The sequence below is a fragment of the Mycobacterium sp. HM-7 genome, assembly GCF_053852335.1.
On the sequence record NZ_CM132657.1, the window covers coordinates 737,717 to 849,003 of the forward strand.

110 protein-coding genes and 1 tRNA gene (2 of these 111 running past the window's edge) are annotated in these 111,287 nt (G+C 66.8%); 60 read left to right on the plus strand and 51 right to left on the minus strand.

Annotated features, from left to right (window positions below; translation table 11 throughout):
* From ACWW1C_RS03515 to ACWW1C_RS03525, 3 genes are all read left to right on the plus strand, one after another.
* Positions 1–64, plus strand: the 3' end of a protein-coding gene (locus ACWW1C_RS03515; RefSeq protein ID WP_455982149.1) for an aldehyde dehydrogenase family protein. The gene continues 1,436 nt to the left of window position 1, outside the view; only the last 64 of its 1,500 coding nucleotides appear in the window; the start codon falls outside the window, past its left edge; it ends in the stop codon at positions 62–64.
* 108 nt (positions 65–172) lie between these two features.
* Entirely contained in the window at positions 173–1,639 is a 1,467-nt protein-coding gene (locus ACWW1C_RS03520) for an APC family permease (protein ID WP_455982150.1), read from the plus strand.
* On the plus strand, positions 1,636–3,561 hold the full coding sequence (locus tag ACWW1C_RS03525) for a primary-amine oxidase (RefSeq protein WP_455982151.1): 1,926 nt from the start codon (positions 1,636–1,638) through the stop codon (positions 3,559–3,561). The genes ACWW1C_RS03520 and ACWW1C_RS03525 overlap by 4 nt, the downstream gene beginning before the upstream one ends.
* Before the next feature lie 77 nt (positions 3,562–3,638).
* Here the strand turns inward: ACWW1C_RS03525 and ACWW1C_RS03530 are convergent, their stop codons facing one another.
* The gene (locus ACWW1C_RS03530; RefSeq protein WP_455982152.1) at positions 3,639–4,778 is read right to left on the minus strand and encodes an FAD-dependent oxidoreductase; all 1,140 of its coding nucleotides are present in this window, start codon (positions 4,776–4,778) and stop codon (positions 3,639–3,641) included.
* A gap of 96 nt (positions 4,779–4,874) precedes the next feature.
* Here ACWW1C_RS03530 and ACWW1C_RS03535 point away from each other — a divergent pair, with 96 nt between their 5' ends.
* The gene (locus ACWW1C_RS03535) at positions 4,875–5,417 is read left to right on the plus strand and encodes a TetR/AcrR family transcriptional regulator (RefSeq protein WP_455982153.1); all 543 of its coding nucleotides are present in this window, start codon (positions 4,875–4,877) and stop codon (positions 5,415–5,417) included.
* On the opposite strand, the gene ACWW1C_RS03540 is transcribed toward ACWW1C_RS03535, so the two are convergent.
* Positions 5,418–6,917, minus strand: a complete 1,500-nt coding sequence (locus ACWW1C_RS03540; protein WP_455982154.1) for a carboxyl transferase domain-containing protein — start codon at positions 6,915–6,917, stop codon at positions 5,418–5,420.
* Positions 6,918–6,934: 17 nt separating this feature from the next.
* Positions 6,935–7,768: a DUF6498-containing protein gene (locus tag ACWW1C_RS03545; RefSeq protein WP_455982155.1), complete on the minus strand. Its 834-nt coding sequence runs from the start codon at positions 7,766–7,768 to the stop codon at positions 6,935–6,937.
* 89 nt (positions 7,769–7,857) lie between these two features.
* Here ACWW1C_RS03545 and ACWW1C_RS03550 point away from each other — a divergent pair, with 89 nt between their 5' ends.
* The 6 genes from ACWW1C_RS03550 (at position 7,858) to ACWW1C_RS03575 (ending at position 13,693) form a co-directional block, all read left to right on the plus strand.
* Positions 7,858–8,592, plus strand: coding sequence for an enoyl-CoA hydratase (locus tag ACWW1C_RS03550; RefSeq protein ID WP_455982156.1), 735 nt, complete (start codon positions 7,858–7,860; stop codon positions 8,590–8,592).
* Entirely contained in the window at positions 8,592–9,713 is a 1,122-nt protein-coding gene (locus tag ACWW1C_RS03555) for an MBL fold metallo-hydrolase (RefSeq protein ID WP_455982157.1), read from the plus strand. Before ACWW1C_RS03550 ends, ACWW1C_RS03555 begins: the two co-directional genes overlap by 1 nt.
* An 11-nt stretch (positions 9,714–9,724) precedes the next feature.
* Complete coding sequence (locus ACWW1C_RS03560; RefSeq protein WP_455982158.1) at positions 9,725–12,139, plus strand: cation-translocating P-type ATPase; 2,415 nt, start codon at positions 9,725–9,727, stop codon at positions 12,137–12,139.
* A 49-nt stretch (positions 12,140–12,188) separates the two neighbouring features.
* Positions 12,189–12,398: an antitoxin gene (locus tag ACWW1C_RS03565; protein WP_293015800.1), complete on the plus strand. Its 210-nt coding sequence runs from the start codon at positions 12,189–12,191 to the stop codon at positions 12,396–12,398.
* Between the two features lie 2 nt (positions 12,399–12,400).
* The gene (locus ACWW1C_RS03570) at positions 12,401–12,838 is read left to right on the plus strand and encodes a type II toxin-antitoxin system Rv0910 family toxin (RefSeq protein WP_455982159.1); all 438 of its coding nucleotides are present in this window, start codon (positions 12,401–12,403) and stop codon (positions 12,836–12,838) included.
* 84 nt (positions 12,839–12,922) lie between these two features.
* On the plus strand, positions 12,923–13,693 hold the full coding sequence (locus ACWW1C_RS03575; protein ID WP_455982161.1) for a VOC family protein: 771 nt from the start codon (positions 12,923–12,925) through the stop codon (positions 13,691–13,693).
* A 52-nt stretch (positions 13,694–13,745) separates the two neighbouring features.
* On the opposite strand, the gene ACWW1C_RS03580 is transcribed toward ACWW1C_RS03575, so the two are convergent.
* From ACWW1C_RS03580 to ACWW1C_RS03590, 3 genes are read right to left on the minus strand one after another with little or no spacing between them, the layout of a single operon-like run.
* Entirely contained in the window at positions 13,746–14,651 is a 906-nt protein-coding gene (locus ACWW1C_RS03580; RefSeq protein ID WP_455984127.1) for a winged helix-turn-helix transcriptional regulator, read from the minus strand.
* Positions 14,651–16,147: a carotenoid oxygenase family protein gene (locus ACWW1C_RS03585; RefSeq protein WP_455982162.1), complete on the minus strand. Its 1,497-nt coding sequence runs from the start codon at positions 16,145–16,147 to the stop codon at positions 14,651–14,653. The genes ACWW1C_RS03580 and ACWW1C_RS03585 overlap by 1 nt, the downstream gene beginning before the upstream one ends.
* On the minus strand, positions 16,144–17,343 hold the full coding sequence (locus tag ACWW1C_RS03590; protein WP_455982163.1) for an acetyl-CoA acetyltransferase: 1,200 nt from the start codon (positions 17,341–17,343) through the stop codon (positions 16,144–16,146). The genes ACWW1C_RS03585 and ACWW1C_RS03590 overlap by 4 nt, the downstream gene beginning before the upstream one ends.
* Positions 17,344–17,452: 109 nt before the next feature.
* On the opposite strand from ACWW1C_RS03590, the gene ACWW1C_RS03595 reads away from it, so the two are divergent.
* On the plus strand, positions 17,453–17,701 hold the full coding sequence (locus tag ACWW1C_RS03595) for a hypothetical protein (protein WP_455982164.1): 249 nt from the start codon (positions 17,453–17,455) through the stop codon (positions 17,699–17,701).
* A gap of 7 nt (positions 17,702–17,708) precedes the next feature.
* Here ACWW1C_RS03595 and ACWW1C_RS03600 read toward each other — a convergent pair whose 3' ends face one another.
* Both ACWW1C_RS03600 and ACWW1C_RS03605 read right to left on the minus strand, forming a co-directional pair.
* Complete coding sequence (locus ACWW1C_RS03600; protein ID WP_455982165.1) at positions 17,709–19,388, minus strand: NAD-binding protein; 1,680 nt, start codon at positions 19,386–19,388, stop codon at positions 17,709–17,711.
* 5 nt (positions 19,389–19,393) lie between these two features.
* On the minus strand, positions 19,394–19,867 hold the full coding sequence (locus ACWW1C_RS03605; protein ID WP_455982166.1) for a cupin domain-containing protein: 474 nt from the start codon (positions 19,865–19,867) through the stop codon (positions 19,394–19,396).
* A gap of 62 nt (positions 19,868–19,929) precedes the next feature.
* On the opposite strand from ACWW1C_RS03605, the gene ACWW1C_RS03610 reads away from it, so the two are divergent.
* The 3 genes from ACWW1C_RS03610 (at position 19,930) to ACWW1C_RS03620 (ending at position 21,611) form a co-directional block, all read left to right on the plus strand.
* A complete protein-coding gene (locus ACWW1C_RS03610) occupies positions 19,930–20,340 on the plus strand; it encodes a hypothetical protein (protein ID WP_455982167.1) in 411 nt (136 codons plus the stop codon).
* Positions 20,337–20,927: a GNAT family N-acetyltransferase gene (locus ACWW1C_RS03615; RefSeq protein WP_455982168.1), complete on the plus strand. Its 591-nt coding sequence runs from the start codon at positions 20,337–20,339 to the stop codon at positions 20,925–20,927. Before ACWW1C_RS03610 ends, ACWW1C_RS03615 begins: the two co-directional genes overlap by 4 nt.
* Positions 20,928–21,074: 147 nt before the next feature.
* Entirely contained in the window at positions 21,075–21,611 is a 537-nt protein-coding gene (locus tag ACWW1C_RS03620; RefSeq protein WP_455982169.1) for a CHAP domain-containing protein, read from the plus strand.
* 6 nt (positions 21,612–21,617) lie between these two features.
* On the opposite strand, the gene ACWW1C_RS03625 is transcribed toward ACWW1C_RS03620, so the two are convergent.
* Positions 21,618–22,670 (minus strand): class I SAM-dependent methyltransferase, encoded by a 1,053-nt coding sequence (locus ACWW1C_RS03625; protein ID WP_455982170.1) that lies wholly within the window; start codon positions 22,668–22,670, stop codon positions 21,618–21,620.
* Positions 22,671–22,861: 191 nt separating this feature from the next.
* Between ACWW1C_RS03625 and ACWW1C_RS03630 the strand changes: the two genes are divergently transcribed.
* The gene (locus ACWW1C_RS03630) at positions 22,862–23,032 is read left to right on the plus strand and encodes a hypothetical protein (protein WP_455982171.1); all 171 of its coding nucleotides are present in this window, start codon (positions 22,862–22,864) and stop codon (positions 23,030–23,032) included.
* 16 nt (positions 23,033–23,048) lie between these two features.
* On the plus strand, positions 23,049–24,887 hold the full coding sequence (locus ACWW1C_RS03635; RefSeq protein ID WP_455982172.1) for an SLC13 family permease: 1,839 nt from the start codon (positions 23,049–23,051) through the stop codon (positions 24,885–24,887).
* An 88-nt stretch (positions 24,888–24,975) separates the two neighbouring features.
* Here ACWW1C_RS03635 and ACWW1C_RS03640 read toward each other — a convergent pair.
* A tRNA-Arg gene (locus ACWW1C_RS03640) sits at positions 24,976–25,048 on the minus strand.
* Positions 25,049–25,120: 72 nt separating this feature from the next.
* Positions 25,121–26,071: an LLM class flavin-dependent oxidoreductase gene (locus tag ACWW1C_RS03645; protein WP_455982173.1), complete on the minus strand. Its 951-nt coding sequence runs from the start codon at positions 26,069–26,071 to the stop codon at positions 25,121–25,123.
* A 12-nt stretch (positions 26,072–26,083) separates the two neighbouring features.
* Here ACWW1C_RS03645 and ACWW1C_RS03650 point away from each other — a divergent pair, with 12 nt between their 5' ends.
* Positions 26,084–26,974, plus strand: a complete 891-nt coding sequence (locus tag ACWW1C_RS03650) for a helix-turn-helix domain-containing protein (RefSeq protein ID WP_455982174.1) — start codon at positions 26,084–26,086, stop codon at positions 26,972–26,974.
* 35 nt (positions 26,975–27,009) lie between these two features.
* Here the strand turns inward: ACWW1C_RS03650 and ACWW1C_RS03655 are convergent, their stop codons facing one another.
* Positions 27,010–28,026 carry an oxygenase MpaB family protein gene (locus ACWW1C_RS03655; RefSeq protein WP_455982175.1) on the minus strand — a complete coding sequence of 339 codons (1,017 nt, stop codon included), beginning with the start codon at positions 28,024–28,026 and terminating at the stop codon, positions 27,010–27,012.
* Positions 28,027–28,186: 160 nt separating this feature from the next.
* Positions 28,187–28,909 (minus strand): TetR/AcrR family transcriptional regulator, encoded by a 723-nt coding sequence (locus tag ACWW1C_RS03660; protein WP_455982176.1) that lies wholly within the window; start codon positions 28,907–28,909, stop codon positions 28,187–28,189.
* Positions 28,910–29,020: 111 nt separating this feature from the next.
* Here ACWW1C_RS03660 and ACWW1C_RS03665 point away from each other — a divergent pair, with 111 nt between their 5' ends.
* The gene (locus ACWW1C_RS03665; RefSeq protein WP_455982177.1) at positions 29,021–29,452 is read left to right on the plus strand and encodes a nitroreductase/quinone reductase family protein; all 432 of its coding nucleotides are present in this window, start codon (positions 29,021–29,023) and stop codon (positions 29,450–29,452) included.
* Positions 29,453–29,745: 293 nt separating this feature from the next.
* Entirely contained in the window at positions 29,746–30,519 is a 774-nt protein-coding gene (locus ACWW1C_RS03670) for a hypothetical protein (protein WP_455982178.1), read from the plus strand.
* A 27-nt stretch (positions 30,520–30,546) separates the two neighbouring features.
* Here ACWW1C_RS03670 and ACWW1C_RS03675 read toward each other — a convergent pair whose 3' ends face one another.
* Entirely contained in the window at positions 30,547–30,849 is a 303-nt protein-coding gene (locus tag ACWW1C_RS03675) for a hypothetical protein (protein ID WP_455984128.1), read from the minus strand.
* The gene (locus tag ACWW1C_RS03680) at positions 30,849–31,232 is read right to left on the minus strand and encodes a heme-binding protein (RefSeq protein WP_455982179.1); all 384 of its coding nucleotides are present in this window, start codon (positions 31,230–31,232) and stop codon (positions 30,849–30,851) included. The genes ACWW1C_RS03675 and ACWW1C_RS03680 overlap by 1 nt, the downstream gene beginning before the upstream one ends.
* A 245-nt stretch (positions 31,233–31,477) precedes the next feature.
* Between ACWW1C_RS03680 and ACWW1C_RS03685 the strand changes: the two genes are divergently transcribed.
* Genes ACWW1C_RS03685 through ACWW1C_RS03695 form a run of 3 tightly spaced genes read left to right on the plus strand, consistent with a single transcriptional unit; the run spans position 31,478 to position 33,707 of the window.
* Entirely contained in the window at positions 31,478–32,263 is a 786-nt protein-coding gene (locus tag ACWW1C_RS03685; protein WP_455982180.1) for a bestrophin-like domain, read from the plus strand.
* A gap of 47 nt (positions 32,264–32,310) precedes the next feature.
* A complete protein-coding gene (locus ACWW1C_RS03690; RefSeq protein ID WP_455982181.1) occupies positions 32,311–32,712 on the plus strand; it encodes an ArsR/SmtB family transcription factor in 402 nt (133 codons plus the stop codon).
* Complete coding sequence (locus tag ACWW1C_RS03695) at positions 32,709–33,707, plus strand: cation diffusion facilitator family transporter (RefSeq protein ID WP_455982182.1); 999 nt, start codon at positions 32,709–32,711, stop codon at positions 33,705–33,707. The genes ACWW1C_RS03690 and ACWW1C_RS03695 overlap by 4 nt, the downstream gene beginning before the upstream one ends.
* Here ACWW1C_RS03695 and ACWW1C_RS03700 read toward each other — a convergent pair.
* Both ACWW1C_RS03700 and ACWW1C_RS03705 read right to left on the minus strand, forming a co-directional pair.
* Positions 33,704–34,138: an ester cyclase gene (locus tag ACWW1C_RS03700; protein WP_455982183.1), complete on the minus strand. Its 435-nt coding sequence runs from the start codon at positions 34,136–34,138 to the stop codon at positions 33,704–33,706. The two genes, ACWW1C_RS03695 and ACWW1C_RS03700, sit on opposite strands and share 4 nt — an antisense overlap.
* Before the next feature lie 47 nt (positions 34,139–34,185).
* Entirely contained in the window at positions 34,186–34,548 is a 363-nt protein-coding gene (locus ACWW1C_RS03705) for an ArsR/SmtB family transcription factor (RefSeq protein WP_455982184.1), read from the minus strand.
* 92 nt (positions 34,549–34,640) lie between these two features.
* Between ACWW1C_RS03705 and ACWW1C_RS03710 the strand changes: the two genes are divergently transcribed.
* Positions 34,641–36,554, plus strand: a complete 1,914-nt coding sequence (locus tag ACWW1C_RS03710; RefSeq protein WP_455984129.1) for a heavy metal translocating P-type ATPase — start codon at positions 34,641–34,643, stop codon at positions 36,552–36,554.
* Positions 36,555–36,569: 15 nt separating this feature from the next.
* On the opposite strand, the gene rd is transcribed toward ACWW1C_RS03710, so the two are convergent.
* The gene (gene rd / locus ACWW1C_RS03715; protein ID WP_455982185.1) at positions 36,570–36,752 is read right to left on the minus strand and encodes a rubredoxin; all 183 of its coding nucleotides are present in this window, start codon (positions 36,750–36,752) and stop codon (positions 36,570–36,572) included.
* 28 nt (positions 36,753–36,780) lie between these two features.
* A complete protein-coding gene (locus ACWW1C_RS03720) occupies positions 36,781–37,863 on the minus strand; it encodes a fatty acid desaturase (protein ID WP_455982186.1) in 1,083 nt (360 codons plus the stop codon).
* Positions 37,864–37,946: 83 nt separating this feature from the next.
* Between ACWW1C_RS03720 and ACWW1C_RS03725 the strand changes: the two genes are divergently transcribed.
* Together ACWW1C_RS03725 and ACWW1C_RS03730 are read left to right on the plus strand one after the other, a co-directional pair.
* On the plus strand, positions 37,947–38,663 hold the full coding sequence (locus ACWW1C_RS03725; RefSeq protein ID WP_455982187.1) for a TetR family transcriptional regulator: 717 nt from the start codon (positions 37,947–37,949) through the stop codon (positions 38,661–38,663).
* 43 nt (positions 38,664–38,706) lie between these two features.
* Positions 38,707–39,918, plus strand: a complete 1,212-nt coding sequence (locus tag ACWW1C_RS03730; protein WP_455982188.1) for an acyl-CoA dehydrogenase family protein — start codon at positions 38,707–38,709, stop codon at positions 39,916–39,918.
* Between the two features lies 1 nt (position 39,919).
* Here the strand turns inward: ACWW1C_RS03730 and ACWW1C_RS03735 are convergent, their stop codons facing one another.
* Complete coding sequence (locus ACWW1C_RS03735) at positions 39,920–40,747, minus strand: SDR family oxidoreductase (protein ID WP_455982189.1); 828 nt, start codon at positions 40,745–40,747, stop codon at positions 39,920–39,922.
* A 188-nt stretch (positions 40,748–40,935) separates the two neighbouring features.
* Between ACWW1C_RS03735 and ACWW1C_RS03740 the strand changes: the two genes are divergently transcribed.
* The 7 genes from ACWW1C_RS03740 (at position 40,936) to ACWW1C_RS03770 (ending at position 48,742) form a co-directional block, all read left to right on the plus strand.
* Entirely contained in the window at positions 40,936–42,315 is a 1,380-nt protein-coding gene (locus tag ACWW1C_RS03740; protein WP_455982190.1) for an aldehyde dehydrogenase family protein, read from the plus strand.
* Entirely contained in the window at positions 42,315–43,736 is a 1,422-nt protein-coding gene (locus ACWW1C_RS03745; protein WP_455982191.1) for a wax ester/triacylglycerol synthase family O-acyltransferase, read from the plus strand. Before ACWW1C_RS03740 ends, ACWW1C_RS03745 begins: the two co-directional genes overlap by 1 nt.
* On the plus strand, positions 43,736–44,710 hold the full coding sequence (locus ACWW1C_RS03750) for a PDR/VanB family oxidoreductase (RefSeq protein WP_455982192.1): 975 nt from the start codon (positions 43,736–43,738) through the stop codon (positions 44,708–44,710). The genes ACWW1C_RS03745 and ACWW1C_RS03750 overlap by 1 nt, the downstream gene beginning before the upstream one ends.
* Positions 44,711–44,745: 35 nt before the next feature.
* Positions 44,746–45,990, plus strand: a complete 1,245-nt coding sequence (locus tag ACWW1C_RS03755; RefSeq protein ID WP_455982193.1) for a cytochrome P450 — start codon at positions 44,746–44,748, stop codon at positions 45,988–45,990.
* A gap of 2 nt (positions 45,991–45,992) precedes the next feature.
* Positions 45,993–47,537, plus strand: coding sequence for an acyl-CoA synthetase (locus ACWW1C_RS03760; protein ID WP_455982194.1), 1,545 nt, complete (start codon positions 45,993–45,995; stop codon positions 47,535–47,537).
* 4 nt (positions 47,538–47,541) lie between these two features.
* Positions 47,542–48,093 (plus strand): TetR/AcrR family transcriptional regulator, encoded by a 552-nt coding sequence (locus ACWW1C_RS03765; protein ID WP_455982195.1) that lies wholly within the window; start codon positions 47,542–47,544, stop codon positions 48,091–48,093.
* A gap of 85 nt (positions 48,094–48,178) precedes the next feature.
* A complete protein-coding gene (locus tag ACWW1C_RS03770; RefSeq protein ID WP_455982196.1) occupies positions 48,179–48,742 on the plus strand; it encodes a TetR/AcrR family transcriptional regulator in 564 nt (187 codons plus the stop codon).
* Between the two features lie 19 nt (positions 48,743–48,761).
* Here ACWW1C_RS03770 and ACWW1C_RS03775 read toward each other — a convergent pair whose 3' ends face one another.
* The 4 genes from ACWW1C_RS03775 to ACWW1C_RS03790 form a co-directional block, all read right to left on the minus strand.
* Positions 48,762–49,034: a cytochrome C oxidase subunit IV family protein gene (locus ACWW1C_RS03775; RefSeq protein ID WP_455982197.1), complete on the minus strand. Its 273-nt coding sequence runs from the start codon at positions 49,032–49,034 to the stop codon at positions 48,762–48,764.
* Between the two features lie 2 nt (positions 49,035–49,036).
* Positions 49,037–49,543 carry a cytochrome c oxidase subunit 3 gene (locus tag ACWW1C_RS03780; RefSeq protein ID WP_455982198.1) on the minus strand — a complete coding sequence of 169 codons (507 nt, stop codon included), beginning with the start codon at positions 49,541–49,543 and terminating at the stop codon, positions 49,037–49,039.
* Between the two features lie 115 nt (positions 49,544–49,658).
* A complete protein-coding gene (locus ACWW1C_RS03785; RefSeq protein WP_455982199.1) occupies positions 49,659–50,405 on the minus strand; it encodes a hypothetical protein in 747 nt (248 codons plus the stop codon).
* Positions 50,406–50,431: 26 nt separating this feature from the next.
* Positions 50,432–51,229, minus strand: a complete 798-nt coding sequence (locus tag ACWW1C_RS03790; protein WP_455982200.1) for an SDR family NAD(P)-dependent oxidoreductase — start codon at positions 51,227–51,229, stop codon at positions 50,432–50,434.
* A gap of 186 nt (positions 51,230–51,415) precedes the next feature.
* Here ACWW1C_RS03790 and ACWW1C_RS03795 point away from each other — a divergent pair, with 186 nt between their 5' ends.
* From ACWW1C_RS03795 to ACWW1C_RS03805, 3 genes are read left to right on the plus strand one after another with little or no spacing between them, the layout of a single operon-like run.
* On the plus strand, positions 51,416–52,276 hold the full coding sequence (locus tag ACWW1C_RS03795) for an SDR family oxidoreductase (RefSeq protein WP_455982201.1): 861 nt from the start codon (positions 51,416–51,418) through the stop codon (positions 52,274–52,276).
* Positions 52,273–53,901: a class I adenylate-forming enzyme family protein gene (locus ACWW1C_RS03800; protein WP_455982202.1), complete on the plus strand. Its 1,629-nt coding sequence runs from the start codon at positions 52,273–52,275 to the stop codon at positions 53,899–53,901. Before ACWW1C_RS03795 ends, ACWW1C_RS03800 begins: the two co-directional genes overlap by 4 nt.
* Positions 53,898–55,637: a class I adenylate-forming enzyme family protein gene (locus ACWW1C_RS03805; protein ID WP_455982203.1), complete on the plus strand. Its 1,740-nt coding sequence runs from the start codon at positions 53,898–53,900 to the stop codon at positions 55,635–55,637. Before ACWW1C_RS03800 ends, ACWW1C_RS03805 begins: the two co-directional genes overlap by 4 nt.
* Here ACWW1C_RS03805 and ACWW1C_RS03810 read toward each other — a convergent pair.
* The gene (locus ACWW1C_RS03810; RefSeq protein WP_455984130.1) at positions 55,624–56,646 is read right to left on the minus strand and encodes an MBL fold metallo-hydrolase; all 1,023 of its coding nucleotides are present in this window, start codon (positions 56,644–56,646) and stop codon (positions 55,624–55,626) included. The genes ACWW1C_RS03805 and ACWW1C_RS03810 overlap by 14 nt on opposite strands.
* Positions 56,647–56,726: 80 nt before the next feature.
* On the opposite strand from ACWW1C_RS03810, the gene ACWW1C_RS03815 reads away from it, so the two are divergent.
* Positions 56,727–57,596, plus strand: a complete 870-nt coding sequence (locus ACWW1C_RS03815; protein WP_455982204.1) for an HpcH/HpaI aldolase/citrate lyase family protein — start codon at positions 56,727–56,729, stop codon at positions 57,594–57,596.
* Positions 57,593–58,807 (plus strand): enoyl-CoA hydratase-related protein, encoded by a 1,215-nt coding sequence (locus ACWW1C_RS03820; RefSeq protein WP_455982205.1) that lies wholly within the window; start codon positions 57,593–57,595, stop codon positions 58,805–58,807. Before ACWW1C_RS03815 ends, ACWW1C_RS03820 begins: the two co-directional genes overlap by 4 nt.
* Before the next feature lies 1 nt (position 58,808).
* Here ACWW1C_RS03820 and ACWW1C_RS03825 read toward each other — a convergent pair whose 3' ends face one another.
* Positions 58,809–59,489: a TetR family transcriptional regulator gene (locus tag ACWW1C_RS03825; RefSeq protein ID WP_455982206.1), complete on the minus strand. Its 681-nt coding sequence runs from the start codon at positions 59,487–59,489 to the stop codon at positions 58,809–58,811.
* A gap of 159 nt (positions 59,490–59,648) precedes the next feature.
* On the opposite strand from ACWW1C_RS03825, the gene ACWW1C_RS03830 reads away from it, so the two are divergent.
* The 13 genes from ACWW1C_RS03830 (at position 59,649) to ACWW1C_RS03890 (ending at position 71,763) form a co-directional block, all read left to right on the plus strand.
* Positions 59,649–60,101 carry a MaoC family dehydratase gene (locus ACWW1C_RS03830; protein WP_455982207.1) on the plus strand — a complete coding sequence of 151 codons (453 nt, stop codon included), beginning with the start codon at positions 59,649–59,651 and terminating at the stop codon, positions 60,099–60,101.
* Positions 60,098–60,838, plus strand: a complete 741-nt coding sequence (locus tag ACWW1C_RS03835) for an enoyl-CoA hydratase/isomerase family protein (protein ID WP_455982208.1) — start codon at positions 60,098–60,100, stop codon at positions 60,836–60,838. The genes ACWW1C_RS03830 and ACWW1C_RS03835 overlap by 4 nt, the downstream gene beginning before the upstream one ends.
* Positions 60,831–61,625 (plus strand): enoyl-CoA hydratase/isomerase family protein, encoded by a 795-nt coding sequence (locus ACWW1C_RS03840; protein ID WP_455982209.1) that lies wholly within the window; start codon positions 60,831–60,833, stop codon positions 61,623–61,625. The genes ACWW1C_RS03835 and ACWW1C_RS03840 overlap by 8 nt, the downstream gene beginning before the upstream one ends.
* 1 nt (position 61,626) lies before the next feature.
* Entirely contained in the window at positions 61,627–62,400 is a 774-nt protein-coding gene (locus ACWW1C_RS03845) for an enoyl-CoA hydratase/isomerase family protein (protein WP_455982210.1), read from the plus strand.
* Between the two features lie 9 nt (positions 62,401–62,409).
* Positions 62,410–63,651: an aromatic ring-hydroxylating oxygenase subunit alpha gene (locus ACWW1C_RS03850; RefSeq protein ID WP_455982211.1), complete on the plus strand. Its 1,242-nt coding sequence runs from the start codon at positions 62,410–62,412 to the stop codon at positions 63,649–63,651.
* On the plus strand, positions 63,651–64,136 hold the full coding sequence (locus tag ACWW1C_RS03855) for an aromatic-ring-hydroxylating dioxygenase subunit beta (protein ID WP_455982213.1): 486 nt from the start codon (positions 63,651–63,653) through the stop codon (positions 64,134–64,136). The genes ACWW1C_RS03850 and ACWW1C_RS03855 overlap by 1 nt, the downstream gene beginning before the upstream one ends.
* A complete protein-coding gene (locus ACWW1C_RS03860) occupies positions 64,136–64,348 on the plus strand; it encodes a hypothetical protein (RefSeq protein ID WP_455982214.1) in 213 nt (70 codons plus the stop codon). The genes ACWW1C_RS03855 and ACWW1C_RS03860 overlap by 1 nt, the downstream gene beginning before the upstream one ends.
* Positions 64,345–65,526 (plus strand): acetyl-CoA hydrolase/transferase family protein, encoded by a 1,182-nt coding sequence (locus ACWW1C_RS03865; RefSeq protein WP_455982215.1) that lies wholly within the window; start codon positions 64,345–64,347, stop codon positions 65,524–65,526. Before ACWW1C_RS03860 ends, ACWW1C_RS03865 begins: the two co-directional genes overlap by 4 nt.
* A complete protein-coding gene (locus ACWW1C_RS03870) occupies positions 65,523–66,719 on the plus strand; it encodes an acetyl-CoA C-acetyltransferase (protein WP_455982217.1) in 1,197 nt (398 codons plus the stop codon). Before ACWW1C_RS03865 ends, ACWW1C_RS03870 begins: the two co-directional genes overlap by 4 nt.
* Complete coding sequence (locus ACWW1C_RS03875) at positions 66,716–67,993, plus strand: OB-fold domain-containing protein (protein ID WP_455982218.1); 1,278 nt, start codon at positions 66,716–66,718, stop codon at positions 67,991–67,993. The genes ACWW1C_RS03870 and ACWW1C_RS03875 overlap by 4 nt, the downstream gene beginning before the upstream one ends.
* Before the next feature lie 38 nt (positions 67,994–68,031).
* On the plus strand, positions 68,032–69,183 hold the full coding sequence (locus tag ACWW1C_RS03880) for an acetyl-CoA acetyltransferase (protein ID WP_455984131.1): 1,152 nt from the start codon (positions 68,032–68,034) through the stop codon (positions 69,181–69,183).
* Positions 69,184–69,277: 94 nt separating this feature from the next.
* A complete protein-coding gene (locus tag ACWW1C_RS03885) occupies positions 69,278–70,444 on the plus strand; it encodes an acyl-CoA dehydrogenase family protein (protein ID WP_455982219.1) in 1,167 nt (388 codons plus the stop codon).
* A 17-nt stretch (positions 70,445–70,461) separates the two neighbouring features.
* Positions 70,462–71,763 carry a phytoene desaturase family protein gene (locus ACWW1C_RS03890; RefSeq protein ID WP_455984132.1) on the plus strand — a complete coding sequence of 434 codons (1,302 nt, stop codon included), beginning with the start codon at positions 70,462–70,464 and terminating at the stop codon, positions 71,761–71,763.
* 112 nt (positions 71,764–71,875) lie between these two features.
* Here the strand turns inward: ACWW1C_RS03890 and ACWW1C_RS03895 are convergent, their stop codons facing one another.
* From ACWW1C_RS03895 to ACWW1C_RS03920, 6 genes are all read right to left on the minus strand, one after another.
* Positions 71,876–73,030, minus strand: a complete 1,155-nt coding sequence (locus ACWW1C_RS03895) for an acyl-CoA dehydrogenase family protein (RefSeq protein ID WP_455982220.1) — start codon at positions 73,028–73,030, stop codon at positions 71,876–71,878.
* A 22-nt stretch (positions 73,031–73,052) separates the two neighbouring features.
* A complete protein-coding gene (locus ACWW1C_RS03900; RefSeq protein ID WP_455982222.1) occupies positions 73,053–74,204 on the minus strand; it encodes an acyl-CoA dehydrogenase family protein in 1,152 nt (383 codons plus the stop codon).
* A 3-nt stretch (positions 74,205–74,207) separates the two neighbouring features.
* Positions 74,208–75,359 carry an acetyl-CoA C-acetyltransferase gene (locus tag ACWW1C_RS03905; protein ID WP_455982223.1) on the minus strand — a complete coding sequence of 384 codons (1,152 nt, stop codon included), beginning with the start codon at positions 75,357–75,359 and terminating at the stop codon, positions 74,208–74,210.
* Positions 75,360–75,478: 119 nt separating this feature from the next.
* The gene (locus ACWW1C_RS03910) at positions 75,479–76,099 is read right to left on the minus strand and encodes a hypothetical protein (protein ID WP_455982224.1); all 621 of its coding nucleotides are present in this window, start codon (positions 76,097–76,099) and stop codon (positions 75,479–75,481) included.
* A gap of 108 nt (positions 76,100–76,207) precedes the next feature.
* On the minus strand, positions 76,208–77,476 hold the full coding sequence (locus ACWW1C_RS03915; RefSeq protein ID WP_455982225.1) for a PucR family transcriptional regulator: 1,269 nt from the start codon (positions 77,474–77,476) through the stop codon (positions 76,208–76,210).
* A gap of 78 nt (positions 77,477–77,554) precedes the next feature.
* The gene (locus tag ACWW1C_RS03920; protein WP_455982226.1) at positions 77,555–77,758 is read right to left on the minus strand and encodes a hypothetical protein; all 204 of its coding nucleotides are present in this window, start codon (positions 77,756–77,758) and stop codon (positions 77,555–77,557) included.
* A gap of 224 nt (positions 77,759–77,982) precedes the next feature.
* On the opposite strand from ACWW1C_RS03920, the gene ACWW1C_RS03925 reads away from it, so the two are divergent.
* Positions 77,983–81,492, plus strand: coding sequence for a protein kinase domain-containing protein (locus tag ACWW1C_RS03925; RefSeq protein ID WP_455982227.1), 3,510 nt, complete (start codon positions 77,983–77,985; stop codon positions 81,490–81,492).
* Between the two features lie 35 nt (positions 81,493–81,527).
* Here the strand turns inward: ACWW1C_RS03925 and ACWW1C_RS03930 are convergent, their stop codons facing one another.
* The 5 genes from ACWW1C_RS03930 to ACWW1C_RS03950 form a co-directional block, all read right to left on the minus strand.
* Positions 81,528–83,099 (minus strand): FAD-dependent oxidoreductase, encoded by a 1,572-nt coding sequence (locus tag ACWW1C_RS03930; RefSeq protein ID WP_455982228.1) that lies wholly within the window; start codon positions 83,097–83,099, stop codon positions 81,528–81,530.
* Between the two features lie 2 nt (positions 83,100–83,101).
* Complete coding sequence (locus ACWW1C_RS03935) at positions 83,102–83,485, minus strand: heme-binding protein (RefSeq protein WP_455982229.1); 384 nt, start codon at positions 83,483–83,485, stop codon at positions 83,102–83,104.
* A 326-nt stretch (positions 83,486–83,811) separates the two neighbouring features.
* Positions 83,812–85,956, minus strand: coding sequence for an MDR family MFS transporter (locus ACWW1C_RS03940; protein ID WP_455982230.1), 2,145 nt, complete (start codon positions 85,954–85,956; stop codon positions 83,812–83,814).
* Between the two features lie 22 nt (positions 85,957–85,978).
* Entirely contained in the window at positions 85,979–86,536 is a 558-nt protein-coding gene (locus ACWW1C_RS03945; protein WP_455982231.1) for a type 1 glutamine amidotransferase domain-containing protein, read from the minus strand.
* Positions 86,537–86,558: 22 nt separating this feature from the next.
* Complete coding sequence (locus ACWW1C_RS03950; RefSeq protein WP_455982232.1) at positions 86,559–87,209, minus strand: TetR/AcrR family transcriptional regulator; 651 nt, start codon at positions 87,207–87,209, stop codon at positions 86,559–86,561.
* Between the two features lie 144 nt (positions 87,210–87,353).
* Between ACWW1C_RS03950 and ACWW1C_RS03955 the strand changes: the two genes are divergently transcribed.
* Positions 87,354–88,964 (plus strand): alpha/beta hydrolase, encoded by a 1,611-nt coding sequence (locus tag ACWW1C_RS03955; protein ID WP_455982233.1) that lies wholly within the window; start codon positions 87,354–87,356, stop codon positions 88,962–88,964.
* Here the strand turns inward: ACWW1C_RS03955 and ACWW1C_RS03960 are convergent.
* Complete coding sequence (locus tag ACWW1C_RS03960) at positions 88,945–89,766, minus strand: LLM class F420-dependent oxidoreductase (RefSeq protein WP_455982234.1); 822 nt, start codon at positions 89,764–89,766, stop codon at positions 88,945–88,947. The two genes, ACWW1C_RS03955 and ACWW1C_RS03960, sit on opposite strands and share 20 nt — an antisense overlap.
* 64 nt (positions 89,767–89,830) lie before the next feature.
* On the opposite strand from ACWW1C_RS03960, the gene ACWW1C_RS03965 reads away from it, so the two are divergent.
* From ACWW1C_RS03965 to ACWW1C_RS03975, 3 genes are read left to right on the plus strand one after another with little or no spacing between them, the layout of a single operon-like run.
* On the plus strand, positions 89,831–91,345 hold the full coding sequence (locus tag ACWW1C_RS03965; RefSeq protein WP_455984133.1) for an MFS transporter: 1,515 nt from the start codon (positions 89,831–89,833) through the stop codon (positions 91,343–91,345).
* A 46-nt stretch (positions 91,346–91,391) separates the two neighbouring features.
* Positions 91,392–92,201: a GNAT family N-acetyltransferase gene (locus ACWW1C_RS03970; RefSeq protein ID WP_455982235.1), complete on the plus strand. Its 810-nt coding sequence runs from the start codon at positions 91,392–91,394 to the stop codon at positions 92,199–92,201.
* The gene (locus ACWW1C_RS03975; protein ID WP_455982236.1) at positions 92,188–93,414 is read left to right on the plus strand and encodes a lysine N(6)-hydroxylase/L-ornithine N(5)-oxygenase family protein; all 1,227 of its coding nucleotides are present in this window, start codon (positions 92,188–92,190) and stop codon (positions 93,412–93,414) included. The genes ACWW1C_RS03970 and ACWW1C_RS03975 overlap by 14 nt, the downstream gene beginning before the upstream one ends.
* Here ACWW1C_RS03975 and ACWW1C_RS03980 read toward each other — a convergent pair.
* From ACWW1C_RS03980 to ACWW1C_RS03990, 3 genes are all read right to left on the minus strand, one after another.
* The gene (locus tag ACWW1C_RS03980; RefSeq protein ID WP_455984134.1) at positions 93,404–94,630 is read right to left on the minus strand and encodes an Nramp family divalent metal transporter; all 1,227 of its coding nucleotides are present in this window, start codon (positions 94,628–94,630) and stop codon (positions 93,404–93,406) included. The genes ACWW1C_RS03975 and ACWW1C_RS03980 overlap by 11 nt on opposite strands.
* A 73-nt stretch (positions 94,631–94,703) precedes the next feature.
* Positions 94,704–95,414, minus strand: coding sequence for a helix-turn-helix transcriptional regulator (locus tag ACWW1C_RS03985; protein WP_455982237.1), 711 nt, complete (start codon positions 95,412–95,414; stop codon positions 94,704–94,706).
* 49 nt (positions 95,415–95,463) lie between these two features.
* A complete protein-coding gene (locus ACWW1C_RS03990) occupies positions 95,464–97,239 on the minus strand; it encodes an AAA family ATPase (RefSeq protein WP_455982238.1) in 1,776 nt (591 codons plus the stop codon).
* 74 nt (positions 97,240–97,313) lie between these two features.
* Here ACWW1C_RS03990 and ACWW1C_RS03995 point away from each other — a divergent pair, with 74 nt between their 5' ends.
* Positions 97,314–98,204, plus strand: coding sequence for a LysR family transcriptional regulator (locus ACWW1C_RS03995; protein WP_455982239.1), 891 nt, complete (start codon positions 97,314–97,316; stop codon positions 98,202–98,204).
* 68 nt (positions 98,205–98,272) lie between these two features.
* On the opposite strand, the gene ACWW1C_RS04000 is transcribed toward ACWW1C_RS03995, so the two are convergent.
* From ACWW1C_RS04000 to ku, 4 genes are all read right to left on the minus strand, one after another.
* On the minus strand, positions 98,273–99,889 hold the full coding sequence (locus ACWW1C_RS04000; RefSeq protein WP_455982240.1) for a hypothetical protein: 1,617 nt from the start codon (positions 99,887–99,889) through the stop codon (positions 98,273–98,275).
* 126 nt (positions 99,890–100,015) lie between these two features.
* A complete protein-coding gene (locus tag ACWW1C_RS04005; protein ID WP_455982241.1) occupies positions 100,016–101,092 on the minus strand; it encodes an NAD(P)H-dependent amine dehydrogenase family protein in 1,077 nt (358 codons plus the stop codon).
* Between the two features lie 11 nt (positions 101,093–101,103).
* Positions 101,104–101,895: an SDR family oxidoreductase gene (locus ACWW1C_RS04010; RefSeq protein ID WP_455984135.1), complete on the minus strand. Its 792-nt coding sequence runs from the start codon at positions 101,893–101,895 to the stop codon at positions 101,104–101,106.
* 248 nt (positions 101,896–102,143) lie between these two features.
* A complete protein-coding gene (ku, locus tag ACWW1C_RS04015; RefSeq protein WP_455982242.1) occupies positions 102,144–102,971 on the minus strand; it encodes a non-homologous end joining protein Ku in 828 nt (275 codons plus the stop codon).
* A 46-nt stretch (positions 102,972–103,017) separates the two neighbouring features.
* Between ku and ligD the strand changes: the two genes are divergently transcribed.
* The gene (gene ligD / locus ACWW1C_RS04020; protein WP_455982243.1) at positions 103,018–105,234 is read left to right on the plus strand and encodes a non-homologous end-joining DNA ligase; all 2,217 of its coding nucleotides are present in this window, start codon (positions 103,018–103,020) and stop codon (positions 105,232–105,234) included.
* Here the strand turns inward: ligD and rnhA are convergent.
* Genes rnhA through ACWW1C_RS04040 form a run of 4 tightly spaced genes read right to left on the minus strand, consistent with a single transcriptional unit; the run spans position 105,221 to position 107,077 of the window.
* On the minus strand, positions 105,221–105,697 hold the full coding sequence (rnhA, locus tag ACWW1C_RS04025) for a ribonuclease HI (protein WP_455982244.1): 477 nt from the start codon (positions 105,695–105,697) through the stop codon (positions 105,221–105,223). The genes ligD and rnhA overlap by 14 nt on opposite strands.
* Entirely contained in the window at positions 105,697–105,873 is a 177-nt protein-coding gene (locus ACWW1C_RS04030; protein ID WP_455982245.1) for a helix-hairpin-helix domain-containing protein, read from the minus strand. The genes rnhA and ACWW1C_RS04030 overlap by 1 nt, the downstream gene beginning before the upstream one ends.
* Positions 105,870–106,502 carry a glyoxalase gene (locus ACWW1C_RS04035; RefSeq protein WP_455982246.1) on the minus strand — a complete coding sequence of 211 codons (633 nt, stop codon included), beginning with the start codon at positions 106,500–106,502 and terminating at the stop codon, positions 105,870–105,872. Before ACWW1C_RS04035 ends, ACWW1C_RS04030 begins: the two co-directional genes overlap by 4 nt.
* Positions 106,499–107,077 carry a TetR/AcrR family transcriptional regulator gene (locus ACWW1C_RS04040; RefSeq protein ID WP_455982247.1) on the minus strand — a complete coding sequence of 193 codons (579 nt, stop codon included), beginning with the start codon at positions 107,075–107,077 and terminating at the stop codon, positions 106,499–106,501. Before ACWW1C_RS04040 ends, ACWW1C_RS04035 begins: the two co-directional genes overlap by 4 nt.
* Positions 107,078–107,171: 94 nt before the next feature.
* On the opposite strand from ACWW1C_RS04040, the gene ACWW1C_RS04045 reads away from it, so the two are divergent.
* Together ACWW1C_RS04045 and ACWW1C_RS04050 are read left to right on the plus strand one after the other, a co-directional pair.
* On the plus strand, positions 107,172–108,332 hold the full coding sequence (locus tag ACWW1C_RS04045) for an acyl-CoA dehydrogenase family protein (RefSeq protein WP_455982249.1): 1,161 nt from the start codon (positions 107,172–107,174) through the stop codon (positions 108,330–108,332).
* Between the two features lie 99 nt (positions 108,333–108,431).
* The gene (locus tag ACWW1C_RS04050; RefSeq protein WP_455982250.1) at positions 108,432–108,794 is read left to right on the plus strand and encodes a DUF5709 domain-containing protein; all 363 of its coding nucleotides are present in this window, start codon (positions 108,432–108,434) and stop codon (positions 108,792–108,794) included.
* A gap of 20 nt (positions 108,795–108,814) precedes the next feature.
* Here ACWW1C_RS04050 and ACWW1C_RS04055 read toward each other — a convergent pair whose 3' ends face one another.
* Positions 108,815–109,690: an LLM class flavin-dependent oxidoreductase gene (locus tag ACWW1C_RS04055; RefSeq protein ID WP_455982251.1), complete on the minus strand. Its 876-nt coding sequence runs from the start codon at positions 109,688–109,690 to the stop codon at positions 108,815–108,817.
* Between the two features lie 59 nt (positions 109,691–109,749).
* Positions 109,750–110,970: a diiron oxygenase gene (locus ACWW1C_RS04060; protein ID WP_455982252.1), complete on the minus strand. Its 1,221-nt coding sequence runs from the start codon at positions 110,968–110,970 to the stop codon at positions 109,750–109,752.
* Between the two features lie 115 nt (positions 110,971–111,085).
* Between ACWW1C_RS04060 and cobF the strand changes: the two genes are divergently transcribed.
* A protein-coding gene (gene cobF / locus ACWW1C_RS04065; protein ID WP_455982253.1) for a precorrin-6A synthase (deacetylating) crosses the window boundary here: on the plus strand, positions 111,086–111,287 show its 5' end (the start). It continues 554 nt past the right edge of the window; the window shows 202 of its 756 coding nt (coding positions 1–202); its start codon is at positions 111,086–111,088; its stop codon lies beyond the right edge, outside the window.

Sequence of the window (111,287 nt, forward strand, 5' to 3'; positions counted from 1 at the left end):
TGAACTCGGTGAGGGAGCCATTGCCGAATACACCCAGACGAAAGCCATCAACATCGCATTGTGAATTTCGCCGCCGAATGAGAATTCGCCGCACCATCGATTCTCATTTGAACTCATCGAAGCCTTACCCCAGGGCAACCAATTCACATTCAATTCCATCGAGGGTAGACCCATGACAACTGACGCAGTTCTCGATGCCGGTCGCAGCACCGGCGCCCCGCCCAACCGATTGACCGGCCGTCTCGGCCCGGTGGCGATCGTGTTCATGGTCGTCGCGGCAGCCGCGCCGCTGACCGTCGTCGCCGGCACCTTCCCGATCGGCATCTCCGCAGGCAACGGGGCGGCTTACCCGGCGTCGTACGTGGTGTGCACCGCAGTGCTGCTGCTGTTCGCGGTCGGCTTCACCGCCATGGCCCGGCACATCACCGGCGCAGGCGCGTTCTACACCTACATCGCCCACGGCTTCGGCCGGCATGCCGGACTCGGCGCCGCGTTCCTGGCGCTGCTGTCGTACACGGCCGTCCAGGTCGGTGTGTATGGCTACATCGGGGCATCCATCAACGAGCTCGTCACCGCCCACGGCGGACCCGCGGTGCCGTGGTACCTCTATGCGCTGCTGATGATGGCGGTCACCGGCTTCCTGGGTTACCGGCACATCGAGCTGTCCGGCAAGGTGCTGGGTGTCCTGCTGGTCTGCGAGGTCGGCATCGTCCTGGTGATCAACGCCGCGGTCATCGGACGTGGCGGCGCACAAGGACTTTCGACGGCGGTGCTGCGTCCGGACAACTTCTTCTCCGGTGCCCCGGGCATCGCGCTGATCTTCGCGCTGGCCGGCTACATCGGCTTCGAGGCCACTGCGGTATTCCGCGACGAGGCCCGAGACCCGGTGCGGACCATCCCGCGGGCGACGTACGCCGCGCTGCTACTCATTGGCGGCTTCTACGCGCTCAGCAGCTGGGCGCTGGTCAGCGCCTGGGGTGACACCGGTGCGGTCGACGAGGCGACGAAGAACCCCGCGACCATGCTCACCGAGACCGCGACCCACTACGTCGGTGCGGTGGGCGGTGACCTGGTCCAGATCTTCTTGATCACAAGCCTTTTCGCGGCGCTGCTGTCCTTCCACAACGTGCTGGCCCGCTACATCTTCTCGCTCGGCAACACCCGGGCGCTGCCCGAGCGCTGCGGCCGCTCGCACCCGCGGCACGACTCTCCGCACGTCGCCTCGTTCGCCCAGACCCTCTCGGCGCTGGTGCTCGTCGCGGCGGCGGTCCTCGCCGGCCTGGACCCGGTGACGCAGGTGTTCACCTGGTTCGTCGGCGCCGCGTCGGTGGGCATCGTGGTGCTGATGACGCTGACGTCCGCGGCGGTCGTCGTCTACTTCCGGCGGACCCGCCTCGACACCCGGCCGTGGCACACCTTCATCGCGCCGAGCCTGGGCTTTGCCGGTCTGGCGGTGCTGTCGGTGATGACCGCCGTCAACCTCCCGCTGCTGGTCGGCGGCTCCGGAACCCTGGCCGCCATCATCGGCGTCCTGCTGGTCGGTGCCTTCGCCGGCGGCATCGTGGTCGCGGTCATGCGACCACATGCTGGAGCTCGACAGAACGAAAACCCTGATATCGCAAAGGAGATCGCACAATGACTGCCACCATTCAACCCCAGACGACCACCATTCCCGACCATCCGCTCACCCCGTTGAGCGCCGACGAAATCCGCGCGGCACGCCGCATCGTCGACGCCCACGGCCTGCTCGGCGACAGTGTCCGTTTCGTGTTCGTCGCACTGGAGGAACCGCACAAGAACGACGTGCTGGCGTTCCGTCCCGGGGACGACATGGACCGACGCGCCCGGGTGCTGCTGCTCGACCGGGCCACCGGCCAGGGCTCGGATCTGGTGGTGTCGGTGACCGAGGCCCGTGTGGTCAGCGAGGTGACGATCGACAGCACCTGCGACGGCCATGTGCCGATCCTGGATCAGGAGTTCGAGGACATCGAGTCGTTCCTCCTCGACTGCCCGGAGTGGATCGAGGCCATGACCAGGCGCAAGCTGAATCCGACTGACGTACGCGCGGTTCCGCTGTCGGCCGGCGTCTTCGGCCACGAGGACGAGATCGGCCGGCGCATCGTCCGGGTGCTCGCGTTCTACCAGTACGACGCCGCGGACCTGCCGTGGGCGCACCCGATCGACGGTGTCGTCGCCTATGTCGACCTCACGGGACGCAAGGTGGTCAAGGTGATCGATGAGGTCGAGCTGCCGCTGCCCACCGAACGCGGTGAGTGGGATGCGGCGCCGCATGCCGTTCCCGCCCGCACCGATCTCAAGCCCATCGAGATCACCCAGCCCGAAGGCGCCAGCTTCACCGTCGACGGCAACCAGATCACCTGGGCCGACTGGTCTTTCCGGTTCGGCTTCGATGTCCGCGAGGGCCTGACCCTGCATCAGCTGTCGATCGACGGGCGCCCCGTGGTGTACCGGGCGTCTATCGCGGAAATGGTGGTGCCGTACGCCGATCCGTCCCCGGTTCGGTACTGGCAGAACTACTTCGACCAGGGCGAGTACCTGTTCGGCCGGTACACCAACGCCCTCGAACTTGGCTGTGACTGTCTGGGCGAGATCAAGTACTTCGACGTCACCATCGCCGACGAGAACGGCGAGCCCAAACTGATGAAGAACGCGATCTGCTTGCACGAGGAGGACTTCGGCGTGCTGTGGAAGCACACCGACATGTTCAACGGGATGGCAGAGGTCCGCCGCTCGCGTCGTCTGGTGATCTCGTTCTTCCTGACCATCGGCAACTACGACTACGGCTTCTACTGGTACCTGTACCTCGACGGCACCATCGAGTTGGAGGCCAAGGCCACCGGTATCGTGTTCGCGTCGGCTTACCGTGGGCCGGAGGGCTTTTCCACCGAGATGGCGCCGGGCCTCGGTGCGCCGTTCCACCAGCACATGTTTTCCGCGCGGCTGGACATGGCGGTCGACGGCCTGACCAACACCGTCGAAGAGGTGGATGCCGTCGGCGTCCCGATGGGTCCGGAGAACCCGTGGGGCAACGCATTCCGTCCACAGAAGACCAAACTGACCCACGAGCTCGAGGCCATGCGCACCGCCGACAACCTGAAAGCGCGGGTGTGGCACGTCACCAACCCGACCAAGCAGAACCGGCTGGGCCAGAACGTCGGCTACGCACTGCATCCGGAGGGTCAGCCGACGCTGCTGGCCGACCCGTCGAGCTCCATTGCCAAGCGGGCGGCGTTTGCGACCAAGCACCTGTGGGTGACGAAATACGATCCGGCAGAACGGTATCCGGCCGGCCAGTTCGTCAACCAGCATCCCGGCGATGCCGGCCTGCCGTCCTACGTCGCGCAGGACCGCAACATCGAGGGCGAGGACATCGTGGTCTGGCACACCTTCGGGCTGACGCACTTCCCGCGGCCGGAGGACTGGCCCGTGATGCCGGTGGACTACGCGGGATTCAAGCTGAAGCCGGTCAGTTTCTTCGACCGCAACCCGGCGCTGAATGTGCCGCCGTCGCCGAAGAAGTCGCACTGCTGCAACGGCTGAGCGCGAAATGAGCCGCCGGGCCTGGTCACCCCCGAAGACCAGGCCCGGCTTTTCGCTGTTCAGCGGTTGGTCAGTGTTCAGCGGTAGACCAGACCCGACAGTCGCCACGCCAGCTGGTGCTGGACGGCAGGGACTCGGCCGGCGAGGCCGATCGCCTGGTTCCGGATTGGACGCAGGGGCGCCGGCATCGTGGCCAGGCGGGTCAGCCGGTCGGTGAGGGTGATCACCTGTTGGGCCAGTGGCCGCCGGGCCGCGCTGTATTCGTCGAGCGTCTCCTCGTGCCCTGTCGCCAAAACCCTTGTCAGGGAATCGCTCAACGCGATGGCGTCCTGAATGCCCAGATTCATGCCCTGGCCGCCTGCCGGGCTGTGGACGTGCGCCGCATCGCCGGCGAGCAGCACCCGGCCGGCGCGATAGCTGTCGGCGACGCGGTGCTGGATCCGGAACCGCGACCCCCACGTCACGTCGGTCACCGTCATCCGGCCAGGGCCGAGTCCGCGGGTGTCGAGCAAGTCCTGGATGAACGCGGCCGACGGTTGTTCCGGTGCGGTGTCCACGGGCGCGACGACCCGGTAGGTGCCGTCGGGCAGTGGGGCGACCACCGTCAGCCCGCCCGACGCCCAGAACAGGACGACCTCGTGGTCGGTGACCTCCCCCGTCAGGTGCACGTCCGCCAGCGCGAACGACTCGCCATATTGGCCGCCGGTGAACCCGATGCCGGACTGCTCCCGCACCACGCTGTGCATGCCGTCGGCGCCGACGAGATATCGCGCTTGGATGGTATCGCCGTCGTCGAATCGGGCGGTGACGCTGTCGGCGCCCTGCGTGATGGCGGTCAGCGTTTTGGGTCGGATCACCTCGCCGCCGAGTTCGATCAGCCGTTCCAACAGCAGTCGCTCGGTGGTGGACTGCGGCACCGTCAAGGTGTATGGATACCGGGTCGGCAGCGTGCTGAAGTCGATCGACATCAGAGTGCGACGGCCATCCCGGATGGTGAACAGCGGTGCGTGGATTCCCTCCTTGACCAGGCGTCGGGACACGTCGAGAGCTTCGAGCACCTCCAGCGTGCGGGCGTTGACGGCGCCGGCGCGCGAGGTGTTGGCCCCCGCGGTCAGCCGGTCGATCACTGTGGCTCTGATATCGCGGGCCCGCAGTGCCGTGGCCAGCGCGAGGCCGGTGGGACCGGCTCCGACGATCAGGACATCTGTATCGGTCATCTGCGTCTCCTTCCGGGTATGCCAACAGTTGTTGGCATACCTATCGTCGCGCGCCGTTGCGCCAAAGTCAACAACTGTTGGCATACACTTGTTGGCATGCGCAGATCGTCTGAAGAGACCAAGGCGGTGATCCTCGCCGCGGCCCGGGAGCGGTTCGCGACGACCGGCTATCAGGCGGCGACCATCAGGGCCATCGCCGCGGACGCGCACATCGACCCGTCGATGGTGATGCGCTACTTCGGCAACAAGGACCAGTTGTTCGCCGCCGCAGCCGAATTCGATCTGCGGTTCCCGGACCTGGCCGACGTGCCCAGGGCGGAGTTGGGGGCCGCGATGGTTCGACACTTCCTGGACCGCTGGACCCAGGACGACGGGCTGATCGTGCTGCTGCGGTCATCGACCACGAATGCCGAAGCGGCGCAGCGCATGCAGAGTATCTTCGCCGACCAGCTGCGGCCCGCCATCGCGCGGCTGAAGCCCGTTGATCCCGCGCGGTGCGCCGGATTGATCGCGACGCAGGTGCTCGGCATGGCGATGTGCCGGTTCGTCCTCAAGCTGCCGCCCATTGTCGCGATGAGCGACGCAGACCTCGTCCACTGGCTCGCGCCGACTCTGCAGCGGTACCTCGACGAGGCCTGATCAGGTGTCGGGCACGCCGATCCGCCGGTAGCGCTGCAGCCGCACCCCGAGCCGCTGCGCGGCGGGCACGGTGTGCAGCGCGTGCAGCTCGGCGGCGATGGCGGCCGACATTCGCTGAGTGAACCCCGCCGGATCGTCGGCGGCGTCGACATCCTCGGGCACGATGACGTCGACGATGCCGGCCTTGAGCAAGTCCGCGGACCGAACACCTTGCGCGGCAGCAAGTTCCGGCGCGTGATCGACGTCGCGGTAGACGATGGCGCTCGCACCTTCCGGCGGCAGCGGAGCCAGCCAGCCGTGCTGCGCGGCGAGCACCCGGTCGGCCGGGACCATCGCCAGCGCCGGTCCGCCGCTGCCCTGACCCAGCAGCACCGACACCGTCGGGGTGTCGAGCGTGACCAGTTCGGCAAGGCACAGCGCGATCTCCCCGGCCAGCCCGTCCTCCTCGGCCTGCCGCGACAACGCGGGGCCGGCGGTGTCGATCACCAGTACCAGCGGCAGCTGCAATCCGGCCGCCAGCGCCATTCCGCGGCGAGCTTCCCGCAGCGCACGCGGCCCGACCAGGCCGCCGATCACCCGGCGCTGACCGACCACCACCGCGGGCTGCCCGCCGAACCGGGCCAGCGCCAGCAGCGTCGTCCCCGACTCCCCGCGCCCGGTCCCCGACAGCAGCACCCGGTCGGTGGCGCCGCGCGCCAACAGGTAATCCACGCCCGGCCGGTCGGCTCGTCGTGACGCCTCCACCGACTCCCACGCCGGCACGTCCGCGATCTGTGCACGATTTTCCGCGCCCTCGGCGGATTTTCGTGCACAAATCCCTGGGTCGGGCGGGTCGGTGACCACCGTCAGCACGCGATCAACGACGCCGCGCAGCTTGTCCAGCGGGACGACGCTGTCGATCACGCCGTGGGCGAACAGATGCTCGGCGGTCTGCACACCCTCGGGGAACGGCTCGCCGTACAGGTGCTCGTAGACGCGCGGCCCGAGGAACCCGATCAGCGCACCCGGCTCGGCGGCGGTGAGGTGCCCGAGAGATCCCCACGAGGCGAACACCCCACCGGTCGTCGGGTGGCGCAGGTACACGAGGTACGGCAAGTGCGCTTTCTTGTGCAGCTCGACGGCCGCGGCGATCTTCACCATCTGCAGGAACGCGACGGTGCCCTCCTGCATGCGCGTCCCGCCCGACGACGGCGAGGCGATCAGCGGCAACCCGAGCGCCGTCGCGCGTTGCACGGAAGCGGTGATCCGCTCGGCAGCGGCCACCCCGATCGAGCCGGCCAGGAAGTCGAATTCGCACGCCAACACGGCCACCCGGCGGCCGGAGACGGTGCCCTCGCCGGTCAGGACGGACTCGTCCAGCCCGGTGCGCAGCGTCGCGTCGGCCAGTTCGGCGCGGTATCCGTCGGTGACGGCCACCTCGAGGGGCGGGCCGTCCCAGCTGCGGAACGATCCGTCGTCGAGGATGGCGTCGAAGAACTGACGGGCTCCGGTCCGGCTCACTCGGTCAGGCTAATCGGCTAGCGACTGGCCGCGGTCCACACTTCGTCGTTCCGCACCCGGCGCCTCGCCTCGGCGGCCTGATCCTTGACCCACGCGTCTTCGAAGCGTTCCCCTTCCGGCTCGCGGCGCAGGCGGTTCATCAGGCGGTTCAGCCATGCCGGTGGCGTCGCCGGCTCGTACATCGGCAGCGCCGTGCTCAGCGAGTACAGCGTCTTCAGGACGACGAACACCCCGAACATCCGGGCCGGTGAGTTGGTCACCGCAGCGGCGAAGATGCCGAAGATCAGCGCGAGATGCACCACCCCGACCCGCCCGAAGCTGCGGTTGGCGGTCTGTTCGAGCACACCGAACGACCAGCGGCGCAGGTAGGGCACGTCCACGAGGAAATCGATCACGACGATGACCAGCATCTGCAGGCAGCCGAAGCCGGCGCTGCGCCAGTCCAGGCCCACCAACTCGGCGTTTCCGTTGTGGGTGAGGATCAGCAGGATCACCGCGATGAAGACGCCGTGCGCGGCGCAGAAGACCGCGTTGATGAAGAAGAACCCCTTGATGAAAGAGGCGGGCTTGGCTTTTGCCTCGATTGCTCCTCGCGTCCGCGCGGTGCCCTTCGACTGCGGCGGCTCGTACCGGAAATGGCCGCGGCGCGGGTTCCACCGTTGTTGCAGGACACCGCGGGCGTAGATGAAGAGCAGCCCGACGACGGTCTCGAACCAGTAGACGATCAGGGTCGTCGCCGCCGACCACTCCTGCGTGAACCAGCCGACCGCGGGGATCGCGTTGGCCGCGATCAGCGTCAACAGGTGGGCGAACTGGTTCGCCCTCGGCTGTTCGGGCGGGGTCGGTGGCACCGGCCAATCGTCGCACCAAGTCACCGGCGGTACCCCCCAACCGGGCTCGCGCCTCGCCGCATGATCGCCGCACCGCTTAGGCTGGCCGAATGATCGGAGTGACCCGGGACGGCAATGTCCTGACCCTGGAAATGCAGCGCCCCGAGCGGCGCAACGCGCTGAACGGCGCACTCGTCGACGGCGTGCGTGAAGAGATCGAGAAAGCCTCGCCGGCGGATACCCGCGCGATCGTGCTGACCGGAGCGGGCACGGTGTTCAGCGCGGGCGCCGACCTGTCCGACGCCGAGGGCGTGGCCAAGGAACTCCCGGACAAGGCGCTGGCCCTGAACCTGGCCATCGACGCCAGCCCGATTCCGATCATCGCGGCGCTCAACGGCCCCGCGATCGGCGCAGGCGTCATCCTGGCCATGATCTGTGACCTGCGCGTCGCCGTCCCAGGCACCTACTTCCAGTTCCCCATCGCCAAATACGGTCTGGCGCTGGATAACTGGAGCATCCGCCGGCTGACGTCGCTGGTCGGCCACGGCCGCGCCCGTGGCATGCTGATCGCCGCCGAACGCCTCGATTTCGACACCGCACTGCAGACCGGCATGGTCAACCGCGCCGGCACGCTGGCCGACGCACAGGCGTGGGCGGCCGAGATCGCCGGCCACGCGCCGCTGTCGGTCGCGCACTCCAAGCGCGTGCTCAACGACGACGGTGCCTACGACACCGTCCGCGGCGAGCACACCCGCATGTTCAACAAGGCCTGGGCCAGCCCGGACGTGATCGAGGCCCAGGTGGCCCGGTTCGAGAAGCGGGCACCGAGGTTCCAGGGCGCCTGATGCTGCGACGGGCACTGCGGCTGATGTGGGGAACGGCGGCGCTGGTCGCCGGCGGCTGGGTGGTGCGGGCGCTCAACGGCGCGCCCGCCGCACTCGGTGCCGGCCCCGCGGACATCAACGCGGTCGCGGCCGGCTCGCCCAACAATCACGACGGGGTCTTCGTCAACCTCGAGCCGCCGTCCGGCACGGAACTGAGCCGGGAACAGCAGGCCGGGCTCGTGCGTGACCTCATCACGGCCGGCGCGACCCAGAAGCCCCCGGTGCCCATCCCGTTGGTGGTGCCCGATCCGGGGCTGGCCGCCGGTGACCTGGCGGTCACCTGGTTCGGGCATTCCTCGGCGCTGATCGAGATCGACGGCTATCGCGTACTGGCCGACCCGGTGTGGAGCAGGCGGTGCTCCCCGTCCCGCCGGGTCGGTCCGCAGCGGCTCCATGAGGTACCCGCGCCGCTGGAGGCGCTGCCCGCCGTCGACGCGGTGATCATCAGCCACGATCACTACGACCACCTCGACATCGACACCGTCACACAGCTGGCCGGCATGCAGCGTGCCAAGTTTTTCGTGCCGCTCGGCATCGGTGCGCACCTGCGCTGGTGGGGCATCCCGGCCGAGCGCATCGTCGAACTCGATTGGAATCAGAGCGCCAAGCTCGGCGAGCTCACCCTGGTGTGCACGCCGGCCCGGCACTTCTCGGGCCGCTTCCTGACCCGCAACACCACCCTGTGGGCGTCGTGGGCGCTGATCGGTCCGCAGCACCGCGCGTTCTTCGGCGGCGACACCGGCTACACCAAGAGCTTCGGCGACATCGGCGCGGACTACGGGCCGTTCGATCTGACGCTCATGCCCATCGGGGCGTACCACCCGGGCTGGCCGGACATCCACATGAATCCCGAATTCGCGGTGCGCGCGCATCGCGATGTGACCGACAGCGGCCTGTTGGTGCCGATCCACTGGGCGACGTTCCGGCTGGCTCCGCACCCGTGGTCCGAGCCGGTCGAGCGGATGATCGTGGCCGCTCGCGACGAATCCGTCGACGTGGCCGTGCCCATGCCGGGCCAGCGGCTGGAGCCGGCGCGGCTGCCGGGACTGGATGAGTGGTGGCGGCCGTCAACAACTTCGTAGAGGGATGACGCGTGACTGTCGACGATCCGGAACGCACAGCTGAGGGCCTCTCGGATGACGAAGTAGCGCAGCGGGTCGCCGCCGGCCAGACCAACGACGTCCCGACCCGGGCGGCGCGCAGTGTCTCGGAGATCATCCGCGCCAACGTTTTCACCCGGATCAACGCGATCCTCGGGGCGCTGTTCCTGATCGTGCTGGCGACGGGCTCGGTGATCAACGGACTGTTCGGGTTGCTGATCGTCGCCAACAGCGCCATCGGCATCATCCAGGAGCTGCGGGCCAAGCAGACGCTGGACCGGCTGGCCATCGTCGGGCAGGCAAAACCGTTGGTGCGCAGGCAGTCCGGTACGCAGGAACGGCCTGCCGGTGAGGTGGTGCTCGACGATGTCATCGAACTCGGCCCGGGCGATCAGATCGTGGTCGACGGCGTCGTGCTGGAAGCGGCCAACCTCGAGGTGGACGAGTCGCTGCTCACCGGTGAGGCCGACGCCATCGACAAGAACCCGGGTGACCCGGTCATGTCGGGCAGTTTCGTCGTCGCGGGTGGCGGCTCCTACCGCGCCACCAAGGTGGGCCGCGCGGCATACGCGGCCCAATTGGCCGACGAGGCAAGCAAATTCACCCTGGTCAAGTCCGAGCTGCGCAGTGGCATCAACACCATCCTGCGGTTCATCACCTACCTGCTCTGGCCGGCCGGCGCGCTGATCATCTACACCCAGCTGTTCACCGTGACCGGTGTGGGCTGGAAGGAATCAGTGCTGCGGACCGTCGGGGCCCTCGTGCCGATGGTGCCCGAGGGCCTGGTGCTGATGACGTCGCTGGCGTTCGCCGTCGGCGTGGTCCGGTTGGGCCGGCGGCAGTGCCTGGTGCAGGAACTGCCCGCCATCGAAGGCCTGGCCCGGGTGGACGTGGTGTGCGCCGACAAGACCGGGACGCTGACCGAAAACGGTATGCGCGTCAGCGATCTGACCACTCTCACGGCCGTGGACGGTGCCGCCGCGGCTTCAGACGTCTTGGCGCAGATGGCGGCCGACGACGTCCGGCCCAACGCGAGCATGGCCGCGATCGCCGAGGCGTACAAGCTGCCGCCGGGCTGGACCCGGACCGCGAACGCACCGTTCAAATCGGCCACCAAGTGGAGTGGGGTGTCCTACGGCGAGCACGGTAACTGGGTGCTCGGCGCGCCCGACGTCCTGCTCGCCGCCGGATCAGCGGAAGCCGAGCAGGCCGAACAGATCGGCGCACAAGGTCTGCGGGTGCTGTTGCTCGGTTCCTCGGACCGTCCCGTGGACGCACCCGACGCACCCGGTGAAGTGACCCCCGCGGCGCTGGTGACGCTGGAGCAGCGCGTCCGCCCCGATGCCGGGGAGACGCTGGACTACTTTGCGCAGCAGCACGTCTCGGTCAAGGTGATCTCCGGAGACAACGCGGTGTCGGTGGGTGCGGTGGCCGGTTCCCTCGGCCTGCACGGTGAGACACTGGACGCCCGTCACCTCCCGGACGAACCGGAGCAGCTGGCCGAAACCGTCAGCGAATACACCACGTTCGGCCGGGTCCGGCCGGATCAGAAGCGCGCCATGGTGCATGCACTGCAGTCCCGCGGTCACACCGTCGCGATGACCGGTGACGGCGTCAACGACGTGCTGGCCCTCAAAGACGCCGACATCGGCGTCGCCATGGGGTCGGGCAGCTCGGCGACCCGGGCCGTCGCGCAGATCGTCTTGCTGGACAACAAGTTCGCCACCCTGCCCTATGTGGTGGGGGAGGGCCGCCGCGTCATCGGCAACATCGAGCGCGTCTCGAACCTGTTCCTGACCAAGACGGTCTACTCGGTGCTGCTGGCCGTTCTCGTGGGGCTGGCGGGCCTGTCGGCCAGGTTCTTCGGCACCGAGCCGGTGCTGTACCCGTTCCAGCCCATCCACGTCACCATCGCGGCGTGGTTCACCATCGGCATCCCGGCGTTCGTGCTGTCACTGGCGCCGAACAATGAACGGGCACATCACGGTTTCGTGCGCCGGGTGATGACGGCCGCGCTGCCGTCGGGCCTGGTGGTCGGGGCCGCGACGTTCGCCTCGTACCTGCTGGCCTATCACGGGAAGTACGCCGACCCGGTCGAGCAGAACCAGGCGTCCACCGCCGCGCTGATCACGCTGCTGGTGTCGGCGGTGTGGGTGCTGGCCGTGGTGGCCCGGCCGTATCAGTGGTGGCGAATCGCCCTGGTCGCGGCGTCGGCGTTGGCGTACGTGGTGATTTTTTCGATTCCCTGGGCGCAGCAACAGTTCATGCTCGATCCGTCGAACTTGGCGCTGACCTCGGCGGCCCTCGGAATCGGCCTGGTCGGCGCCGGTGCCATCGAGGTGCTGTGGTGGCTGCAAGGCCGCTGGCTGGGCGAGCGGCGTCAGTTGTGGCGAACCGGCGAGCAATGAAGAATGAGCACGTTCACCGGACAATCCGGCAATAGATAGGGTGGGAATCATGGGATTTCTGGACAAGGTGAAGGACCTGGCGGCGCAGAACGCCGACAAGGTCGAGGCCGCTATCGAGAAGGTCGGCGACATCGTCGACGAGAAGACCGAAGGCAAGTTCAAGGGCGCCGTCGACAGCGCTCAGGAAGCGGCGAAGAAGGCCGTTGCAGGAGATCAGCCGGCTGAGGCTCCTGCCGAGGGGACGCAAGAACAGCAGTAGTCATGGCAAAGCTCGCAAGTTCCATCGAAGTTCCGCTGTCACCTGAAAAGGCCTGGGAGGCCGCGTCGGACCTCTCCCGGTACGACGACTGGCTGTCCATTCACCGCATGTGGCGCAGCGCGCTGCCCGAGACCTTGGGGAAGGGCACGCAGATCTCGTCCGTCGTCGAGGTCAAGGGCATGCTCAACCGGGTCGACTGGACCATCGTGCACTACAACCCTCCCGGATCGTTGACCCTCAACGGTGTCGGCAAGGGTGGTGTCCGGGTCAAGTTGATGGCCAAGATCACGCCGGCCGGAGACGGTTCGAATGTGGCGTTCGACGTCCACCTCGGTGGTCCGGCGCTGTTCGGCCCCATCGGCATGGTGGTGGCGGCCGCGCTGCGGTCGGACATCCACCGGTCGCTGGACAAGTTCAAGGAGTTGTTCGCGTCGGTTTAGACCACGTTCGGTGCAGCGATGAGTTTTCGGCGGGGTGGTTGTCTCTACTGATGACCACCCCGTTACTCGTCTAGGGAGAACATCATGGCTACTCGTACCGCAACCCCGCTGGGCGCTCCGGTCTGGATCGACCTCGGCACCTCGGATCTGGCTGGCGCTCAGGCGTTCTACCGGACCGTGATGGGTTGGGACTACGAGAACCCCGGCCCCGACTACGGCGGTTACATCAACGCCCGGTGCGACGGCCGCTACGTCGGCGGCCTGATGACCAACGACCCGGCGTGGAATGCCCCCGACGGCTGGAGTGTCTACCTGCACACGGCCGACATCCAGGCCACCATCGAGGCCGCTGTCGCCGCCGGCGGTACCAACTGCATCCCGGCCATGGAGGTACCCGAGAAGGGCTGGATGGCCATGCTCACCGATCCGACCGGCGCCGCCGTCGGCCTGTGGCAGCCGACGGGCCACCAGGGTTTCGAAGCCTACGAAGAGGCCGGCGCCCCCGTGTGGTTCCAGCTGACCACGACGGACTTCGCCAAAGCCACCGAGTTCTACACGACAGTGTTCGGCTGGCAGCTGCAGGTCGAGGCCGACAGCCCCGAATTCCGCTACAGCAACGCCATCTTCGACGGCACCCCGCTGATCGGCGTGATGGACGGCTCGGTCATCCCCGGCCTGGACCGCTCCACGTGGAACGTGTTCCTCGGCAGCGACGACGTCGACAAGACCATCGAGCTCATCACCGCGGGCGGCGGCTCCGTCGTGCGCGCCGCCGAGGACACCCCGTACGGCCGGCTGGCCGCGGTCACCGACCCGACGGGCGCGGCGTTCAACCTGTCGTCGTTGAAGGACTGATCGCCCAAACTGAGCTTGTGGTCGAAACTCCGCGGATTGTTCGACCACAAGCTCAGTTTCGGCCGGGATCAGCTGCTCTCTGCTCGATCTCAGACCCGCGCAGCGATTCCCGGCATTGATCACACGCCAGTTCGGCGTGGAATTCCTGCATGCACCGCGAGTGGGTGACGATCACCGCCGGACCCTCTGGCGTGGCGAACCACCGCTGCGCCCAGTCGAGCGCGGTGACGATGATCGGCAGCACGCCCCGTCCTTTCTCGGTGAGCCGGTACCGTCCGTCGCTCACCGTCATGACGTCGTTGGCCACCAGGATTTGCAACCGGTCGGCCAGCGATCCCGGTGGCGCGCCGAGCTGTTCGGCGAAATCGGTGAACCGGGTGGTCCCCACGAACGCGGCCACCATCATCGCGAACGACCACCGATTCCCGAGGATGTTCATGGTCTGCGGGAACAGATCGGCCTGCGCGCTGCGATCGCCGTGGGAGCGCCGTCGCGTGGCCGACACCGGCATGGAACGTGGCCACGAACCGCTCGGGCCCCATTGCGCCACAAGGCTTTTCTCGTCGGCCAGGCTGCCGCAGGCCCGGCACGTCAGGGCCGGAGAAAACTTCCGTCCGCAGAGCCCGTGCCGCATTGCCGGAAGGTCGTGTTCGGGCACCCACCGGCTTTCCCAGGCCCAGATCGACACGAGCACCGGCCACAGCGACCTGCCGCGCCCGGTTAGCCGATATTCGTGCCGCGGTGGATTCAGCTGGTAATCAACGCGATTCAGCAGCCCGGAGGCGGTCATCGTGCTGAGCCGTCGGGTCAGCACCGAGTTGGAGATGGGCAGCCGGTCCGCGAACTCGGCATAGCGGGTGGCGCCCAGAACGGCCTGTTGGGCGATCAGCAGCGTCCACTCGTCGCCGAGTAGGCCGAGCATCCGGCCCACCGCATTCACGTCAGGGCCGGGCGCCATCAGCCGCGCCAGCGCCGCAGCTCCGAGCCTGCGGCCCAGGTGGAATGTGTGCCGCTCGATACCCGTTCCGGCAGTTGAAGTTTGCACACCGGGCCATCGGAGACCCGGGTCGCGTCGAACACCAGGCAATAGGATTCGTCGGCGTTCATGTCGGTGGTGATGGTGACCAGGTAGCCGTCGTCCTCGCCGGTGCTGCCGACGCGCGGGGCCATGGCGGTCTCGCTGCCGAACACGCCGTCCTCGAACGCGAATCGCTGTTCGGACCCGGTGTGCAGATCGTGCCGGACCAGTCCGTCGAACAGGAACCAGCCGGACTTCCCGGTCGCGGCGTAGGTGTAGCGGTAGTTGCGGCCGGCGTTGGCGGAGTTGATCATGCCGAATTCGGTGATGCTGTCGGACAACTGCTCCTCGCGCGTCTGCCCGGTGGTGAGGTTGAACCGCCAGCGGTGCAGCCGGGTCTGCATGCCGTCGAGGGACAGGCCGCGAAAGACGCGTTGCCACTTGGGATCCATGCCGTTGTCGATACCCTCGCCCGGTGCCGGCTCGCCCTGGAAGAAGCCGTCGAGCACGATCTCGTCGCCGTCTTCGTAGGCGTTGGTGAAATGCAGGACGTAGGTGCTGTCTGCTTCGAACCAGCGCACCTGGTCGGCGGTGCCACGGCGGGGCAGCACTGCGAACCGTGACGGGAGATCGCGGTGCAGGCGGGGGATGTGCGCGTTGTGCTTCAACGCCTCGGCGTCCCAGAACAACGGAAAGTCGTTGAGGATCACATAGTTTTCGGTGAACGCCATGTCATGTGGCAGTCGCGGCCCCGGCAGTTCGACATCGACGTAGTGCACCAGCGTGTTGTTCTCGTCGACGACGCCGTAGTGCAGGTACGGCGCCTGCTTGCCGTAGTTGAAGAACAGCAGTTCGCCGGTGTGATCGTCGGACTTGGGGTGTGCTGATACCCCCAGTCCGGCGGGAAAGCCGCCGCGCCAGTCCTCCTTGCCGAGGTTGTCGCCGGTATACGGATCGATGCGATACAGGTCGCCGCATTGGTAGAAGCTGGTCAGCGCCGTGCCGCGGTGCACGGTCACGTCGGTGCTCGAGGCGTCCTTCATGAAAGTGCGGGCGCCCCAGCCGTGTTCGCGTCGGGCGAGTTCGACCGGTTCGGCTATTCCAGGCCACAGCGGGCCGCCTGCCTCGATCTCGGCGCGCAAACCGTCGGTGCGCACAAACCGGTTCCGGTAGAAGGCTTTTCCGTCCTGAAACCCCACGATGTGCAGCATGCCGTCGCCGTCGAACGGATGGTAGAACTTGAACGCCGGGTGCAGAGGGTTCTCGGTGTTGCGCAGGTATACGCCATCCAGGTCGGCGGGAATCTCGCCCTCGACGGCCGTCAGGTCATCGGCGTCCCATTCGGTGGTCTGCGGTCGCCAGGCTCCGGTCCGGTAGGGGTGGTCGTCATCTTCGGGCAGGGTGGACAGATACTTGGCGACGACGTCGGTGTTCATGAGACCTCCTGGGCGGACCCGATGACAAAGCTGACGGTGGTGGCGGTGCTGCCGCCGAAGTTCAAGGTGCCGAACTTTTTTGCGCCTTCGATCTGGTAGTCGCCGGCAGTGCCACTGACCTGCTTGGCGGCATCGAGCAGCATCCGGACTCCGGACGCGCCGACGGGATGACCGCCGCCGATCAGCCCGCCGCTGGGATTGACCGGCAGCCGTCCGCCGATCTCGAGGTCGCCGTTCTCGATGGCTTTCCACGATTCGCCGGGCCCGGTCAGGCCCAGGTGGTCGATCGCCAGATACTCACTGGGCGTGAAGCAGTCGTGCACCTCGACGCCGTCGAGGTCATCGATTGTGATCCGCGCCCGTTCGAATGCGTCGAGCGCGGCACGGCGGACGTGCGGCATGACGTACGGGTCATCGGCCGAGCGGGTGAGCTTCTGCTGCAACCCCAGTCCGACGGTGCGGTGGCCCCAGCCGTTGATGCGGGCGATGGGCCGGGCATCGGGATGGTCGCGCAGATACCCGTCCGTCACCAGCACGATGGCGGCGCCGCCGTCGGTCATCTGACTGCAGTCCAACCGCCGAATGCGGCCCTCGACAGGTGGATTGGACCGGGTGTCGACCGACCAGGACCGGGTCTGGGCGTTCGGGTTGGCCTTCGCGTTGGCGTAGTTCAGGGCGGAGATGGCGTCGAGGTGGCTGTCGTCCAGGCCGTACCGGCGGTCGTATTCGTCGGCGACGAGGCCGAACATGTACGGCCACATGAATTTTGCGTCTGCCCCCTCCCGACCGGCCCACGCCGCGGCCCCCAGATAGTGGGCGGCGGTGTCTCCGGGCACCGTCTTCTCCAGTTCGACGCCGAGGACCAGTGCGCTGTCATACGCGCCGGAACGCAGATCGGCGATCGCGGCGAGGGCCGCGACGCTGCCGGACGCGCACGCTGCCTCGTGCCGGGTGGCGGGGGTGTCCCAGAACCCGTCGTCGACGGTGGCAGGCATGGCGCCCAGGTGACCTTGCGCGGTGAACATCTCGCCGAACGCGTTGGCGACGTGGACGACGCCGATGTCCGCGGCCCGCACCTTGGCTGCGGACAAGGTCTCGCGGACCACTTCAGCGGTCAAATCGGCGAAGTCCAGGCCTTCTCGGTGCAGGTTACGGGCGAAATCGCTCTGGTAACCGCCAAGGATCCAGACGTCCATTCCCGGCACGCTACTACAACTAAGAGAGTGACTGGACGGTTCGAAGAGATGGGTTGAAATCGTTCCCGAAAAAGTGTCGCCGATGGGGCGGCTCGGTGCTCCTACCGATATGAACATCCATTGGCGGCATCAGCACCCCGCAGCGACGACGTACGAGATCGTCGACCAGCTCCACGATCGCCACGCCGTCGGCATCACCGCCGACCGGGTCGGGGCGACGGTGGCCGGTTGGCTCGCCGAACTCGATGTGCAGAGCCCATTGACCGACGAACTCGCCCGCGCCACGCAGCGCGGTGACTGGCCCACCACGCACACCATCTGCGACCAGCTGTCCATCGACCTGATGATCGCGGCGTGACGTTGAGCTACGCCGCCCGCTGGCCGGTCAGCAGGGTCTCGATCAGTTCCCGGTACGGGCCGACCAGATACGCGGTGTCGCCCGCGCAGAGTTGGGTGTCGCGCCGCGGTCGTCGCAGTGTGGTGCCCGCCCGGGTGATGGCGATGACCCGGACCTGCGTCGGCACTTCCGCCATCCGCATGCCGTCGAGCGCACTGCCCGCGTCGACGTGCACGCCGCCCACCGTGAACGACTGCTGGCCCACCGAGAACGTGCCCTGCACCTGTAAACCCATCGCCGCGCCGACAAACCACGGCGCCGCCAGCTCGACCGTCGATCGCACGTGCGCAAAGCCGAAGCGCTGCGCCACCGCGGCGCCGAGCGTGCGGTCGTAGATCCGCAACACCAGTGGGACGTCGGGCCGGTCGATGTTCGGCAGCAGCCGCGGACTGAGCATCTCGCGCAGCACGATGCCGGTCTCGATGTTGACCATGTCGTCCTGGGTCAGCACCGCGATGGCGCGGGCCCGGTCGAGCCGGGCGAGCTCCAGCGTCTGCCGCAGGGTCGCGTCGCCGAAGATCACCGGGACGTCCAACTGGGCGGCCTGCGCGAGGAACCGGTTGGACTCGTCGCGTTCGATGACGGCGACGTCGTACCCGGCCGCGGTCAGGTCGCTGACGACCCGGATGCCGAACGAGCCGAGGCCCACCACGACGACGTGGTTGCGCAGATGCTGCACCCGCCGACGCCCCGACGAATTACCGAGACGGCGCGACAGCAGCGCGTCGGCGACGAACGCGACCAGGATCGCGGTGGTCGTCACACCGGCGAACATGAGCCCGATACCCCACAGCCGCAACCAGGTTGGTTGATGCATGAAACTGAAGTCGCCGTAGCCGACGGTTGCGATGGTCTCGGTGGAGAAATACAGCGCATCGATCCAGCTCATGCCGGCCGGGTTGTGATAGGCGAAGCGCAGCAGCACCGTCGACCCGAGCAACAGGGACATCGACGTGCCGAGGGCCCACCAGAAAATGGGGTTGATGTCGTCACGCGTCACGCGCAGCGCGTCGATCACGCGCCGCGGCCACGGCCGGTGGGTGCGGCTGGTCAACGGACGTGGCACCGTGATGCCGGCCTCCGCCAATTCGTCGGCGGTGCCGATCATCGCGGTCCAGTCGCCGGCGCGGACCTCGAAATCCCTGCCGGGACACGGTGTCACCTCGCCGGGGTGTTCCGAGTGCTCGCCGCGGACGACGGCGACGGGCGCCAGGTCGCCGAACATCTCCCGCAACGTCGCGTCGCGTGGGGCGTCGGTGCCGGAGATGACGTAGTCCACGCCGGCCACCGAGATGGTGTGGGTGGTGCGGGCCAGGCAGGCCTCGACGACCGAGGGCGCGGCCAGGTCGGCGACGTCGAGCACCGCACCCGGACCGTTGTCCTGCGCCACCGCGGCGCGCAGCACGCTGTTGGCCAGCCGCGTCACCACCCGGACCGTGGGGTTGAGCTCCCTTGCCAACAAGGAGATTTCGAGGTTGACGGCGTCGTCGTCCCCGGCGCACACGATGGCGGCGGCGCTGGTGACGATGGCCGCCTTGAGGCCGGCGGGTTCGTGGATCGTCACGACGGTGGCGCCTGCCGCTTGCAGCCCCTCGGTGATCCGGTTGGCCAGCGCGTCGGTGCCGCAGACGATGACGTGCCCCTGCATGTGCCCTACTGACCGGCCAGCGCGAAGTCGGCGAAGTCGAAGCCGGGCACCACGACACAGCTGACGAGAGTCGGCTCGTCGACTGCGCTGTTTCCCCGTCCCTCCGCTCGCCCGGGCCGAGCCAGCGCCCGTTGCCAATGCCCCGGCGGGACGAGCGCCTGTGGCTGTTCGCCCGCCGCGATGTCCGCCCCGAGCAGCACGGTGTCCGCGGTCGCCTGCTCCGGCCCGATCTCGAGCAGCAGGGGGCTGCCGCGATGGAACAGCCACAGTTCGGCGCTGTGCACGGTGTGCCAGGCGGACTGCTGCCCGGGCATCAGCAGGAACAGGATCGCGGTCCCGGCGCTGCGTGGGCCGGAGTACTGCGCGGGTAGCACGGACTGCGGGATGGTCAGGTCACTGCGCCAGGTCTCGCGGTACCAGCCGCCTTCCGGATGCGGCGACAGCTCGAGCTGCCGCGCCCAGTCGGGGAGATCGGTCATGGCACTTGAGGCTACGGCTGATCAGCTGTGTCGGCCTGCCGGATGGTCGATACGCTCATGTCATGGAACGGTTGCGACCCGCCTGGATCGTGGCACTGTGCGCGTTGGTGCTCTTGGTCAGTGCCTGGTTGCCGTGGCTGTCGAGCCCGGCGGGGCACGCGAACGCCATCGGCGGCAAGGTCGGTCATATCACCGTTCCGCCACCGGGTTTCGGTGTCGGGCAGCTGATGGTGCTGCTGTCCTCGTGCCTGCTGGTGGCGGCCACGATGGCCGCACGCAAACTGTCCTCGCGCATCGCTTCCGTTGTGGCCCTGGTGCTTTCGGCCGGGCTGACGGCGCTCGGCGTCTGGTATCACGTGCTGTACGTGCACGGCCCGGTCGCCGCGTCGTACGGGCTGTATGTCGGCCTGGTGGCGGCCGTGCTGGCGATCGTGCTGTCGGTGCTGGCCGCCGTCGTCGCCTGGCGGGTGTGATGGGTTTCGTCGAACCCGTTGTGCTGACGGGGCGACGGTGGGTGACGCTGGAACCGCTCACGGTCGACCACATCCCGGAGATCGCCGACGCTGCCGCAGATGGGGACCCGGGCCGGCTCTGGTTCACGTCCGCCCCGTCCCCGTCGACGGCGGGGGAGTGGGTGCAAACCCGATTGGCGGCACAGCGCCCCGATAGCGGGCTGACGTTCGTCGTGCGCGCGCTCGACGGCCGGCTCATCGGGTCGTCCAGCTACCTCAACGTGGACGGCCCCAACCGGCGTCTGGAGATCGGCGCCACCTGGTATGCGGAGTCCGTCCGGCGGACCGGGGTGAACACCGAAGCCAAGCTGCTGCTGCTGGGGCACGCGTTTGAAGCGCTCGACTGTATAGCAGTGGAGTTCCGCACCCACTTCTTCAACTCGGCGAGTCGCGCGGCAATTGAGCGACTCGGAGCCAAGCTCGACGGAGTGCTGCGCTCGCATCAGTTGCTCAGTGACGGCTCTCGCCGCGACACCGTGGTGTATTCAATCCTCGACATCGAATGGCCCGCTGTGCGCAACAACCTGCAATTCCGGCTGAGCCGGTAACTTCCCGCGAGCCGGTGATCAGCATCTCTTGAGCAAAACTTGACAGTTTGCCAAGCGATGTTTTTGAATTCGTGTCTAATCGTGACCGAATTGTGATTTGATCAAAGCATCGGTTCGTTCGCTTGATCGGGGGGACGGATGTACGCAATGAGCTTCAAGTCGTATGCGGGTGGCATGCTCGCGGCCGCGTTGATCGCCGCCGGTGGGATCATGACGGCGCCCGCGAGCAACGCCGATTCGGCGTCGTATGTCGACCCGATGTCCTACGGTCAGCAGACCGGTCAGCCCGTTGGCCAGCAGTACGCCGGTCCCGCCCGGACCATGGGGGCGATCCAGGCCGCCAACTCCGGCGGGCCGGGTCAGTGCACGTGGGGTGCGCTGCAGATGGCCTTCCAGAACGTGGGCTACTACCCGGACATCCACGGCAATGCCAGGGTCTGGGCTGACGCCGCGCGGTCCCGTGGCTGGACGGTCGTGGACGAACCGCAGGCCCGGTCCATCGCGGTATACCCGGCAGAACTGCCAGGGGTGAGCCAGTACGGCCATGTGGCATGGGTGAATTCGGTCTCCGGCCGGTGGATCAACATCACCGAGATGAACAACGAGTCCCACGGCGGGCCGTTCGCCTGGTGGACCCGCGACACCCAGCACATCCCGGGGATGAGCTACATCCTCCTCCCCTGAGCGCCGTTACGGCCGGGCTTCGAAGACGAGGTTGAAGGGCGTCTCGGTGGCGCGCCGGAACCGGGTGAAGCCGCTCTTGTCGACGACGACGTCGCGCAACCTGGCCTCACCGGCCTGCGCGCCGAGCGCCGGGCCGTTGCGGGCGAGCGACACCGGCACGCAGATCTGCGATGAGGCGCCGTACATCATGCGGCCGATCGGATTCATGTTGTCCTGCACCCGATCTCCGGCGAACGGCTCGACGATCATCGCCATGCCGTCGTCCTTGAGTGCCGATCGGGTGTGCCGCATCGCGCCGACCGGATCGCCCATATCGTGCAGACAGTCGAAGAAGGCGATCAGGTCGAAACCGTTATCGGCATAGCTGGTTGCGTCGGCGACTTCGAAGAGCGCATTCGTCACCCCCGCTTCCGCGGCCCGTTCGGCGGCGACATGTATCGACTCGGGGTGGTAGTCGTAGCCGATGAACGTCGAGTTCGGGTACGTCTTGGCCATCAGGATGGTGCTGGCACCGTGGCCGCAGCCGACGTCCGCGACCTTGGCCCCCGACTCCATGCGCTCGACCGCGCCGTCCAGGGCCGGTAGCCAGGAACCGACGAGTTCGGCGTTGTAGCCGGCGCGGAAGAACCGCTCGGTGCCGGCGAACAGGCACGGATGATGCTCGCCCCACTCGAGACCGCCGCCGGTTCTGAAGTTGGCGGTGGTGCGATCGAGGACGTGGAACACCGCCTCGACGATGTTGTAGGCGCCGGGGATGTCGACGGGTCCGTTCGGGTCGGCCAGGCAGGCGGCCTGTTCCGGGGTCAGTGACCAGGTGTTGTCGGCCGCGTCGTACTGGACGTAGCAGCCGGCGGCCTGGTTGGCGAGCCACTCGCGGACGTAACGCTCCACCGTGCCGGTCTTCTCGGCCAGCTGGGCGGAGGTGAGCGGTTCGGCGGCCAAGGCCTTATAGAGCCCGAGCCGGTCGCCGATCAGGACGAGGCCCGCGCTGATCGCCGCGCCCATGTCGCCGATCGCCCGGCCGAGAAATTCGTTGAGCTTGTCTTCATCCACAGGCATGTCTGGACCTCCAGAAATGTGGTTGCCAGATTGACTGTACGGCTGCGGAAATTCCTGAACAACGCGTAGTTTTTCGACGGTTGAACGCGATGCTGCAGACCGCCGCGTGCCTGCGTCACGCGCATCGAAAGAAGTAGCGAGGGCGCCGTGTTCCGCCCGTGGAATCCGCCATTGCGGAGTAGAAACAAGTCATGGGCAGACAGGTGTTGCTCGCGGCCTACGCGGTGACGATGATCGCGGTCATTGTGGGCGCCGACGTGCTGCTGTTTCGGCACCACTTTTGGCCCCGGCTGATGGCCAACGTCGGGATCGTGTTGATATTCGGAGCGTGCTACCTGCGGTTCGTGAAATCGGCCAATTGACAGTGCTGCCGCTCCAGTGACTCACCAGATGTGGACCGTCGTCGGCATCCTGGCCGGCGCGGTCGGCCTGTTCGTGTGGGGCCGTCCGCGCGCCGACATCGTCGGGGTGCTCGTGGTCGTCGCGTTGATGAGCGCGGGAGTGCTCACGCCGACCGAGGCGCTGGCGGGGTTCGGCTCGCCGGTGGTGATTCTGTTGGCCGGGATATTCATCGTCAGTGCGGGACTGGTCAACACCGGGATCACGCAGCGGCTCGGTGAATTCGTCGTCAAGGTCGGTGGCCGCAGTGAGGGGCGGCTCGTCGCGTTGGTCATGGTGCTGTCCGCCGGCATCGGCTCGGTCATGAACTCGTCGGCGATCGTCTCGATGCTCATTCCGGTGGTGCTCACCGTCACGGCCGCAACGGGTTTGAACCGCAAGCGCATGCTGATGCCGTTGTGCGTGGCCGTGATGATCAGCGGCATGATGACGTCGATCGCGTCGTCGCCGAACATCATCATCGAGAGCATCCTCACCCAGCGCGGGATCACACCAACGCTCGGCTTCTTCGGTTTCGCCCCGTTCGGCATCGTCACACTCGCGGTGAGTGTCGCGTTCATGCTCCTCGTCGGCCGTAATCTGTTGAGCCGCAACAAGGCCGGCGCACCCGATGCCCAGGAGCCCTCGACCTTCGACGTCATCGCGTCCTACGGTTTGAAACCCCGGTGGCATCTGCTGCACGTTTCACCGGACTCGCCTCTGGTCGGGCAATCGGTTGCCGCGCAACGACAACCGCTGCGCGACCGCTACGGCCTCGACCTTCTCGGCTTCGAGAAACACGTCCGTGGCCCGGCGCAGTACCTGTCCGCGCGGCCGGAAACCGTTTTCGAGGCAGGCGATCTCGTCTTCACCCTCGTCGATGAACCGCAGACCGCTGCGGTGTCGGCAGACCTGCGGTGCCAGGTGACCGGTCCGCGCGCCGATGACGAGCGCCGCGAGGTGCTGCAGAACGTCGGGGTGGCTGAGGTGATGCCGGCGCCCGAGTCGAAGTCCATCGGCATGACGCTTGGTGAACTCGATCTGGCCACCGCCCACAACGTGACTGTCCTGGCGGTCCGGCACCGTGGTCAGTGCATCACCGAGGACCTGTCGAGCCGCACTCTCGACTTCGGCGACGCGATGTTGGTGGGTGGCAACTGGGACGACATCGAGCGGCTCAGCGATGCCCGCCGGAACTTCATCCTGTTGAACCTGCCCGCCGAGTATCAGCAGCGGTTGGTTGCGCCGGGCCGGGCGCGCGCCGCGGTGCTCATCCTCCTCGCGATGGTGGCCTGTATGGCCTTCGGCTGGCTGCCCGGCGCCGATGCGGCACTGCTCGGGGCGCTCGCCATGGTCGGTGCGGGCTGTGTTCGCGTCGACAGCATCTACCGGCTGATCAGCTGGAACACACTGGTCTTGATCGCCGGGATGTTGCCGCTGGCCACGGCGCTGGCCAAGACCGGGACGACGACCCTGATCGCGCGTCACCTGGTCGACACTCTCGGCGCTCTCGGCCCGACCGGCATGCTCGCCGTGGTGTTCCTGGTGACGGCGTTGGTCGCCCTGTTCATCTCGAACTCGGCGACCGCCGTGCTGATTGCGCCCGTCGCGATCGAGGCGGCCCAGGCGTTGCACGTCTCGCCGCAGGGTTTTGCGATGACGGTCGCCATCGCCTGCTCCGCCGCGTTCGTGACGCCCGTGTCGTCGCCGACGAACATGCTGGTGATGGAGCCTGGCGGCTACAAGTTCTCCGACTACGCCAAGGTCGGCGTGCCCCTGCTGGCGCTGACCATGGTGATCACGGTGGTTCTGGCCAGGCTGATCTACCTACCGGGCTAGCGCCCTACGTCGAACGTGGCGGCTGACGAGGCGACACGCGAGGTGGAATCTCGGCAAGCGCCACGCTCGACGCAGCGATGCGGAAGAGTGCCCCCGGCAGGATTCGAACCTGCGACACCGGCTTTAGGAGAGCCGTGCTCTATCCCCTGAGCTACGGGGGCGCATAGGGACGACTCATGCTAGTCGGCGAACCGCTGCCGGCGGTATCTGGCTCACCTGACCTGCCGCGCTGTTCATCGCAACCTGTCATGCACTGCCTGCAGTCGACGCAGCTGCTCGGTGAAACCGGCGGGGCCGAGGAGGCCGATCCGGCAGACCAGATGTCGCGCGCCGGCATCGATGAAGGTCGCCAACTGGCCGGCGACGGCGTCAGGCGTTCCTGTCGCGAAAGCCTGGATCTGCTCGACGACCTCGATGCCGAACCCGTACGTCTTGGTGGCGAAATGATCCAGCGCCGCCCGGCCGCCGTCGGCGTCGTCGGTGATCAGCACGGTGACGAACAATGCGGGAGTGACGGCCTCGGCGGCGCGGCCGACGCTCTGCGCCGCAGCCCGAACTTCCGCCAGCCCTGACCGATATGCCGGCGGTGTCGGCGGATACGGCAGCCAGCCGTCGTACAGGCGGCCGACGCGAACCCGGGCGCCGCTGGTGTCGGCGGCGAGCCACACCGGTGGGCCGGACTCGCTGAACGGCGTGAGGCCGGCAGGGATGTTGTCGAGGTGCAGCACCGCACCATGAAATGAGCTGGGTTCGTTGGCTTGCCACAGTTGACGCCACAGTGCGACGGTGTCGTCGAGGCGCCCGAATCGCCGCTGCCACGGTACTTCCGATGCGGCGTACTCCACCTCGGACAGGCCAGGAAAGCCTGCGCCCACCGCCACCGTCAGGCGTCCGCCCGACAGCCGGTCGATGGACGCGAGCACCTGCGCCATCTGTACGGGCCGCCGGAGTACCGGCTGTAAGGCCGCGGTGCCCAGCGTGATCCGGTCGGTGACAGCGGCCGCGGCCGACAGAAACGTCAGCGCCTCGATCCGCGGACGCACCAGCGAATCGTTGGCCCACAACGAATCGAACCCCAATTCTTCGACCGCCCTTGATATCTCGAGAAGTTCGCGAAGGTCGGTGGTGACCCACGGCTCGGCGGCCAGGGGCGGCATGACGCCAACGCGGATTGACTGATCCATGCCACGAGCGTGGTGTCCGCGCCGCTGCGCAACAATTCCCCGCAGGGAATAGCGGCTAGAGCTGCTGTTGGGTTGACTGGTCGGATGACCGCTTCCGCGCTCGGTGATTTCGGTACGACGCTGCGCCAGTGGCGCAATCTGCGTCGGCTCAGTCAGATCGACCTCGCGATCGATGCCGGCACCACGCAGCGGCACCTGAGTTTCCTTGAGCAGGGGCGATCAGCGCCAGGGCGCGACATCGTCGGCCGTCTGGCCGACTCGCTGAAACTCACGCTGCGGCAGCGCAATGCGCTGCTGTCGGCAGCGGGCTTTGCGCCGTCACATCCGGAGTCGCCGCCCGACGCGCCGTTGCTCGAACCGGTGCGCGAGGCACTTCAGCATGTTCTCGACGGCCACTTGCCGTATCCGGCCCTGGTTATGGACGGCTTCGGCGATTTGGTCGCCAGCAACAGCGCGTTCGGGCTGCTGACCGACGGGGTCGCCGGCTGGTTGCTCGAGCCGCCGGTGAATGTGTTGCGGGTGGCGTTGCATCCCGAGGGCATGGCGCCACGGATCGTGAATCTCGACGATTGGCGGCGCCACGTCCTGCACGCTCTGCGCGAGCGCGGGCCGCAGCCGCGAATCGACGCGCTGATCGAGGAACTGCAAAGCTACGGTGTACCGGCGCCCGGCAGTCAGCCAGTTGAATCGCTTGGCTTCGCGGTGCCACTGCACCTGCCGTCTCCCGACGGCGACGTGCGGCTGATCGCAACGATCGCGACGTTTGTCACCGCGCTCGATGTCACGGTGTCGGAATTGCGCCTGGAAGCATTTCTACCGGCCGACGCGCAGACCGCTGCCATCCTCGTGCGTCGCCAGGCGATCCGAGGTACCGCCGAACACATTGTTGGAGAACATGTTTGACGGCACTTGCGGTGCCATGCCGGTGTCGAGCCGTCTCAGGCCTGTTCTGTCGCCTCGGCGGCCGCCCGGTTGGCAGCCAGTTGCGCCCGGGAGTAGTGGGTGCGCCAGCCGGGCTGTCCGAAGCGCCTCCGTAGCGCGAAGTAGACGGGACCGAACTGTCCTGCGACCGGCATCGGAATGGCGCGCCAGATGGCGGCGTGGATGCGGCGCTCCAGTCGATCGATGGCGGTCGTCCGCAGACCCAGGCCGGCGTGGAACTTCTCCGGGACGCCGGCGAGTACCCCGACCCGGATGGTGCGCGTCACCGGCAGCGACAGCAGCCGCCACAGCGGCGTCGGGACCAGTCCCCAGCCGCGGGGCTTCGCGAGATTCAGCGCGTGGTCGACGATGAACTGCACCTGCGGATTGACTTCGAGCGTGTCGTCGACGATGGGCTGCCAGTAGTCGCAGAAGGCGGCGTAGGTCTCGGGCAGGCCCCGCACGCCGTACCGAATGCCGATCGCATTGAGGGCGCGGTACGCCTGCTCACGTTCGTCGTCGTCGGCGAACAAGCCGAACTCGTCGGCAATGTCGAGGCCACCTTTGAGGATGGACCCCCAGGTCCAGTTCCACACGTCCTTGTTCCACGCGTGGTACGAGCTGCCGTCGGGCATCGATCCGGAGATCGGACGGTGCAGTTCGTACAGGCCGTGGGCGACGTCGTCGGCTTCCGGTCCGGCGAAGACGATGCCCATCACCATTTCGTAGGTGCTGATCAGGCGGCGGCTGGCGGCCTGCAGGGTTGGGAGGTCCTCGCTGCCGTTGAGGGCGCGATCCTTCTCGCTGAGGACGTGGGCGATCTTCGGGTGCAGGGTGGGCATGATCAGCGCCGGCACGTTGGCGTACAGCAGCACCAGCGGATGGCCGACGACCTGGCGGCCCAGCGATCCGGGGGCCAGCGGATCATCGGCGGTCCCGGCAGCGGCCTGCGGGCGGCGAGCCGTCTCGGTGTCGACTCCGCCCGCGGCCGGCGGGAAGTTGAACTGACTGTTGTGGACAGGGGTTGTTGGCACCACGAACTCCTCATTGCGTGACCGTCGCCGACTGAGAAAACGGTCGTGTTCTCAATTGGGTGGACGCTAGCACGCAAGCTTCGGGGATGCCTAGTTCTGGCGGCGCCGCGGCCCCGTCGTACCTGGTCAGGGTGGTGACGGCGGTGACGGCGGAAAGGAATTACTGCGCGTCGGTCGAGCGTTCGGCGGCCGTCAACGCGATGCGTTCGAGCAGGGTCCGTGCCGGCACGACGATGTCGAGCAGCGTCGCGGCCGAGGCCGCTCCGAGGTGTTGAACGACCAGCTCGTTTACGCCGCCGAGGGCGCCGATGAGGAGTGCGTGATCGGCCGGGGTCGGGGCCGGATCGGGGCCTGCCGTACCCCGGACGCGCCGCAGATGTTGCACCATGACCCCGGCGAAATCGGCCAGACCCTGCGACCGGCGGGCGCGAATTCGATCCGTGGAGGCCACCGCCTCGATGACCAGACTCTGGGTGAACGCGGGTTGGGACGCGAGCGTCGCCAAATACGTCCGGGTCCCCGCTTCGATCACCTCAGCCGCTGTGGTGGCACGCGCGGCGGCGGTACGCATCCATTCGACCACCAGGTCCACCGCCGCGTAGGCAGCCAGGAACGCGGCTTCCTTGTCGGGGTACAGCTCGTAGAACGTCTTGGTGGAAATGCCTGCCCGCGAGGCGATTTGGCGGACGCTGGCGCCCGCGTATCCGTTCTCGGCGACCACTTCCACCGTGGCCACTCGCAGCCGGGTCTCTTGTGACCGGCGCACCTCGTCGCGGGTGAGTCCGTGGCGGTGGCGCGGCAGAACGGTGGCTGCATGTCCGGCCTCGTCCAATAACGACACCCCCGGCACGGCGGGGTGTACGGCGGGATCTGCTTCGGTCACTCGCCCGTCCTACGCCACGACAGCTGCGATTGGCAACCGGGCCAGTGAGGTGAGCGAGCGCACATATCAATCTAATTGACATAAATCGCCAAAGTGCAGCACCATGGATTCATGAGCGCTTCTGGGGACGAGACGGATTTCCACAACGACGTGATCAGGCAGATTCGCGAGACGGGGGCGGTCGATGGCTGGTTCGCGCAGTTCGACATGCTGATCCTGCACACCGTCGGCGCCAAGTCCGGCCAGCCACGGCAGAACCCGATGGCCTACCAGAAGTCTGACGGCGACGAGATCTACGTCTTCGCGTCCAACAACGGCAATGACACGAGCTCCGCCTGGTACCACAACGCGGCAGCCCACCCCGAGCGGGTGGCGGTCGAAATCGGGCGCGACAAGTACGCGGTTCGGGTGCGCGAGCTGCACGGCGCTGAACGGGATCGCATTTACGAGACGCAGGCCAAGCGCTTCGAGAACTTCGCGCAGTATGAGCGAAAGACCACCCGCAGAATTCCGGTTCTGGGACTCACTCGGATCGGCGGGTAGGGCGACCCGGACGCGGCACCCTGGATCGGGATCGTCAACTGTCTGCAGAACACCCCTGGCGGCCGCCTCGGCTGGACCGCGCGCGACGAAGCCGCTGCCTGACGTAAAAGGATCGACCCCTCTCTTGCGGGGAGGGGCCGACTTCCCGCGTTTGAAGTGCAGAAATTCCGCAATATTTACGCCGCTGCAGAATTGTTGTCGAAGCGGTCGAATTGCATGGCCATTTACGGGCAAATGTCAAATCGCAGCAATTGTGGTAATGACGTTCTCTGGTTGTCTACACTTCCGTCCAAATGTGTGAATTTGACATGAACGCGTGCGATCCCGTCGATGTGGCGCATCAGCTGGACGCGACCGGCGTCGCTCGGGTAGCAAACGCCGTGCAATGGGACTGGGTGATTGATTCCCGGGCGGAAATCGACCGCTGGTTGGCGGAGTACGGCGAGAAAGACCATTTCGTCCTGTCACCGCCGGACGGGCACCTGGAATCGATTCACGCATTCATGTCGAGCGATTCGGTTCGCACATTTCTCGACGGTGTCGTGCGCCAGCGGTTCCCGGACCGCGCGCATGAAATGGCCGGCACCGCGGTGCGCATCGTCGCCGGGCCACACGCCGACGGCGATGCCTGGTGGTTCCACTACGACGCCAGCGTTGTCACGATGGTGGTCCCGCTGTTCATTCCCGACGCGGAACCGGGCCGGTCGGGGGAGCTCGTGGGCCACTTCAACAAGCGGCCGTTCCGCCGTTCGGTGCTGGTCAACATCTTCGACAAGATCGTCCACCAGAGCGCCACATTCCGGCAGCGGATCCTGGAGAGCCTCGGCCGCAGTCACGGCCCGACCGTCGTCGACATGAATGTCGGTGACGTGTACCTGTTTTGGGGCTACCGTAGCCTGCACGCCAACATGCCGATCGCCTCGGGTCAGCGGCGCGTCACGCTGCTCATCCATTACGGCCAGCCGCACGCACCCAGCGGTGCGCTGGCCGCGGCCAAACGCCTGCACTGGGCCCTGCGCGGCCGCACCGACGCCGCGGACCAGCCGGCCGCCGCAGGGGCGTACTGACCGGCGTGGTCCGAGGCGGATTCGGGCTCAGCGGCAGGTGTTGGCGCTGACCCAGCGGCCGTTCCAGCCGACGCAGCCCTGGACGGGCGGTGGCGGCGGTGGTGGCGGCATGTCCTCGGGCAGCGGCGCGTAGTAGGCCGGCGGCGGAGCGTACGGTGCCACGGCGCCGAAGTCGGTGCATCCGCTGACCGTGATGCGCCGCCCGGCGCCGAAACAGACATCGGCACTGGCGGTGCCGGCGGGGATGACCGCGATCAATCCAGGTACGGCGGCTGCTGCCAGTGCGGCGGCGACCAGCCGGCGACGGGGGCGCGGCGAGACGGCGGACATCATTCGCCCAGCAGCGGCCGGTCGGGCTGCGCCAGGCCGCAGCGCTCACGGAAATCGGTCATGGGCTGACGGATTGCGCGAAGTTCATTGTGCGCCTGCGGGTTTGCGTCGAAGAAGGTGCGCACATCGTTGGCGACCTCGTCGCGAGGCTTGCCCTGCAGGCTGCCGTAGAAGTCGTTGACGTCCGGATGCGTGAACAGGTACGCGGAGGCGGCGGCGGCGACGCCCGAAGCCACGCCGGCCAGGTCCGCGGGGGTGCAGTTGGGGGCCGTCGGGGCGGCCAGCGCCTGACCCGACATCGGCAGGGCGACGGCCATAACGGCCAGTGCGGCTCCTGCGGCAGCCACGACCGCCCGCTGGGCGACCGATTTGGTGAAGACCATTGCCGTAATCCTTTCCACAGTGCCAGCGCCGGGTCGATTGACCACCGGACACAGCCGGACTGTAGCAGGCAGATTGACCCCGCCGACATTTTCTGCGACAACGCAATTCCGGGCTGGTGGGGTGGTCTTGCCCGTAGGTTGCCGAGGTGCCGGACAACTGTGTCGTGTTGTGCGGTTTCGTGCTTCAGGTAGTTTGCGGAGATTGCTTGGCAACGCCGCTGCGTGGTTGGCATGCTTGGTTCACTATGGGTGATCTCGGAGTGTTCGGCGCGTGGCTGATGCTGGCGATGGTTGTCGGTGGCGCGGTGTGCGTCGCGGTCGGCTGTGTGTTCGTGACGCGACGCATCATCGCCCGCGATGCGCGCCCCGAACAGAACTCTTTCCTGTCGCCGTTTTTGACCGTCGTCGGCCTTGTCTACGGGGCGCTGCTGGGATTCACGGTCGTCGTCGGTTGGCAGCAGTTCCTCAGCGCCGAGACGAACGTCGCCAATGAGGCATCGACGTTGACGACGCTGTACCGCCAAACCGTCGCGATGCCGCAACCCGAGCAGGCGCAGGCGCGTGCCGAGCTGCGCAAGTACGCGGCCGCGGTCCAGGGACCCGCTTGGGGCATGGACGAATTCGCGGACATCAGCAACAACGGCCGCGTTGCGCTCAGCGAGCTCTATCGCGTCGTGGGAACACACAGCGCGGGGGCGGCGGCGAGCCCGATCGATTCGCAGTTCCTGAGCGAGCTGACGGTGCTGGCCTCGGATCGCAGCGAGCGCATCCTCAACGCTCGGCAGCGCATTCCGGCTCTGCTGTGGTCTGCCCTGATCTTCGGCGGAACCGTGTTGATCCTGCTGACCTGCTTCATGCGGTTGGAGAACGCCCGCGCTCACGCAGTCCTCGTCGGAGCAGTCGCCGTCCTGTTGTCGCTGCTGCTGTACGTCATCTACACCCTTGATCATCCGTTTGGTCCGATAGGTGTTACCCCGCAGCCGTTTTCGCATGCCGTGAAGGTGTTCGACCTCGTCGACCGCGGCAGCTGATGGCCGCCTCGGGGGACGGGCGGTGATCTGGGGTCTATTATCTGCGTATGAATGCAGATAACCAGGTTCCGGCGCCGCTCGCCGACGACCAGGTGCATCTGGTGGTGGAAGTTTTCCGGATGCTCGCCGACCAGACGCGCGTCCAACTGCTGTGGGCGTTGAGTGCGTGTGAGCTGTCGGTCAATGAACTGGCCGAGCGCGTCGGCAAGCCCGCCCCGTCGGTCTCGCAGCATCTGGCGAAGCTGCGGATGGCGCGGTTGGTTCAGACCCGTCGCGCCGGTACGACGATCTTCTACAGCCTGGAAAACGAGCACGTCCGCCAATTGGTGGTCGACGCCGTGCACAACGCCGAACACGCCGGCCCTGGCGTGCCGGCCCACCATCGCCAAGATCCCGGCGTTCGGAGCCTGGCTGCCGACACCGCCGCGCGCACCGGCGGCCGACGATGAGCGGGCACCGGCATCACGACCATCACGATCATGACCATCCGCACGATCACGGCCACTCCCATGGCATCTGGGGCGCGGTCAGAGGGATTTTCGCGCCCCATTCCCATGACGCGGCGGACAGCCTGGACAGCGCCCTCGAATCGAGTGCGGCCGGCATCCGGGCCGTGAAGATCAGCCTGCTGGTGCTGGGACTCACCACGGTGGTGCAGATCGCGATCGTGGTGGCGTCGGGGTCGGTGGCTCTGGCTGCCGACACGATTCACAACTTCTCCGATGCCCTGACCGCGGTACCGCTGTGGATCGCATTTGCGTTGGGCGCCAAAGCCGCCACCCGCCGCTACACGTATGGGTTCGGCCGGGTGGAGGACCTCGCGGGGTTGTTCGTGGTCGGCATGATCACGCTGTCGGCGATCGTCGCCGGCTATGAGGCGGTGCAGCGGTTGATCCATCCGCAGGCCATCGATCACGTGGGGTGGGTGGCGCTGGCCGGACTGGCCGGATTCATCGGCAACGAAACCGTGGCGGTCTACCGCATCCGGGTAGGGCGTCAGATCGGTTCGGCAGCGTTGGTCGCTGACGGCGTCCATGCGCGCACGGACGGGTTCACGTCACTGGCGGTGCTGCTCGGTGCCGGCGGAGTGGCCCTGGGGTATCCGCTGGCGGACCCGATCGTCGGCTTGATCATCACGGTGGCGATCCTCGCTGTGCTGCGTACCGCGGTGCGGGATGTGTTCCGCCGCTTGCTCGATGGCGTCGACCCCGCACTCGTCGAGACGGCCGAGCGGTCTCTGGCGGCCGAGCCTGGGGTGCGGTCGGTGCACAGCGTGCGCATGCGCTGGATGGGTCACCGACTGCATGCCGACGTCGAACTCGACATCGACCCTGAACTGAGCCTGGCGCGGGCCCACCAGATCGCCCACGACGCCGAGCATCATCTGGTGCACGCCGTACCCAAGCTCACGACGGCGCTGATCCACGCCTATCCCGCGCGCTAGAGTCGGCCGACTGCCCCGAGCTGCTGCAGCTGGGTCAACGTGTCGACCACACCCCAGACCTCGGCGATCAGTCCGTCGGCGAACCGGATGATGAATATCTCTTCGTACACAACGGCTTTCCCGGTCGGCGCCAATCCCCGGTACTCGCCGAGATGGGTCCCGGTCACCGTCTGTCGTGAGGCGATCTTGTCATGGTCGACGACCATGTCGTCGACCATGACGTGAATGTCGGGGAAGGCTCGGAGAAGCAGGGTCCAGATGCGTTTCATGGTGTCCGGCCCGGAACCTGCCGCGAGCGGTGAGTGGACGACGGCGTCGGGGTGGAAGACGTCGTCGATCGTGCTCACGATGTCGTCGATGTCACCGCTGTTGCAACTGCAGTGGAATCGTTCGAAGGTCGCGACGTTGGTGCTCGTGGGTGTCGTGGACACTGCCCCTCCTTGCGATACGGCACTGCGACTCACGAGACCGTCCGGCTTCAGCCGGCGTCGCCCGTACGGTCCGCGAGCCCCAGTCTCAGGTGCTCGCTGTGATAGACGGCTTCGTCGAGCAGTTGCGCGACGTGGTTGTCGTAAAGGCTGTAGACGATGCTGCGGCCGCTCCGCGTCCCGGTCACGAGTCTGAGATTGCGCAGCAGCCGGAGCTGGTGAGAGACGAGGGACTGCTCGAGGCCGATCGAGTCGGCGAGGTCGGTGACGGAACGCGCGCCTTGGCGTAGCTCGGTGAGGATCATCAACCGGCTCGGAGTGGCCAGGGCCTGCAGCGTGGTGGCCACCTGGGCTGCGGCATCGGCGTCTAGTCGGCCGGTCGGGCGGTCACGCCCCTCGACACCATGTCCCATCGTTGTAGTGTACTAAGGCACACACATGAAGACATATTCATTTGTTCTGATAACGTCGGACGCATGTGTTTGCGAGGCGCGTCATGGCGACGATGACTGCGGCCGTTCGGGCGGCAACTGCCGATGCGGCAGTGGGTCGGTTGCGCCGCGGATGGTTCGACCTGCCCGAGATGCGCTGGGCGGCAGTTGCGTTGGTGCTGTTCCTCGCTGGTCTTGCGGCGCAGCTGACCGGTGGGCCGACGTTGGCCTGGTGGGCTGCGTACCTGGGTTGCTACCTCGCCGGAGGCTGGGAACCGGCGCTGGCCGGGTTGCGGGCGCTGCGCGCGAAGACCCTCGACGTGGACCTGCTGATGGTCGTCGCTGCGATCGGTGCGGCGTCGATCGGCCAGGTCACCGACGGTGCCCTGCTGATCGTCATCTTCGCGACCTCCGGCGCGCTGGAGGCGCTGGCCACCGCGCGCACCGAGGACTCTGTGCGCGGTCTACTCGACCTCGCACCCGACACCGCGACCCGGTTGTCCGACGACGGTGAGCGCGTGGTGCCGGCGGCCGCGCTGGAGGTCGGCGACGTGGTGCTCGTTCGGCCGGGGGAGCGCATCTCCGCCGACGCCACGGTGATCGGCGGGGCCAGTGAGGTCGACCAGGCCACCATCACCGGCGAACCGCTGCCGGCCGACAAGCGCGTCGGAGACGAGGTCTTCGCGGGCACGCTGAACGGCACTGGGGCGCTGCGGATCAAGGTGGATCGACGCGCCGAGGACTCCGTGGTGGCGCGCATCGCGGCGCTCGTGGAAGAGGCGGCGCAGACCAAGGCCCGCACGCAGTTGTTCATCGAGAAAATCGAGCAGCGCTACTCGATCGGCATGGTCGTCGTCACGCTCGCCGTATTCGTCGTGCCACTGCTGGCGGGAGACTCTGTGCGGGAGGCCCTGCTTCGGGCCATGACCTTCATGATCGTGGCGTCCCCGTGCGCGGTCGTGCTGGCCACGATGCCGCCGCTGCTGGCGGCGATCGCCAATGCCGGACGTCACGGTGTGCTGGTCAAGTCGGCTGTGGTGATGGAGCAGCTCGGCGCCGCCACGCGCGTGGCTTTCGACAAGACCGGAACGTTGACCCGCGGCACTCCGGAACTTGCCGAAATCAGCTTGCTGACAGGTGATTTCACCGAGGATCAGGTGCTGGCTTTCGCCGCGGCGGCCGAACATTCCAGCGAGCACCCGCTGGGTGCGGCCATCGTTCGCGCGGCGAAGTCGCGCCGTCTGGTCGTGCCGCGCGTGGCCGATTTTGCCGCCGAACCGGGCCGCGGCGTGCGAGCTTCCGTCGATGGCCGCACCGTCACCGTGTCCTCGCCGCCCAGGGAAAGTGCCGATGTTGTGGCTGCGATGGAGCAGCGCGGGTGCACCGCGGTGATCGTCACCGTCGATGGTCTTCTCATCGCGGTCCTCGGTATGACCGACGGACTCCGTCCCGACGCCCCGGGTGCGGTCGCCGCCGTCACCGCGCTGACCGTCCGGGCGCCGGTCCTCCTCACCGGTGACAATGTCGTTGCGGCAACGCAATTGGCTCGTCAGGCCGGTATCGGCGAGGTGCGCGCCGGTCTGCTGCCGCACGACAAGGTCGCCGCTGTGCGGGAACTGCAAGCCGACGGTGATCGGTTGGTCATGGTCGGCGACGGCATCAACGACGCGCCCGCGCTGGCGGCTGCGCACCTGGGCATCGCGATGGGTGGTGCTGGTTCGGACCTGACGTTGCAGACCGCGGACGCCGTCGTCATCGGTGACGACCTGCGCACCATCCCGGCCGTGATCGCGCTGTCGCGACGGGCCCGGCGCGTGGTGATCGCCAACCTGGTCATCGCCGCGACATTCATTGCCGCACTGGTGGTCTGGGACCTCGTCGGCACGCTGCCCCTGCCGTTGGGGGTCGCGGGGCACGAGGGTTCGACGATCATCGTCGGCCTCAACGGACTGCGGCTGCTACGGCGTAGAGCCTGGGGTCACCCGTGAAATCGTCACGGCTGCTCAGTCTTCGTAGGGGATGAACTCGTCCTTGCTGACGCCACAGACGGGGCATACCCAGTCGTCGGGAATGTCCTCGAACGCGGTGCCGGGGGCGATCCCGCTGTCGGGGTCGCCGTCGGCAGGATCGTAGATCATGCCGCAGCGTACGCAGATCCACAGCTGGGCGATTTGGGTCTCGGTCATGGTGTTTCCGTTCGGAGAAGCAGTGTGGTCAGGGCTCGACGTGCGCCGGGGCGAGGCTGAACCGGTTCGCCCGCCCGAAGGTGCCGAAGTCGTTGAACCGGACACCGTTGTCGCGCAGCACTTTCTGGCAGTCGTGCTTGATCGCCTCGCGGAGGTAGAACGGGTCGCGGACCAGGAAGTGGTGGATGGCATGCGTCTCGCCGAAGTTGAAGCACAGGGCGTGGAAGGGCTTGAGCCACTTGGCCGTCCATACCTGTGTCTGCTGCATGACGTTGTGCTTCTCGACGTCGCCGTAGTAGTGCATGTTGGAGCTGACGAAGTGCAGGCAGAACGTGCGCACCGCGTTCGGTGCCAGCAGCGTGACCGCGGCGAAGTCCAACGCTGTCACCCAGCTGCCGGAAACGCTGGCGCCGGTGACGAGTTCATAGAGGTGAACGCCGATGAACAGGTGCCACAGCGTGTAGTGGATGGTTCCGAGGGGGAAGTACAGAGCGAGCGTCTTGGCGGTGAGCCGGCGCGCTTCTTCGGGGGAGCGGGCCTCGTGCTTGATGTAGGCGGTGACGATGGCGCGCTGTCGGAGCGGCTTGCTGTAGATGCCGAGCATCGAGTCGAGCAGGCTGAGCAGCCGGTGGCTGCCCCAGCCTTCGCCGTTGGTGATGCCCCGCTCCTCGAGGTCTGAATCGGTGCCCGAGACCTCGTGGTGGTGCAGGTGCAGCGTTCGTCGAATCCAGGGGTTGATGGTGCTCGGCCGGAAGAACCAGACTCCGAACATCATCGCGTTGTGCACCATGCGGTTCTGCCGGAAGTACATCGAGTGGATGAGATCGTGCTCCAGTTCGTGCAGCAATGACAGCCAGAACGCGGTGATCAGGATCGTCGCGTACCAGGGCAGGATGCCGGCCGCGTAGAGCGCGGCGTCGACGACCACGCCGGCGATCGACATCAGGAAGATCGCCATCCCGACACCGTTCTGGTGGGCGGCGAGAAATGGATGGCGCTCGCGCCAGTCGTTGCCTATGCGGATGAGCTGGCCCCGGATTTCGGCGATCCGGTCGCGGTCTTCCGTCGCCAGGTTGCGCTCGCCGGGTAGGCGGGTCGCGATGCGTGCCATGATCTGTCCCTTCAAGTTAGAGAACGAATGTTCCGTAAGATATGGTTCTCAATATGCCGAGGTCAATAGCTATAGTTGGATTCGTGACCGGTGACACAGAGAACAGACGCTCTCTATCTGTCGAGACGGAGTCCGGAAGGGGACGGGATCGGCACGGACGCCGGACGCAGCAGGAGCGCCGCGAGCACACCCGCCGTGCGCTGATGACGGCAGCGTTGGATCTGACCGGTGGCGGATCCAGCTTCGACGCGCTGAGCCTGCGGCAGCTCGCCAGCAAGGCGGGTGTCGCGCCGTCGGCTTTCTACCGCTACTTCCAGTCGCTCGATGATCTCGGTCTCGCGGTGATTCACGAGACGTTCCGCACGTTGCGCGAGATCATGGGCGAGATGGCCAATCTCGACATCGAGTCCTCCGGCGGCGCCATTCACGTCGGTGTGCAGGCACTTCGCGGTGTGGTCCCGCGGGACCATGCCCACCTCGCGTTCCTGGCTCGCCAACGCGCGGCCGGTCATTCGGTGCTTCGGCGCGAGATCCGGTCGGAAATCCGCTTGTACGCCAGTCAATTGGCCACCTACATGGCCCGGTTCGAACCCATTCGGTCGTGGAGCGTCGGTGACGTGGAGATGCTGTCGAGCATGTTGATGGCCACCATCCTCGCTGGTATCGACTCGATGCTCGAGGTCATCGCGCGCGGACTCGACGACGAGACCACGGCGCGCGATCTGGACGCGGCTGCCACGATGCTCGAGCGCCAGATTCGGTATCTGTACGTCGGTGCTACCGCCTGGCGGAGCTCTTGATCGCTCGCGGAACTGAAACCCTCTGACTACCAACAGGAGTGCCATGACATTCTCACTACAGCTCAGCGATGACGTCATCGAGGTGCGCGACTGGGTGCACCAGTTCGCCGCCGAGGTGGTACGCCCTGCCGCCGCGGAATGGGACGAACGGGAGCAGACTCCGTGGCCGATCATCCAGGAGGCGGCGAAGATCGGGCTGTACTCGCCTGAGCTGTTCGGCACCCAGGCCGCCGAGCCGAGCGGGCTCGGCATGCTGACCGTTTTCGAGGAATTGTTCTGGGGTGACGCCGGAATCGCGCTGTCCATCATGGGGACCGGCCTGGCCGCGGCGGCCTTGGCGGGTAACGGAACTCCTGAACAGATAGGTCGATGGCTGCCCGAAATGTTCGGCTCGGCCGCGGATCCGAAGGTCGCGGCTTTCTGTTCGTCTGAACCCGACGCCGGCTCCGACGTCGGGTCCATCCGGTGCCGGGCCCGTTACGACGAGGCCACCCGTGAATGGGTGCTCAATGGCACCAAGACCTGGGCAACCAACGGTGGCATCGCCAACGTGCACATCGTGGTCGCGTCGGTGTACCCGGAACTCGGGTCGCGCGGCCAGGCCAGCTTCGTCATCGGACCGGACACCAAGGGGCTATCCCAGGGGCAGAAATTCAAGAAGCACGGCATCCGGGCGTCACACACCGCGGAGGTCGTGCTCGACAACGTGCGGCTGCCGGACGACGCGATCCTCGGTGGCCGCGAGAAGTTCGAGGCCCGGGTGGCTCGGGTGAAGTCGGGTGCATCCGCGGGCGGCCAGGCCGCGATGAAGACGTTCGAGCGGACACGCCCGACAGTCGGCGCGATGGCGGTCGGGGTGGCGCGGGCCGCCTACGAGTATGCCCTCGAATATGCCTGCCAGCGTGAGCAATTCGGCAAGAAGATCGGCGAATTCCAAGCCATTGCTTTCAAGCTGGCGGACATGAAGGCGCGCATCGACGCCGCCCGGCTGCTGGTGTGGCGGGCCGGGTGGATGGCACGCAACAATGTGCCGTTCGAAAACGCCGAGGGCTCGATGGCGAAGCTGGTGGCCAGCGAGACCGCCGTGTACGTGACCGACGAGGCGATCCAGATTCTCGGCGGCAACGGGTACACCCGTGACTACCCCGTCGAGCGGATGCACCGAGATGCCAAGATTTTCACCATCTTCGAGGGCACCAGCGAGATTCAGCGGTTGGTCATCTCGCGGGCGGTGACGGGTCTCGCGATCCGCTGAATCACGACTCGTCGAGGCGGTGCTGATACGCGGCCCGCGCAGAGGGGTCGAAGTCGAGGAACGTGCGGTACGCGCCCAGTCGCTGATTGACGAGGTCACGCAAGCGGCGCCCGATCAAGGGTTGCGTGTTGAGGATCGGCCCGATGACCTTGGGAACGAACACGTCCGCAATGGGCCGCAGAATTGCCGCCACGATCGCCTCAGCGACGTCGTCGGGCTGAGCTGTCGGGATGAACTTCAGTCCGGCGGTCCCGGCGATGAGTTCGGTATTGGTGAATGACGGCATCACGCACGTGAATTCGATTCCGGTGTCGGCATATTCGACTCGCGCGGTCTCGGTGAGCGCGATGACGGCGGCTTTGGTGCCGCAGTAGGTCAGGCCGCCGGGCACCGGCGTCTTCCCGGCGGACGAGGCGATGTTGATGATCTGGCCGGTTCCGCGCTCGATCATGGCGGGCAAGGCCAGGTGCATGCCGTTGATGCAGCCCATGACGTTGATCTCGACAGCGCGCCGGTGCCGGTCCGCCGGCTGCTCGAGGAAACGGCCGATGGGCATGATCCCCGCGTTGTTGATCAGGACGTCGAGGGGCGCTTGGGTCGTCGCCTCTTTGTGGAACGTGGCGAAGGACTCGTAATCGGAGACGTCGACCGGGTAGGCCTCGGTGCCCGGGCCGACGATGCCCGCGGCCGCGACCGCCGACTCGTTGTCCAGGTCACCGATCACGATGGTGGCGCCACGCCGGTACAGCGCCTTCGCGGTGGCTAGACCGATGCCGCGGCCGGCGCCGGTGATCGCGATGCGGCGTCCGCGTAGGGAAGTGACGCTCATGGCTGACTCCTCGAGTTCGTCGTGCTGAGTCGAATGTAAATCAACATATATTTCATCCGCAAGAGGTCTTGACGCTCGAATGTAACCTAAGTTATGTTTCAATCACCACGTCGAGCGTGGTCACAGGGGTAAACCGCTCGCGTGCGCAGTCTCAATGACCTGTCGGCACACGAAAAATGGTGAAGCGGATGATTGGTTCAACAGAACAGGAAGCGCCTGTGGTCACCGGGCTGCGCGCGGTGTTCGCCACCGGTCGCACCCGTGACATCGGGTGGCGGATCGAGCAGTTGCGCGGCATCGAGCGCATGTGCGACGAATGTGAGTCGGAGATCGTCGGGGCTCTCGCCGCAGACTTGGGGCGCCCCGCCTTCGACGCGTGGCTGGCCGATATCGCGTCCACCAAGGCCGAGGCGGTGTATGCGCGTAAGCATCTCAAGAAATGGCTGCGCCGCCGTCCCGTCAGTCTGCCCCTGAGCCAACTGCCGGGTAAGGCGTGGGTGCAGTACGACCCACTCGGCGTGGTGTTGGTCATCGGACCGTGGAACTACCCGTTCTACCTCAGTGTGGGGCCCCTGGTGGCGGCTGTCGCCGCCGGCAACTGCGCCGTGGTCAAGCCGTCTGAGCTCGCCCCGGCGACATCCGCCGTGCTCGCGCGTCTGCTGCCGAAATACCTTGACCCCGAGGCTATCCAGGTCGTCGAAGGTGACGGTGCGACGACCCAGACACTGCTGGCGCAAGGCTTTGATCACGCCCTCTTCACCGGCGGCACGGAGGTGGGGCGGAAGATCATGGCCGGCGCGGCCCCGACGCTGACTCCGGTCACGCTGGAGCTCGGCGGCAAGAGCCCGGTCATCGTGACCGTGGACGCCGACATCGACGTCGCGGCACGGCGCATCGCCTGGGTGAAACTCCTCAACTCCGGGCAGACCTGTATCGCGCCCGACTATGTCCTGGCGGAACGGCCGATCGCCGACGAACTCGTAGCCAAGATCGCCGAGAACATCGAGCGATTCCGGTCGGCGGAGTCGACGAAGTCGCAGCGCATCGTCAACGAGCGTCAGTTCGACCGGGTCGCCGGATTGATCGCCTCGACCACCGGCACTGTCGTGACCGGTGGTGCGGCAGACCGATCGACGCTTCGGGTGGAACCGACCGTCATCCTCGACCCCGCGGCGGATGACCCCGTCATGACCGAGGAGATCTTCGGTCCCGTCCTGCCGGTGGTCCGGGTCGGCTCCGTCGACGCGGCCATCCGCTACGTCAACGCCAAACCGAAACCATTGGCGCTGTACGTGTTCACCGAGTCGACGGCGCAGGCGCGGCGCGTCATCGACGCCGTCCCATCCGGTGGCGCGGTCGTCAACCACATCGCGATGCACGTGATGGTGCCGCAATTGCCGTTCGGCGGTGTCGGACCGAGCGGGATGGGTGCCTACCACGGCCGCTGGGGGTTCGAAGCGATGAGCCACCGGCGGGCCGTGCTCGCCAAGCGCAGCACCCCGGACCCCAAGCTGTTCTACCCACCCTACGGCCGCATCGCCATGAAACTGATGCGAAAGGTGTTCTGATGCGCCGCCTTTCGAGCCTGGACTCCCAGTTCCTGGCAGCAGAGACCAGCACTTTCGGATCGCATTACAGCGGGCTGGCCATTTTCGAAACCGAGGACGGCACGCGCATCACCGCCGCAACCATGCGGAGCCGGGTGGCAGCCTGTGTCGACCGACTTCCGCCGCTGCACTGGAAGGTCGTGGGGGTTCCGCTCGGACTCGATCACCCGGTTTTCGTCGAAACCGAAGTCAACCTGGACGAGCACATCTTCGAGTCGACACTGCCGGCCCCGGCGGACGACGAGATGCTGGGCCGGGCGGTGGCCGACATCTTGTCGACGCGGCTGGACCGGGACAAGCCGTTGTGGCGCTTGGACGTCATCCACGGGTTGCCGGGACGCACGGCCCTGGTCATCACGTTGCACCACGCGGCTGCCGACGGCATCGCGGCCAGTGAAGTTCTGGCGGCGATCTTGGACGACGTCGCCGCGCCCCTGCCGGCCGGACGCCGCCGCTGCGATAGCGAGCCGAACCCGTTGGGGCTGGCTGCTCGCGGACTCGCCGCGCTCCCGGTTCGCGGAATTCGGGCACTGCTCGCCGCCCCCCAGACGTTGGCTCACCTCGATCAGGTCCCGGCGATCCGTGCGTTGCCGGGAGTGCACACGCTGGCACAGGTGGTGCGTCGCGATGGTGATGCGAAGCCGCTGCACGCCCCGCGGACCCGGTTCAACGTGAAACTTTCCGGGACCCGCACCGTGGCATTCGGCACCCTTCCGTTCGGTGAGATCAAGACGCTGAAAACGCACTTCGGTATCACCGTCAACGACGTGGTGGTCGCCCTGTGCGCGGGTGCGCTGCGACGCCGACTCGCCGAGACCGGAGACCTCCCGGCCGAACCGCTCGTCGCCTACATTCCGGTGTCGAAGCGCTCGCCCGACGCGGGGGACCGGTTCGGGAACGCGATCAGCTCCATCATCGCGCCCGTCCCGGTTCACCTTTCCCAAGCCGGAGAACGGCTTTCGTACACGCACGAAACCATGACGCGGGCGAAGCATCGCACCCGTGAGGCCCCGGACACCCTGCTGAGCGATGTCAACGACCCGATTCCGGTGCCGCTGTTCGGCTTCGCGGCGCGCGCCCTGATGGACCTGGTCTCGTCGCGATTCTCGCGCCCGCCGATCAACTTGGTCATCTCCAATGTGCCGGGGTCGCCGACCCCGATGACATGTTCCGGCGCTCCGCTGTTGGCCACCTACCCCGGCAGTGTCGTGTTCGACGGCTTCGCGCTCAACATCACGGTCGTCAGCTACCAGGACGGCCTCGACATCGGAATCGTCGGTGACGCACAGGCTTTGCCTGATGCCTGGGAATTGCTGGCGGACTTCCGCCGGGAACTTGACGACCTGTCCGCGCTGGTGACAGCAGAAAGGATTTCGGAGTGATGACTGCGACTGTCGACGAATTCGCCGCCGAGCTGGTGGTGCGGCGACGGATGACCGCGGCCGACGGGGTGGTGACGTTGGAGCTCGTCGACCCGGAGGGCCACGAGCTGCCCCCGTGGGAGCCCGGTGCCCATATCGATCTGCTGCTCGACGAGGGCCTGGTGCGCCAGTACTCGCTCTGCGGTGACCCGCGCGAGGCCGGCACCTGGCGGGTCGGCGTGCTGCTCGATCCGAACAGCCGGGGTGGCTCCCAACATGTGCACGAACGTCTGCGGGAAGGCTCTGCTATCCGGGTTCGCGGTCCCCGCAACAACTTCCCGCTCGTCGACTCCCCGAAGTACCTGTTCATCGCCGGCGGCATCGGCATCACACCGATGAAGGCCATGGCGGAAAGCGCGGAGCGCGCGGGTCTCGATTGGACGATGTTGTACCTCGGGCGCACGCGGTCCGCGATGGCGTTCCAGCAAGAGTTGCGGGACACCTTCGGCGACCGCGTCACCATCTGGGCCGACGACGAGCGCGGCGGTTTCTTCGACCTGGCAGCAGTGCTGGCCGAGCCGGCGGATGACATGGTGATCTACAGCTGCGGCCCGGAGCCGCTGCTCGCCGCGGTCGAAAAGCATTGTGCCCACTGGCCGGAAGGCAGCCTGCATGTCGAGCGGTTTGCCGCGAAGACACCGTCCGCCGAGAAGCCGGCCGACGCGCTGGACAGCTACCAGGTGGTGTGCCGGCAGTCGGGCGTCACCGTCGAGGTGTCCGACGGCGTGCCGATGCTGGAGGTGTTGGAGGACGCGGGCGTTCCCATCATGTCGTCCTGCGGTGAAGGCGTCTGCGGCACCTGCCGGACCGCTGTCCTGGAAGGCATCCCAGACCACCGCGACTCACTTCTGACCGACGCCGAACGAGCCGCGGCCAACGTCATCCTGCCCTGCGTCTCGCATTCCCGATCCGAGAAATTGATCCTCGACATCTGACATCGACATCCGCTCAACAACCAAGGGAGTCCATCATGACCACTGAGACCTTCGCCGACATCGACCTCGCCACAGTCGATCTCACCGACCTGGCGTACTTCCAAGACGGGCCGCCTCACGAGTTGTTCGCCCGCATGCGCCAACAACCCGGGCCGCACTGGAACGCGCTGACCGACGCCGACGAGCCCGGCTTCTGGTCGTTCACCAAATACGAAGACATCCAGGCGATCAGCAGCAATTCACAGCTGTTCTCCTCGGCGCGGGGCGGAGTCTTCTTCACCGCCTCCATGGGCGCCGCGCCGATCGAGGCACTGCGCGAAGTCATCCTCGGGATGGACCCGCCGCGGCATACCCAGCAGCGCATGGTGGTGCAGGCGGTGTTCACACCCCGCATGATCCGTCAGATGGAGGCCGAGGTCCGCACCACCGTAGCCCGGCTGATCGACGACGTAATCGAAAGGGGTACCTGTGATTTCGTCGAGGAGATCGCCGTCGAGCTGCCCTTGATCGTGATCGCCGACATGCTCGGTGTCGTACAGGACGACCGCAGGCAGCTGTTCGAGTGGACCAACATGCTGTCCCGAGCGGCGGCGACCGGTGATTCCCAGATGGGCATGGGCGCCCTGATCCAGATCGGCGGCTACCTGACTGCGCTGACCGCGGCGCGCAAGGAGAACCCCGGCGACGACCTGCTGTCGCGGATGCTCGCGGCCGAGGTGGACGGCGAGCGGCTGTCCGAAGCCGAGATCACGTTCTTCTTCGCGATCTTGATGTTCGCGGGCAACGACACCACTCGGAACACCGCCTCGGGCGGCTTGCGGGCGCTGATCGAGAATCCAGCCGAGCGGCAGAAGCTGCTGGACGACCCCGAGATGATCCCCGGTGCCGTCGAGGAGATGCTGCGCTGGGTGTCTCCGGTCGTCTACTTCACCCGCACCGTCACCGCGGACACCGTCGTCGGCGGGCACCCGCTGAAAGAGGGGGAGCGCGTGTGCCTGTGGTACCCGGCCGGCTCGCGTGACCCGGAGAAGAACGAGGACCCCGAGACGTTCAACGTGTCGCGCGGGAAGATGCCGCACATGGCGTTCGGCGGCGGTGGCGCACACTTCTGCCTCGGTAATCAGTTGGCACGGCTGGAATTACGGGTGTTGTTCGAAGAACTCCTCCGCCGCATCCCGGACATGGAGATCACCGGGCCGGTGGACCGACTGGTCTCGACATTCTCCAACGAATTGACCTCGATGCCGGTCACGTTCACGCCGGGCACCCGGGAAGGCTGACCATGTTCCCGGGAACTCACGCGCTGACGACGCCGGACAAGGCGGCCGTCATCATGGCCGAATCAGGTCGCAGCGTCAGCTATCGCGAACTCGACGACAGCTCACGGCAGCTCGCTGTCGCGCTGGCCGATCTCGGCCTCGTGAAGGGCGACGTCATCGCGATGCTGAGCGACAACGCTGCCGAGTGCTTCACCATCTACTGGGCGGCGCTGCGGTCAGGGTTGTACCTGACCGCGGTCAACTTCCACCTCACCGCTGACGAGGCCGCCTACATCGTCGACGACTGCGACGCCAAGGTGCTGTTCGTTTCCGGCCGCCTGGGGGAGTTGGCCGAGCAGGTGCGAGCCCTGGTCCCCGGCGTCGAGCATGCCTACAGTTTCGGCGCGGAGCTGGCCGGATTCGATTCGTATGCAGACCTTTTGGCGTCTGTGGGCGACCAGAAGCTCGCCGAGCAACCGCGCGGTAGCGACATGCTGTACTCGTCGGGCACCACGGGCCGCCCGAAAGGGATCAAACCGCCACTGCTACCGATCCGGGTCGACGAGCCGGGAGACCCCATCACCGGGTTGCTCGGCACGGCGTTCGGCGTCACCGCCGACGACGTCTATCTGTCTCCGGCGCCGATCTATCACGCGGCGCCGCTGCGCTGGTGTGGAGCGATCCAGGCGCACGGCGGCACCGTCGTGGTGCTGGAGAGATTCAAGGCCGAGACCATGCTGGACGCGATCCAGCAGTACCGCGCCACGGTCATCCAGGTGGTGCCGACGATGTTCGTGCGGATGCTGCAGCTGTCCGGAGAGGCTCGCGCGTCGTACGACGTGTCGAGTCTTCGGCTGGCAGTCCATGCCGCCGCGCCATGCCCGCCCGATGTGAAGCAGGCGATGATCGATTGGTGGGGGCCGATTCTCGTCGAGTACTACTCGTCGACCGAGGCCTGCGGTTTCACCGTCATCAACTCGAAGGAGTGGCTGTCCAAGCGCGGATCGGTCGGCCGGAGCATGCTGGGGCCGGTGCACATCTGCGGTGACGACGGGAACGAATTACCCTCCGGTGAGCCAGGGTTGGTGTATTTCGAACGGGATACCCGGCCATTCGAGTACCACAACGACCCGGCCAAGACGAAGGAAGCCGAACACCCGGCGCACGACAATTGGACGACGGTGGGTGATATCGGCTACGTCGACGCGGACGGTTATCTCTTTCTGACAGACCGGAAGTCGTTCATGATCATCTCGGGTGGGGTGAACATCTATCCGCAAGAAGTCGAGGATGCCCTCGCGCTGCACCCCGCGGTGTTCGACGTCGCCGTCATCGGGGTGCCGGACCCGGCCATGGGCCAGCAGGTCAAAGCGGTCGTCCAATTGCGTGACGGTGTGGAGCCCAGTGATGAGCTGGCCGCGCAACTGATCGAGCATTCCCGGGCGAAGGTGGCGGCGTTCAAGACCCCCAAGACCGTCGACTTCGTCGAGAGTCTGCCGCGTACCCCGACGGGAAAACTGGTCAAGCGCACGCTGGTGCAACAGTACGCGGCCGTGCCGGCCGGCTGACACGATGAGACGAATCGTGAGCGTCGAGGACTACTTCGACGCGGCGATGGAACTCCTTGTCACAGAGGGGCCGGGCAGCATCAAGGTTGGCTCCCTGTGCTCGATGCTGGGCGTGACGACCGGGTCGTTCTACGGGTACTTCCGCGGACTCGAGGATTTCGTCGAAGCGCTGCTTGCCGCCCGCCTCTCGGCGCCGAACCGTCGCCTGGCCGAACTGGCCGCCAGTCGTGCGTTGCCCGAAATGCGAATGGCGCAGCTGCGAGAAGTCGCGCGGGATGTGCCGCACCATGCCGAGGCCGCGTTGCGGACGTGGGCAGCAGGCAACCGCGCGGTGGCACGGTTGCAGCAGCGCCTCGACCTGGAACGGGTTGCCACTCTGGTCGAATTCCTTCGCCCCATCGTCGTCACCCCCGAGGCGGCGGTGCGGCTCGGTGATTTCGGGATGGTCTTTCTGATCGGGTGGCAGCACCGGTACGCCGGCGCCTGTGGCCCGGAGTTCGACGTCATGTTCGACCACTTCGAAGCCGTCATCCGGCAATGCGCATGGGCTGGGTAGCCGTACGTCGACGGCAAATGTAAGGATCATTACATCGGGCCGGCGCAGAGTCGGTGGGCTGGTTGAACCCGCGGGAGGAGTTGCCGTGCGCCTCTTGGTCACGCGTGAGCAGTATTTCGACGCCGCCATGACGTTGTTGGCGACCGACGGCGTCGGAAAGCTCAAGATCGCCACGCTGTGTAAGGCCCTCAACGTCACGACCGGATCGTTCTACGGATACTTCGGCAGTTTCGACGGATTTGTCGCCCAGTTCCTCGCCTATTGGGAAGAAACGCAGACCGAGCGGTTGGGGCAGTTGGCGGGCGTCCCAGGCGATCTCGCCGCGCGAGTGCATCTGCTCAAGCGCCTGACCGCGGGGCTTCCCCATTCCGCCGAAGCCGCGATCCGTGGTTGGGCCCATTCGGATGCTCAGGTCGCGGCGGCGCAGAAGCGGGTGGATGACCGCCGCATCGACATCGTGACCAATCTCCTGGCGCCCGCTGTCGGGTCGCGCCGCGAGGCCGCCACCTTGGCCATCATGGGCGTGACGCTGCTGATCGGCATCCAGCAATGGCGTTCGCCGGTGACCACCAGGGATTTCAACCGCATCTTCAATGAGTACGAGAAGGTGCTGTTCGCCAGGATGAGCAGCGACGAGGATATCGCGTAACCGTCACTGCGGCACGTCGTCATACGAGCAAGTACATGGTGGACAGCACTCCCAACATGACCAAGCAGAAGAGCTCGAAGATGCCGCGCAATGCCCACGGTGCGGTGCGCAGCTCCATGAAGTAGAGCCCGACCAGGCGTGCCTTGAAGGTCGCCACCACGAAGATGACCACGCCGGCCGCCGTGTGCGGGCCACTGCTCGTGATCTGGCTTCCGATCATCCACTGGGCCAGCGTCAGCACGACGAGAACCGCCCAGGCCAGCGAGACCTTGTTCAGCAGCAGGTTCGTCATGATCAGTGCACCAGGAAAACGAGCGGAAAGATGATGAGCCACAACAGATCCACCATGTGCCAGAAACACGCACCGCCTTCGAACACAGCGAGCCGAGTCCGAGTCGTCTCCGGTTTGCGCGCGAGCCGCCACAGCACCGTCAGCACGACGAGGCCGGCCACCACGTGCACGAGATGTAGCCCGGTCAGCGCGAAGTAGTACAGGAAGAACTCGTTGGTGTTGGGGGTGATGCCCGCGGTGACTTTTGCGTGGTACTCAAAGGCTTTTGCCACCACGAAGCAGGATCCCACCATTGCACCCGCCAGCGTGAGGCGAGCGGCCAGGTGCCGGAACTGATCGCTGCGCAATGCCATGACCGCCAGTGCGATCAACATGGAGCTGCAGAGCAGCAGCAGTGTGTTGACCACTCCCAGGGTCGGGTTCAGGGCCACCTGCGACTGTGCGAACAGCGCGCGATTGTGACTGCGGCTGTTGAGATACGCCCCGAACAACATCGTGAACAGCAACATGTCGCCGAAGATGAGAACCCAGACGCCCTGTTCCCCAGGTATGTGTCGGATCGGCGGAGCGGGTGGGCCGCTTGGTTCGACAGGGCAGGGCCTGGTCGAGACCCCACGGTATCCGTCAGACAACTGCCGCCTCCGCTTCGAAGGCTCTGTCCTCGGCCTCCAGTCGCCGCAATGCCGTGCGGGTCAACGGCACCATGGCGAAGAGATACACGAAGAACATGACGAATACGAGCCAGAAAGTGATCAGCCCCTGCCATGCGAAGGGCCCACGGGTCATGAACGAGATCATCGTGGTCGAGATGAACGTCGCACACGTGAAGAAGCCCACCCAGGCGATCCACGACGGGAACAGCGGCTTGTCCCGCTTGTCGGTCAACATGGCGAAACCGATTGCGCCCCACTGGATGGTGAAGATCATGAAAGGCGGGTCGAAGATGAACCAGCCGAGGTCATACAGCATCTGAATGTTCTCGTTGGAGCGGACGCCGGGGCGAAAAGCCGCGGTCATCCAACAGATCGCCGGTCCGAGCAAGGTGACCATGGCGACCGCGCCGCTGATCGCCTGTAGCTGCGGCAGGACGTTCATGGAGTCCTTCTGCATGCGCTCCATGAGCTTGGACATGGCGATGGTCCACGTGAGATAGAAGGGAATCGACAAGAACATCAACACCATTCCGATGCGGATGTCGACGCTGTGGTCGCGGAAGTAGGCGCCGATCTGGTCAGCGGAGAGGTAGGCCTCCGGCGGCGGGAAGAACCCGCCGAACACCGCGAAGCCGAGCAGGCTGACGACGCAGAGGACGATGATCGAGTAATTGCACAGGTGCAGAACGTGATAACTGGTACGACGGGCCGGGTTCATGAGGCTCCTTGTCGGGATTGCAGTGCTCAGGGCATGGTGTAGCCGCCGCTGACGGAGATCAGCTGCCCGGTCACCTGGCGTGCGGCGAACGGCGACGAGAACCACGCCACGGCGCGGCCGACGTCCTCGGCGGTGGTCAAGCGGCGCATCGGGGTGTCCTTCAGCATGAACTCGATCTGCTTGGGGTTGAAGACGTCGTCCTGGCCGACCGACCACAGACTCGACGCGCCGATTGCTTCGGGTCCGTCGGGCATCACGAGGCCGGGGCATACGACATTCGACCGGATCCCGTGCCGTCCGTGTTCCCGTGCGGTGGTGCGGGCCAACGCCACCATCGCCGCCTTCGAGGCGCCGTAAACCCCTTGCCGGATCTGCCCGAAAGCCGCGTCACTGGCGATGAAGACGATCGCCCCGGAGCCGGCGTCGCGCATCGGACCGATCGCTGCCTGGGTCGCGGACAGCGCGCTGAAGAAGTTGATCTCCATGGTGCGTTGCCATTTCACGCGGTCGGTGTCGGTGGCCACGAATCCCGGTACGCTCCAACCCGCGTTGTTGACCAGGACGTCGACGCCACTCCAGGACTCGACGGCGCGGCCGACGGCCGCCTCGGCGCTGCCGGGCACCGTGAGGTCGGCGATGACGACCTCGACCTCTGCGGCGCCGCGGGCGAGCGCCTCGGCACGAACTTTCTCGGCCTGCGTCGCGTCGATGTCATTGAGGACAATTCGCGCGCCCTCGGCTGCGAAGACGTGCACGATGCCCCGGCCGATGTTGGAGGCCCCGCCGGTGATCACGACGCGGGCGTCCGTCAGTCCCAAGTCCACGAGGATCCCTTTCCGGCCGGGGCATTGACACCACGGATTTAATTGAGAATAGAAATACTGGCGAGATTTGTCTATAGGCGATGACGCCAGATCGGCCGTGCGGTAGCGGAGCGCCTCAGTCTTGACGGCTCGCCAATTTCAAATCTAGATTCAATATTGAAGTCATTGGATCAGAGGGAGTGAGTCGTGGCCGGAGTGCAGGACAGGGTCATCATCGTGACGGGCGCGGGAGGTGGGCTGGGACGTTCGTATGCCCGATTCCTTGCCGCGCACGGCGCGCTGGTCGTCGTCAACGACCTCGGGGGCGCCCGCGACGGCTCGGGTGCCGGTACCTCGATGGCCGACACGGTGGTCGACGAGATTCGCAATGCCGGTGGGCGGGCAGTCGCGAACTACGCGTCGGTTGCCGATCCCGATGGCGCCGCCGACATCATCGACACGGCGCTGTCGGAATTCGGTGCCGTGCACGGCGTCATCAGTAACGCGGGCATTCTGCGTGACGGGGCGTTCCACAAGATGACGCAGGAAAACTGGGACGCCGTCATGCAGGTCCATCTCTATGGCGGCTACCACGTCATCCGGGCGGCCTGGCCACACCTGCGGGAACAGAACTACGGACGCATCGTGGTGGCGACCTCGACCAGTGGTCTGTACGGCAACTTCGGTCAGGCGAACTACGGGGCGGCCAAAGCCGGCCTGGTCGGCCTGATCAACACTCTCGCGATCGAGGGCCGGAAGTACGGCATCACCGCGAACGCCGTCGCGCCGTTGGCGGCAACCCGGATGACCGCCGACATTGCGTCCGCGGAGCTTCTGGACAAGCTCGACCCGGAGCTTGTGGCCCCGGCCGTCGGGTACCTGACGTCGGAGGAAAACAGCGACACGGGTTCGGTTTTCGTCGTCGGCGGCGGTCTTGCGCAGCGCGTGGCGCAGTTCCAGAATGCCGGGGTCAGCTTCTCCTCGGCACCGGACCTCGCCACCATCACCGATCGTTGGGACGAGATCAGCGACATGACCGGGGCGACGCTCGGCAGCAACCCGGTGTGAGCGGCGGCCAAGTGGAAGACGTGACGCTGACGGAGTCCTACTGGCCGGCCGACCGCAGCGTGCCATTGGTGGATTTCACCGTCGGCGCACTACTGGCCGAGCGGGCTGCGCAGTATCCGGACCGCGAAGCGGTCGTCGCGGTACGGCACGGCACTGAATCCGTGGCCCGCTTGACCTATCGCGAATTGTTCGATGAGGCGTGCCGCGTGGCCACCGGTCTACGACGTGTGGCGCAGCCCGGCGACTGCGTGGCACTGTGGGCACCCAACGTCCTGGAATGGACGACCATCCAGTACGGCGCCGCGTTGGCCGGCGTGGTGCTCGTTGCGCTCAATCCGGTTCTACCGGCCGCCGACCTCGAGTATTCGTTACGCCATTGCGGCGCCGTCGTCTTGCTGCACGCCGACGTCAGCCGCGACTACGTCATGGCGGACGTTGCCGAGGAGGTCTGTGCCGGGCTCCCTGGTGTTCGCCGAATATCGCTGTCGGACAGTGGTGTTTGGCGATCCGACGACATCGACCATGATGTCGTCTCACGCGCCCCGGCTGATCCGGACCGCCCCGTCATGCTGCAGTACACCTCGGGCACCACGGGGCGCCCGAAGGGTGTCTTGCTGACCCACCGCGCACTGGTGAATGTCGCGAAGTTGACCATGGAGGCTGCCGAAATCGACGCGGCGGCGGTATGCGTGAACCCGCTGCCGTTGTTTCACACCGCCGGATGTGTGGTCGCGACGCTGGGGCCGCTGTGGGTGGGCGGCACCGCGGTCGTCTGCGAACGCTTCGTCGCACATGTGGTGCTTGACGTCATGCGCGTAGAGGAAGCCTCGGTGCTGTTCTACGTACCGACCGTACTCAGCGCGCTGCTCGCGGCGCAGCAGGTCAGCAGGCAACGGCCGCCGCCCTTACGCGTCATCATGGGCGGCGCCGCCGCGGTCTCCCCAGACTTGATCGACAGCGCCGCAGCAGTTTTCGGCGCCGGGGTGTTCAACCTCTACGGCCAGACCGAGCTGGCGCCGGTGCTGACGCTGACCCGGCCGACCGACACCCGCGGCGAGCGGCTGTCCACCGTCGGCCGGCCACTGCCCCAGGTCGATTGCAAGGTCATCGTTCCGGCGACCGGACGCATCGCACCCATCGGCCAGGTCGGGGAGATCTGCGCGCGGGGCTATCAGCAGTTCGTCGAGTACCTGCACGACCCGGATGCCACCGCGCGCGCACTCGATCCGGACTACTTCGTCCGAACCGGCGACCTCGGGACCATGAACTCCCGCGGATTCTTGTCCGTCACAGGTCGTTTGAAGGAACTGATCATCCGCGGCGGTGAGAACATCGCTCCCGCGGAGGTCGAACATGCGGTCGCCACCCACGACATGGTCAGTGACGTGGTGGCGGTCGGCATGCCGGACGAGCGCCTCGGCGAGATCGTCGCCGTGGTGTGTCGACTGGCCGATCGCAGTGTGCGCCGGACCGATCTGATCGATCACGCACGCCGCCACCTGCCCGCGTACAAGGTCCCGGCCCGGTGGTTCGTGATCGACGCCTACCCGACCACGCCGACCGGCAAGGTGCAACGCCATGCGCTCACGGTTGCCATCACGCGTGGCGAGCTCCACGAATTATGAGCGGCACTGCGGCGATAGCGGAGCGGCGCCGCCACCTACGGGCGCGCGTTCCGGTGTGGCATGCGCGCACGCTGGACGCCTGGCTCGATGAGTGCGCTGACCGCTACGCGTCGCGCCCATTCGTGCTCACCAATGACGTCTGCCTGACCTATCAGCAGGTCGCCGCCGAATCGCGGCGGCTGGCGGCCGGTTTGGTGGCGCTGGGGGTGCGGCACGGCGACCGGGTGGGTCTGGTGCTGGCGAACTACCCGGAATTCGTGACGATGAAGTTCGCGATCGCCCGGGTGGGAGCGATCGCGGTGCCGTTCAACTACCTGTACCGCGGCGACGAATTGGCTTTCGTGCTGCAGGATTCCGGATGCCGGGTGCTGGTCACCATGACCGGGTTCGGTGAGCTGGACTACCAGGCGATGCTCGACGGTATCGTTCCCGGTTGGGATCACGACGATTTCGCCATCCGGCCCGATACGTCCGACGCACTCACCACGCTCCGCCATATCGTGGTCCTCGAAACCGACCGTCCACGCCGAGCCGGCGCGCGGTCGGTGAGTGACCTCGCCGCCCTCGCTGTCCCAGAGACTGCCGATCATGCTGCCTTTCAGGGCGATCCGTGCGCGCCGGGGGACATTCTCTACACCTCCGGGACGACGGGATCGCCCAAAGGCGTGGTGACATCACACGACGGAGTCCTGCGCACCGCTTATGCCTCTGCGCTGACGCGCGCTTACGAGGACGGCCGGCGGGTCCTGTTCTCGTTGCCGTGCTATCACATGTTCGGTTACGTCGAGGGCCTGCTTTCGGTGATGTACGTGGGCGGGGCCGTGGTCTTGCAGCCGAAATTCACTGCCGAAGGCTATTTCCGTGGCATTCAACAGCATCGTGCCACCGACATCCTCTGCGTGCCCACCATGGCAGTGGCCATGGTGGAGAGTCCCGTTCGGCAGAATTTCGATCTCGCGTCCCTGTCGGCGATCTTGTGCGGCTCGGCACCGGCGCCGATCTGGTTGTGGCGACAGATCGAACGCGACTTCGGGGTGAGCGAGATCGTCACCGGCTATGGCATGACCGAATGTGGTGGCGCCATGACCCTGACATTGCCCGAGGACGATCTGTCGTTGACCTCGGAGACGGTCGGTCGCCCGAAACTGGCCGGCGTCGGCGGAGTCGCGGACACCGACGCGCTCGTCACCTACCGGGTGGTGGACCCGGCCACCGGTGCGGACGTCGAACCCGGTGCCGAAGGGGAGCTGATCTCCAGTGGACCCGCCATGATGCTCGGCTACTGGAACCGCGCTGCCGAGACGTCGGCGGCCCTGCGTTCCGGCTGGCTGTGGTCCGGTGACCTGGGACGCCGGCGTGCCGATGGCTATCTCCAGGTCACCGGCCGCACCAAAGAGATGTACAAGAGCGGCGGAGAGTTGGTGATGCCCAAGGAGATCGAGGACCTCCTCGCCGTGCACCCCGACATCAGCCAGGTCTTCGCCGTCGGATTGACCGACGATCGCTGGGGTGAAATCGGTTGTGTCGTCGTGGTTCCGGCTCCGGGAGCTGCGATCACCGAACAGGACGTCCTGGCAATCTGTCGAGCTCGCCTGGCCCGCTTCAAGGTACCGAAACGTGTGGTGTTCTACCGCGCTCACGAGCTACCGACGACCCCGACCGGCAAGGTGCAGAAGTTCCGTCTTGTGCGGCAATTGAGCTCCGGCGGTGTCGCGCCGCCGACTATGCCACGCTGAACACCCGGCCGTCGGATTCGTCCCGCCGGGTCAGCAACTGTTGTGTGACAAGCAGATCCAGATGCGCGGCGACCTCGAGCACCGCCGTCATCTGGTGTACGACATCGAGCTCGTCGAGTCGGCGTTCGTGCCGGGTCCAGCGCATCTGTGCCGCAACGCCGAACGCGGTCGTCGGACCGGCCGCGACGAATTCGGCGACCCGCGCCAGCCGCTCCCGGTGATGGTCGAGCAATTCCTGGGCACGGTCACCGGTACGCCGGTCCGCGCAGCCGTGCGCCGGCAGCATCCGGGCCTGCGGCAGGTCGAGAAACAACTTCAGCGAAGACAGGTACGACCGCAGCGGCAGTGCCTCGGGCGCTCTTTCGAACGCGATGGACGGGGTGATCCGCGGGAGCAGGTGATCGCCGGTGAACACCATGCCATGGGCGACATCATCGAAGACCATGTGTCCGCGGGTGTGGCCCGGGGTGAATCTTGCGACGACAGACGAACCGCCACAGTCGATCACGTCACCGTCGGTCAGCCAGCGGTCCGGTGCGGTGAACGCGATGCCGAGCTCGTGCGGTTCCCATTGCAGACCCGCCACCGCGCGGGCGAGCAGTGGTGCACCCGCGACGGTGAGCATTCCCACCTGCGTCGGATGGACTCCGGTCATGGCGGAGAAGGCCTCGATGCTGTGCCGTTCCTCGTGCCCCAGCATCAGTTCCGCGCCGTAGGTGGTGCTCCACCGCTGGGCGAGTGAGTAGTGATCCCAATGTTGGTGGGTTACCAGGATTTGTCTGACATCGGAGGGTCCGGCGCCGAACCCGTGCAGCGCGTCGCACAGCACTGTTTCGGCGGGTGCCCAATCCCAACCGGGGTCGATGAGGGTGACGCCGTCGGCGCCGAGAATGACGTAGGCATTGACCGACGTGAGGTCGGGGAGCGGCAACGGCAGCGGCACCCGCACCACATGATCGGTGATCAGTTCATACCCGGGGTCGACACCGGAGGTACTCAGCGCAGGCATCTCGGTGTCCTCCAAGGGCTTCTCGTGCAACAAATTTAATTTAACACAGAATTGAAAATGGTGTTACGCTCCGCGTCACGATGAACTCCGGCATTGAGAATCTCGGCAGCGCCCGCAGTGTGTTGTTCGTGCCCGGCGATCGTCCAGACCGATTCGCCAAGGCCGCCGCCAGCGGCGCCGATCTCATCGTGCTCGACATCGAGGACTCGGTGGCACCGGAGGGCAAACGTGCCGCTCGTGGGGCAATCGATGGCTGGCTCGGCACCGGCCGGCAGGCCGTCGTCCGGATCAACGGGACCGACACCCCGTGGTTCACCGAGGACGTCGCCATGACGGCGGCGCACCGGTGCGCGGTCATGTTGCCGAAAGTGTGCGGCGCGGACCACGTCGCGGCGGTCGCACGCAGACTACCCAGCCGAATACCGTTGATAGCGCTCATCGAAACGGCGCCGGGCATTCAGGCGGCCGGGGAGATCTGCGCGGCCGACCGGATCGCCGCCGTGGCCTTCGGCAGTATCGATCTCGGTACGGAACTCGGCATTCGGCCCGACGATCGACAGGCGCTGCTGCACGCCCGCAGCGCGGTCGTGCTGGCCGCCGCCGCGGCCGGCCGGCCCGCGCCATGGGACGGGGTGACCACCGCCGTACACGACGACGAGGCCGTCCGGGCAGACGCAGCCCACGCCGCGCAACTGGGATTCGGGGGCAAGCTCTGCATCCACCCCCGTCAGGTGGCGATCGTCAACGCCGAGTTCGAGCCCTCGCCGGCGGAACAGGCTTGGGCGCAACGCGTTCTGGACGCGGCGGCGGACGGCTCCGGCGCGGCGCGTGTTGTCGACGGATGCATGGTCGACAAGCCCGTGATCGACAGGGCTGTCCGGCTTTTGGCAAGAGCCCGTAACCGCGAACTTCGTGCGGCGTGCGGGCAACTGGAAGGAGAACTGCATTGACCGGGACCGACACCACTCTGGCCGCCAATGCCGATGCCGCACAACGGTTGTACGACGCGTTGCGCGGCGGTGACCGAAAGGCGTTGGCGGTTCTGCTGCATCCGGAGTTCATCGGCCATACGACGGCCGGTCTGCCACTGGATCTCGGCGGTGAACACTCGGGGCCTGACGAGATGCAGCGCGATTTCTGGTGGCGGATCGGGCGCCAGTACGTGGCAGAGGCGCGCTCCGATGAGATGCGCCGCCTGGACGACGGACGACTGTTCGTGCGGGGCCGGTACCGCGGCCACGGACGCGAGTCGGGTAACCCGCTGGACGCCGAGTTCGTCCACGTCCTGACTTTCGCCGCCGACGGCACGATCGTGCGACTCGACCAGCTCACCGACAGCGCGTCCTGGGTTGCCGCGTTGGGGGAGGCGACCGAGCCGCCCGTGATCGACTACTCCGTGACCGACGGTGTCGCGACGATCTGCTTGAACCGGCCCGAGGCGCGCAACGCCATCGACATGCGGATGGGCGAGGAAACCCTTCGGGTGGCCCAGCAGATAGCCGAAGACGTCGCCGTGCGGGCCGTGCTGATCTGCGGCAACGGTCCCGCGCTGACCGTCGGTGGCGACATCGACTACTTCCTGACCACACCGCCCGAGCGATTCGGCTCGCTGTTCGCTCGCATGACCAGCCCGTTCCATGAGGCGTTCCGGATACTGAGCCGGATCGACGCGCCCATCGTGACCGCCGCGCATGGCGCCGTCGCGGGCGGCGGCCTCGGTTATGTGTATGCCGCCGACCTCGTCGTCGCTGCGGAAGGGACGAAATTCGTGACGGGGTTCGCCGCTCTCGGGCTGTCGGGTGACGGCGGTGGCACGTGGCATCTGCCGCGCCTGATCGGGGCGCGTCGAGCCGCCGAGGTCTACTTGCGCAATACCCCGATCAGCGCGGATGATGCGTTGCGCTGGGGAATGGTCAATGCGGTGGTTCCGGCCGACGAACTACGTTCGCAGGCAAGGCAACTCGCTGCCGAGCTGGCTGCCGGACCCACGCGCGCGTTCGGCCGGATGCGGGCGCTGCTGCGCGAGACGTGGACGCGGGACCTGTCGGAACAACTACTGGCGGAGACCGAATCGATGCGCGTGTTGGGTGGCAATGCCGATGCTGCCGATGCGATCACCGCGTTCGTCGCGAAGCGAAAGCCGCACTTCACCGGCAGGTGAGCTACCGGGCGCGTTTGTGGCGTGGCGCCGCGTCCCCGTCGGCGCCGGGTGCGGCGATCGCGTTGCGGACGAATGTCGTCGCGTTGCGGACCACCGAGTCCACGGACCCGCGGCGCGGTGTCCACCATTCGGCCGCCCAGTTGAGCGATCCGATGATCAGGAGCTGTGCGACCGTCAGATCGAGGTCATCGCGAAGCTGGCCCTCGGCATGGGCTGCCCTGAGGAGCTTGCGCCAGATCGCGGAGTAGGTGGCTTCCTCCGCCAGCTGTCGGGCGCGCAGGTGCTCGGGGATCTGGCCGCTGTTGCGGATGGACGCCGTGGCGTAGTCGGACAGCTCGAGTTCGTGGCGCAGATGCGTCTCGACCGCGATGAGAACCCGGTCCAGCGGCGAAATGTCCGAGGGCAGCTCATCGAGCACTGCCTGCAGGTGACGGGCCATGTCGGCGATGCCGCTCCACATCACCTCCTCGATCAGGTCTTCGCGTGAGGGGAAGTAGTAGTAGATCGCCGGCGCCTGCAGTTCGGCGTGCTCAGCAACGTCGGTCAAACGGGTTCCCGCATAACCCTTCGTGCTCAGTACATGAGCTGCGGCATCGAGGATGCGCCGACGGGTGCGTGCCGACTTGGAGTCCGCGTCGCCACCGTCCTCTGACGCCGGCGCCGGGGCTGATTTTCTAGCCATCGTTCAACTATATGGGGAACGGCGGGCGAACGTTCTCCAGGGCGCGCGGACGGGCACCCCGGCTGTCCGCCGTGGTGGTTCGGGCTGTCCGCGCGCGATTGACCAACGGCAAAGTTTTAATCTATATTCAAAAGTGTGAAAGGCGCGGAGGTGAAGTGCGTGAAGGTTTTCGGAAGCATCGATGAGTTCGCGGCAGCCGAGGGGACGACGTTGGGCCCCACCGACTGGCTGACGATCGACCAGGAGCGGGTGAACAAGTTCGCCGATGCCACTGGTGACCATCAATGGATTCACGTCGACCCGGAGCGGGCCGCGCAGGGGCCCTTCGGAACCGCGATCGCCCATGGCCTGCTGACGCTGTCGCTGACACCGGTGCTGGTCCACGATCTCTACACCGTTGAGGGTGTGCAGATGGCGGTGAACTACGGCTACAACAAGGTGCGCTTCGTGTCGCCGGTACCGGTCGGTTCGAAGATCCGGGCGTCCGCTGTGGTCGGTCCGGTCACCGTCGTGCCCGGCGGAGTTCAGGGGCAGCTGACGACGACCATCGAGATCGACGGCTCGGACAAGCCGGCGTGTGTCGTCGAATCCATTGCGCGGTACTACTCGTGACGGAACCGGTTCTGGTCGACGTTGCCGGCCGGGTGGCCACGGTCACCCTGAATCGGCCGGAGCAGCGCAATGCCATCACCGTCGCCCTCGGGGCGGCTCTGGAACGCGCGCTGCGCGACGCCGCCGGCGCCGCCGACGCCATCGTGATCCGGGGCGCGGGCGGAAACTTCTGCGCAGGAGGGGATTTCCACGAGCTGGGACGCCTGCGTGAACTGGGTCGCGATGCGATGGCCGAGCTCTTCGACAATTTCCGCCGTGCGTGCGCGGTGATCGAGACACTGCCCGTACCCGTGATCTGCGCGGTGGAGGGCTACGCGACCGCCGGCGGCTTCGAGCTTGTCCAGGCGGCCGACATCGTCCTACTGCACGAGAATGCGGTGCTTGCCGACATCCACGCGAAGTTCGGCCAGATCCCGGGTGGTGGCAGCACGCAACGATTGCCACGGCTCGTCGGGCGCCAACGCGCACTCGCACACATTCTCACCGCGGACCGGCTGACCGCCCGCGACGCTCTTGACTGGGGACTGGCCTATCGGGTGTTCGGCGCGGACGAATTCGATTCGGGCATCAGGGTATTTGCCGACACCTTGGCGACGCGGGACAGTACGGCGCTCGCGCGGAGCAAGGCCCTGATCTACCAGGGTCTGCGGCTGCCCCTCGATGACGGCCTGGCTTTGGAGCATGAGGCCGTGCTCGACCACGTCGCGCTGACCGGAACAGGAGCCGGTCGTGGCTGATCAACAGGTGCTTCTCGACATCGGCGACAACGGTGTGGCGCGGCTGCGCCTCAACCGGCCCGAGGCTGCCAACGGCATGAATGTGCCGTTCCTGCAGGCCCTGCACGCCGCGATCATGCAATGCCATGGCGAACCGTCCGTGCGAGTTGTCGTCATCACCGGCGAGGGCAAGAACTTCTGTGCCGGCGGCGACGTGCGCACCTTCGCATCCAAAGGCGAGGCGCTGCCCGACTACTTGCGCGAGGCGACCGCCTGGCTGCAGCTGGCGGTCGACGCACTGCTCCAATTGCAGGTGCCAGTGCTTGCCGGAGTGCACGGATTCGCCGCGGGCGGAGGCGGTTTCGGGCTCGTGTGCGCGGCCGATTTCGTCATCGCCACCGAGTCCGCGAAATTCATGTCGGGGGCTGTCCGGGTCGGCATGGCACCCGACGCCGGTGTGTCGGTGACCCTCACCCAGCTGGTCGGGTTCCGCAAGGCGATGGAGATCGTGCTCACCAATCCGATCCTGTCCGCGCAGGAGGCCCTCGACCTCGGCTTGCTCACCAAGGTCGTTCCCGACGACCACCTCGATGATGAATTGACGGCATTTGCCGAACAATTCACCGAGATGGCCCCCAAGGCCGTGGGTGCGGCCAAGCGACTGATGTGGGGCGGCCTGGGCGCCGGCGTGGTGCAGCGCCTCGGCGAGGAGGCGCGCACCGTGGCCGAACTGTCGGGCACCGCGGACTCACGCGAAGGACTTGCCGCCGTCATCGAGCGGCGACCGCCACGGTTCACCGGGAAATGACATGGACGACGTCGTATTGGCTGCCGATCACGGGCACATCCGCGTCATCACGCTGAACCGGCCCGACCGGCGGAACGCGATCGACATCCCGCTGCGGGTGGCGCTGGCCGAGCGTCTCGAAGATGCCATGGCCGACAACAACATCCGGGTTGTCGTACTGACCGGTGCGGGCGTGAGCTTCTGCGCGGGCGGCGACATTTCAACCATGCGGCGGATGGCCGAGACCGAGAGCCGACCACGCGCCGAAGCTGCCGCTCGGGTGGTTCGGGCCATTTGGTCTGGCGGAGCGCCGGTCATCGCCGCGGTGGAAGGTGCCGCGTTCGGTGCCGGCGTCTCGCTCGCGCTGGCCTGCGACCGGGTGGTCGCAGCCGAGGACGCGGTGTTCTCCACGGCGTTCACGGGCGTCGGCCTGGCCGGCGACATGGGTATCTTCGCATCCCTGCCCGCACGGGTCGGTCCAGCCAAAGCGCGGCAGCTGATGTTGTTGCCGCAGAAGCTGTCCGGCGCAGAAGCGCTTGCCCTCGGCCTCGTCGACGCGGTCGTTCCGGCGGGATCGACGCTGACGGCGGCACTCGCCGACGCCGAGCGGATATCGGCGCTCGCGCCGCTGGCTGTCAGGGAGATCAAAGGGGCACTGGCCCGCTGGCCGAGTCCGCCGACGGCGATGCTCGATCACGAGGTCGACGTGGCCGTCCGCCTGTTCGACACCGCGGACTTCGACGAGTGCGTCGCTGCCTTCCAGGACCGTCGTCCGCCCCGATTCCGGGGCTGCTGAGGAGAATTCATGACCACCGCTGTTGACTACTCACGGCTGATCGAGCCGACCCGGGTCCACGGTTCGCTGTACACCGATCCCGCCATCTTCGCCGAAGAACTCGAGCGCATCTGGTACGGCGGCTGGGTGTTCGTCGGCCACGAGAGCGAGATCGCGCAGCCGAATGACTACGTGCGCAAGCAGATCGGCCCGCAGGACATCGTCATGACCCGCAGCCGCGAAGGCGACGTCCACCTGCTGGTCAACCGCTGTGCCCACCGCGGCAACCTGGTGTGCGACGACGCGAGCGGAAACTCCGGATCGTTCCGTTGCCCGTACCACGGCTGGACGTACCGCAACGACGGCGAGCTGGTCGGCTACCCGTTCAAGAAGGGGTACGGCGACGGCAAGCTGGACCTCAATCTCGGTCGCCTGCCGAAAGTCGACAGCTACCACGGTTTCGTATTCGGCAGTTTCAACCCTGACGTGCCGCCGCTGCTCGAACACCTCGGCGCCGCGGCAGGTGAGATGGACCGGCTGGCACGCCTGTCACCGGAAGGCAAGGTGCGTCTCGATGCCGGCTGGCTCAAGCACAAGACGCGTGCGAACTGGAAGCTGCTGGCGGAGAACGAGACCGACGGTTACCACCCGCAGTTCGTGCACGGCTCGATCTTCTCGGTGACCGGTAGCACCATCGGCCCGCTCTACAGCGACAAGTCCACCGCCGTCACCCGGGCGCTCGGAAACGGGCACAGCGAGAACGACCTGCGGCCGGAATTCCGCAAGTTCGCCGAACCGATGCGGTGGTTCGGCACCACGGCCGAACGGGTGCCCGACTACGTCTCCAGGATGCGCGCGGTGCACGGCGCCGCGGCCGAACAGATCCTCATCGAGGGCGGCCCGCACGTGATGGTGTTCCCGAACCTCTTCATCGCCGAGATTCAGGTGTTCAACATCCAGCCGCTGTCCGCCGGTGAGTGCATCCAGTACTCGACCGCCGTGCAGTTGGAAGGGGCGCCGGAACTCAACAAACGCATGCTGTCGCAGTCCATCGGATCGGTCGGGCCGGCAGGCATGCTGCTCGCCGACGACACCGAGATGTACGAGCGCAACCAGGCAGGCGTCGCGCAACTCCTGCCCGAATGGCTCGACATCCGGCGCGGCACCGGCCGAGAGTGCAAGGACGAGAGCGGTTTTCGGATCGGCGGCGCGACGGACGAGACGGCCATGCGCGCCTTCTGGGCGCACTACAAGACGCTGATGGAGCCATGATGACCACATCGACCGGAGCGGACCTGCGCGAGCTCGAACAGTTCATCTACCGTGAGGCGCGCCTGGCCGACGAGCACGAGTACGACTCGTGGGAGGCGCTGTGGACCGACGACGCGCTGTACTGGGTGCCGGCGGCCGGATCACTGGCCGACCCGGAACACCACGTCTCCGTGATCTACGACAACCGCCGCCGCATCTCGACACGGTTGCAGCAGCTGCGCACCGGTAAGCGCTACGCGCAAGCACCGGCCTCGAACCTGCGCCGCATCATCTCGAACGTCGAAATCCTGTCGGCCGCAGACGACGAGTCCACTGTGGGCGCGAACTTCGTGCTCTACGAATCGAAGTCACGCGGTATCGAGACCTGGGCCGGCCGGGTCACGTACGTGCTGCGCCGCATCGACGGCGAGTTGAAGCTGGTGCGCAAGACGGTGGTGCTGGTGAACTGCGCCGAGGCGCTGCCGACTCTGGGATTCCTCATCTGATGGAGGCCGGTGACGTCGTCCACAACGAGTTCGCTCAGGTATCGGTGCGCGTCGACCGCGCTGGGCACAGCCCTCGGTTGGTGCTGACCGATCTGAAGACGGGGCGCGAGAGGTTCCTCGACGCGCTCGAACTCGAGACCATCGTGTGGCTGCCGGACGGGCACATGCAGAAGTTGCTCGACCCGTCTGCCGACCGGTGGAAAGACGGGTGATCGACCTCGGCGCACACATCCACCCGGGCGACACCGTCATCTGGGGGCAGGCTTGTGCGGAGCCGTTGACGCTCACCGAAGCACTGACCGCGCAGCGTGCGGCCCTCGGTGGCATAACGGCTTTCATCGGCATCCAGTTCGCCGGCACGGCGAAGCCCGTCCACGCCGATCACATCCGATTCGTCAGCTATTGCGGTACCGGAGCCAACCGGGCACTGGGGCAGGCGGACGTCCTCGACATCTACCCGGGTCATTACTCGACGCTGCCCTGGCTGGTGTCACGCGGACCGCTGCGCGCGGATGTGGTGCTCGTGCAGGTGTCGCCGCCGGACGTGGACGGCAACTACAGCCTGGGTCTGGCAGATGACTACCTCACTGCCGCAATCGATGTCGCGCGGGTCGTGATCGCCGAGGTGAACGCCCAGGTCCCGTTTGTCGCAGGCTCCCGCTACCTGACGGCCGATGACGTCGACGTGGTGATCGAGAGCTCGCGGCCGCCGGCCGAGTCGCCGGCGGGTCGTATCGACGCGACGACGACACGGATCGCCGAGCTGGCGGCCGGCCTGGTCGAGGACGGCGCGACGCTGCAGCTGGGCATCGGAGCCGTGCCCGAATTGCTGCTGGGCGAGCTGAAAGACCGGAGCGACCTGAGGTTTCATTCCGGGCAGCTCAGCGATGGCGCCGCCGAACTCATCGAGGTCGGGGCGGCGCGCGGCGGGGTCGCGGCATTTCTCATCGGCACGCGCCGCCTGTTCGACTTCGCGCATTGCAATCCGGCGATCGCGCTACGACCCGCGTCGTACACACACGCCGCGGATGTGCTTGCGACACAGCAGAAATTCGTGGCCGTCAACTCCGCGGTGGAGGTCGACGTGACCGGACAGGTCAACGCCGAGGTCGCGGCCGGCTCGTACGTCGGCGCCGTCGGGGGCGCCGCGGACTTCCTTCGTGCTGCGGCTCGCTCACCGGGTGGGCTACCGATCGTGGCGTTACCCGCGACTCGAATCGTCGCCGCATTGTCCGGGCCGGTATCGACGGCGCGGTCCGACGCCGGAATCTTCGTCACCGAGTACGGCATCGCGGATCTACGCGGGCAGTCGTTGGCGGAACGGCGCCGACGCCTGGTCGAGATCGCCCACCCCGACCGCCGAGAAGCCCTGTCGGAAGGAACATCATGAGACGCGCGGCAATCGTGAACCCACTGCGTACCCCGGTCGGCACGTTCGGGGGAGCGCTTCGGTCGGTGCCTGCTGAACGGTTGGCATCCACGATCCTCAAGGCCGTCGTCGACGCGTCGGGTATCGATCCGGCACGGATCGACGACGTGGCGATGGCGCAGTCGTACGCCAATTCTGAAGCACCGTGCATCGGGCGGTGGGCGGCACTGGATGCCGGTCTGCCGGTGGAACTGCCGGGATTTCAGACCGACCGTCGCTGCGGCGGCGGATTGCAGGCGGTGGTGACCGCCGCGATGATGGTCCAAACCGGAGCCGCCGACGTCGTCCTCGCCGGTGGTGTCGAGAGCATGAGCAACATCGAGCACTACACGCAGTCGACACGGTGGGGGTCCCGGGCGGGCAACGCCACCCTCTACGACCGCTTGGATCGGGGACGCGAACGGTCGCAGCCGGAGTGGCGGTTCGGGGCGATCAGCGGAATGATCGAAACCGCCGAGAACCTGGCAACCGAATACGGCATCAGCCGGGCCGCTGCCGACGAGTTCGCCGCGCGTAGCCATCAACGTGCCGCGGCCGCATGGGATTCCGCGCGGTTCGCCGACGAGGTCGTGCCGGTAGCGGTGCCGCAGCGCAAGGGTGATCCGGTGGTCTTCGCGAAAGACGAGGGCATCCGGCCTGAGTCAACTGTCGACTCCTTGGCGAACCTGCGCGCGATCATGCCCGGCGGCACCGTGACCGCCGGGAACTCTAGTCAGCAGAACGACGCTGCCGCTGCGTGCCTCGTGGTGGCCGAGGACCGGCTCGACGCGTTGGGTCTCGAGCCGATCGGCTTTCTGCGTGGCTGGGCGGCGGCGGGCTGTGAACCACGGGTGATGGGTATCGGGCCGGTGCCGGCCGTGGCGAAACTCTTCGCCCGCACCGGGTTGTCGTTCGGCGACATGGATCTGGTCGAGCTGAACGAGGCGTTCGCGGTCCAGGTGCTGGCGGTGCTGAAAGGCTGGGAATTCGACGACCTCGATCGGCTCAACGTCAACGGCTCCGGCATCTCACTCGGGCACCCGATCGGCGCGACCGGCGTCCGGATTCTCACGACCATGGCGCACGAGTTACGCCGGCGCGGCGGCAGATACGCGTTGGAGGCGATGTGCATCGGCGGCGGCCAGGGCATGGCGGCGATCATCGAGGCACCATGACCGGAATCGTCTCGTACGCCACGTACCTGCCGTCGCACCGATTGCGGGGCAGTCGGGTCGTCGCATCGTTCGATGAGGACAGCACGACACTGGGTGTCGCCGCCGCGCAGGCTGCCCTCGGTGACCGGTCGGCCGACGCCCTGTACTTCGCGTCCACCACGCCGGCCTACCTGGACAAGACGAATGCCACCGCCATCCATGCCGCGCTCGGCCTGCCGCCGGGTACGTTCGCGGCTGACGTGGCGGGATCGGCGCGCAGCGCCGTCGCGGCGTTCCGGTCGGCATCGGCGTCCAACGGGATGGCGGTGCTGTCCGACGTCCGCGTCGGGCGTGCCGGGTCCTCCGACGAGAAGGACGGTGCCGACGCCGCGGCGGCCTTCCTGTTCGGTTCCGGCGACACGATCGCCGACATCGTCGGATACGCCTGCGCCACCGCAGAATTCCTCGATCGCTGGCGAGCTCCCGGCGGGGTGGGTGCGCAATGGGAGGAGCGCTTCGGATTCGAGGAATATCGGCCGCTGATCGAATCAGTGCGCGGCCAGGTCGGTATCGGCAACCCGGATCACGTGGTCGTGGTGTCACCGAACACCGCGGTGCGCAAGTGGGCTGCCCGCACGTACACGACATCGCCGATCGGCCACGCGGGCGCCGCTGATCTGGGTATCGCGCTGGCGCATGTGCTGGATACCGCTCAGCCCGGCGAGACGATTCTGCTGATCTCGGCGGCGGATGGCGTTGATGTCTTTGCCCTGCGCGTGACCGCGCGAGTTCGGCGCCAGCGGATTCCGGTGCTGCAGCAGCTCGCGGCCGGTGCCGAGGTCGACCTCCTGACCTACCTCACGTGGCGCGGGCTGATCGAGCAGGAGCCGCCGCGCCGGCCGGAGCCCGACCGCGTCGCGGCACCACCCGCGGCGCGCGACCGGGACTGGAAGTTCGGCTTCACCGCAAGCTGTTGCGCTGCTTGTTCGTTCGTCCACCTGCCGCCGGTGCGTGCCTGTAAGAACTGTGGCGCCGTCGACCAGATGACGGCGCAACCGCGGCGTGGCGCGGCGGGGTCGGTCGCGACCTTCACCGTGGACCGGCTCGCGTACTCGCCGGCCCCGCCCGTGGTCGGCGCGGTCGTCGACTTCGACGGCGGTGGCCGCTACACCCTGGAGCTCGCTGACGGCGGCGCCGAGCGCATCGCGGTCGGTTCACGCGTCGGGCTGACGTTCCGCCGGCTGCACAGCGCAGGCGGTGTCCACAACTACTTCTGGAAGGCGAAACTCCTGTGAGTCGCAGCGGCATCCGGGACAAGGTCGCCGTGGTGGGCATGGGGTGCACCCGCTTCGGTGAACGGTTCGGCGCCTCGGCCGAAGACCTGATCATCGAAGCGGTCGACGAATGCTTCACGGCCAACCCTCGGCTGGAACGGGCCGGGGTCGGCGCGTACTGGCTGGGCACGCTCGCCACCGGTCAGAGCGGCCTGACGCTCAGCAAGGCGCTCGCCCTGGACTACACACCGGTGACGCGGGTCGAGAACTATTGCGCCAGTGGATCCGAATCGTTTCGCAACGCCTGCTTCGCGGTCGCGTCCGGTGCTTACGACATGGCCGTCGCCGTAGGGGTCGAGAAGCTGAAAGACTCGGGGTACTCGGGACTGCTGCGCGGTGATCCGCCGAGTGACGGCACCGCTTCGGAGCTTTCGCTCACGGCCCCGGCGGCGTTCTCGCTACTCGACCCGGCGTACTGCGCGCGCTACGGCGTCGACCCCGCCGCGATGCGGGATGCGATGACGCACGTGGCCTGGAAGAACCACCGCAACGGTGCGCGAAATCCCAAGGCGCAGTTTCGTTCAGAGGTCTCCAAGGAGAAGATCGCCCACGCGCCCATCGTCGCGGGCCGGCTCGGTGTTTTCGACTGCTCGGGGGTGTCGGACGGCGCGGCGTGCGCGGTCATCGTCCCCGCCGAGCGCGCGGCCGACTATACGGACCGGCCGATGTACGTGAAGGGTGTTGCGCTGGCCGCGGGGTCGGGCAGGGGAGCAGCGGACCCCGCGTACGATTTCACCACTTTCCCCGAGGTCGTTCGCTCCGCGCGCGACGCGTATGCGCAGGCGGGGATCGAGAATCCGCGCGCGGACATCTCCTTCGCCGAGGTGCACGACTGCTTCACGCCCACGGAATTGGTGCTCATGGAGGATCTGGGGTTCGCCGACCGGGGCGCGGCGTGGCGGGACGGCCTCGCCGGTGAGTTCGATGCGGATGGCCGGTTGCCGGTGAATGTCGACGGCGGCCTCAAGTCGTTCGGTCATCCGGTCGGGGCAAGCGGGCTCCGCATGCTCTACGAATGCTGGCTGCAGTTCCGCGGACAGGCGGGTGACAGGCAACTCGCGGAGCCTCGAATGGCGTTGACCCACAACCTCGGTGGACGTCCCGGTGCCTGTGTCTCGCTCGTCACGGTGGTGGGCAACGAACTCGGCTGACGCCGCTGCACGGCGTCGCCGTTGACCCCCATGCGCCATTATTTTATTATAGATTCAAAATTGCTACAGGGTAGCCCGACGAAATGCGGATCAAATGACACTCACCAGCCTGGTTGCCGATACTGCCGACCATGCGATGCTGCGCGACACCGTCGCCAAGATCGCCGATAAATACGGCGCGGAGTACTTCCTGGAACGGTCGCGGGCCGGTGCGAAGGTCGACGAGCTCTGGGCCGAACTCGGCGCCGCCGGGCTGCTGGGCGTGCACCTGCCCGAAGAATACGGTGGTGGCGGTGCCGGTATGTCGGAACTCGCCATCGTCATCGAAGAGCTTGCTGCCCATGGCATTCCGCTGCTCCTGACAGTGATCTCGCCGGCCATCTGCGGGTCGATCCTGAACGCCCACGGCTCACCCGACATGAAGCAGCGCTGGTTGCCCGGTATCGCCGACGGCTCGTTGAAGATGGCATTTGCGCTGACCGAACCGGATTCCGGATCCAACAGCCACCAGGTCAAGACCACCGCGCGCCAGGACGGCGACGGATGGGTGGTGTCCGGCGGCAAGTACTTCATCTCCGCTGCCGATGAGGCGCAGGCACTGCTCGTGGTCGCGCGGGCCGGCACCGCAACGGACAACGAGCGGAACCCCCTGTCGCTCTTCGTGATCCCCACCGAGGCGCCGGGCGTCACCCGCCAATTGCTGGAGACGACCGTGACGTCGCCCGATCACCAGTTCACCGTCTTCTTCGATGACGTGCGGGTGGGGCCGGAAGCGCTGATCGGAACCGCGGGCAACGGCCTCAGACAGGTGTTCGCCGGACTCAATCCGGAGCGGATCCTGGCCTCTGCGCTGAGCGGCGGCATCGGCCGTTATGCGGTCGACAAGGCGGTCGCCTACGCGAAAGACCGCGCGGTGTGGTCGGTGCCGATCGGTGCGCACCAGGGTATTTCGCACCCCATCGCCGATTGCCACATCCAGGTCGAGCTGGCGCGGCTGGCCACCCAACGCGCCGCGCAGATCTTCGACGACGGCGGGAACGCCGCTGCCGCGGCGAACGTCGCCAAATATGCCGCGGCCGAAGCCTCGCTGAAGGCGCTCGACCAGGCCATCCAAACCCACGGCGGCAACGGACTTTCCAAGGAGTACGGGCTGGCCGAGCTGTGGTTCGTGGCACGTCTCATGCGCACCGCACCGGTGAGCCGCGAGATGGTGCTGAACTTCGTCGCTCAAACCATGCTCGAACTGCCGGCTTCGTACTAGGAGAAACCATGAAAGCCATGACGGACAACACATTTGACGCAATCGTCGTCGGCGCCGGCGCCGGCGGTCTCTTCGCAGCAGCGCGGTTGTCGCACCTCGGCTACCGGACGCTGGTCGTCGAGCGCCTGGAGGTGGTCGGCGGGCGGGCATCGACGCGCGAGATCGACGGGTTCAAAGTCAACAACGGCGCCATCGTCATCGAAACCGGCGGCCTCACCGAGGAGACGTTCCACGAGGTCGGGGCGAAGTTCGACGTCCGGGCCGCCGAACCACCGATCCTGTACCGCATCGGTGACAAGGACGTCGACGTCACCGGCGGAGGTTGGGGGTTTCTGCTGTCGAAGCTGACGCGGCAGGGGGCAAAGCTGGTGTCGGGAATCGGTGCGGCGCGCAACGACTCCGGGCTGCCGGAAGACGAGCTGTCGACGGCGGACTGGGTGGCGAAGTACACCAAGAACGAGTCGGTGCACGGCATCTTCCGCAACATGTGTGGCTCGGTCTTCGCGGTGGGTTCCGAGGAACTGCCCGCGCGGGTGTTCCTCACGTACTTCACCCGCAAGAGCGCATTCAAGAAATTCGGCTTCTGTCCCGAGGGCACCATCGGCATCTGGCAGGCGCTCGCCGAGGTGGTGGAGAAGAACGGGGGAGCGGTCTGGCTCTCGGCCGAGGTCCAGGAGCTGCACATCGCCGACGGGCGGATCACGGGAGCCACCGTTGCTCGTGGCGGTGAAACAATCGAGGTCTCTTGTCGTTTCGCGGTGAGCGACATCGGGCCGTCCGCGACGGTCGAGCTGGTCGGCAGCCAGAACCTGCCCGCCGACTATGTCGCGAAGGTCGACGAGGCGAACCGGCCGTGCTCGATGATCACCGTCAACTTCGCCAGCCGGCGAAAGCTGTTGAAGGCCCCCGGAATGCTGAGCTTCGCGAAGACCCGGCGACTGTGTTACGTCGCGAACTTCACCGAAACCTGCCCCGAGATGGCGCCCGAGGGCTGGCACCTGTATGCGGGCACGGCGGTGCCGAAACCTGCGGTCGGTGACTTCGACGAGAACGCGGAAACCGAACTGCTGCTTGCAGATCTGCGCGCAGAGATCGACGGCTTCAGCGATGCCCGCATCCTGTCGATCGCGGTCACCCGGGACGGCTGGCCGCCGCAGCGCGCCGTCGCCGGCTTCGATCTACCGCACGACACTCCGATCGCCAACCTGTGGAATGTCGGCGATGCCGTGAAGGAATACGCCAACGGCGGGACGACGGCGTGCGCCGAGACCGCCAAGATCGTCGTCGACAAGATTCGGGAGGCGCATCCGCGCTCGTAGTCTGGCCCCAGCAGCAGTGGCTGAAGCCCCGACGATCCTGATCGTCGGGGCTTCAGCCACTTACGAGCACGAAGACCGCCCACCGGCAGGACCCGTGGTCAGGTCGCGTCTGTCAGGCCGTGAGCCCGCCGCGGGCGACGAGCTGCGAAGCGATCACGTTGCGCTGGATCTCGTTCGTGCCCTCGCCGACGATCATCAGGGGCGCGTCACGGAAGTAGCGCTCGACGTCGTATTCCGTTGAGTAGCCATAGCCTCCGTGGATGCGCACGGCATTGAGCGCCACTTCCATGGCGACCTCGGATGCGTAGTACTTGGCCATGCCGGCTTCCATGTCGCATCGTTCACCGTTGTCGAACCGCCGCGCGGCGTGCAGCACCAACTGGCGGGCGGCCGTCAGCTTGGTGGCCATGTCGGCCAGATAGCCGCCGACAGCCTGGTGCTTCCAGATCGGGACGCCGAAGCTCTCGCGCTGCTGCGCGTACGCCAACGCGTCGTCGAAGGCGGCCTGACCGACACCGAGGGCGCGGGATGCGACCTGGATCCGGCCTGTCTCGAGGCCTTTCATCATTTGGCTGAAGCCGTGACCTTCCACCCCGCCGAGGACGGCGTCCAGTGGCGCGCGGTAGTTGTCGAAGGCCAGCTCGCAGCTCTCCACGCCCTTGTACCCGAGCTTGGGCAGATCACGCGACACGACGAGGCCCGGACCGTGTTCTACCAACAGGATGCTGATGCCGCGGTGCCGCGGCGTGGCCGCCGGGTCGGTCTTGCACAGCAGCGCGATGAGCTGGGACCGGCGGGCATTGCTGATCCAGGTCTTGGCGCCGTTCACGGCATAGCCGTGCTCGTCACGACGGGCGATGGTGGTCATCGCCTGCAGGTCCGAGCCGCCGCCGGGCTCGGTGAGCGCCATGGTCGCCCGGATCTCGCCGGTGGCCATCCGCGGCAGGTAGCGGTTTTTCTGCTCATCCGTGCCGAACGCCAGGATCAACTTGGAGACAACGGTATGGCCACCCATGGCGCCTGCCAGACTCATCCAGCCACGGGCCAGTTCTTCGGTCACGCCGACGTAGCACTGCGTGGATACGGGCGCCTCGCCGTAGGGCTCGGGTATCGCCAGACCGAAGATCCCCATCTGCTTCATCTGGTCGATGAGTTTTTCCGGGTACTCGTTGGCATGTTCGAGATCGCGGGCGACGGGCTTGACCTCACGGTCGACCCAGTCCCGCACTGTCGCGACGACCTGTCGTTCTTCGGCGGACAACTCCATCGGATGGACTCCTGTCTGAGAATCAGCAGGCCGCGATGTCGCGGCCGATGATCTCCTTCATGATCTCGGTCGTTCCGCCGTAGATCGTTTGGATTCGGGTGTCGAGATAGGCTCGGGCCACGGGATATTCGGTCATGTAGCCGTATCCGCCGTGCAGTTGCAGGCAGCGGTCGATCACGCGCTTCTGTAGCTCGCTGACGTACCACTTGCCCTTGGCCGCATCGATCGCGCTGAGGGTTCCGGCGTTGTACGCCAGCACCGAACGGTCGACGTAGGACTCGGCGATGTCGATCTCCGTGGACATCTCGGCGAGCTCGAACCTGATGTGCTGCTTGTCGGTCAGCGGTTTCCCGAAGGCCTGGCGCTGCCGGCAGTAGTCGACGGTGCTGTCGAAGATGGCGCGGGTCGTGGCGATCGCCTTGGCGCTCACCCCGAGGCGCTCCCGCGGGAGATGACTCATCAAGTACGGCAAACCCTTTCCGGCTTCACCGAGCAGATTGGTGGCCGGCACCTCGGCGTCCCGGAAGTACAGCTCGGCGGTGTCCTGAGCGGGTAGCCCGATCTTGTCGAGCTTTCGTCCCCGTTCGAACCCTGGGGTACCGCGCTCGACGACGAACAGACTGAACCCGCGCGAGCCCGCTTCCGGGTCGGTGCGGGCAGCCACGACCACCAGGTCGGACATGATGCCGCTGGAGATGAATGTCTTCTGCCCGTTGAGGATCCAGGTGTCGCCTTCGCGCCGCGCCGTGGTGCGCATGCCCCGCAGATCGCTGCCGGCGCCGGGCTCGGTCATGGCGAGCGCGCCGATGGTCTCGCCGGCGGCGAATCCCGGTAGCCAGCGCCTTCGCTGTTGATCGTCGGTCAGGTCGAGCAGATAGTGCAGGACCAGGTCGTCTTGCAAGCTGATCGTCAAGCCGAACGACAGGGCGTTGATCCGGGCAACCTCTTCGCACACCACCATCCGGTAGCGGTAGTCGGATTCGCCCGCGCCGCCGTACTCCTCACCAACCTGCAGGGCGTAGACCCCTGCATTGGCGGCACGAGCGAACACCGTGCGATCGATCCAGCGCTCCTGATCCCAATCATGTTGACGGGGAACGACTTCACGCGCGAGAAACTCCCGCACCGTCGCGCGATAGGCGGCGTGGTCTGCGGTGTAGAGCGTGCGCTCCATGGCCTACAGCCGCTCGATGATGGTGACGTTGGCCTGCCCGCCGCCTTCGCACATGGTCTGCAGTCCGTACCGGCCGCCGGTGCGTTCGAGCTCGTGGAGCATCGAGGTCATCAGGCGGGCGCCCGTGCACCCGATCGGATGGCCCAAGGCGATGGCGCCGCCGTTGGGATTGACCTTGGCGGGATCGGCATTCAGTTCGGCGAGCCACGCGAGAACGACGGGGGCGAACGCTTCGTTGATCTCGACGACGTCGATGTCATCCATGGACATTCCCGCGCGCTTCAGAGCGTGCTGGGTTGCCGGGATCGGCGCGGTCAGCATCATCACCGGGTCGGCACCACGCACCGACATGTGGTGGATGCGGGCCCGCGGGGTGAGCCCGAATCGGTCGACCGCGCCCTGCGAGGCGATCAGCAGGGCGGCGGCCCCGTCGGAGATCTGGCTGGCCGCAGCGGCGGTGACGACGCCGCCCGCCACCAGTGGCGGTAGCCCGGCCATCTTCTCCAGCGACGTGTCGGTACGGGGTCCTTCGTCGGCGCTGATTCCGGCGAGTTCGGTGATTTCCCGGGCGAAGCGTCCCTGCGCGATGGCGGCGAGGGCGCGCTGGTGGCTGGTCAGGGCGAACCGCTCGTTGTCTTCGCGGGTCAGTTTCCATTGGGCGGCAATCAATTCGGCGCCACGGAACTGAGAAATCTCCTGATCTCCGTAGCGTGCGCGCCAGCCTTCGCAACCGGTCCAGGGGTCGGTGGCGCCGTACGGTTCGCCGGCGCCGAACGCGCTCAAGATGGGGTACTGGCTCATCTTCTGTACGCCGCCGGCCACGATGAGCTCGCTGGTGCCGCTCATGACAGCCTGCGCGGCAAAGTGAACCGCCTGCTGCGCCGAGCCGCATTGGCGGTCGATGGTCACGCCGGGTACGGATTCGGGCAGGCCGGCCGCCAGCGCTGCCGTGCGCGCGATGTCGCCGGCCTGCGAGCCGATGTTGTCCAGACATCCGAAGATGACGTCGTCGATCGCTTCCGGATCGATGTCCTGGCGGTTCACGACGCCCTTGATCACGTGTGCCGCGAGGTCTGCCGGGTGTACGCCCGAAAACCCGCCGCCGCGCTTGCCGACGGCGGTACGGGTGGCGTCGACGATGTATGCCTCAGTCATAAAATTGAATTTAACATAGATTTGAAAACGTCATCAATCGATGGCACCGCGGTCCGGCGAGGCGTGATCGGTGGTGCGGTGAGTCTGTCGTTCCGAGCGCGGCAAGCGCCGGTCCGCCGTCAGACGAGTTCCGGCACCCGCAGATGAGCGATGGCCAGTTCGAACTCGCAGATGTCGACCAGGCTGCCGCCCAACTGGGAGAGTTTCTCGGTGCGAAGCGCGCTGGCCTGTTCGCGGTTGTGGTCCAGCGCTGCGGCGTTGTCGAACGTCACCGATGACACGGCGCGCCCGGATGGTTTGTCGAGCAGGAGGCTGGCACTGCAGAACCCCTCGAGCTTCTCCACGGCCGGCAGCACCAGCGTCCGGTAGAAGTCCGTGAGGAGGTCGGCCTGATGGGGTTCGACCGAGAACCAGGCGACCCGCAGGCAGGCGCCCTCCGGCGAGCGGTGGTCGCGGTGCAGCGCCGCGACCTCCCACTCGTTGATCTCTTTCCGGGTGCCGTTCAGCAGCTGTGCGGCACGTTCCCCGAGGGGACGGGCTGCGTGCGCCGTCAAGTGCATCACCGCCTCGGACTCCCAGGCGCTGGTGGCGATGCAGCGCCCCAGGCGCCGGTCCACCATCAGCGACATTCCCGCCGCCCCCAGTTCCTCCAGGGCGGGGAGCACGGTGTCGCGCATGTACGCAACGCCTGCATCGATCGACGCAGGCTCGGCCTGAAACGTGGTTGAGCGTGCGTACACCAGGCGCTCCTCGGTTGCGGCAGCGCCCGGTGGCGCTACTGGTTCTCCCCACAGCGTCCCTTGTCGACCGCGATGGTGTACGGACTTTGCCGGAATCCACAGGTTGCGTTAAGGAGCGAGAACCGCGGTACCGAACCAATAGCAAAGCAGCAGTGCGACTTCCACGTCGATGCGGTCTTCTTCGATCGGCCGGCCGCGACGCTCGACGGCGCGCTGTACGCGGTACTTCACCGAGTTGACGTGCAGGTGCAGCTCGTCGGCGGTGGATTTGAAGCTGGAGTTGTTGCGCAAGAACCCGCGGAGGGTCTCCCGCAGCCGTTCATCGCTGTCGGTGTCCGCGGCGAGCGGGCCGAGGACGTGGCCGACCCAGGCGCGGGCGTGATCCAGGTCGGAGCAGAACTGTGCTGCGACGACGAGTCCCGGTTCATCCGCGGCGGTGACGGGCCGCGGCGGCGCGCCCGGTGCCATCGCGACCGTCCGGGCGGCGACGGCCTTGCGGTGCGACTGGCGGAATCCGGCGAGCCCATCCAGCGGGGTGCCCGTCGTCAGCCATGGCGCGTCCGGGCGCGACCGGACGAACTCGCGGATCCGGCCCACCGGATCCGCGGCGTCGGCAGGAAGCGGAATCCAGGCCCACCCGGTGGTCCGATCCGATGCGACGAACAGGGGGCGCTCGCGAGCACCCAGAGCAGCTGCCAGATCGGCGATGAACCGCTCCATGGCGGCCAATTCGTCGCCGTCGGCCAGCTCGGCGCACCAGGCGATGAGTGCGAGATGCACGCGGTGCAGCGGGTAGCGGATGAGGTCGGTGGTCTCGTCGATGTCGAGGTCACCCCCATCGAGTACCTCGCGTACCCGCAATGCGCGCATCTGGTTCCGATTGGCCAGCCAGCGGTCGCGTTCGGCTTGATAGGCATTGACGACCTGGTGCGACACCTGATCGATGTAGGTGAATGAGCTGGCGGCGATCTCTTCGAAGACCTGCAACCCCAGGTCGGTGTCGAGCTGCGCTGCCCGGACTTCGTCGAGGATCACCTTGAGGACGCCGTGGTGGCCGAGCCGGTATGCCCGAACCAGCTCGCCGACATCGGTGCCGCGCTGCGCCAGCCGGCGCGCGTGCTCGAGTGCCGCGGTGGGTGGCTCGATGCGATCGATGGGAATCCCATGGCGGATCGCGGGAAAGAATGCTTCGAGATTGCCTTGCACCGCGTCGTACAGCAGTGCCGTCAGTTCGCCGTCTCCGGCCATCTCCGCGCGCTCCTGGACCAGCATCTCCTGAATGGAGCGGGTCATCGCGGGCAGCTTGTTACTCAACCGATCCACGATCATGGCGGCGGTCTCGGCGGAGAGCACCCCGGTGTCGTGACTGCGAGCCATTGCCCGACTCTAGGGCCTCGTGGGCATGCCTATCCCCGAATGCGCGCGGGACCCGCGGCAGGCCGGGACGTCAATTTGTCACTGGCCGGCGGCGTAGGCCAGGGTGCGCGCGCGGGCCGGCGCTGCGACGTGCGGCAACGTGACCGACTGGACGGCGGCAGCGGCGGCGCTGCGCCGGGCGGTGAACCAGCGGACGCCGGCGGCGGCGGCGACCAGCAGCAGCGGCCACAAGCCGATCGCGAAAATGATGAAGCCGTCGACGATGAAGTTCATTTCGAACATGGGGGTACTCCTGGTGATTGGTGAAATGTGTTTGTTCCGTTGATATTTGGCGAGTACTCAACGGGAAGCTGATACAACAAAGGTACGGCGGACGCGGTTCGCGACCCAGGTACCGCCGAGACAATCTTTTGGCGATCTGGGCGAAATCGTTGTCCGTAAGGAACAAAGGCCCAGCAATTTCCCCGGGTCGCCCCCATTAGGGCCCGCCGAGCCGACAATTGATGGTGACGACAGCAACCGACCCGAAGGCCTCCGACGTGTCCGAACCCGACGAAACGCAACGCGGCGTCGCGACCGGCATCGTCGCGGAGCTCGAAGCCGAGGGCTTCTACGGCGCCGAGCCCGTCGGGCGCGGTGGGTTCGGCGTCGTCTACCGCTGCCGCCAGCCGTCGCTGGACCGGCTCGTCGCCATCAAGGTCCTCAACGCCGACTCCGACGACGTCGACCTCGAGAACTTCGAGCGGGAGCAGCGGGCGATGGGCCGGGTGTCAGGTCATCCGAACATCGTGCCGGTGCTGCACAGTGGATTGACGTTCACCGGGCGGCCGTTCATCGTCATGCCGTACCTCCGGCGGAACACGCTGTCTGCGTGGATCCGCCGGCACGGACCGCTGGCGGCCGGGGAGGCCCTGACGGTCGGGGTGCGACTGGCCGGGGCGCTGGAAACCGCGCATCGGGCCGGCGTTTTGCACCGAGATGTCAAGCCGCCCAACGTACTTCTCTCCGCATACGGAGAGCCGCAGTTGTGCGACTTCGGCATCGCCCGGATTGCGGGCGGCCGGGAAGCCACGATGAATGTCTTCGTCGGATCGCCGTCGTACACCGCGCCGGAGTTGTTCGAAGGTTCGGCGCCGACCGCGGCCGTCGACATCTACGCGCTCGCCGCCACCGTCTTCAACTTGATCAAGGGCGAGCCGCCATTCCAGTTCCAGAAAAGTGAGAACCCCATCGCGTTTGCCCGGCGCGTGCTCGCCGGACCGGTGCCCGACCTGCGTGCGAACGGGGTCGCCGACCCGGTCTGCGTGGCACTCGAGCAGGCACTCGACGTCGATCCGGCACAGCGCCCTGGGACCGCCGCGGAATTCGGCGAGCTGCTGCGGGCCGCCGGCACACGCATCGGGCTGAACATCGCGGACGTGCCGCTGGAACTCCCGGAGGGGGAGTACGACGGGGTGGAGTCGGCGCCGGACACCGGTGGGCGATCTTCGGGCGGGATCGGACTACGGACCGACGGTTCGGGACGGTCAACCTATCCACCCAGTTCGCCGGCCAGGTTTCGGCCGCCGACGTTCAGCCGCCCGCCGGTGCCCCGGCGGCGCATCCTGGACCGCCTCGGTGCCGGACGTCGGCCGAAGCTGGTGCTCATCCACGGGCCGGCCGGGTACGGCAAGACCATGCTGGCGACCCAGTGGGGCGAGGCGCTGGTTCGCGAAGGGCTCCCGGCGGCCTGGCTGACTGTCGATGCCGACGACAACAACGCGCTGTGGTTCGTGGCGCATCTGATCGAGGCGGTGCGCGTCGCGCTGCCGGAACTCGCCGACGTGCTGCAGCAGGAATTCGACGAACGGCCGGACTCCGCGCTCCGGCAGGTGCCCAGCCTGTTGATCGACTGGCTGCACTCGCACAAGCAGACAATGGCGCTGTTGATCGACGAGTGGCACCGCATCACCGCAGCCGAGAGCCTGGACACCCTGGCCTATCTGCTGGAGAAGGGCTGCCATCACCTGCACCTGATCGTGGCCGGCCGGTCCGGCACGGGATTGCCGCTGGGCACGCTGGGCGTGCAGGGTGAACTGGTCGAGATCGACGCTTCGCTGCTCCGGTTCGATGTCGGCGAAGCCCGGACCCTCCTGGTCGATCGGTGCGGGCTCGATCTGTCCGGGGCCGTCGTGGCCGACCTCGAAGAGTCGACCGACGGCTGGCCGGCCGCCCTGCAGTTGGCCTCGCTGAGCCTCCGGGACGGCGGCGACGCCGCCGCGCTCGTCGGCCGGCTCTCCGGATCGGACAAGGTCATCGGCGACTATCTGACGTCCAACGTGCTGGACAGCCTGGAGCCCGAGCTCGTCGAGTTCCTGTCGGCGACGTGCGTCACCAAACAGATCTGCGGCGGCTTGGCGGCCGCGCTCACCGGCAACCCGCGCAGCCGGGACATGCTCGAGGACATCGAGCGGCGCGACCTGTTCCTGCGGCGTACGGACCCGGACGGCACGTGGTTCCGCTACTCCAATCTCTTCGCGGACTATCTTCGCCACCGGTTGAGGCGCGACGACGAAGACCGCGTCACGGATTTGAATCGCACAGCCGCACAGTGGTTCATGAAACACCGGATGTACAACGAGGCTGTCGATCACTGGACGTACGCGGGTGACGACGAACAGGCGGTCGACGCCGTCGAACAGGTGTCTTCGGATCTGCTCGAGCAGTGCGAGCTCATGACGCTGACGGGTCTGGCCGGCAAGCTCCTGCCGCATCTGGCCGAAGAGCGACCGCGGCTGCAGACCAACCTGGCATGGGCCAACGTCATCCTTCGTCGTCCGGTCGCCGTGGCCGACGCGCTGCAAGTGGCGGAAGACAACATCGACCTCCTGAGTGACGACGAAATCGATGACGTCCGTAGCGAATTGGACTTGCTGCGCGTCGTGATGGCCGGGCACGCCGACCATATCGATGCGTTCACCGAAACAGCGGCGCGGGCATGTGTGGCCCGGACCGACACCTTGGCGCCGTTCGTACTGTGCCGTGCCGCGTACACCCTCTCGTACGTTGCGCTGCGCAAGTTTGACTTCGACGGGGCGTTGCGCTGGCACCGGTGGGCGCACAAGTATCGGCGGTCCATCGCAGGGCCGATGACTGTCGGCTACGGGTATCTCATCGCCGCGCTCGCCGCGAACGAACAACTCGATGTCGCCGGCGCCGAGGCGCACCTGCGGCACGCGATCAGGATCGCCCTGCTGCCGTCCGGGAGCCCGACTTACATCGCCAAGCTCGCCGGGGCACTACTGGGTGAATTGCTTTACGAGCGTGGCCAACTCGACGAAGCGGAGGTTCTCCTCGACGAGGCGTACGAACTCGGCAACGAGGGCGGCATCGTCGACGTGATGCTCGCGACCCAGCGCGCGGGGGCCTACGTGAAGAACGCCCGCGGCGACACAGCGCTCGCCGAACACCGACTGTCGGAAGGCATCCGGCGTGCCCGGGCACTGGGGCTGCCGCGGCTGGAGGCGGGACTGAAACTCACCCAGATTCGCGTCTCGGCATTGTCCGGCAACGAGATCGACCCGGCGCTGGCACGGCGCGTCATGGCGCACGGCGTGCAGGACCTCGATGAAAGCGGCGATCTGACAGCGGAATTCCGGGAGGATGCGCAAATCAGGCTGCTACTGCGCGACGGTCGGCCCGAGTCGCCGGCTTCCGCGTGCGAGCGGGCCCGCGTCCGGCTCGAACACATCGACAAGCTGCAGCGGCCACGTGCGCACCTGCAGGCCAGGATTCAATACGCGCAGTGCCTCGCCATGGCCGGCGACGATGAGAAGGCCCGCTGGGTGCTGGCTCCCGCGCTGAAAACCTGTGCTGCGCTTGGTCTGAGCCGGCTGCTGATCGATGAGGGACCGGCGATGCTGCGCGTCGCACATGACGTCGCAGTCGGCTGGGAGACCGTCGACCCCGCGACCGCAGCGGATGTCAGCGAGTTCGTCCACCAACTCGAGGCAATGTCGTTGCATCGCACGGGCTGATCGCCCGGGTCCCCGACTCGGCGGACGGCAACAGCTCACTGCGGCCGGGCGATCTCCGAGAGGCCCCGGGTGGCGGGCCCTTCCAGGAGCCGGCCGTCGGCGGCGAACCGTGAACCGTGCAGCGGGCACTCCCAGGCCCGGTCGGCGTCGTTCCACCGCACCACACCGCCCAGGTGTGGGCAGATCGCCGACACCGTGCGGTGTTCACCGTCGACCAAACTGTCGGCCCGTAGCTGCCACGGCAATCCGCTGACGACACCCGCGCCTTCGGAGAGCCCGTCCGGCGACGCGGTAACCGGCGCTACCCAACCTTTGACGAGATTGAGCCCGACCTCGAGATTCGCGCGCAGCGCAGCGGTCACCGCACGTAGTTCGTGTGGATTCCAGCTGGCGAATGCACGCGCCCATTCGATGTGGCCACCGAGCACCTGGGCGGACAGGATCAGGGCAGCCGCCACCCCATTGGTCAGGCCCCACTTGTCGAAACCCGTTGCCACCCGGATTCTTTCGTAACCCGGGAGTAATGTGCCGACATACGGCAGCTCGTCGATCGGCGAGTAGTCCTGCGCCGACCAGAAGTGCGTCGGAGTCGCGCCGGGATAGTGCAGTTCCGCCCACTCGGCAAGCTCGGCGACGCCACCGGCGGGTGCTTCGCCGCGGCCCACCGGATGGCCGGCGCCACCGACGATGAGCTTCTCACCGCCCGCGGATGGCGCGTAGCGCACCGACCGGGTGGGTGAATCGACCGATATGAACATGCCACCCGTTGCCTCGTGGGGAGAATCGAATGCCATGCAGTAGGAGCGTTTCGCCGTCAACCGGGCGAAGAATCCGCCGCGGTCCAGGATCGGCGTTCCGGTTGCCAATATGCAGCGGTGGCCGGTGACCGACATGTGGGAGCCCGCGGCATCGACCGTGGGATGCGTTGCTCGCAGCGTGACGCGCAACAGCCCGTCATCGGCCACCGACACCGCGCGGACCCCTTGCAACAATGTGCCGCCGTGACTTTCGAGTTCGAGTGCCAGGCTGTTCAGCAGCGGCACCGGATCGAGCTGTGCCTGATCGGGCAATCGCACGCCGCCGTGGAACGGAAACGGAACATCGGCGGACTCGATCCACTCGGCTTCCGTCAAGCCCGCCTCTTGACAGGCGCTGAACGTATCGCGCGCGATCGCGAGGCCGGAGGACGTCTGGGCGTAGGCGTGGTCCGCTTCGGACTGCCACGGGATCCCATGGTTCTCGCAATGCCGGACCAGCCAGTCTCGCCCCTCGGCGTTACCACGGACATAGTCCCGCAACACATCCGCGCTGTGCCGGGCGGCGATGCGCGCCAGCTTGCTGCCCTGCAAGACGCTCAATTTGCCGGTGGTGTTGCCGGTCGCGCCGGCGCCCACATGCCGTGCCTCGACAACCGTGACGTTCTTACCCGCCCGGGCAAGCAACACGGCGGTGGTCAGGCCGGTGATGCCGGCGCCGATCACAACCACGTCAGCAGGCGAGGCCAGGTCGGTCGACTCCGGTGACGGCGGCGAGGACGGCGACGTCTCGCGGTCGGCCAACCATAAAGAGGCCAGGCGGCAGGCGTCCGGAGGTCCGGTCATCGCCATATTCAGCCGGCCATGAATTCGGCATAGGCAGTGGCCATTTCGGGCGACAGTACCGTCACGTTGCACCGCTGCTGAGTGTCACCGATCGGCGCCAGAATTCCGCGCAGGTCCTGATACTGCTGGGGGTGGGCCGTGAAGTATGCCCGGAGATTGGCCGACGCCACCGGCCGCGGCTGCGAGTATGCGGCCACCACAACCTGATTGGCATCGGGATGCGCTGTGAGATAGTTGCTGGCCGCGCCGGTGGCCGAACTGACGGTGTTCGCAACGGCATCCGGGCTGCAGTCAGCTTCTGCGGCGGCCGTCGTCGGCGTGAGCAGGCCGAGGCACATCGGAACGGCGGCCAGCATCGGGATCAGGCCCGTGACTCGAGTTGAGCGCTTCATGTCATATCCTCCTGTGTTTCGCTGCCGGTGGGTGCGGGCCGCCCATGGTGGCAAGGCCGCGTACTCCGGCGCCGGTCGTCATATACCCACCCCTCCTGACTCTGAATCCACCGGCTTTGCTGTCTTTCCGTCACGCCGCGTGTTTGAAAGCGCCGGAGCGGGTTATTCAGCCACCGTCAGTTGAATCCGTGCTCGACGTCCGCTGGAGTGGCTCCGACATCGCCGTCGCATCTCTCCGGCTGCACAGATCCGGGCGCCCGGGTCGGTTTCCTACTGGCACCGCCGGGACGGTCCAGCCGCAAACCAGGACCGTCCCGGCCACCATGTCAGCCGCGCGGGAGCGTGGCGTGCGGGCGGAACGGTCGAGTCGGTTGCTCCTCCGGGCTCGCCGCGCGCATCCGGGTGGTGGGCTGCTCGGCGACAAAGCGCTGTGGCGGACCGAGTTTCGGCGGTCGAATCCCACTCCGGGCCGTCTCCCGTTCGATCAGTACACCGCGGGCGATGCGGTCGAGTGCGCTCTGGACGTGAATCCGCTCCGGCACGCCCTGGAATTCGCCTGACTGCGTGAGGGTTTCGGTGATCCAGCTCGAGATCACATTGCGCGCCGAACCCACCTCGGCAGCGCCGGCCGGCGTCAGCGAGTACTCGGTTCCGGAGCGCGTCGCGAATCCCGTGGCGACCAGGCGATCGAAGGTCGGTTCGAGGACCTGACGTGGCACCCGTCGGTCGTCCGCGATGTCGAGCAGATCAGCGGCCCCGGTCGCCGCCGCGTACCGGTAGATCAGCATCAGTGCCCACAACTGCGCTGTGCCCAGGCGACTGTTCGAGGTGCGTGCCACCGCTTCGAGATCAATGCCGTTGCTGTGTTGCAACAACCGGCCGACGGCGACTTCGATCAGTTTCTCCGGCGACTCGGTGGTCGGCATGCCGAAACCCTCACCCATGTCGGTGCTACCGCTGGCCGCCGCGTCACGCAGCGGCACCTGCTTGAGGAACAGGGCGAGGACGAAGCCGACGGCCGCGACGGGTGCCGCCAAGAGAAACACCTGGCTGAGGGAGTCGGCGTAGGCGCCGATGATCGGGGCGGCGGTGTCGTGCGGAAGGCTGTGCAACACCTTCGGAGAGGTCGCCGCATCAGGTGGTGCGCCACTGGCCCGCATGGCCGACGGGATGTGGTCGCCCAGGAAGTTCGCGAACATCGAGCCGAAAATCGCGGCACCGAACGAACTTCCGATGGTGCGGAAGAATGTCACGCCGGACGTGGCGACACCGAGATCGGAGAAGTCGACGGTGTTCTGCACCACCAGAATCAGCACCTGCATGCTCAGCCCGATCCCGGTGCCGAGGATCAACAGGAACAGTGATTGGGTCAGCGTCGAGGTGTCGGCGTCCATTCGCGACAACAGCACGAAGCCCAGCGCCATGATGGCCGTGCCGGCGATCGGGAAGATTCGGTACTGCCCGGTGCGGCCCACGATCGCGCCGCTGCCCAGAGAGGTGACGAGCAGGCCCGCCACCATCGGTAAGGTGCGCAGTCCTGACGCGGTCGCCGAGACGCCGTCGACGAACTGCATGTAGGTCGGCAGGAACGTCAGCGCACCCAGCATCGCGAACCCGACGACGAACGACAGCACGCAGCAGACTGTGAAGACCGGGTTGGCGAACAAGCGGATCGGCAGAATCGGTTCGGGCGCACGACGTTCCACCATGACGAAGCCGACGAGTGCCAGGACGGAGGCGACGAACAACCCGATGATCGTGGCCGAACCCCACGCGTAGGTGGTGCCGCCCCAGCTCGTTGCCAATGTCAGACCCGCGGCGCCGAGCCCGACCAGCGCGATGCCCGCGTAGTCGAGGGCGGGCCGGCCGGCTCGGGCCAGTTCGGGAATGGCCGCCGCCGCGATCGCGATGACCGCCACCGCCACCGGCACGTTGATCCAGAACGCCCACCGCCAGCCCAGATGGTCGGTGAACAGGCCGCCGAGCAACGGGCCGACGACAGTCGTGACACCGAACACCGCGCCCAAAGCGCCTTGGTACTTGCCTCTTTCGCGCAGCGGGATGACCTCGCCGATCACCGCGACGGCGGTCACGGTGATCGCGCCACCACCCAGGCCCTGCAGCGCCCGAGATGCGACCAGCATCCCCATCGATGCCGAGAGTCCGCACAGCACCGAGCCGGCCAGGAACAGCAGGATCGCGACCTGGAAGACCTTCTTGCGACCGAAGATGTCGCCGAGCTTGCCGACCACCGCGGTCACGATCGTCGAGGCGAGCAGGTAGCTCGTGACGACCCACGACTGGTGCCCGGCGCCGCCCAGATCCGCGACGACGGTCGGCAGGGCAGTCGCCACGATGGTCTGGTCGAGCGCGGCCAGGAGCATGCCGAGGACGACGGCCAGGAAGACGAAGTTGCGCTGCCGGATACCGGGCGCGGCTTCCGGCGCGTCAGCAGGACTACGCGTGGTCATAGCTGTCACCGCCCAGCCGATCTCAGGTCTGGGCCGGGCTGCTCGCCAACGCCTCGGTGATGGCCTCGCAGAACGCCGGTAGATCGGCGGGCGAACGGCTGGTGATGAGATTGCCGTCGATACACACTGCTTGATCGACCACAGTGGCGCCGGCGTTACGCAGGTCGGTGCGAACGCTCGCATAACTGGTCACTTTGCGGCCACGGACGACGTCGGCCTCGACGAGAGTCCACGGGCCGTGACAGATGGCCGCGACAGGCTTGCCGGAGCGGACGAAGTCGCCGACGAACGCCACCGCGGTCTCGTCGAGCCGCAGCTTGTCGGGGTTGACCGTGCCGCCGGGCAGAATCAGCGCGTCGAAAGCGTCGACCCGCACCTCGGCGACGGGGCGGTCCACCGCGATGGTGCCGGCTGGCTCCAGATCGTGGTTGCGGGCCTGGATTTCGCCGGCCTCGAGCGACAGCACCTCGACGGAGCCACCGGCCTCCTCGACAGCGGCGCGCGGTTGGTCGAGTTCGACCCTTTCGACCCCGTCGGCGGCGAGGATGGCGATCCGTCGGCCTTGAAGTTCCTTGAGCACGGGGGTTGGCTACCCGAGTCCGCTACTCCGGAAACACGCGCGTCGCCGGTGGGGGTTTTTCGACGATGGCCGGCAACACGAAGGTCTCGAGGTAGCTCCGCGCGACCGTCGGATCGCTGCTGCCGGGCACCACGTCCAGCAGGAGGCTCAGTGCTGTCGAGATGATGAACTGTGCCAGGTCGTGGGGGTGCAGGCCGGCGCGGAATTGGCCCGGCACGCTCTCCGCGAGCATGCCCTCGACCATGGACTGGACCATCCGGGTCAGTGATCCGTCGTTGGCGATGAGGGTGGCGACGGTGCCGTCGGGCGTCTGGGCGGCGACGGTCTTCAGCAGCGGGTCGTGCACCAGCTGCGACGCGACGATGACCAGGCTGTCCAGCAGCAGATCGATAGGCGTCGCGTCCGCGGTTACCTGCTGGAGCATCGCCAGCATGTGCCGCTGTGTGGTGCGTTGCACCAGCGCTGCGATGAGCTCTTGCCTGTTGGTGAACTGCCGGTAGATGGCACTGCGGGAGTAGCCCGCTTCGGCGGCGATGGCCTCCATGGTGAATGCCGCGCCGCCGCCTTCGACGAAGTATTGCTCCGCGGCGTCGAGCAATACCTGCCGGGCCTGCTCGGTGGTGTTGCCGCCACCGACCGGACGCCCTCGGGGCCTGCGCTGCGGTGCTGACACTCCGATGTCCTGCCGGGGGATTGGGGGTGATGGGGTCCCCAGTATGCCGTAGGGATGAGCCGGCGCTCCGAGCATTAATGAAACAGGACAACCAATTTGTTCATTTTCCTCCCGTGTGCCGAGCTGCGGGCTAGCGTGCCGTTGATGACGCGGTGGTCCAGATCGGTATGGGTAATGCTGGCTTCGGGGTGTCTGGCGCTCTGGTTGCCGATCGCACCGGCGTGGGCCGACGACGCCGCCGGCACTGACCACAGCGCGGCCGAGGCATCAGCACAGACCGGGGTGTCTCAATCCGGGGTGACGAAGCCCGCGACCGACGGGCACGGGCGTGAGCTCGCCGAACACGTCCCCCGCAACAAGAAGTCCAAGGACTCCGCCAAACCTGGCAAGAGCAAGTCGGAGAAGCGAGCTACGGCCGAACCCGCGAGCCCGGAGAAAGTGGTGCGCGGGCCAGCGGTTCGGCCCAAGCCGACGGCTCCGCCGGTGAAGCTTCCGAATGCCTTGCCGGCCAAGTCGCCAACTGTGGTGGCCGCCGCGCAGCCGGCCTCAGCGACGACGTCGCAGCCGAGGGTCGTGGCCAAGACGGCGGCCGTCGCGGCGACCGGCACGACTACCGCCGCCGCGACGCCCATCGCGACCACGGTCGCGAAATCCGCACGGCCCACCCTGCTCAACATCATCGGATCGTTCGTGTTCAACGTCATCGGCGGCGCCATGCTCGCGTTCGCCGGCCCGCCGGTACTGCCGCGGGGCAGCACGGTCACGGTCAAGGTGTCCAGCCTGACCATGCCCGACACCGGGCAGAAGGTCCAGGCGAACTGGTATTTCCCGCAGAACGCGGATTCGACGACCCGGATGGTCTACTTCCAGCACGGATTCATGGCTGTCGCCCCGATGTACAGCTACACGCTGGCCGCACTGGCGCAGAGCACCAACAGCATCGTGGTGGCTCCGACGTTGTCCTCCAATGCGTTTGACTCCAAGGCCCGGTGGATCGGCGGCTCGGCAGACCAGCAGGCGGTGGCCGACCTGTTCGCCGGCGACCGCTCGGCACTGACCGAAAGCGCCAGTGCCGCAGCGGGACACGAGGTAGTGCTGCCCACCAATTTCGTCCTGGTCGGGCATTCGCTCGGCGGCGCGCTGGTCACCTCGGCTGCCGGCCGCATGGTGGACAACGGCGCCATCGCGCATCTGCAGGGCGTGGTCCTGATGGACTCGGTCGACCTGAACGGGGTCGTGCCCGCCGCGCTGCAGAAGCTGAGCGGCGCCGATTACCGGCCGATATACGACATTTCATCTGAGCCGTACGTCTGGAACATCGACGGTCTGGTCGGCCGCGAACTCGAAGCGGCCCGGCCCGGACAGTTCAACGGCGTCATGCTCGTCGGGGGTCGGCACATCGACGGATTACAGGGTGCGAACCCGGTGCTGCAGTTCGCCGAGTACGTGATCGCCGGCTTCTCGCGGTCGTCGAACGTCGAAGCGGTGAAGACGCTCGCCGGCGGCTGGATCAACGACATGTTCGCCGGTACCGACACCGGAATCTACGGCGCGCCGGGGCAGACCATCCCGATCGACACCAAAGCCGGTCCGGCCACCGCGGTGGCGTTGCCTTTCGCTTCCACCCGGCCGGTACAGGCCACGCCATGGGACGGCATCGCGCAGCTGATCCTGAACGCCGTGCTGCAGTTCGCCGTCTACGAGCCCATGGGCCAGGCCGGTCCCGCTCGGGCGGTCAGCGCAATTCTGCGATGACGTTCGCGAACTTCTCCGAATGCGGTTGCTGGACAATGAAGTAACTGACCCCGTAGCGCTCGCGCAACTCGCGGATCCGGTCGGCCATCTCGGTGGTGCTGCCGCTGAGCACACCGGGCGTCGTCATCAGTTCGGCATCGCTGACATCAGGCTGGAAATGCCGCGTCATCGACAGATTCGGGATGCCGGAGCCGTCGGTCGGTACCGCGGTGATGGCGAGGTTCAGTTCCAGCTCATCGAATCGGTCGCCGGCAGCGTTGCGCACGAACGAAATTCGCTCGGCGAGGGGATCGTGGTCATCGGTGGGCGGCCCGCCTCCGGTCAGCCCGATGATCTGTGCCTGCTGGGCGGCGACCGTCAGCAGCTTGTCACCGGCACCGGCGATCATCACCGGCACGTCGGGCAGGTTGGTGCGCAGGTGGGTGGTGACGTGCGCCAGATACTCGACTCGCTTTCCCGCGCTGGGGAACGGCAGCTCGGCGGCATCGAATTCTTCCTTGACGTACCCGGCACCGAGGCCCGTTTCGAAACGCCCCTCGGTCAGGTCGCGCATGGCAGCGATGTCGCGGGCCAGCAGCGCGGGCTTGTAGAAGCATGCGTTGAACACGAAGGTGCCCAGGTGCAGCGTGCTGGTCGCGGCGGCGGCGGTCGCCAGCACCGGAAACGGGGCCGGAGCGCCCAGATGGTCGGGCACCAGGAGGACGTCGTAGCCGAGGTCCTCGGCGCGGCGCGCCGCGTCCTGGACCGCTGACCCGCTGTCGGTGTGCCGCAAGCCGACGCCGAACCGGAAATCTCTCGTCATGTGTTCGACCTTACGGACGCGCGGGGCGTCCCCGCCGGTGCAAACTGCAGGTGTGAGCGCCAGACTGACCCTGACCGCGGTCTGCGTGGTGGTGTTCATGCTGCTGCTCGATATGACGATCGTCGCCGCGGCACTGGCCGACATCCAGGCTTCCCTGCACGCGCCCCTGTCGGGGCTGCAGTGGGTGGTCGACGCCTACGCCCTCCCGATGGCCGGTCTGCTGCTGACGGCGGCGACGGTGGGCGACCGGCTGGGGCGGCGGAAGTTGTACCTCGGCGGACTGGTGGTGTTCATGTTCGCCTCGGCCGGGTGCGCGCTGGCCCGCAACATCGACGTGCTCAACGGACTGCGGGCGGTGCAGGGCTCGGCCGGCGCGGTGCTGCTCGGGGTGTCGTTGCCGATGCTGGCGGCCGCGTTCCCCGATGCGCGGCAGCGCGCGGGCGCCATCGCGGCGTACGGCGCGGCGATGGGGGCGGGCGGTGCCGTCGGGCCGCTGCTGGGCGGCGCGCTGGTCACCGCGTACGGGTGGCCGTCGATCTTCCTGATCAACCTGCCGGTCGGCGTGCTCGCGCTGTACATCGTCATCTTCGCCGTTCCCGAGAGCGTCGTCGCGCGGTCCCGTCCGGTTGACGTCGGGGGCACCGTGGTGTTGACGGCGGCGCTGTTCGCTGGTGTGTACGTGCTGATCGAGGGCAACCGCTTCGGCTGGGCCAGCCCGATCATGTTGGGACTGAGTGCATTCTGTGTGGTCGCCCTGGCGGGCTTCGCGTTGCGCGAGTCCCGTCTGGCCGAGCCGATGCTCGACGTGCGGCTGCTTGCCGGTCCCGGCTTCGCCGGTGTCTCCGTGGCCGCGTTCGCCGCCTCCGGCACGCTGATCGCTTCGACGAACTACCTCGCGCTCTATTTCATGAACACGTTGGGGTTCAGTCCCTTCGGGGCGGGGCTGCGGGCATTGCCGCTGACGCTCGCCATCGTGGTGGGTGCTCCGACGGCAATGGTGGCGGCGCGGCGGATCCCGGTGGTGGCGACCATCCCCGCCGGCGTTGCATTGATTGCCGTGGGTATGTGGATGATGACCGCAGTAAACGCGAATACGACGTGGACGCACTTCATCTCGGGGTCGGTGGTGGCGGGGCTGGGACTCGGCGGACTGTCCGCGTTGACGTCGGACGCGGCGCTGCGCTTCGTGCCGGTTGCCGACGCCGGAATGGCGACGGGAACGGTCAGCACGGCGCGCCAGATCGGCATTCTGGCCGGCGTCGCCGGGCTCGGTGCATTGTTCAGCCGGCATGCGGGTGACCTTGCCGCATCGCGGCTTTCCGCAGTACCGGGCCTTCGAGTCGAAGCCGCCCGACAGCTGAGTGACGGGCTGGCCGCCGGCGCCGGTTTGCGGGCGCTCGAGGTCGTACCCGACCCGCTGCGTCCCGCACTTGCGACACTTGCGCGGGAAGCCGGTGCCGCCGGCATGCAGTCCGCGCTGACGGCTGCCGCCCTGGCCGCGACCACCGCCACATTGGTCGTGGCACTGCTCATCCGGACCGGCACCCGGCAAACATTTCGGACCGAGGCTGTGGATTAGCCAAAGTTGCTACGGCCGAGCCCGGATGCGGATATTTTCAAACGTTATGGTCGGTGCTGCTGTTCTCATCCCAGCGACCGATTCCGGCCGCTACAGCATCGTCATCTCCGACGACCCCGACGAGATCGAGGCGGCGCAGCGGCTGCGGTACCAGACATTCGCCGAAGAGTTGGGTGCCGCACTCCCACAAGCGATTCGCGGCCCGCGTACCGGCGAGATGATCGACGTCGACCGCTTCGACGCCTACAGCGATCATCTGCTGGCCCGGGATGAACAGACCGGGGCGATCGTCGGGTGCTACCGGCTGCTGCCCCCGGACGGCGCCAGCGCCGCCGGCGGCATCTTCACCGACACCAACTTCGTACTGGGCCCCGGCCTCGACGCGTTGCGGCCGTCACTGGTCGAGCTCGGTCGCGCCAGCGTGCATCCCGACCATCGCAGCGGCGCGGTGGGGGCCATGCTGTGGGCCGGCATCCTGCGTTATCAGGAACTGACCGGCTACCGGTGGGCGATCGGCAGTCTGTCGGTACGGATGGCGGATGGCGGCCCGCGCGGTGCACTGGTGCGCGGGGTTCTCGACCGCGCGTTCCGGAAGCATCCGGCACCGGACGAGTTCCGTGTCACGCCACGAAATCCAGTACAGGTCAACGGAATTCCACTGGCGGAGCTGCCCGACCCCGGCCGGGTGCGGATTCCGCCGATGGTGGCAGGCAGTCTGCGGATCGGCGGCGTGATCTGTGGGGAGCCGTCGTACGACCCGGAATTCGACATGGCCGACTTCGTCGTGCTGATCAACCGGGACATGGTGCATCAGCTGTACCTTTCTCGGCTCACCCGCAATCATGTCCAGACCTGAAATCCCCGACATGCTGGGGATCGGATTCGGGCCGTCGAATCTGGCGCTGGCGGTGGCCCTTGCCGAGCGCGGTGTGCGCGGCCGGTTCGTCGACGCCCAACCGCACTTCGGTTGGCACCGCGACATGTTGTTGCCCGGCACCCGGATGCAGATTCCGTTCCTCAAAGACCTGGCGACGCTGCGGAATCCGCAGAGCGCATTCACGTTCGTGAACTACCTGAGTGCGCGCGGCAGACTGGTCGACTTCATCGGCCGTCATGACGTGTTTCCCAGCCGGCACGAATTCCACGATTACCTGCAGTGGGCCGCCGACCAGTTCGCCGCCGACGTGCACTACGGCTGCCGCGTGGTCGGAGTGGCCGGGAGCGACGCCGGATTCGCGGTGCAGCTGGACCCCGGCGAGGTCGTCTCCGCGCGCACCCTGGTGCTGGGCACGGGCCTGCACCCGGTGCTGCCCGCCGGTACGCGGTCGAGCCTGCGGCAGTGGCACAGCCACCAACTGCTCAGCGCCCTGGCAGCCCTCGGTTCACTGGAACACGGCCGCTTCGCTGTGGTGGGCGCGGGGCAGAGCGCCGCCGAGGTGGTCGCCTACCTGCACCACACGTACCCGCTCGCCGAGGTGCACGCGGTGTTCGGCCGGTACGGGTACAGCCTCGCCGACGACAGCGCTTTCGTGAACCGGATCTTCGACCCCGCCGCGGTCGACGAGTTCTACGGCGCGGACAGCGTGGAACGTCAGCGGCTGCTCGACTATCACCGGTCGGCCAACTATTCGGCCGTCGACGTCGACCTCATCGCGGACCTGTATGAACGCGAGTACGGCGAACGCGTGAGCGGGGACCGTCGGCTGTTCCTGCACCGCGCCTGCAGAGTCACCCGCGCCGACGAAGATGACGCGGAGGTCCGGCTCGGCGTGCGCAACCTCATCGACAACACCACCGAGACGGTGCGCTGCGATGCCGTGGTCTACGCGACCGGATATGCGCCGATGGACGTGTCGGCGTTCCTGGGTGAGCTGGCGTCCTGCTATGAGTTCGACGACCGGGGCCACCCGATGGCCACCCGCGACTACAAGTTGGTGGCCAGGCCGGATGCGCCCGGCGACATCTATCTCAATGGCGCGACGGTCGAACACAGCCACGGGCTCGGCGCGACGCTGCTGTCGAACGTGGCCGTCCGCGGCGGGGAGATCGCGGCGGCGATCAGTCCGTGACGGTCAGGTAGATCAGGACCACATTCAGCACCGAAATCAGCACGGCCACAGCCCATCCCAGGGTCGTGACGACCCGGTGGTTGATGTGCTCGCCCATCACGGCGCGGTTGCTGGTGAGGCGGATCAGCGGAATCAGCGCGAACGGGATGCCGAACGACAACACGACCTGGGAGATCACCAACGCGCGGGTCGGGTCGAATCCGACGGCCAACACCACCAACGCCGGAATGACCGTGACGGCCCGGCGGAGCAGCAAGGGGTACGACCGGTTCAGGAGGCCCTGCATGATCATCGCGCCGGCGTACGCGCCGACCGACGAGGACGCCAGGCCCGAGGCCAGCAGGCCGATGGCGAAGCACAGCGCGATCGCCGGCCCCAGGGCATTGCCGACCGCGGCGTGTGCGCCGGCGATGGTGTCGGTGCCTTCGACGCCCTGCAGGTGCGTCGCCGCGACCAGCAGCATCGACAGGTTCACCGCACCCGCGACCACCATGGCCAGGCCGACGTCGTAGCGCGTGACGCGCAGCATGTGCCGCAGCGGAGCCCCGCTATCGGGCTTTCCGTGCCGGTCACGGGCGAGGCCGGAGTGCAGGTAGACGACGTGCGGCATGACCGTCGCACCCAGGATCGCGGTGGCCAGCAGGAGGCTCTCGGTTCCGGCGAAGTGGGGCACCACGCCGCCGAGGACGTCGCCGGGCGGGGGTGGATCGACGAACAGGCTGGTGAGGAACCCGATGGTGATGATCATCAGCAGCCCGGCGATGATCCGCTCGAATGCCCGCTGGCCGCTACGGTTCTGCACCGACAGCAGGCACATGGAGACCACGCCGGTGATGATGCCGCCGACGAGCATGGGCAGGTCGAACAACAGCTGAAGCGCAATGGCACCGCCTACCACTTCAGCGAGATCAGTTGCCACGGCGACCATTTCAGCCTGTACCCAGAATGCGATCCGGGTCGGCGTACGGCAGTTCTCGGCGACCAGTTCCGGCAGTGACCGACCGGTCGTCAGGCCCAGCTTGGCCGACAGGTACTGCACCAGCCCGGCCATGACGTTGGCCAGGAGGATGACCCACACCAGCAGGAAGCCGAACTTCGCGCCGGCGCTGATATTGGCCGCGACGTTGCCCGGATCCACGTAGGCGATGGCAGCGACGAACGCCGGGCCCAGCAGGGACCAGGTCGGGCGCGACGACGCACGGGTCTCGGTCAGCACTGCGCTCACTTTCTATCCGGGTCTGCGAATAGAAAAGTTAGGTTAGCCGAAATCTTGTGATTGGGGAAATGTCTCAGCCGGCGGTTGAACGCCCGTCGGGCGGCGGCGGGATGTCGCGGATCTGATGGCGGCTGGTGACACCCAGCTTCGGGAAAGAGCGGTAGAGGTATCCGGAGACGGTGCGCGTCGACAGTTGAAGTCGCGCCGCGATCTGCGGATTCGTCAGGCCGCGCCCGGCGAGGTAGACGACCTGATGCTCTTGGGGACTCAGGTGTTCGGTGGCGGGCGCGGCGGGTGCTGTCGCGGGGATGCCCGATGCGCGCAGCTCCCGGCCGCAGATGTCCAGCCACGGTCTGGCGCCCAGCGTCTCGAAGGTGGCCAGCGCGGCGGAGATGTGCCGGCGCGCTTCTTTGCGCCGTCGGGTTCGCCGCAGCCAACCCGAGTAGCTCAGTCGCAACCGGGCGCGCTCGAACGGCCATTGTTCGCCGGCGGGTTCGGCGAGGGCGCGGGCGAGGGTGTCGCCGACGTCCCCCACGTTGAGCAGCGCCGAGGCGTGGTGCACCAGCTGGTCGACGCGCGCGGAGCACGGCCGTGGCAGGTGAGTCAGAGCTGCGTTGAACCTGCGCTTCGCATCGTCCACCATGCCGGTCCGCACGGCTGCCTCGGCATAGTCGACGAGGGCACGGAAGGACACGTGCTGATGGAGCGGCGCACCGGAGTCGGTGAACAGTTCGGCCAGATGGCCGTAGGCCCCGAGGTCATTGCCGACCACGAGGTTGATCAAGCCGAGGACATGATGTGCCCGCGCCGCGTGCAATCGATGGTCCTGGAAATCAACGACGCTGAGCGCGGCGTCGATGTGATCGCGAGCTGACGTGGTGTCGCCGCGCCGCGACCGTCGCTCGAATCAGGTCTCCGGTAGCGGTGACCAGCGGTTGATCGCTGACAGCGCCGAGGGTCCGCAGCTGATTGGTGATCCGCAGTGCCTCGTCCCAGCGTCCGGAGTCGACGCATGACCAGGCCAGGATCGCCGTCGTCAGGGCGTGACCGTTCGTCGAATCATGTTGTGTCATCAGGGATTGCGCGACGCGCAGTGTTCGGATGCAGAGCTCGGATTCATCTGTCACACCGGCGGCCAGCCCGATCAGGCTGAGGTCCAGTGCGTCCAGGCCGTCGGGCAGCCGGGCGGAGAACGCGGCCATGTCGGCGCGTGCGCGCGGTGGGTCGGTGACCGCCCGCACCCACAGCCGCGATGTGGACGAGCTGCCGGTGGTGACCGGCATCGACTCGTCGAGGTGCCGCAGTGTCTGCGCTGTCCCTTGATACGCAGCCGGATCACCGGAGAGGAATGCCGCGGCGGCCGCGACGCGCAGCGGTTCCCAGGCCAGCGCGGGTTCCAGCGGCAGCGCTTCGTCGGCCACCGCCAGGAGGGTCGCGGCCGCCGCTCGCCCGTCGCGCCACATCGTGGCCATCCCGTCTGCGGTCAGTGCACGGATCCGGTCATGCGGGCTGCGGGCGGCACACGCCGCCGCATGGCCTCGGTGCCAGGCCTGACGCTGCGCCGACGCACTCAGGGCGTCGGCCAGGAGTCGGTGTGCGTCCTGGCGCGTGGTCAGCGGCGCTCCGTAGTACGCGGCAGATCGGATCAGCGGATTGATGGGCTTGATCCGTGCTGACTCCACCCGCACGACGCCCGCCGTCTCGGCTGGTGCCAGGACCGCCGGGTGCGCCAACGCGCCAGGGGGCAGCACGCGCAGGTCGTCGGCGGAGGCCGCAGCGACGACGACCAGTGCGGCACGCGTGGCGGCGGGAAGGTGGGCCAGATGCTGTGCGTAGACCGCATGGACGCTGATCGGCAACGGCAATGGGTCCGGTGGGCAGTCCGTCGTGGGCGTCGCGCCGGGAGCCGTGCCGGAAAAGTGGATGATCGCCGCGGCATTGCCCGCGGATTGCTTCACGATCTGCTCGCGGAGCAGTCCGCTGGGCGGTCTGGGTTGAGCCTCCAGCAGCGCGATCGTCTGGTCGAGATTCATTGGTGCGAGGAGAATTTCGATGGCCGACCGACCCGTCAGCCCGGTCGGGGCGACGGTGTCGGGCAGGGTCAGTACCACGGTGATCGGGCGGCCGGCGCTTCGGCGGGCGGCGAACAACAGGACGCTGCGAGACTGCTCGTCCAGCCAGTGCGCGTCGTCGACGGTGACGAGGACCGGCTGCCGCCGCGGCACTGCGTCCAAGAGCTCCAACAGTGCCGTGGCCAGTCTCGCGGTGTGGATCTGATCGCCGAACAGCGGTGTGCTGAAGAGGGTTTCGACGATGTTGGCACGACCGTAGGGGTTGGCTTCGGCGTCATTGAGCGCCCGCAGGAGCCGGTGTAGTCCACCCAGTGGCGTGCCCGTCTCGCCGGGCAGTCCGGCAATTCCGAGGACGCGATGGCCCAACGAGCGGGCTTGTCGCTCGGCCTCGGCGAGCAGGCGCGACTTGCCCGAGCCCAGTGCTCCCGAGATGACGATCACCTGTCCGTGCGGCGGGGACGCGATGGCGTCGCGCAAGGCCGTGAGTTCGTCGTCGCGCCCGATGAGCTGCGTCGACGCGGTATTCACAAGAACCATGAGACATCCGATCGGTCAACACGTCTAATGACAGATATTGATATGTCCCATCTATGACGTAGATAATCTGCGGCGTGGAGTTACGACAGGTCGAGCACTTCGTCGCGGTCGCCATCGAGGGCAGCTTTACCCGCGCCGCGCGTCGCGTCCACGTGGTGCAGTCCGCGATCTCGACATCGATTGCGAAGCTTGAGCGGGAGCTCGGTGTGCAGTTGTTCGACCGCTCCCGCCAGCAGATCGAGCTCACGGTGGCCGGCGAGCGTTTCCTGGCCCAGGCCCACGAACTGTTGCGCGTTGCGGGTTCGGCTGCCGAATCGGTGGCGTCCAGTCGCGGCCAGTTGATGGGTACGGTCGAGTTCGGATCATTGATCTCGTACGGCCCGATGAACGTCGCCCGCGTGCTCGGAGAGTTTCACCGCGAGCATCCCTTTGTGCGACTTCGGTTGCAACTCAACCAGGCCGGCGCCTCGGCCTACCTGTCGGCGCTTGTCGACGGCTCACTGGATCTGGCCCTCGTCTCGGTACCCAACAGATTCCCGCCGCAACTCGACATGCGGTTGATGTTCGAGGAACCGATGTTCTTCGTATGCCGCGACGATCACCCGATGGCATCGAAGAAAGTGGTCGGTCTGATCGACCTGGCGGACGAGGACCTGATCGGGTTTCCGCCGGATTGGGGCTTTCGTTCCTTGATGGACAACGCCTTTCTGGCGGCGGGGAGCCAGGTGCGGCCCGTGCACGTGATTCCGGCCGGCTTCTCGGTGGTCGGCGAACTGGTTCGCCAAGGGCTGGGGACAGCCTTCATGCCCGCGTCGGAATGCGCGGAATTCGAGGATCTGCGCGCCGTCGAATTGAGCCAAAGTGTCAGGTGGCAGGTCTATTTGGCATCCCAGTCGAAGGACCGTCTGACGCCGGCCACCGCAGCCCTGGCGGACATGCTGATTCAGGCGGCGGCGTCGGCCTAGTTTCCACGAGGGTCGGCTTGTGGTCGAGAATCATCGAGATTCTCGACCACAAGCCAACTTTCGTTGTGCTACTTGGCGTGACTGCTCGTGCTGCCCTTCGCGTGCCCGGCACCGTCGGACGCCTTGGCGGGCTTGATGCCGGTCTTGCCGGGTTTTGCCGGCTTGGGGTCGGACTTGGCGGGCTTCGAGCCGGGCTTGGCGTCGGACTTGGCATCCCCGCTCTTGTCGCCGCCCTTGGTGTGATCCGCACCCTTGTCCGCGCCCTTGGTGCCGGTCTGCCCGCTGCCCGTGGGAGCGGTGTCGGTGCTACCTCCGGCATCCGCGGGCTTGGTCGTCCCACTGTCGGTGCTTGAATCAGGCTTGGTGGCAACAGTTTTCGTGGGTGTGTCCGTCGCATTTGTGGGTGCGTCGGTCGTCGCCTCCGGCTTTGTGGTGTCGGTCTTCGTAGTGGTTTGGTCCACGGGCTTCGTGGTAGCTGTCTTCGACGGTGCTGCCGGCAGCGCCTTGACGACGGCGGCCGGCAGGGCGACCGTCGTCGCGTCGACGGCGGGTACCGCGTTGGGTGCGGTGGCCGCGGTGGCTGCGACAGCCGTCTTGGCCGTCGTGATCGGCGGCGGCTTGAGCGCATCGGCGACGAGCTTCTGCAGAAGCTGCAGTGCGGCAACCGGGCCCGGCAGGTTGACGGTGAAGCCCAGCGGTCCACTGCCGAGGCTGATGCCGAACGACGTCAGCAGCCCGCCGGCGTACAGCGGCACCCCGGGCAGGCCGGTGTCGATCACCGTCGACAGGTCCGGACCGTAGCCACCGTTGAGAACACCGTTGAGGATGGTCGCGGGAATCGAGATGACCGAGGTCGCCACCTTGCCGAGGTCTCCGGTCCGGGCGGCGTCGATGACGTGCTGGACCGAAGCGGCCAGCGCGGCTGGCGCCTGGATCAGCGGCCCGAGCAGACCACCGACGATCACGAGAGCATTCGACGGTTGCAGCCCGCCGAAGCCCTGGCCGAGCGTGTTGAGGACATTGACGGCGTTCTGCAGCGGGTTGGCGGCGATGGCCCCCAACGGCCCGAGCTTGTCGATCGCGCTGACGAGGCCTTGCAGCGGGTAGGCGATCGAGTTCAGGGCGGGCGTGAGCAGATTGGTCAGCGGGATCAACGCGTTCAAGCCCACCAGCAGCAGCTGATTGGTCGCGTCCTCGACGTTGCCCTTGGCGAGGTCGTTGACGGCGGCGGCCAGCAGCGGCGGTACCGCGGTCGTGAGGTTGGTCCCGATCTGGCCGAGCGTGGTGCCGAGTGCGTTCAACAGCGGCGGGGCCGACGGGAAGGGAACGGCCGGTTGCGGACTGGGATCGACCTTCACCGAACCGGGCGACGACACCAGTTTCAGCAGGTCCTGCAGGGCGGCGAGTTGGTTGTTGAGCGCTGCGGTCAGGATCGGTGTCGGCCCGTTGGTCTGTGCCGTGCTCACGATGGTCTGCAGGCTGGCGACGGTGTTCTTGAACGCTTCACCGAACGCGGCGAAGGGGTCGACGGCGGCGGTCAGACGTACCGCGGTGCGCTCGATCTGCGCTTCCATGTGGTGAATCTGGGTACTGACGGTCGGCGCCATGACCGGGGCGACGGCGATAGCCGCGGCCCCAGCCAAGGACACGCCGACGGAAGCGAACGGTCGAGCGGCGGTGTGCATAGCGGGCCCTTTCAAAAGGCTCAGAATCGGACAATCGGCGAACTGACTTCTGCGTAAGTTCGCCCTGATTCTGGCTTTGAGAGGTAGGGCACCCGCTAGCGACAAATGACTCTATTTTCGGCTGCGTCAGCTGGGGCGGTACAGCCCTTTCCCGGTGATGAGGGGCAGATCCAGTGTCGTGCGGATACCCGGTTCGGCGGCGACGACCGCGGGGATGGCGTTCACCACTCGTGCAGCTGTGGCAACGAGTCCCGCATGGTTGTGGTCGCCCTTGCGGCTGCTCAGACACAGGTCGAGGGCGTACGACGGCTCGCCGGTCACCTCGATCCGGTACGAGCCACCCTCCTGGGCGGGCTGCGGCCAGTCCGGGCAGAGGTCGTCGCGCAGCCGGGTGATGTGTTCCAGCACGACGGCCGGGTGGCCGTCCTTCATCCCGCGCACCTCGAACCGCATGGCGGCCGTGGTACCCGCCGGGATGTGGCCCGACGCGATGTCGAAGTCCTCGGGCGCCGGCACCCGGGTGTGCGTCTCGGTCAGTTCGTCGAGCTCGATGCCGAGGCCCGCGGCCAGCTGCCGCACGACGGAGCCCCAGGCCAGGCTCAGCACGCCGGGCTGCAGCAGCATCGGGAGCTCGTCGATGGGCTTGCCGAAGCCCATCACATCGAACATCACCGTCGCGCTGTCGTAGGTGGCGTAGTCGACGATCTCCATGCACCGGACCTGCTCGACGGTCTGGCAGGTGCCCATGAGTGCAAGGGGGAGAAGGTCATTGGCGAAACCGGGGTCGATGCCGTTGACGAATAGGGACGAGCCGCCTTCCTTGGTGGCATCTTCGAGCGGCGCGATGAGTTCGGCGGGCAGCACCTGCCACGGGTACTGCAGGAACACCGCCGCACTGGCCACCACGTTGACGCCCGCGGCCAGGATGCGCCGGTAGTCCTCCAGCGCCTCGGGCAACCGGTTGTCGGCCATGGCGGTGTAGACGACACAGTCCGGCTTCGCCGCCAGGATGGCGTCGAGATCGTCGGTGGCCTTGATGCCGGTCGAAACTTCCAGTCCGGCAAGCTCTCCGGCGTCCTTGCCGGCCTTGGCGGCGGAGGACACCCAGACGCCGGTCAGTTCGTAGGCGGGGTCATTGATGAGCTGAGTCAGGGCATGGCGGCCGACGTTGCCAGTGCCGACTGCGGCGACTTTGATAGGCATGAAGACGTTCCTCACAGGTCCGGGATGGGGAGATCAAGGTTGGGAAACGTGAGGCCGCCATCGACCTCCAGCACCTTGCCGGTGACGTAGGCGCCGGCCGGCGAGGCCAGATAGAGCGCTGCCGCCGCGATGTCCTCCGGGTCGCCGAGGCGGCGCATCGGGGTGGCCTTCTCCATGGGGTCGCGCAACGCCTCGTTGGAGGCGACGATGTCCAGCGCCGAGGTCAGGATGGAACCCGGTGCGATGCCGTTGACCCGGATCTTCGGGCACAGGTCCATTGCGGCGAGCTTCGTGTAGTGCGCCAGGGCGGCCTTGGCGGTGCCGTAGGCGGCGAATCCGCGGCCGGCCAGGCGGCCGACGGCCGAGGTGATGTTGATGATGCTGCCGCCGCCCGCGTGCTCCAGCATCAGCGGGACCGCCGCCTGCGTCAGCGCGTGCGCGGTGGCGACGTTGAAGGTGAAAGCGTCTTTGAGGTCCTGCGGCGACGTGTACATCAGCGGGCCTGGCATGGTGCCACCGACATTGTTGACGACGACATCTAGTCGGCCGAACGCCTCCACCGCCGCGGCGGCGAGCTTGGCGGTCTCGTCCGGATGGGCGAGGTCGGCGGCGATGACGTGCGCCTTGCGGCCGGCGGCTTCGACCTGCGCGGCGACCTCCTGCAACTGGGACTCGGTACGGGAGGCAATCACCACGTCAGCACCGGCTTCGGCGAATGCGACGGCGATGGCCGCGCCCAGGCCGCGGCCCGCGCCGGTCACTACCGCTACCTGATCGTCGAGCCGGAATCTGTCCAGAATCACGTGTGCCTCACTCGCTTCGTCGGGGTCGTTGTTAGGCACGCTAGCAAGTCTGAGGCGCCGCGGGAACGGATTTCTAGAACACGTTTCAATTGCTTTCGGAAGCGCGGCGACCTGGCCGGTCGCTGCCTGCCGTCCGGGGTGCTACGGCGAGAGTGCAGGTTCGGGCGGGATCTCGCGCAGAAACCGAACACAAGCGACACATTCGCCGTAGGTGCCCGGGGACGTCCGTGCGAGAGACGGCCGGCTGCTCAGGACTTCCGGGACTTCGCGCCGGCCTTCGTGGTGGATTTCCGCGACTTCACGCTGGCTTCCAGCTTGGCCAGCAGATCGGAGACATCTTCGGTGGCATCCAGCTCGGTCGCCGCTTCTTCGGTGGTGAACGCCTCGCCGCCGGCGATCTTGGCTTCGATGAGCTCTTCCATCTGCTCGCGGTAGGTGTCGCGGAACTGCTCGGGCTGGAAGTCCTCTGTCATCGAGTCCACGACCTGGCCGGCCATCGTCAGCTCGGCCTTCTTGATCTCGACTTCCTTGTCCAGCACCGGGAAATCCGGATCGCGGATCTCGTCGGGCCAGAGCAGCGTGTGCACGATCATCACGTTGCGCTTGCCGAAGTCCTTGACCCGCAAGGCCGCCAGCCGCGTCTTGTTGCGCAGCGAGAAGTGCACGATGGCCACGCGGTCGGTCTGCGCCAGCGTTTGGGCCAACAGCACGTACGACTTCGACGACTTCGAGTCCGGCTCCAGGAAATAACTCCGGTCGTACATGAGCGGATCGATCTGCTCGGCCGGGACGAACTCGACGACCTCGATCTCGCGGCTGCGCTCTTCGGGCAGCGTGGCGACGTCCTCGTCGGTGATGATGACGGTCTGGCCGTCCTCCGATTCGAAAGACTTGGCGATGTCCCGGAACTCGACGACCTCGCCGCAGACCTCGCACACCCGCTTGTATCGGATGCGGCCGTTGTCCTTGGCGTGCACCTGATGAAACTTGATGTCGTGATCCTCGGTGGCGCTGTACACCTTCACCGGCACATTGACCAGTCCGAAGGCGACTGACCCCTTCCAGATGGACCGCATACCCCAGTATGGCCCATGATCGCGCCGCGGCTTGGATACTTGAGATGTGGAGCAATTCGGGCGGGTGCGGCTGACCAACCCCGACAAGGTGCTCTACCCGGCGACCGGCACGACCAAGGCCGACGTATTCGACTACTACCTCGCCGTCGCCGATGCGATGTTGCCGCATATCGCGGGCCGTCCCGTCACCCGTAAACGCTGGCCGAATGGTGTTGCGCAGCAGCCGTTCTTCGAGAAGCAGCTGGCGTCGTCGGCGCCGGAGTGGCTGGCGCGCGGCGCCATCACCCATCGCAGCGGGACCACCGTCTACCCGGTCATCGACACCCCCGAGGGGCTGGCCTGGATCGCCCAGCAGGCGTCCTTGGAAGTGCATGTGCCGCAATGGCGCTTTGTCGGTGACAGTCAAGGACCGGCGACACGCATCGTGTTCGACCTCGATCCCGGCGAGGGCATCATCACGGCCCAACTGTGTGAGGTGGCCCGTGCCGTCCGCGAACTCGTCGCCGGCATGGACCTGGAGGCGTACCCCGTGACCAGCGGCAGCAAGGGTGTCCATCTCTATGTGCCGCTGGCCGCGCCCGTCAGCTCGCGCGGCGCGTCGGCCGTCGCCAAACGTGTTGCCCAGCAGCTCGAATCATCGATGGGTGGGCTGGTCACCGCGACCATGACCCGTAGTCTGCGGGCGGGCAAGGTGTTCCTGGACTGGAGTCAGAACTCCGCGGCCAAGACGACGGTGGCACCGTATTCGTTGCGCGGCCGTGACGAGCCGACGGTGGCCGCGCCACGCACGTGGGAGGAACTCGACGATCCGGAGTTGCGCCAGTTGCGGTTCGACGAAGTGCTGGCCCGCTTGGCTCGCGACGGCGATCTGCTGGTCGGGATGGATGGCGATGCGCCGGTGGCCGATCGGCTCACCACGTACCGCAGCATGCGGGCCCCGGGCCGGACGCCGGAGCCGGTGCCGGCGGCCGAGCCGGCGTCGGGCGAGAACAATCGCTTCGTCATCCAAGAACATCACGCCCGCCGGCTGCACTACGACTTCCGGCTGGAACGTGACGGTGTGCTGGTCAGTTGGGCTGTGCCGAAGAACCTTCCGGACACCTCGACCGTCAACCACCTGGCGGTGCACACCGAAGACCACCCGCTGGAATACGCCACCTTCGAAGGCGATATCCCCAAGGGCGAATACGGCGGTGGGCACGTCACGATCTGGGACTCGGGCACCTACGACACCGAAAAGTTCCGGGACTCGGGCTCCGGCGGCGAGGTGATCGTCAACCTCCACGGCAACCGGGTTTCCGGGCGCTACGTGCTGATCCAGACCGACGGTAAGAACTGGCTGGTGCGGCGGATGAAAGAGCAACGGCTGCAACCGATGCTGGCCACCCACGGCTCGGTGAGCCGGCTGTCCCCGGACCACTGGGCGTTCGAGGGAAAGTGGGACGGCTACCGGCTCCTGGTCGACGCCGACCACGGCCGAATCCGGCTCACCGCGCGCAGTGGCCGTGACGTCACAGGGGAATTCCCGCAATTGCAGTCGCTGGCAGCCGATCTCGCCGATCACCACGTGATCCTGGACGGCGAGGTGGTGGCCCTGCAGGACGGCGTACCCAGTTTTCAGGCCATGCAGAACCGCGGTTCCGGCAGTCACATCGAATTCTGGTGCTTCGACATCCTGTCCCTCGACGGACGTGACCTGACTCGCGCAAAATACCGGGATCGGCGAAAGCTGTTGGAAACTCTGGCCTCTGACGGTGTGTTGACGGTTCCGCCGCTGTTGCCGGCGGAGGATCCGTTGACGTTCGCGGACGGCCGCGGCTTTGAAGGCGTGGTCGCCAAGCGGTGGGATTCCGGTTACCGACCCGGGCGGTCAGAGGCCTGGGTCAAAGACAAGTTCTGGCGCACACAGGAAGTGGTGATCGGCGGCTGGCGCGCCGGCGAAGGCGGCCGCACCAGTGGCATCGGTGCGCTGCTGGTGGGGGTGCCCGAAGGCGATGGCCTGCAGTTCGCCGGGCGAGTCGGCACCGGGTTCACCGACAAGATGCTGAGTGACTTGAAAGCGATGTTGAAGCCGCTGCAAACCAGCGAATCACCTTTCACCGCGCCACTTTCCACGCTGGATGCCAAAGGCGTGACCTACGTGCGGCCCGAGCTGGTGGGCGAGGTGCGGTACAGCGAGCGCACGACGGACAATCGGCTGCGTCAGCCCAGCTGGCGGGGACTGCGGCCGGACAAGACGCCCGCGGAGGTCACGTGGGAGTGAGTGTCCCGGCGACGGCCTCTTCCAGCCCGCGGGTCGCCAACTGATCAGCCAGCTCGTTGTCCGCGACACCGGCGTGCCCCTTCACCCAGAACCATTCGACCTCGTGCCGGGCACAGGCGGCCTGGAGCCGCTTCCACAGGTCGACGTTCTTCACCGGCTGCTTCGATGCCGTCATCCACCCGTTGCGTTCCCAGCCGTACACCCACTTGGTGATGCCGTTGCGGACGTAGGTGCTGTCGGTGTGCAGGTGCACCACGACGGGGCGCGTCAACGCTTCGAGCGCCATGATGGGCGCCGTCAGCTCCATGCGGTTGTTGCTGGTTTCGCCGGGTTCGCCGCCGCACATCTCGCGCACGTGGTGGCGCATGCGCAGCACCGCGCCCCAGCCGCCGGGGCCGGGATTCGGTCGGCAGCCGCCGTCGGTGTGGATAACCACGACGTCATCGGTGGCGGAGTCGCTCATCACTGCCGGGCCTCCTTGAGGAGCCGCACGGCTTTCGGGCCGACACCGTGCAAGGGAAGAAGTTCGTCGAGATCAGCGGGCAGGTCCGCGATGGTGCGGAAGCCCGCGTCGATCAGTGCGCCGGTCGCGGGCCGGCCGATCGAGATGCCGTCGAAGACGGAGCCGCGGTCGCTCATGCGCTGAGAATAGGGGCCGAGATCATCGCCGTGCGGACCGACATCCCGAATTCTCGATGCCGCAGCGTGGTGATCCGGCGGCCCGGTTGCACCGCCGCCTTGATCGGTGCGGTGCGGTCACCGAAGAACGCCGCGGTCGCGTCGATGTCCTGCACGACGTAGGTCAGACCCCACAGCGTCGACGGTCCGTCGCCCGTCGTCTCGGGCGAGCCGACGACTTCGAGGATCACCTCACCCAACCGGAAGAAGATCTGGCGCATCGGCTGTCCGCCGAGTTGGCCGTCCCGTTCCCGGCGTGGGTGGACGTCGACGGCCGCCAGCGCGGCGACGGTCCGCTTCAGATCGGGTGACAGCAGCACGACGTGGTCGACCGATAGGGCGCCGTTGGCGTGCCCGGCCGGTGCCGGGGGTGGCGTAGTGGACGGGGCGGTGGGGATGCCGTCGAGCGGCTGATCGGGCGGCACGCCGCGCAGCGACCACCCGACGATGCCCGTGCCCCGCTCGCGTCCCGCCAGTCGGACCCGGACGCCGCCGATCCGGCACACGCCATCGGGGTCGACGGTGAAGCCGGCGGCGGTCCACGAATCGGCGGTGTCCGCGACCTCGAACTCGTCGACCGTGACCGTCATTGCCCCGCCTCGTCGACCGTCACCCGCAGCCGCGGCGGCTTCGTATCCGGCGCCACCCGTGCCCACACCGCGTCGACCATGGGTGCCAACAGTAGTTCGCCCATCTGGCGCGCGAGCACGGCGACGACCTGCGTGTTCTCGCGGCGGGTGGTCGAGGCGCGACCGGTCTTGCGGGCCGCCCTGACCTCGCGCTGCGTGAGATCGACGATCACATCGACGAGGTGGCTGTCGGCAACGTTGGGTTGCAGCAGCGCCCGGCGCACGTAGTCGACCACCGCCGGATTGGCCCGCAGCATGTCGCGGACGGCGTCATCGCGTACTGCGGTGGAGGCGTCCTCGGGCACGTCGGCCAGGGCGCCCGCGAAGTAGTCGACCACCAGTTGGTCCACCGCGTTCCGCAGGCCGGCCTTGGTCTTGAAGTGGTGCTGCACCAGGCCTACCGCGACGCCGGCCTCGGCGGCGATGGCGCGCAACGAGATTCGGTCTTCCCCGTGTGTGGCGTACAGGTCCAGGGCGGTGTTGCGGATGCGGGCCTTGGCTGTCAGGTCATCGACAGTGGCCCTCGGATCAACCATCAGAGCTCCCATCGACAACCAGATCAATGTACTGTACACATGAACAGGGGCCTATACAGTTGTATAGCGCGCGGAAATCTAGCGAGGTGGACCAATGTCAGAGCTCTTCCCCAAGTACCGGGCCAGCTGGGAGACCGATCAGCACCGCGAGCTGCGTCAGCACGCCGCGTCGTTCCTGGCCAAGGAGGCCACGCCCAACCAGGAGCGGTGGGCCAAGAACCACCAGGTCGACCGCGAGTTCTGGAACAAGCTCGGCGACGCCGGTCTGCTCGGCCTGGACCTGCCCGAGGAGTACGGTGGCGCGGGCGGCGACTTCGGGTTCTCGGCGGTGGTGGCCGAAGAGTTTGCGCTGGCGCATGATTCGGCGTCGGGCTGGTCGGTGCACTCGCCGATCGTGGCGCATTACATCGACACGTACGGCAACGCGGAGCAGAAGGCCCGCTGGATGCCGAAGATCATCAGCGGCGAGACGGTGCTGGCCATCGCGATGACCGAGCCGGGCACCGGATCGGACCTGCAGGCCGTGCGCACCACCGCCATCCGCGACGGCGACCACTACGTCATCAACGGCTCAAAGACCTTCATCTCCAACGGATCTCTGTGCGACATGGTGGTGATCGTCGCCAAGACCGATCCCACACAGGGCGCGGCGGGCGTGTCGCTGATCGTCGCCGAGGTCAACGACCTGCCGGGCTTCGAGCGCGGCCGGGTGCTGGAGAAGGTCGGTCAGCATGGCCAGGACACCCGCGAGCTGTTTTTCACCGACATGCGGGTTCCGGTCGCCAACCTGCTCGGTGAGCAGGAGGGGCTGGGCTTCTACCAACTCATGTCGCAGCTGGCCCGCGAGCGGCTGGTCATCGGTTCGATCTGCGCCGGGATGGCCGAGGCTGCGGTGCTCGAGGCCATCAAGTACACCAAGCAGCGTGAGGCCTTCGGTAAGCCGCTGATCAATTTCCAGCACAACCGATTCCAGCTCGCCGAGCTCAAGGCCGAGGTGCTGTCCATCAAGACCACGGTGGACTACTGCGTGCAGGCCTTGATCGACGGCGACAACGATCCGGCGATCGCATCCATGGGCAAGCTCGTCGCCGCCGACCGGGCCGTGTCCGTCGTCGACCGCTGTGTGCAGTTCTTCGGCGGGTACGGCTACATGATGGAGTACCCGATCGGCCGCGCCTATGCCGCGGCGCGCGTCAACAAGATCTACGGCGGCACAAGCGAAATCATGAAAGAGATCATCAGCCGCACGCTGTAGCCTTTCCGCGAGCAGACGCGAATGTCCCTGGCGCCTCGGTGTGCCGGGGACATTTGCGTCTGTTCGCAGGACGTGGCGATCCGTGGCAAGGTTGATGACATGAGCGGCTCAGATGACTACAGCGTCGACGATGACGACCAGCTGACGCAGGAAGACATGCTGATCGACCGCGGCGTCGATGACCTGCTGGACGAGGGCTACGTGCCGCCGGACAAATGGCGCGAGCCCCGGGATCAAGAAACACTGGACGAACTCCTCGCCGAAGAAGAGCCTGACCCGGCGATGCAGCTGGACCCGGTGACAGACCCCGACGAGCAGTGGGGCGACGACGAGGTTGGTGACCGACGATCCGGTCGGCTCGTGGCCGGCCAGCAGGACGGTGAGCTGCTCGCCGGTGACGTCGGCATCGACGGTAGCGCGGCCTCCGCTGAAGAGGCCGCGGTCCACATCGTCGACGAGTAGCGACCGCCCCTGGCTCGCGCTTACACCTTGGCGATGACGTTCTCGGCGAACATCTCCAGGTGCTTGATCTTCTCGTCTAGGGGCTGGGTGTCCTCGCCCATGATGTAAGGCACGCGGAAGCCGACGATGACGTCGGTGACGCCCTTGTCCTCGAGGCGCTTCACGCCGTCGACGGTGAAGCCGTCGATCGAGATGACGTGAATCTGGAACTCGTCGCAGAGGCCGATGCGCTCTTCGGATTCCCGGTACTGCTGGAGTTTCTTCAGCAGCGGGTCGAGCTCGGCCGGGTCGCCGCCGCCGTGCATCCACCCGTCGTTGCGGGCCGCGCGCTTGAGTGCGGCGTCAGCGTGGCCGCCGACCAGGATCGGCACCGGCTTGGTCGGCGCGGGCGTCATCTTGGTCTTGGGGATGTCGTAGAACTCGCCGTGGTATTCGAAGTAGTCACCCGAGGTCAGACCACGGATGACGTCGATGCACTCGTCCATCCGCTTGCCGCGGCGGGCGAACGGCACGCCCATGACCTCGTAGTCCTCCGGCCACGGGCTGGTGCCGACGCCCAGGCCCAGGCGGTTGTCGAACAATGCGGCGAGTGACCCGGCCTGCTTGGCGACCAGGGCCGGCGGCCGGATGGGCAGCTTCAGCACGAAGATGTTGAAGTGCAGCTTCGTCGTGACGGCCGACAGGGCGCCGATCAGGGAGAACGACTCGATGAACGACTTTCCGTCGAGGAACTCGCGGCTGCCGTCGGCGGTGTACGGGTACGACGAGTCGGACTCGAAGGGGTACGCGATGCTGTCCGGAATGGTCATCGCGTGGTAGCCGGCTTCGTCAGCCGCCTTGGCCAGCGGGATGTAGTACTTCGGGTCGGTCATCGCTTCGGCGTAGGTGAACCTCATGCACCGATGCTAGAACGTGTTCTAGTTTTGTGGAACCGGTACTGCCCATTCAGTGGCAGTCAGGCGAGCGGGAAGGGCGGCAGGCCCGCGCCGCTGATGGCGTATCCGCCCTGCTGACTGCGTTCCGTGACGCGTGCCGTTGCGGTGCGTTCACCGACGGCCACGGTGACGGGCGTGCGCGGCAGTTCGTCCAGCGTCTCGAAAACCGTTCCGCGCCAGTGGTACTGGCCGTCGATCGGATCGAGGTGCCCGGCCAGTCGCACCCGGACGTCGCGGCCGTCGATGGTGGCAGGCCCGTCGTACAGGTCTTCGGGCTCTGCGATCTCGGCCCGAGATGCGGAAACCGGTCCACTGCCCTTTGTGCTCCTCGCGTGCGCGGCGGGCAGGAATCCACTCCGTCGCCACATCCGGCGCGCGATCGGGCCGAGGAGTCCAACTTCTTCCAAGAACGAGGCGAGCGGCGCAAAGCCGGCGATCTGCGTCTCGATCCGGTGCGGGGACGTCCGCGCCATCCGGCGGGCCGCCCGGGCATCCAGTCCGACGCGGCGGTACTGCACCTTGTTGGTGAACAGGAACCGGAAGAACAAGCCACCGATGCCGTTGAGGTTGCCGATCCAGAAACGCTTCGGCCACGACATCTCGGGTGCCCGCTTCCGCAGCCCGTCGCGGGCGAACTGGATGTGCCGGGCCTCTTCGGTGACGTGAATGCGCATCAGCCGCTGCACCATCGGCTGCAGCTCGGGGTCGTCCATCATCTGCCGCTGCAGCGAATCGAAGATCTCCTCGCCGATCAGCGCGGCGACCCACAGCACCGAGCCCTGGAAGGCGAACGGCAGCATGTTGATGATCGTGCGCTGGTACCACCGCGGCCGCACCGGATCGGCACCGACCTTCTCGATGGCCTTGCCGAACATCACCATGTGGCGGGTCTCGTCGCCGAGTTCGGTCAGTTCGTAGTGGGTTGTGCTCGCGGTCGGGTCTTGGTGCATCGCCTTGCGCAGCAAGGCCTGGTTGAGGATGTTCTCGAACCAGATGCCGGCCGACAGGGTGTTCACCAGTTCCTGGCGGGACAGCTCGATCTGCTCGGCCCGGCTCATCGATTCCCAGAGCGGGGTGCCGTACAGCGACACGACTTTCGGTGGCAGGAAGTATTTGTCCGGGTCGATCGGTGCATCCCAGTCGATATCGACGATCGGCGCGTAAGACTTGCGCACTGAGCCTTTGAGCAGGCGCTCGGCGAATTCCGCGCGCGTGGTCTGGCCCTTGACCGAAGCTGTCATCGTTGACATCCCTTCGAAAGTGTCTGTAATCCGAAGCTACGTCCGATACCAGAGGTAGTCAATACCTGCGGTACTGGATAAAAGTGTTGCCGTCGTGGGCCGCTAGCCTTCGCGGATGCGCACCATCCACGTCATCGGCATCGGCGCCGGCGACCCGGACTATGTCACCGCCCAGGCCGTCGCGGCGCTCAACGACACCCAGGTGTTCTTCGCGATGGACAAAGGCGATAGCAAGGACGACCTCGTCGCGCTGCGCAGGCTGATCTGCGAGCGGTTCATCGACGACCCCGGCTACCGGTTCGTGACGCTGCCGGATC

Excerpts from the sequence above, each read along its gene's own strand:
- ACWW1C_RS03935 (WP_455982229.1), bottom strand. The coding sequence starts at position 83,485 with ATGAAGCGCTCAACTCGAGTCACGGGCCTGATCCCGATGCTGGCCGCC.
- ACWW1C_RS03665 (WP_455982177.1), top strand. The coding sequence starts at position 29,021 with ATGAGCGCTTCTGGGGACGAGACGGATTTCCACAACGACGTGATCAGG.
- ACWW1C_RS03555 (WP_455982157.1), top strand. The coding sequence starts at position 8,592 with ATGCTGCGACGGGCACTGCGGCTGATGTGGGGAACGGCGGCGCTGGTC.
- ACWW1C_RS03895 (WP_455982220.1), bottom strand. The coding sequence starts at position 73,030 with ATGGAGTTGTCCGCCGAAGAACGACAGGTCGTCGCGACAGTGCGGGAC.
- ACWW1C_RS03605 (WP_455982166.1), bottom strand. The coding sequence starts at position 19,867 with ATGACCGATCTCCCCGACTGGGCGCGGCAGCTCGAGCTGTCGCCGCAT.
- ACWW1C_RS03885 (WP_455982219.1), top strand. The coding sequence starts at position 69,278 with ATGACACTCACCAGCCTGGTTGCCGATACTGCCGACCATGCGATGCTG.
- rnhA (WP_455982244.1), bottom strand. The coding sequence starts at position 105,697 with ATGAGCGACTCCGCCACCGATGACGTCGTGGTTATCCACACCGACGGC.
- ACWW1C_RS03575 (WP_455982161.1), top strand. The coding sequence starts at position 12,923 with ATGGCTACTCGTACCGCAACCCCGCTGGGCGCTCCGGTCTGGATCGAC.
- ACWW1C_RS03960 (WP_455982234.1), bottom strand. The coding sequence starts at position 89,766 with ATGACGAGAGATTTCCGGTTCGGCGTCGGCTTGCGGCACACCGACAGC.
- ACWW1C_RS03690 (WP_455982181.1), top strand. The coding sequence starts at position 32,311 with ATGAATGCAGATAACCAGGTTCCGGCGCCGCTCGCCGACGACCAGGTG.
- ACWW1C_RS03760 (WP_455982194.1), top strand. The coding sequence starts at position 45,993 with ATGTTCCCGGGAACTCACGCGCTGACGACGCCGGACAAGGCGGCCGTC.
- ACWW1C_RS03755 (WP_455982193.1), top strand. The coding sequence starts at position 44,746 with ATGACCACTGAGACCTTCGCCGACATCGACCTCGCCACAGTCGATCTC.
- ACWW1C_RS03875 (WP_455982218.1), top strand. The coding sequence starts at position 66,716 with ATGACCGGAATCGTCTCGTACGCCACGTACCTGCCGTCGCACCGATTG.
- ku (WP_455982242.1), bottom strand. The coding sequence starts at position 102,971 with ATGCGGTCCATCTGGAAGGGGTCAGTCGCCTTCGGACTGGTCAATGTG.
- ACWW1C_RS03785 (WP_455982199.1), bottom strand. The coding sequence starts at position 50,405 with ATGAACCCGGCCCGTCGTACCAGTTATCACGTTCTGCACCTGTGCAAT.
- ACWW1C_RS03590 (WP_455982163.1), bottom strand. The coding sequence starts at position 17,343 with ATGGACGTCTGGATCCTTGGCGGTTACCAGAGCGATTTCGCCCGTAAC.
- ACWW1C_RS03940 (WP_455982230.1), bottom strand. The coding sequence starts at position 85,956 with ATGACCACGCGTAGTCCTGCTGACGCGCCGGAAGCCGCGCCCGGTATC.
- ACWW1C_RS03990 (WP_455982238.1), bottom strand. The coding sequence starts at position 97,239 with ATGGTTCTTGTGAATACCGCGTCGACGCAGCTCATCGGGCGCGACGAC.
- ACWW1C_RS04055 (WP_455982251.1), bottom strand. The coding sequence starts at position 109,690 with ATGAGGTTCACCTACGCCGAAGCGATGACCGACCCGAAGTACTACATC.
- ACWW1C_RS04045 (WP_455982249.1), top strand. The coding sequence starts at position 107,172 with ATGTCAGAGCTCTTCCCCAAGTACCGGGCCAGCTGGGAGACCGATCAG.
- rd (WP_455982185.1), bottom strand. The coding sequence starts at position 36,752 with ATGACCGAGACCCAAATCGCCCAGCTGTGGATCTGCGTACGCTGCGGC.
- ACWW1C_RS03745 (WP_455982191.1), top strand. The coding sequence starts at position 42,315 with ATGCGCCGCCTTTCGAGCCTGGACTCCCAGTTCCTGGCAGCAGAGACC.
- ACWW1C_RS04000 (WP_455982240.1), bottom strand. The coding sequence starts at position 99,889 with ATGCACACCGCCGCTCGACCGTTCGCTTCCGTCGGCGTGTCCTTGGCT.
- ACWW1C_RS03685 (WP_455982180.1), top strand. The coding sequence starts at position 31,478 with ATGGGTGATCTCGGAGTGTTCGGCGCGTGGCTGATGCTGGCGATGGTT.
- ACWW1C_RS03570 (WP_455982159.1), top strand. The coding sequence starts at position 12,401 with ATGGCAAAGCTCGCAAGTTCCATCGAAGTTCCGCTGTCACCTGAAAAG.
- ACWW1C_RS03675 (WP_455984128.1), bottom strand. The coding sequence starts at position 30,849 with ATGTCCGCCGTCTCGCCGCGCCCCCGTCGCCGGCTGGTCGCCGCCGCA.
- ACWW1C_RS03695 (WP_455982182.1), top strand. The coding sequence starts at position 32,709 with ATGAGCGGGCACCGGCATCACGACCATCACGATCATGACCATCCGCAC.
- ACWW1C_RS03550 (WP_455982156.1), top strand. The coding sequence starts at position 7,858 with ATGATCGGAGTGACCCGGGACGGCAATGTCCTGACCCTGGAAATGCAG.
- ACWW1C_RS04060 (WP_455982252.1), bottom strand. The coding sequence starts at position 110,970 with ATGACAGCTTCGGTCAAGGGCCAGACCACGCGCGCGGAATTCGCCGAG.
- ACWW1C_RS03600 (WP_455982165.1), bottom strand. The coding sequence starts at position 19,388 with ATGCAGGGGCACGTCATCGTCTGCGGCACCGACGCGCTGGCCAACCGG.
- ACWW1C_RS03670 (WP_455982178.1), top strand. The coding sequence starts at position 29,746 with ATGTGTGAATTTGACATGAACGCGTGCGATCCCGTCGATGTGGCGCAT.
- ACWW1C_RS03750 (WP_455982192.1), top strand. The coding sequence starts at position 43,736 with ATGACTGCGACTGTCGACGAATTCGCCGCCGAGCTGGTGGTGCGGCGA.
- ACWW1C_RS03535 (WP_455982153.1), top strand. The coding sequence starts at position 4,875 with ATGCGCAGATCGTCTGAAGAGACCAAGGCGGTGATCCTCGCCGCGGCC.
- ACWW1C_RS03930 (WP_455982228.1), bottom strand. The coding sequence starts at position 83,099 with ATGGCGATGACCGGACCTCCGGACGCCTGCCGCCTGGCCTCTTTATGG.
- ACWW1C_RS03970 (WP_455982235.1), top strand. The coding sequence starts at position 91,392 with ATGGTCGGTGCTGCTGTTCTCATCCCAGCGACCGATTCCGGCCGCTAC.
- ACWW1C_RS03735 (WP_455982189.1), bottom strand. The coding sequence starts at position 40,747 with ATGAGCGTCACTTCCCTACGCGGACGCCGCATCGCGATCACCGGCGCC.
- ACWW1C_RS03810 (WP_455984130.1), bottom strand. The coding sequence starts at position 56,646 with ATGCCTGCGCTGAGTACCTCCGGTGTCGACCCCGGGTATGAACTGATC.
- ACWW1C_RS03870 (WP_455982217.1), top strand. The coding sequence starts at position 65,523 with ATGAGACGCGCGGCAATCGTGAACCCACTGCGTACCCCGGTCGGCACG.
- ACWW1C_RS03975 (WP_455982236.1), top strand. The coding sequence starts at position 92,188 with ATGTCCAGACCTGAAATCCCCGACATGCTGGGGATCGGATTCGGGCCG.
- ACWW1C_RS03680 (WP_455982179.1), bottom strand. The coding sequence starts at position 31,232 with ATGGTCTTCACCAAATCGGTCGCCCAGCGGGCGGTCGTGGCTGCCGCA.
- ACWW1C_RS04035 (WP_455982246.1), bottom strand. The coding sequence starts at position 106,502 with ATGACGGTCACGGTCGACGAGTTCGAGGTCGCGGACACCGCCGATTCG.
- ACWW1C_RS03520 (WP_455982150.1), top strand. The coding sequence starts at position 173 with ATGACAACTGACGCAGTTCTCGATGCCGGTCGCAGCACCGGCGCCCCG.
- ACWW1C_RS03815 (WP_455982204.1), top strand. The coding sequence starts at position 56,727 with ATGAACTCCGGCATTGAGAATCTCGGCAGCGCCCGCAGTGTGTTGTTC.
- ACWW1C_RS03625 (WP_455982170.1), bottom strand. The coding sequence starts at position 22,670 with ATGCCTGTGGATGAAGACAAGCTCAACGAATTTCTCGGCCGGGCGATC.
- ACWW1C_RS03630 (WP_455982171.1), top strand. The coding sequence starts at position 22,862 with ATGGGCAGACAGGTGTTGCTCGCGGCCTACGCGGTGACGATGATCGCG.
- ACWW1C_RS04030 (WP_455982245.1), bottom strand. The coding sequence starts at position 105,873 with ATGAGCGACCGCGGCTCCGTCTTCGACGGCATCTCGATCGGCCGGCCC.
- ACWW1C_RS03585 (WP_455982162.1), bottom strand. The coding sequence starts at position 16,147 with ATGAACACCGACGTCGTCGCCAAGTATCTGTCCACCCTGCCCGAAGAT.
- ACWW1C_RS03860 (WP_455982214.1), top strand. The coding sequence starts at position 64,136 with ATGGAGGCCGGTGACGTCGTCCACAACGAGTTCGCTCAGGTATCGGTG.
- ACWW1C_RS03775 (WP_455982197.1), bottom strand. The coding sequence starts at position 49,034 with ATGACGAACCTGCTGCTGAACAAGGTCTCGCTGGCCTGGGCGGTTCTC.
- ACWW1C_RS03530 (WP_455982152.1), bottom strand. The coding sequence starts at position 4,778 with ATGACCGATACAGATGTCCTGATCGTCGGAGCCGGTCCCACCGGCCTC.
- ACWW1C_RS03710 (WP_455984129.1), top strand. The coding sequence starts at position 34,641 with ATGACTGCGGCCGTTCGGGCGGCAACTGCCGATGCGGCAGTGGGTCGG.
- ACWW1C_RS04040 (WP_455982247.1), bottom strand. The coding sequence starts at position 107,077 with ATGGTTGATCCGAGGGCCACTGTCGATGACCTGACAGCCAAGGCCCGC.
- ACWW1C_RS03905 (WP_455982223.1), bottom strand. The coding sequence starts at position 75,359 with ATGACTGAGGCATACATCGTCGACGCCACCCGTACCGCCGTCGGCAAG.
- ACWW1C_RS03890 (WP_455984132.1), top strand. The coding sequence starts at position 70,462 with ATGACGGACAACACATTTGACGCAATCGTCGTCGGCGCCGGCGCCGGC.
- ACWW1C_RS03525 (WP_455982151.1), top strand. The coding sequence starts at position 1,636 with ATGACTGCCACCATTCAACCCCAGACGACCACCATTCCCGACCATCCG.
- ACWW1C_RS03825 (WP_455982206.1), bottom strand. The coding sequence starts at position 59,489 with ATGGCTAGAAAATCAGCCCCGGCGCCGGCGTCAGAGGACGGTGGCGAC.
- ACWW1C_RS03765 (WP_455982195.1), top strand. The coding sequence starts at position 47,542 with ATGAGACGAATCGTGAGCGTCGAGGACTACTTCGACGCGGCGATGGAA.
- ACWW1C_RS03720 (WP_455982186.1), bottom strand. The coding sequence starts at position 37,863 with ATGGCACGCATCGCGACCCGCCTACCCGGCGAGCGCAACCTGGCGACG.
- ACWW1C_RS03740 (WP_455982190.1), top strand. The coding sequence starts at position 40,936 with ATGATTGGTTCAACAGAACAGGAAGCGCCTGTGGTCACCGGGCTGCGC.
- ACWW1C_RS03705 (WP_455982184.1), bottom strand. The coding sequence starts at position 34,548 with ATGGGACATGGTGTCGAGGGGCGTGACCGCCCGACCGGCCGACTAGAC.
- ACWW1C_RS03920 (WP_455982226.1), bottom strand. The coding sequence starts at position 77,758 with ATGTTCGAAATGAACTTCATCGTCGACGGCTTCATCATTTTCGCGATC.
- ACWW1C_RS03595 (WP_455982164.1), top strand. The coding sequence starts at position 17,453 with ATGAACATCCATTGGCGGCATCAGCACCCCGCAGCGACGACGTACGAG.
- ACWW1C_RS04005 (WP_455982241.1), bottom strand. The coding sequence starts at position 101,092 with ATGCCTATCAAAGTCGCCGCAGTCGGCACTGGCAACGTCGGCCGCCAT.
- ACWW1C_RS03580 (WP_455984127.1), bottom strand. The coding sequence starts at position 14,651 with ATGGCGCCCGGCCCTGACGTGAATGCGGTGGGCCGGATGCTCGGCCTA.
- ACWW1C_RS03565 (WP_293015800.1), top strand. The coding sequence starts at position 12,189 with ATGGGATTTCTGGACAAGGTGAAGGACCTGGCGGCGCAGAACGCCGAC.
- ACWW1C_RS03805 (WP_455982203.1), top strand. The coding sequence starts at position 53,898 with ATGAGCGGCACTGCGGCGATAGCGGAGCGGCGCCGCCACCTACGGGCG.
- ACWW1C_RS03855 (WP_455982213.1), top strand. The coding sequence starts at position 63,651 with ATGACCACATCGACCGGAGCGGACCTGCGCGAGCTCGAACAGTTCATC.
- ACWW1C_RS03850 (WP_455982211.1), top strand. The coding sequence starts at position 62,410 with ATGACCACCGCTGTTGACTACTCACGGCTGATCGAGCCGACCCGGGTC.
- ACWW1C_RS03645 (WP_455982173.1), bottom strand. The coding sequence starts at position 26,071 with ATGGATCAGTCAATCCGCGTTGGCGTCATGCCGCCCCTGGCCGCCGAG.
- ACWW1C_RS03900 (WP_455982222.1), bottom strand. The coding sequence starts at position 74,204 with ATGGAGCGCACGCTCTACACCGCAGACCACGCCGCCTATCGCGCGACG.
- ACWW1C_RS03880 (WP_455984131.1), top strand. The coding sequence starts at position 68,032 with ATGGGGTGCACCCGCTTCGGTGAACGGTTCGGCGCCTCGGCCGAAGAC.
- ACWW1C_RS04050 (WP_455982250.1), top strand. The coding sequence starts at position 108,432 with ATGAGCGGCTCAGATGACTACAGCGTCGACGATGACGACCAGCTGACG.
- ACWW1C_RS03915 (WP_455982225.1), bottom strand. The coding sequence starts at position 77,476 with ATGGCTCGCAGTCACGACACCGGGGTGCTCTCCGCCGAGACCGCCGCC.
- ACWW1C_RS03730 (WP_455982188.1), top strand. The coding sequence starts at position 38,707 with ATGACATTCTCACTACAGCTCAGCGATGACGTCATCGAGGTGCGCGAC.
- ACWW1C_RS03845 (WP_455982210.1), top strand. The coding sequence starts at position 61,627 with ATGGACGACGTCGTATTGGCTGCCGATCACGGGCACATCCGCGTCATC.
- ACWW1C_RS03780 (WP_455982198.1), bottom strand. The coding sequence starts at position 49,543 with ATGTTGCTGTTCACGATGTTGTTCGGGGCGTATCTCAACAGCCGCAGT.
- ACWW1C_RS03610 (WP_455982167.1), top strand. The coding sequence starts at position 19,930 with ATGGAACGGTTGCGACCCGCCTGGATCGTGGCACTGTGCGCGTTGGTG.
- ACWW1C_RS03955 (WP_455982233.1), top strand. The coding sequence starts at position 87,354 with ATGACGCGGTGGTCCAGATCGGTATGGGTAATGCTGGCTTCGGGGTGT.
- ACWW1C_RS03620 (WP_455982169.1), top strand. The coding sequence starts at position 21,075 with ATGAGCTTCAAGTCGTATGCGGGTGGCATGCTCGCGGCCGCGTTGATC.